The sequence below is a fragment of the Halalkalibacter oceani genome, from assembly GCF_023715705.1.
GTDB classification, from domain to species: domain Bacteria; phylum Bacillota; class Bacilli; order Bacillales; family Bacillaceae_D; genus Halalkalibacter; species Halalkalibacter oceani_A.
Map to the genome: position 1 here is coordinate 1 of NZ_JAMBOS010000009.1, position 115,343 is coordinate 115,343.

Annotated in this window: 120 protein-coding genes and 1 riboswitch (1 of these 121 running past the window's edge); of the genes, 100 read left to right on the forward strand and 20 right to left on the reverse strand. The window is 48.4% G+C overall.

The annotated features are described in order from the left end of the window. Window positions 1-125: 125 nt before the first annotated feature. Entirely contained in the window at window positions 126-260 is a 135-nt protein-coding gene (locus tag M3212_RS10485) for a YpzI family protein (RefSeq protein WP_251193921.1), read from the reverse strand. 107 nt (window positions 261-367) lie between these two features. On the opposite strand from M3212_RS10485, the gene M3212_RS10490 reads away from it, so the two are divergent. The 32 genes from M3212_RS10490 (at window position 368) to M3212_RS10645 (ending at window position 30,734) form a co-directional block, all read left to right on the forward strand. Continuing rightward, window positions 368-979 (forward strand): YphA family membrane protein, encoded by a 612-nt coding sequence (locus tag M3212_RS10490; RefSeq protein WP_251193922.1) that lies wholly within the window; start codon window positions 368-370, stop codon window positions 977-979. Between the two features lie 129 nt (window positions 980-1,108). Further along, a complete protein-coding gene (der, locus tag M3212_RS10495; RefSeq protein ID WP_251193923.1) occupies window positions 1,109-2,422 on the forward strand; it encodes a ribosome biogenesis GTPase Der in 1,314 nt (437 codons plus the stop codon). Window positions 2,423-2,532: 110 nt separating this feature from the next. Beyond that, window positions 2,533-3,162: a glycerol-3-phosphate 1-O-acyltransferase PlsY gene (gene plsY / locus M3212_RS10500; RefSeq protein ID WP_434084043.1), complete on the forward strand. Its 630-nt coding sequence runs from the start codon at window positions 2,533-2,535 to the stop codon at window positions 3,160-3,162. A 20-nt stretch (window positions 3,163-3,182) separates the two neighbouring features. Continuing rightward, window positions 3,183-4,232, forward strand: a complete 1,050-nt coding sequence (locus M3212_RS10505; protein ID WP_251193924.1) for an NAD(P)H-dependent glycerol-3-phosphate dehydrogenase — start codon at window positions 3,183-3,185, stop codon at window positions 4,230-4,232. Window positions 4,233-4,324: 92 nt separating this feature from the next. Then, window positions 4,325-4,594, forward strand: coding sequence for a stage VI sporulation protein F (locus M3212_RS10510; protein ID WP_251193925.1), 270 nt, complete (start codon window positions 4,325-4,327; stop codon window positions 4,592-4,594). A 230-nt stretch (window positions 4,595-4,824) separates the two neighbouring features. Beyond that, window positions 4,825-5,037: a DUF2768 domain-containing protein gene (locus tag M3212_RS10515; protein ID WP_349774188.1), complete on the forward strand. Its 213-nt coding sequence runs from the start codon at window positions 4,825-4,827 to the stop codon at window positions 5,035-5,037. Between the two features lie 17 nt (window positions 5,038-5,054). After that, a complete protein-coding gene (locus M3212_RS10520) occupies window positions 5,055-5,783 on the forward strand; it encodes a hypothetical protein (protein WP_251193927.1) in 729 nt (242 codons plus the stop codon). Window positions 5,784-6,013: 230 nt separating this feature from the next. Continuing rightward, window positions 6,014-7,492, forward strand: a complete 1,479-nt coding sequence (gene spoIVA / locus M3212_RS10525; RefSeq protein WP_251193928.1) for a stage IV sporulation protein A — start codon at window positions 6,014-6,016, stop codon at window positions 7,490-7,492. A gap of 426 nt (window positions 7,493-7,918) precedes the next feature. Then, on the forward strand, window positions 7,919-8,137 hold the full coding sequence (mtrB, locus tag M3212_RS10530; RefSeq protein WP_251193929.1) for a trp RNA-binding attenuation protein MtrB: 219 nt from the start codon (window positions 7,919-7,921) through the stop codon (window positions 8,135-8,137). 112 nt (window positions 8,138-8,249) lie between these two features. Further along, entirely contained in the window at window positions 8,250-9,038 is a 789-nt protein-coding gene (locus M3212_RS10535) for a heptaprenyl diphosphate synthase component 1 (protein ID WP_251193930.1), read from the forward strand. Between the two features lie 5 nt (window positions 9,039-9,043). Further along, the gene (menG, locus tag M3212_RS10540; RefSeq protein ID WP_251193931.1) at window positions 9,044-9,754 is read left to right on the forward strand and encodes a demethylmenaquinone methyltransferase; all 711 of its coding nucleotides are present in this window, start codon (window positions 9,044-9,046) and stop codon (window positions 9,752-9,754) included. Between the two features lie 27 nt (window positions 9,755-9,781). Beyond that, complete coding sequence (locus tag M3212_RS10545) at window positions 9,782-10,645, forward strand: UbiA-like polyprenyltransferase (protein ID WP_251193932.1); 864 nt, start codon at window positions 9,782-9,784, stop codon at window positions 10,643-10,645. Window positions 10,646-10,721: 76 nt separating this feature from the next. Further along, window positions 10,722-11,594, forward strand: a complete 873-nt coding sequence (locus tag M3212_RS10550) for a menaquinone biosynthesis protein (protein WP_251193933.1) — start codon at window positions 10,722-10,724, stop codon at window positions 11,592-11,594. A 69-nt stretch (window positions 11,595-11,663) separates the two neighbouring features. Then, entirely contained in the window at window positions 11,664-12,635 is a 972-nt protein-coding gene (gene hepT / locus M3212_RS10555) for a heptaprenyl diphosphate synthase component II (RefSeq protein WP_251193934.1), read from the forward strand. A gap of 162 nt (window positions 12,636-12,797) precedes the next feature. Next, entirely contained in the window at window positions 12,798-13,241 is a 444-nt protein-coding gene (gene ndk, locus M3212_RS10560; protein WP_251193935.1) for a nucleoside-diphosphate kinase, read from the forward strand. 167 nt (window positions 13,242-13,408) lie between these two features. Next, window positions 13,409-14,197, forward strand: a complete 789-nt coding sequence (locus M3212_RS10565; protein WP_285874261.1) for a CheR family methyltransferase — start codon at window positions 13,409-13,411, stop codon at window positions 14,195-14,197. A 246-nt stretch (window positions 14,198-14,443) separates the two neighbouring features. Then, the gene (gene aroC, locus M3212_RS10570) at window positions 14,444-15,616 is read left to right on the forward strand and encodes a chorismate synthase (protein WP_251193936.1); all 1,173 of its coding nucleotides are present in this window, start codon (window positions 14,444-14,446) and stop codon (window positions 15,614-15,616) included. Continuing rightward, on the forward strand, window positions 15,616-16,701 hold the full coding sequence (gene aroB / locus M3212_RS10575; protein ID WP_251193937.1) for a 3-dehydroquinate synthase: 1,086 nt from the start codon (window positions 15,616-15,618) through the stop codon (window positions 16,699-16,701). Before aroC ends, aroB begins: the two co-directional genes overlap by 1 nt. 3 nt (window positions 16,702-16,704) lie before the next feature. Then, a complete protein-coding gene (gene aroH / locus M3212_RS10580) occupies window positions 16,705-17,076 on the forward strand; it encodes a chorismate mutase (protein ID WP_251193938.1) in 372 nt (123 codons plus the stop codon). A gap of 339 nt (window positions 17,077-17,415) precedes the next feature. Then, window positions 17,416-18,945 carry an anthranilate synthase component I gene (gene trpE / locus M3212_RS10585; protein ID WP_251193939.1) on the forward strand — a complete coding sequence of 510 codons (1,530 nt, stop codon included), beginning with the start codon at window positions 17,416-17,418 and terminating at the stop codon, window positions 18,943-18,945. Beyond that, on the forward strand, window positions 18,938-19,966 hold the full coding sequence (trpD, locus tag M3212_RS10590) for an anthranilate phosphoribosyltransferase (RefSeq protein WP_251193940.1): 1,029 nt from the start codon (window positions 18,938-18,940) through the stop codon (window positions 19,964-19,966). The genes trpE and trpD overlap by 8 nt, the downstream gene beginning before the upstream one ends. Further along, entirely contained in the window at window positions 19,959-20,732 is a 774-nt protein-coding gene (gene trpC, locus M3212_RS10595) for an indole-3-glycerol phosphate synthase TrpC (RefSeq protein WP_251193941.1), read from the forward strand. The genes trpD and trpC overlap by 8 nt, the downstream gene beginning before the upstream one ends. After that, window positions 20,716-21,375, forward strand: a complete 660-nt coding sequence (locus M3212_RS10600) for a phosphoribosylanthranilate isomerase (RefSeq protein ID WP_251193942.1) — start codon at window positions 20,716-20,718, stop codon at window positions 21,373-21,375. Before trpC ends, M3212_RS10600 begins: the two co-directional genes overlap by 17 nt. Further along, window positions 21,353-22,555, forward strand: coding sequence for a tryptophan synthase subunit beta (gene trpB / locus M3212_RS10605; protein ID WP_251193943.1), 1,203 nt, complete (start codon window positions 21,353-21,355; stop codon window positions 22,553-22,555). Before M3212_RS10600 ends, trpB begins: the two co-directional genes overlap by 23 nt. Then, window positions 22,545-23,348, forward strand: a complete 804-nt coding sequence (trpA, locus tag M3212_RS10610) for a tryptophan synthase subunit alpha (RefSeq protein ID WP_251193944.1) — start codon at window positions 22,545-22,547, stop codon at window positions 23,346-23,348. The genes trpB and trpA overlap by 11 nt, the downstream gene beginning before the upstream one ends. A 40-nt stretch (window positions 23,349-23,388) precedes the next feature. Next, complete coding sequence (gene hisC / locus M3212_RS10615) at window positions 23,389-24,495, forward strand: histidinol-phosphate transaminase (RefSeq protein ID WP_251193945.1); 1,107 nt, start codon at window positions 23,389-23,391, stop codon at window positions 24,493-24,495. 42 nt (window positions 24,496-24,537) lie between these two features. Then, window positions 24,538-25,635: a prephenate dehydrogenase gene (locus tag M3212_RS10620; RefSeq protein WP_251193946.1), complete on the forward strand. Its 1,098-nt coding sequence runs from the start codon at window positions 24,538-24,540 to the stop codon at window positions 25,633-25,635. A gap of 12 nt (window positions 25,636-25,647) precedes the next feature. Further along, window positions 25,648-26,943, forward strand: a complete 1,296-nt coding sequence (gene aroA, locus M3212_RS10625; protein ID WP_251193947.1) for a 3-phosphoshikimate 1-carboxyvinyltransferase — start codon at window positions 25,648-25,650, stop codon at window positions 26,941-26,943. A 344-nt stretch (window positions 26,944-27,287) separates the two neighbouring features. Then, on the forward strand, window positions 27,288-28,190 hold the full coding sequence (locus M3212_RS10630) for a hypothetical protein (protein WP_251193948.1): 903 nt from the start codon (window positions 27,288-27,290) through the stop codon (window positions 28,188-28,190). Between the two features lie 116 nt (window positions 28,191-28,306). Next, a complete protein-coding gene (locus M3212_RS10635) occupies window positions 28,307-29,569 on the forward strand; it encodes a tetratricopeptide repeat protein (RefSeq protein ID WP_251193949.1) in 1,263 nt (420 codons plus the stop codon). A 91-nt stretch (window positions 29,570-29,660) separates the two neighbouring features. Next, window positions 29,661-30,203, forward strand: a complete 543-nt coding sequence (locus M3212_RS10640) for a ReoY family proteolytic degradation factor (protein ID WP_251193950.1) — start codon at window positions 29,661-29,663, stop codon at window positions 30,201-30,203. Between the two features lie 69 nt (window positions 30,204-30,272). Beyond that, window positions 30,273-30,734, forward strand: a complete 462-nt coding sequence (locus M3212_RS10645) for a YpiF family protein (protein WP_251193951.1) — start codon at window positions 30,273-30,275, stop codon at window positions 30,732-30,734. On the opposite strand, the gene M3212_RS10650 is transcribed toward M3212_RS10645, so the two are convergent. Further along, complete coding sequence (locus tag M3212_RS10650) at window positions 30,731-30,910, reverse strand: hypothetical protein (protein WP_251193952.1); 180 nt, start codon at window positions 30,908-30,910, stop codon at window positions 30,731-30,733. The genes M3212_RS10645 and M3212_RS10650 overlap by 4 nt on opposite strands. Before the next feature lie 342 nt (window positions 30,911-31,252). Between M3212_RS10650 and M3212_RS10655 the strand changes: the two genes are divergently transcribed. The 6 genes from M3212_RS10655 to M3212_RS10680 all read left to right on the forward strand — a co-directional run bounded on the left by M3212_RS10655 (window position 31,253) and on the right by M3212_RS10680 (window position 35,669). Further along, on the forward strand, window positions 31,253-31,750 hold the full coding sequence (locus M3212_RS10655) for a Rieske 2Fe-2S domain-containing protein (RefSeq protein WP_251193953.1): 498 nt from the start codon (window positions 31,253-31,255) through the stop codon (window positions 31,748-31,750). A 15-nt stretch (window positions 31,751-31,765) separates the two neighbouring features. Further along, the gene (gene qcrB, locus M3212_RS10660; RefSeq protein WP_251193954.1) at window positions 31,766-32,437 is read left to right on the forward strand and encodes a menaquinol-cytochrome c reductase cytochrome b subunit; all 672 of its coding nucleotides are present in this window, start codon (window positions 31,766-31,768) and stop codon (window positions 32,435-32,437) included. A gap of 72 nt (window positions 32,438-32,509) precedes the next feature. Then, entirely contained in the window at window positions 32,510-33,289 is a 780-nt protein-coding gene (locus M3212_RS10665) for a menaquinol-cytochrome c reductase cytochrome b/c subunit (protein ID WP_251193955.1), read from the forward strand. A gap of 112 nt (window positions 33,290-33,401) precedes the next feature. Continuing rightward, window positions 33,402-34,004, forward strand: coding sequence for a DUF1405 domain-containing protein (locus M3212_RS10670; protein ID WP_251193956.1), 603 nt, complete (start codon window positions 33,402-33,404; stop codon window positions 34,002-34,004). A gap of 75 nt (window positions 34,005-34,079) precedes the next feature. Then, complete coding sequence (gene ypjB / locus M3212_RS10675; RefSeq protein WP_251193957.1) at window positions 34,080-34,871, forward strand: sporulation protein YpjB; 792 nt, start codon at window positions 34,080-34,082, stop codon at window positions 34,869-34,871. A gap of 120 nt (window positions 34,872-34,991) precedes the next feature. After that, window positions 34,992-35,669, forward strand: a complete 678-nt coding sequence (locus M3212_RS10680) for a zinc metallopeptidase (RefSeq protein ID WP_251193958.1) — start codon at window positions 34,992-34,994, stop codon at window positions 35,667-35,669. Between the two features lie 164 nt (window positions 35,670-35,833). Here M3212_RS10680 and M3212_RS10685 read toward each other — a convergent pair whose 3' ends face one another. Next, window positions 35,834-36,700: a YitT family protein gene (locus M3212_RS10685; RefSeq protein ID WP_251193959.1), complete on the reverse strand. Its 867-nt coding sequence runs from the start codon at window positions 36,698-36,700 to the stop codon at window positions 35,834-35,836. Window positions 36,701-36,877: 177 nt separating this feature from the next. Between M3212_RS10685 and M3212_RS10690 the strand changes: the two genes are divergently transcribed. From M3212_RS10690 to M3212_RS10755, 14 genes are all read left to right on the forward strand, one after another. Next, window positions 36,878-37,210, forward strand: a complete 333-nt coding sequence (locus M3212_RS10690) for a nucleotide pyrophosphohydrolase (RefSeq protein ID WP_251194053.1) — start codon at window positions 36,878-36,880, stop codon at window positions 37,208-37,210. After that, window positions 37,203-38,003, forward strand: a complete 801-nt coding sequence (dapB, locus tag M3212_RS10695) for a 4-hydroxy-tetrahydrodipicolinate reductase (protein ID WP_251193960.1) — start codon at window positions 37,203-37,205, stop codon at window positions 38,001-38,003. Before M3212_RS10690 ends, dapB begins: the two co-directional genes overlap by 8 nt. 16 nt (window positions 38,004-38,019) lie before the next feature. Next, window positions 38,020-38,436 (forward strand): methylglyoxal synthase, encoded by a 417-nt coding sequence (gene mgsA / locus M3212_RS10700; protein ID WP_251193961.1) that lies wholly within the window; start codon window positions 38,020-38,022, stop codon window positions 38,434-38,436. After that, a complete protein-coding gene (bshB1, locus tag M3212_RS10705) occupies window positions 38,417-39,160 on the forward strand; it encodes a bacillithiol biosynthesis deacetylase BshB1 (protein WP_434084044.1) in 744 nt (247 codons plus the stop codon). The genes mgsA and bshB1 overlap by 20 nt, the downstream gene beginning before the upstream one ends. Then, window positions 39,138-40,271, forward strand: a complete 1,134-nt coding sequence (bshA, locus tag M3212_RS10710; RefSeq protein ID WP_251193963.1) for an N-acetyl-alpha-D-glucosaminyl L-malate synthase BshA — start codon at window positions 39,138-39,140, stop codon at window positions 40,269-40,271. The genes bshB1 and bshA overlap by 23 nt, the downstream gene beginning before the upstream one ends. Window positions 40,272-40,289: 18 nt before the next feature. Next, window positions 40,290-41,423 (forward strand): CCA tRNA nucleotidyltransferase, encoded by a 1,134-nt coding sequence (locus M3212_RS10715; RefSeq protein ID WP_251193964.1) that lies wholly within the window; start codon window positions 40,290-40,292, stop codon window positions 41,421-41,423. Further along, window positions 41,420-42,400, forward strand: a complete 981-nt coding sequence (locus M3212_RS10720) for a biotin--[acetyl-CoA-carboxylase] ligase (RefSeq protein WP_251193965.1) — start codon at window positions 41,420-41,422, stop codon at window positions 42,398-42,400. The genes M3212_RS10715 and M3212_RS10720 overlap by 4 nt, the downstream gene beginning before the upstream one ends. A gap of 251 nt (window positions 42,401-42,651) precedes the next feature. Beyond that, window positions 42,652-43,491 carry a 3-methyl-2-oxobutanoate hydroxymethyltransferase gene (gene panB, locus M3212_RS10725; protein WP_251193966.1) on the forward strand — a complete coding sequence of 280 codons (840 nt, stop codon included), beginning with the start codon at window positions 42,652-42,654 and terminating at the stop codon, window positions 43,489-43,491. Beyond that, window positions 43,491-44,348, forward strand: a complete 858-nt coding sequence (gene panC / locus M3212_RS10730) for a pantoate--beta-alanine ligase (protein WP_251193967.1) — start codon at window positions 43,491-43,493, stop codon at window positions 44,346-44,348. Before panB ends, panC begins: the two co-directional genes overlap by 1 nt. 2 nt (window positions 44,349-44,350) lie before the next feature. Beyond that, window positions 44,351-44,734 carry an aspartate 1-decarboxylase gene (gene panD, locus M3212_RS10735; protein WP_251193968.1) on the forward strand — a complete coding sequence of 128 codons (384 nt, stop codon included), beginning with the start codon at window positions 44,351-44,353 and terminating at the stop codon, window positions 44,732-44,734. 67 nt (window positions 44,735-44,801) lie between these two features. Continuing rightward, on the forward strand, window positions 44,802-45,806 hold the full coding sequence (locus M3212_RS10740) for a tetratricopeptide repeat protein (RefSeq protein WP_251193969.1): 1,005 nt from the start codon (window positions 44,802-44,804) through the stop codon (window positions 45,804-45,806). Window positions 45,807-45,816: 10 nt separating this feature from the next. After that, entirely contained in the window at window positions 45,817-48,645 is a 2,829-nt protein-coding gene (gene dinG, locus M3212_RS10745) for an ATP-dependent DNA helicase DinG (RefSeq protein ID WP_251193970.1), read from the forward strand. A 123-nt stretch (window positions 48,646-48,768) separates the two neighbouring features. Further along, window positions 48,769-49,587, forward strand: coding sequence for a ComEC/Rec2 family competence protein (locus tag M3212_RS10750; protein ID WP_251193971.1), 819 nt, complete (start codon window positions 48,769-48,771; stop codon window positions 49,585-49,587). Window positions 49,588-49,633: 46 nt separating this feature from the next. Further along, the gene (locus M3212_RS10755) at window positions 49,634-50,944 is read left to right on the forward strand and encodes an amidohydrolase (RefSeq protein ID WP_251193972.1); all 1,311 of its coding nucleotides are present in this window, start codon (window positions 49,634-49,636) and stop codon (window positions 50,942-50,944) included. A 53-nt stretch (window positions 50,945-50,997) separates the two neighbouring features. Here the strand turns inward: M3212_RS10755 and M3212_RS10760 are convergent, their stop codons facing one another. After that, window positions 50,998-51,168 (reverse strand): hypothetical protein, encoded by a 171-nt coding sequence (locus M3212_RS10760; RefSeq protein WP_251193973.1) that lies wholly within the window; start codon window positions 51,166-51,168, stop codon window positions 50,998-51,000. A 103-nt stretch (window positions 51,169-51,271) separates the two neighbouring features. On the opposite strand from M3212_RS10760, the gene M3212_RS10765 reads away from it, so the two are divergent. The 7 genes from M3212_RS10765 to M3212_RS10795 all read left to right on the forward strand — a co-directional run bounded on the left by M3212_RS10765 (window position 51,272) and on the right by M3212_RS10795 (window position 58,995). After that, window positions 51,272-51,442, forward strand: a complete 171-nt coding sequence (locus M3212_RS10765; protein ID WP_251193974.1) for a YpmA family protein — start codon at window positions 51,272-51,274, stop codon at window positions 51,440-51,442. A gap of 2 nt (window positions 51,443-51,444) precedes the next feature. After that, the gene (locus M3212_RS10770; protein ID WP_251193975.1) at window positions 51,445-51,924 is read left to right on the forward strand and encodes a DUF5590 domain-containing protein; all 480 of its coding nucleotides are present in this window, start codon (window positions 51,445-51,447) and stop codon (window positions 51,922-51,924) included. 155 nt (window positions 51,925-52,079) lie between these two features. Beyond that, the gene (asnS, locus tag M3212_RS10775) at window positions 52,080-53,372 is read left to right on the forward strand and encodes an asparagine--tRNA ligase (protein ID WP_251193976.1); all 1,293 of its coding nucleotides are present in this window, start codon (window positions 52,080-52,082) and stop codon (window positions 53,370-53,372) included. A 133-nt stretch (window positions 53,373-53,505) separates the two neighbouring features. Further along, window positions 53,506-54,210 carry a DnaD domain-containing protein gene (locus M3212_RS10780; protein ID WP_251193977.1) on the forward strand — a complete coding sequence of 235 codons (705 nt, stop codon included), beginning with the start codon at window positions 53,506-53,508 and terminating at the stop codon, window positions 54,208-54,210. An 18-nt stretch (window positions 54,211-54,228) separates the two neighbouring features. Next, entirely contained in the window at window positions 54,229-54,885 is a 657-nt protein-coding gene (nth, locus tag M3212_RS10785; protein ID WP_251193978.1) for an endonuclease III, read from the forward strand. Next, entirely contained in the window at window positions 54,882-55,400 is a 519-nt protein-coding gene (locus M3212_RS10790) for a YpoC family protein (RefSeq protein ID WP_251193979.1), read from the forward strand. Before nth ends, M3212_RS10790 begins: the two co-directional genes overlap by 4 nt. Window positions 55,401-55,455: 55 nt before the next feature. Beyond that, a complete protein-coding gene (locus tag M3212_RS10795; protein WP_251194054.1) occupies window positions 55,456-58,995 on the forward strand; it encodes a dynamin family protein in 3,540 nt (1,179 codons plus the stop codon). A 650-nt stretch (window positions 58,996-59,645) separates the two neighbouring features. On the opposite strand, the gene M3212_RS10800 is transcribed toward M3212_RS10795, so the two are convergent. From M3212_RS10800 to recU, 3 genes are all read right to left on the reverse strand, one after another. Beyond that, entirely contained in the window at window positions 59,646-60,281 is a 636-nt protein-coding gene (locus M3212_RS10800; RefSeq protein ID WP_251193980.1) for a class I SAM-dependent methyltransferase, read from the reverse strand. 158 nt (window positions 60,282-60,439) lie between these two features. Continuing rightward, window positions 60,440-63,076, reverse strand: coding sequence for a transglycosylase domain-containing protein (locus M3212_RS10805; protein ID WP_251193981.1), 2,637 nt, complete (start codon window positions 63,074-63,076; stop codon window positions 60,440-60,442). A gap of 24 nt (window positions 63,077-63,100) precedes the next feature. Next, window positions 63,101-63,709, reverse strand: coding sequence for a Holliday junction resolvase RecU (gene recU, locus M3212_RS10810; RefSeq protein ID WP_251193982.1), 609 nt, complete (start codon window positions 63,707-63,709; stop codon window positions 63,101-63,103). 147 nt (window positions 63,710-63,856) lie between these two features. On the opposite strand from recU, the gene M3212_RS10815 reads away from it, so the two are divergent. The 3 genes from M3212_RS10815 (at window position 63,857) to M3212_RS10825 (ending at window position 66,311) form a co-directional block, all read left to right on the forward strand. Beyond that, entirely contained in the window at window positions 63,857-64,894 is a 1,038-nt protein-coding gene (locus M3212_RS10815; RefSeq protein ID WP_251193983.1) for a DUF2515 family protein, read from the forward strand. A 413-nt stretch (window positions 64,895-65,307) separates the two neighbouring features. Next, window positions 65,308-65,850 carry a chromosome-anchoring protein RacA gene (gene racA, locus M3212_RS10820; protein WP_251193984.1) on the forward strand — a complete coding sequence of 181 codons (543 nt, stop codon included), beginning with the start codon at window positions 65,308-65,310 and terminating at the stop codon, window positions 65,848-65,850. A 74-nt stretch (window positions 65,851-65,924) separates the two neighbouring features. Further along, the gene (locus M3212_RS10825; protein ID WP_251193985.1) at window positions 65,925-66,311 is read left to right on the forward strand and encodes a YppE family protein; all 387 of its coding nucleotides are present in this window, start codon (window positions 65,925-65,927) and stop codon (window positions 66,309-66,311) included. Between the two features lie 71 nt (window positions 66,312-66,382). Here the strand turns inward: M3212_RS10825 and M3212_RS10830 are convergent, their stop codons facing one another. After that, window positions 66,383-66,586, reverse strand: a complete 204-nt coding sequence (locus M3212_RS10830; RefSeq protein ID WP_285874272.1) for a hypothetical protein — start codon at window positions 66,584-66,586, stop codon at window positions 66,383-66,385. A 280-nt stretch (window positions 66,587-66,866) separates the two neighbouring features. On the opposite strand from M3212_RS10830, the gene ilvA reads away from it, so the two are divergent. The 3 genes from ilvA (at window position 66,867) to M3212_RS10845 (ending at window position 69,879) form a co-directional block, all read left to right on the forward strand. Beyond that, a complete protein-coding gene (gene ilvA, locus M3212_RS10835) occupies window positions 66,867-68,114 on the forward strand; it encodes a threonine ammonia-lyase IlvA (protein WP_251193986.1) in 1,248 nt (415 codons plus the stop codon). Window positions 68,115-68,151: 37 nt separating this feature from the next. Next, window positions 68,152-69,051 (forward strand): chemotaxis protein, encoded by a 900-nt coding sequence (locus tag M3212_RS10840; RefSeq protein WP_251194056.1) that lies wholly within the window; start codon window positions 68,152-68,154, stop codon window positions 69,049-69,051. 183 nt (window positions 69,052-69,234) lie between these two features. Continuing rightward, window positions 69,235-69,879, forward strand: a complete 645-nt coding sequence (locus M3212_RS10845; RefSeq protein WP_251193987.1) for a YitT family protein — start codon at window positions 69,235-69,237, stop codon at window positions 69,877-69,879. 14 nt (window positions 69,880-69,893) lie between these two features. Here M3212_RS10845 and M3212_RS10850 read toward each other — a convergent pair whose 3' ends face one another. Further along, on the reverse strand, window positions 69,894-70,961 hold the full coding sequence (locus M3212_RS10850; protein WP_251193988.1) for a peptidoglycan-binding protein: 1,068 nt from the start codon (window positions 70,959-70,961) through the stop codon (window positions 69,894-69,896). Window positions 70,962-71,098: 137 nt separating this feature from the next. Here M3212_RS10850 and M3212_RS10855 point away from each other — a divergent pair, with 137 nt between their 5' ends. The 5 genes from M3212_RS10855 (at window position 71,099) to M3212_RS10875 (ending at window position 74,157) form a co-directional block, all read left to right on the forward strand. Next, entirely contained in the window at window positions 71,099-71,617 is a 519-nt protein-coding gene (locus tag M3212_RS10855; protein WP_251193989.1) for a type 1 glutamine amidotransferase domain-containing protein, read from the forward strand. Window positions 71,618-71,626: 9 nt separating this feature from the next. Next, window positions 71,627-72,538 carry a ribonuclease Z gene (gene rnz / locus M3212_RS10860; RefSeq protein WP_251193990.1) on the forward strand — a complete coding sequence of 304 codons (912 nt, stop codon included), beginning with the start codon at window positions 71,627-71,629 and terminating at the stop codon, window positions 72,536-72,538. A gap of 64 nt (window positions 72,539-72,602) precedes the next feature. After that, window positions 72,603-72,863: a DUF2524 family protein gene (locus tag M3212_RS10865; protein WP_251193991.1), complete on the forward strand. Its 261-nt coding sequence runs from the start codon at window positions 72,603-72,605 to the stop codon at window positions 72,861-72,863. A 506-nt stretch (window positions 72,864-73,369) separates the two neighbouring features. Beyond that, complete coding sequence (locus tag M3212_RS10870; protein WP_251193992.1) at window positions 73,370-73,702, forward strand: thioredoxin family protein; 333 nt, start codon at window positions 73,370-73,372, stop codon at window positions 73,700-73,702. A gap of 17 nt (window positions 73,703-73,719) precedes the next feature. Next, a complete protein-coding gene (locus tag M3212_RS10875) occupies window positions 73,720-74,157 on the forward strand; it encodes a BrxA/BrxB family bacilliredoxin (protein ID WP_251193993.1) in 438 nt (145 codons plus the stop codon). Between the two features lie 137 nt (window positions 74,158-74,294). On the opposite strand, the gene M3212_RS10880 is transcribed toward M3212_RS10875, so the two are convergent. Further along, a complete protein-coding gene (locus tag M3212_RS10880) occupies window positions 74,295-75,014 on the reverse strand; it encodes a metallophosphoesterase family protein (RefSeq protein ID WP_251193994.1) in 720 nt (239 codons plus the stop codon). A 212-nt stretch (window positions 75,015-75,226) separates the two neighbouring features. Between M3212_RS10880 and M3212_RS10885 the strand changes: the two genes are divergently transcribed. The 4 genes from M3212_RS10885 to M3212_RS10900 are packed head-to-tail and all read left to right on the forward strand — an operon-like array spanning window position 75,227 to window position 78,523. Next, window positions 75,227-76,360, forward strand: coding sequence for a conserved virulence factor C family protein (locus M3212_RS10885; RefSeq protein WP_251193995.1), 1,134 nt, complete (start codon window positions 75,227-75,229; stop codon window positions 76,358-76,360). 15 nt (window positions 76,361-76,375) lie between these two features. Then, a complete protein-coding gene (locus tag M3212_RS10890) occupies window positions 76,376-76,594 on the forward strand; it encodes a hypothetical protein (RefSeq protein ID WP_251193996.1) in 219 nt (72 codons plus the stop codon). A 20-nt stretch (window positions 76,595-76,614) separates the two neighbouring features. Further along, entirely contained in the window at window positions 76,615-77,091 is a 477-nt protein-coding gene (locus M3212_RS10895; RefSeq protein ID WP_251194057.1) for a PH domain-containing protein, read from the forward strand. Further along, entirely contained in the window at window positions 77,084-78,523 is a 1,440-nt protein-coding gene (locus M3212_RS10900; protein WP_251193997.1) for a PH domain-containing protein, read from the forward strand. Before M3212_RS10895 ends, M3212_RS10900 begins: the two co-directional genes overlap by 8 nt. Before the next feature lie 159 nt (window positions 78,524-78,682). On the opposite strand, the gene M3212_RS10905 is transcribed toward M3212_RS10900, so the two are convergent. The 3 genes from M3212_RS10905 to M3212_RS10915 form a co-directional block, all read right to left on the reverse strand. After that, on the reverse strand, window positions 78,683-79,678 hold the full coding sequence (locus tag M3212_RS10905; RefSeq protein ID WP_251193998.1) for a DUF2777 family protein: 996 nt from the start codon (window positions 79,676-79,678) through the stop codon (window positions 78,683-78,685). 159 nt (window positions 79,679-79,837) lie between these two features. After that, the gene (locus M3212_RS10910; protein ID WP_251193999.1) at window positions 79,838-80,755 is read right to left on the reverse strand and encodes a hypothetical protein; all 918 of its coding nucleotides are present in this window, start codon (window positions 80,753-80,755) and stop codon (window positions 79,838-79,840) included. 23 nt (window positions 80,756-80,778) lie between these two features. After that, the gene (locus tag M3212_RS10915; protein WP_251194000.1) at window positions 80,779-81,786 is read right to left on the reverse strand and encodes a toxic anion resistance protein; all 1,008 of its coding nucleotides are present in this window, start codon (window positions 81,784-81,786) and stop codon (window positions 80,779-80,781) included. 245 nt (window positions 81,787-82,031) lie between these two features. Here M3212_RS10915 and M3212_RS10920 point away from each other — a divergent pair, with 245 nt between their 5' ends. The 8 genes from M3212_RS10920 (at window position 82,032) to M3212_RS10955 (ending at window position 91,583) form a co-directional block, all read left to right on the forward strand. Further along, on the forward strand, window positions 82,032-82,823 hold the full coding sequence (locus tag M3212_RS10920) for an NRDE family protein (RefSeq protein ID WP_251194001.1): 792 nt from the start codon (window positions 82,032-82,034) through the stop codon (window positions 82,821-82,823). A 321-nt stretch (window positions 82,824-83,144) separates the two neighbouring features. Further along, on the forward strand, window positions 83,145-87,740 hold the full coding sequence (gene gltB / locus M3212_RS10925) for a glutamate synthase large subunit (protein WP_251194002.1): 4,596 nt from the start codon (window positions 83,145-83,147) through the stop codon (window positions 87,738-87,740). 139 nt (window positions 87,741-87,879) lie between these two features. Then, window positions 87,880-89,370 carry a glutamate synthase subunit beta gene (locus tag M3212_RS10930; RefSeq protein ID WP_251194003.1) on the forward strand — a complete coding sequence of 497 codons (1,491 nt, stop codon included), beginning with the start codon at window positions 87,880-87,882 and terminating at the stop codon, window positions 89,368-89,370. Window positions 89,371-89,471: 101 nt separating this feature from the next. Then, the gene (locus M3212_RS10935) at window positions 89,472-90,119 is read left to right on the forward strand and encodes a YpjP family protein (RefSeq protein WP_251194004.1); all 648 of its coding nucleotides are present in this window, start codon (window positions 89,472-89,474) and stop codon (window positions 90,117-90,119) included. 195 nt (window positions 90,120-90,314) lie between these two features. Further along, on the forward strand, window positions 90,315-90,653 hold the full coding sequence (locus M3212_RS10940; RefSeq protein ID WP_251194005.1) for a hypothetical protein: 339 nt from the start codon (window positions 90,315-90,317) through the stop codon (window positions 90,651-90,653). Between the two features lie 98 nt (window positions 90,654-90,751). Further along, entirely contained in the window at window positions 90,752-91,003 is a 252-nt protein-coding gene (locus M3212_RS10945; RefSeq protein WP_251194006.1) for a hypothetical protein, read from the forward strand. Then, entirely contained in the window at window positions 91,003-91,194 is a 192-nt protein-coding gene (locus M3212_RS10950) for a hypothetical protein (RefSeq protein WP_251194007.1), read from the forward strand. Before M3212_RS10945 ends, M3212_RS10950 begins: the two co-directional genes overlap by 1 nt. Window positions 91,195-91,208: 14 nt before the next feature. After that, a complete protein-coding gene (locus tag M3212_RS10955) occupies window positions 91,209-91,583 on the forward strand; it encodes a kinase-associated lipoprotein B (protein ID WP_251194008.1) in 375 nt (124 codons plus the stop codon). Window positions 91,584-91,612: 29 nt separating this feature from the next. Here the strand turns inward: M3212_RS10955 and M3212_RS10960 are convergent, their stop codons facing one another. Next, complete coding sequence (locus tag M3212_RS10960; protein WP_251194009.1) at window positions 91,613-93,280, reverse strand: PucR family transcriptional regulator; 1,668 nt, start codon at window positions 93,278-93,280, stop codon at window positions 91,613-91,615. Window positions 93,281-93,507: 227 nt separating this feature from the next. Here M3212_RS10960 and M3212_RS10965 point away from each other — a divergent pair, with 227 nt between their 5' ends. The 4 genes from M3212_RS10965 (at window position 93,508) to M3212_RS10980 (ending at window position 98,391) form a co-directional block, all read left to right on the forward strand. Continuing rightward, complete coding sequence (locus M3212_RS10965) at window positions 93,508-94,683, forward strand: cystathionine gamma-synthase family protein (protein WP_251194010.1); 1,176 nt, start codon at window positions 93,508-93,510, stop codon at window positions 94,681-94,683. Further along, window positions 94,680-95,864 (forward strand): M20 metallopeptidase family protein, encoded by a 1,185-nt coding sequence (locus M3212_RS10970; RefSeq protein WP_251194011.1) that lies wholly within the window; start codon window positions 94,680-94,682, stop codon window positions 95,862-95,864. The genes M3212_RS10965 and M3212_RS10970 overlap by 4 nt, the downstream gene beginning before the upstream one ends. A 55-nt stretch (window positions 95,865-95,919) precedes the next feature. Next, a complete protein-coding gene (locus tag M3212_RS10975; protein WP_251194058.1) occupies window positions 95,920-97,119 on the forward strand; it encodes a M24 family metallopeptidase in 1,200 nt (399 codons plus the stop codon). A 339-nt stretch (window positions 97,120-97,458) separates the two neighbouring features. Beyond that, window positions 97,459-98,391, forward strand: a complete 933-nt coding sequence (locus M3212_RS10980; RefSeq protein WP_251194012.1) for a DMT family transporter — start codon at window positions 97,459-97,461, stop codon at window positions 98,389-98,391. A 160-nt stretch (window positions 98,392-98,551) separates the two neighbouring features. Here M3212_RS10980 and M3212_RS10985 read toward each other — a convergent pair whose 3' ends face one another. Beyond that, on the reverse strand, window positions 98,552-99,316 hold the full coding sequence (locus M3212_RS10985) for an IclR family transcriptional regulator (protein ID WP_251194013.1): 765 nt from the start codon (window positions 99,314-99,316) through the stop codon (window positions 98,552-98,554). Window positions 99,317-99,636: 320 nt separating this feature from the next. Here M3212_RS10985 and M3212_RS10990 point away from each other — a divergent pair, with 320 nt between their 5' ends. From M3212_RS10990 to kduI, 6 genes are read left to right on the forward strand one after another with little or no spacing between them, the layout of a single operon-like run. After that, window positions 99,637-100,686, forward strand: coding sequence for a TRAP transporter substrate-binding protein (locus tag M3212_RS10990; protein WP_251194014.1), 1,050 nt, complete (start codon window positions 99,637-99,639; stop codon window positions 100,684-100,686). A gap of 21 nt (window positions 100,687-100,707) precedes the next feature. After that, on the forward strand, window positions 100,708-101,196 hold the full coding sequence (locus tag M3212_RS10995) for a TRAP transporter small permease (RefSeq protein ID WP_251194015.1): 489 nt from the start codon (window positions 100,708-100,710) through the stop codon (window positions 101,194-101,196). A 25-nt stretch (window positions 101,197-101,221) separates the two neighbouring features. After that, window positions 101,222-102,532, forward strand: coding sequence for a TRAP transporter large permease (locus M3212_RS11000; RefSeq protein WP_251194016.1), 1,311 nt, complete (start codon window positions 101,222-101,224; stop codon window positions 102,530-102,532). Window positions 102,533-102,577: 45 nt separating this feature from the next. After that, the gene (locus tag M3212_RS11005) at window positions 102,578-103,594 is read left to right on the forward strand and encodes a zinc-dependent alcohol dehydrogenase (protein WP_251194017.1); all 1,017 of its coding nucleotides are present in this window, start codon (window positions 102,578-102,580) and stop codon (window positions 103,592-103,594) included. Window positions 103,595-103,617: 23 nt separating this feature from the next. Continuing rightward, complete coding sequence (locus M3212_RS11010) at window positions 103,618-104,385, forward strand: SDR family oxidoreductase (protein WP_251194018.1); 768 nt, start codon at window positions 103,618-103,620, stop codon at window positions 104,383-104,385. Between the two features lie 37 nt (window positions 104,386-104,422). Beyond that, window positions 104,423-105,253: a 5-dehydro-4-deoxy-D-glucuronate isomerase gene (kduI, locus tag M3212_RS11015; RefSeq protein WP_251194019.1), complete on the forward strand. Its 831-nt coding sequence runs from the start codon at window positions 104,423-104,425 to the stop codon at window positions 105,251-105,253. A 188-nt stretch (window positions 105,254-105,441) separates the two neighbouring features. On the opposite strand, the gene dapA is transcribed toward kduI, so the two are convergent. Further along, complete coding sequence (gene dapA, locus M3212_RS11020; RefSeq protein WP_251194020.1) at window positions 105,442-106,329, reverse strand: 4-hydroxy-tetrahydrodipicolinate synthase; 888 nt, start codon at window positions 106,327-106,329, stop codon at window positions 105,442-105,444. 142 nt (window positions 106,330-106,471) lie between these two features. Beyond that, window positions 106,472-106,651: riboswitch (Lysine riboswitch) on the reverse strand. A gap of 132 nt (window positions 106,652-106,783) precedes the next feature. Continuing rightward, window positions 106,784-106,939: an aspartyl-phosphate phosphatase Spo0E family protein gene (locus tag M3212_RS11025; RefSeq protein ID WP_251194021.1), complete on the reverse strand. Its 156-nt coding sequence runs from the start codon at window positions 106,937-106,939 to the stop codon at window positions 106,784-106,786. A gap of 233 nt (window positions 106,940-107,172) precedes the next feature. Between M3212_RS11025 and M3212_RS11030 the strand changes: the two genes are divergently transcribed. Further along, a complete protein-coding gene (locus M3212_RS11030; protein ID WP_251194022.1) occupies window positions 107,173-107,877 on the forward strand; it encodes a YhcN/YlaJ family sporulation lipoprotein in 705 nt (234 codons plus the stop codon). 76 nt (window positions 107,878-107,953) lie between these two features. On the opposite strand, the gene M3212_RS11035 is transcribed toward M3212_RS11030, so the two are convergent. Further along, window positions 107,954-108,523 carry a hypothetical protein gene (locus tag M3212_RS11035; protein ID WP_251194023.1) on the reverse strand — a complete coding sequence of 190 codons (570 nt, stop codon included), beginning with the start codon at window positions 108,521-108,523 and terminating at the stop codon, window positions 107,954-107,956. Between the two features lie 121 nt (window positions 108,524-108,644). On the opposite strand from M3212_RS11035, the gene M3212_RS11040 reads away from it, so the two are divergent. Both M3212_RS11040 and M3212_RS11045 read left to right on the forward strand, forming a co-directional pair. Further along, entirely contained in the window at window positions 108,645-108,797 is a 153-nt protein-coding gene (locus M3212_RS11040; protein ID WP_251194024.1) for a hypothetical protein, read from the forward strand. A gap of 731 nt (window positions 108,798-109,528) precedes the next feature. After that, window positions 109,529-109,732 (forward strand): cold-shock protein, encoded by a 204-nt coding sequence (locus M3212_RS11045; RefSeq protein ID WP_251194025.1) that lies wholly within the window; start codon window positions 109,529-109,531, stop codon window positions 109,730-109,732. 86 nt (window positions 109,733-109,818) lie between these two features. Here M3212_RS11045 and M3212_RS11050 read toward each other — a convergent pair whose 3' ends face one another. Next, window positions 109,819-111,363, reverse strand: a complete 1,545-nt coding sequence (locus M3212_RS11050) for an AbgT family transporter (protein WP_251194026.1) — start codon at window positions 111,361-111,363, stop codon at window positions 109,819-109,821. Between the two features lie 466 nt (window positions 111,364-111,829). Here M3212_RS11050 and M3212_RS11055 point away from each other — a divergent pair, with 466 nt between their 5' ends. Continuing rightward, window positions 111,830-112,273 carry a hypothetical protein gene (locus tag M3212_RS11055; RefSeq protein ID WP_251194027.1) on the forward strand — a complete coding sequence of 148 codons (444 nt, stop codon included), beginning with the start codon at window positions 111,830-111,832 and terminating at the stop codon, window positions 112,271-112,273. 9 nt (window positions 112,274-112,282) lie between these two features. On the opposite strand, the gene M3212_RS11060 is transcribed toward M3212_RS11055, so the two are convergent. Further along, window positions 112,283-112,804, reverse strand: coding sequence for a D-glycero-alpha-D-manno-heptose-1,7-bisphosphate 7-phosphatase (locus M3212_RS11060; RefSeq protein ID WP_251194028.1), 522 nt, complete (start codon window positions 112,802-112,804; stop codon window positions 112,283-112,285). Window positions 112,805-113,148: 344 nt separating this feature from the next. On the opposite strand from M3212_RS11060, the gene dctP (M3212_RS11065) reads away from it, so the two are divergent. The 4 genes from dctP (M3212_RS11065) to M3212_RS11080 all read left to right on the forward strand — a co-directional run. After that, window positions 113,149-113,676: a TRAP transporter substrate-binding protein DctP gene (gene dctP, locus M3212_RS11065; RefSeq protein WP_251194029.1), complete on the forward strand. Its 528-nt coding sequence runs from the start codon at window positions 113,149-113,151 to the stop codon at window positions 113,674-113,676. After that, entirely contained in the window at window positions 113,660-114,196 is a 537-nt protein-coding gene (gene dctP, locus M3212_RS11070; protein ID WP_251194030.1) for a TRAP transporter substrate-binding protein DctP, read from the forward strand. The genes dctP (M3212_RS11065) and dctP (M3212_RS11070) overlap by 17 nt, the downstream gene beginning before the upstream one ends. A gap of 106 nt (window positions 114,197-114,302) precedes the next feature. Continuing rightward, a complete protein-coding gene (locus M3212_RS11075; RefSeq protein ID WP_251194031.1) occupies window positions 114,303-114,866 on the forward strand; it encodes a TRAP transporter small permease in 564 nt (187 codons plus the stop codon). Continuing rightward, on the forward strand, window positions 114,866-115,343 hold the 5' end (the start) of the coding sequence (locus M3212_RS11080) for a TRAP transporter large permease (RefSeq protein WP_251194032.1). 857 nt of this gene lie beyond the right edge of the window; the window shows 478 of its 1,335 coding nt (coding positions 1-478); it begins with the start codon at window positions 114,866-114,868; the stop codon falls past the right edge of the window. Before M3212_RS11075 ends, M3212_RS11080 begins: the two co-directional genes overlap by 1 nt.

Genomic DNA, 115,343 nt, shown 5'->3' on the forward strand with positions numbered 1-115,343 from the left:
GCCTTTGAGGTCTGGCCAGTAGAAGAAGTACAAATGGCGAACCGTTCAGTGGCCCTTTAGGGTCTGGTCAGCAACAAAGGCTTCCAGCCGTAGAACAAACCACCCGTTCTCACGGGTGGTTTTGATTAATGGCGCTGATTTTGTCTGGCATCCTCCGCTGATTCAAGCTTTGCTGCGCCAGGGTAATCCAGGCTTTGGTCGCGGTCGGATTCCACTCTTTTCTCCTGTCGCTTTTTCTTCTCTTGCCGGTCCTTTCCCATCGATTCGCCTCCTTTTTTTGCTTAGCTTGCCCAATAGAGCGGGTGAATTATGCAGCAACGGTTAAAACAGGGGAAATCCGGTGATAATGGGGGAAGAGGTGAGATCATTGGACGGAGTTTTTATTTATTGGTTTGGCTGGATATTGTGGATTATCATTACGTTTTTCCAGAAAAAAACAACGGCACGGCTCGTGAATGCGATGCTGCTTTTGCTCCTGCTAGCCTGCCTGCCGCTGACATTTTCGATTGACGGGATGACGGTTTCCGTTGTTTTTGTGGCGCTGATTGCGTATATTTGCTGGCAAATGAGAAGCTTCTCCTGGCGGAAGATCTGCTTTTTTCTGATCGTTTCCTGGACGATCGCGGCTGCTTACGGGGCATTCCAGCTGGTGCTGATTTTTGATCCGGTCATCGAGTTGCTGGATACGCGCTGGATGAGTGCCGGCATTGCCTTTTTATTGGCCTGCCTGTTCGTGCGTCATATCCAGCGCAGCTGTCTGTTGGCGGTGGCCGGTCTGCTTCAAGGGGAATTTGTGTTTCATTTTGTATTACAACAGTTTTTTCACTTGCAGGGAGTGACAGGTAGTCTTTATTTTTTTGATATTGTCGCCGTCACCGTGTTTTTTTACGGGGTTCTGCTAACAGCAAAAGGGATTGTCCAGCTTTTGCAGGAGACTGCGATCAGACGGCCTTTTTCTTCGCTTGAAAAAACATCGTAGAGAGGTCGACAAGTTCCGGTAAATCAAGTAATATAAAAAGGTTATGATGGAGAAAATCAGGACTGAAGGAGATTTTTTCTAGGGAGTAGCGTCTCCTGTAGTATCGGAAAGCAGAAAGGTTGTGACACGATGACAAAGCCGGTAGTTGCTATCGTCGGCCGTCCCAATGTTGGGAAATCAACGATTTTTAATCGGATCGTTGGAGAACGGGTGGCGATTGTTGAAGATATGCCTGGAGTGACGAGAGATCGCTTATATGGCAAAGGAGAATGGTTAAACCGGGAATTTAATATTATTGACACAGGGGGGATTGAGCTTGGTGACGAGCCACTGCTGCTTCAGATGCGTGAGCAGGCTGAAGTGGCGATCCAGGAAGCGGACGTCATTATTTTTATTGTAAACGGCCGCGAAGGCATTACAGCCGCTGATCAGGAAGTGGCGAAGCTGTTATTTCGCTCAGACAAGCCGGTCGTGCTTGGCGTGAACAAGGTCGACAATCCGGAAATGCAGCAGGAACTGTATGAATTTTATTCCTTGGGAATCGGCGATCCATTTCCGATTTCAGGCTCTCATGGTCTCGGGCTTGGTGATTTACTCGATGAAGTAATCAAGCATTTTCCTGAGGAAGAAGGCGATCCGTACAACGAAGATACGATCAGAATCGCCTTGATCGGCCGTCCGAATGTCGGCAAATCATCGCTCGTGAATGCGATGCTCGGAGAAGAGCGGGTCATTGTCAGCAATATTCCGGGCACGACGCGTGATGCGATTGACACGCCGTTCACAAAAGACGAACAGGAATATGTGTTAATTGACACGGCCGGAATGCGGAAGCGCGGCAAGGTCTACGAAAGCACCGAAAAATACAGCGTCCTCCGTTCCTTGAAAGCGATAGAACGCTCCAACGTCGTCCTCGTTGTGATCAATGCCGAGGAGGGCTTGATTGAGCAGGATAAAAAGATTGCCGGCTATGCCCATGAGGCGGGTCGGGCTGTTATTTTGGTCGTCAATAAATGGGATGCGGTCGAAAAAGACGACAAAACGATGCGGAATTTTGAGCAGAAGCTCCGCGATGAGTTCCTGTTTTTGAGCTACGCCCCGATTTTATTTGTTTCCGCCAAAACAAAGCAGCGTCTGCAGCATGTGCTGCCAATGGTGAAAAAGGTTTCGGAGAATCATCATTTGCGCGTGCCGACCAATGTGCTTAATGATTTGATTATGGATGCTGTGGCGATGAACCCGACGCCGACAGATAAAGGGAAACGGCTGCGGATTAACTATGTGACGCAGGTCGCTGTTGAACCGCCGACATTTGTCTTTTTTGTCAATGAGCCTGAGCTGATGCATTTTTCATATCAACGCTATTTGGAAAACCGGCTGCGCGATACCTTTGAATTTGAAGGAACGCCGATTAAAATCTTTGCACGAAAGAAAAACCTCTAAGCAGACTATTAGGGGAAGCAGCAGCGGGGGATGTCCGCTGCTCGATCTACTCCTCCCGGGTGATCATGGCAGCGCACAAAACCCGATATAAATGAAAGGGAGAGAATGGTGTGGGAGACGGATTAATCGTTATTGCTCTTATTTTTATCATTGTAAGTGGTTATTTATTAGGTTCAATCAGTTTCAGTTACATCATCGCAAAAAAAATTAAGAAAGTTGATATTCGCCAGCATGGAAGCGGGAATGCCGGAGCGACGAACACATTGCGCGTGCTCGGAGTCGGCCCGGCGGTCGCTGTTCTTGCGTTGGATATTGTAAAGGGGATCGCGGCGGTCTGGCTCGGGATTTTGCTTGCTCCTGATCAATCTGGTCTATTTCCGGCTTTGGCCGGATTGGCCGCCATCCTTGGTCACAATTGGCCGGTTTATTATGGATTCAGGGGAGGTAAGGGGGTAGCGACGACAATTGGCGTTTTGGCTACACTTGTTTTCTTCCCGGCTTTATTTGCCGGCTTGCTTGCGATTGCCAGTATTTTTATTACCCGTTTTGTCTCACTTGGTTCTTTATTATTTACGGTTTTGACACCAGTGCTGACATACGTTCTGATCGATACTTATGATTATCCTATTCTATATGTCTATTTAACAGTGGTTGTCGCCGTTTTATCGCTTTGGCGCCATCGCACGAATTTGGCACGCCTGATCAAGGGGACAGAAAGCAAGCTGGGTAAGAAAGCATAAGAATAGAGGAGGGAATGGAGATGGGAACGATTTCCGTACTGGGAGCTGGAAGCTGGGGCACCGCGCTGGCGATGGTTTTGGCCGACAACGGACATGAGGTGCGTCTGTGGGCAAGGCGGAAAGAACAAATTGAAGAAATTAATAAGCAGCATACGAATGAAGCGTACCTTCCGGGCGTGACGCTTTCCGCAGAGATTGTCGGCTACGATTCGATGCAACAGGTCGTAGAGGATACAGATGCGATTCTGCTCGTCGTCCCGACAAAGGCGATGCGCGAGACGGTTGCCGAACTGCGGAAGGTGCTGAAAAAAAAGGTTGTGATGATCCATGCGAGCAAGGGGATCGAACCAGGCACCCATAAGCGGATTTCAGAGATGATTGAAGAGGAAATGAAGGGCTCTGAGCTGCTTGAGGCTGTCGTCGTGCTGTCGGGACCGAGCCATGCCGAAGAGGTCAGTCAGAGGCAGCCGACGACGGTAACGGTGTCCTCCAAATGTCATCAGGCGGCCGAGTTCGCGCAGGATTTGTTTATGAATCAGCATTTTCGCGTGTACACGAACCCGGACTTGATCGGCGTCGAGATCGGCGGCGCGCTGAAAAACATTATCGCCCTTGTTTGCGGCTTAACGCAAGGACTGGGAATGGGCGATAATCCAAAGGCGGCAATCATGACGCGTGGCCTTGCCGAAATCGGCCGCCTCGGCGTGAAGCTCGGGGCGAATCCGCTAACCTTTGCCGGCCTGTCAGGCTTAGGCGACTTAATTGTAACTTGCACGAGTATTCATTCGCGTAACTTTCGCGCCGGTAAGCTGATTGGCGAAGGAAAAACGCTCGATGAAGTGCTTGACTCGATGGGGATGGTCGTCGAGGGGATTCAGACGACGAAGGCTACCCATGAGCTTGCCGAAAAATGCGGGGTCGATATGCCGATCACCGCTTCGCTCCACGCTGTCTTATTTGATGGCGTACAGCCTAAGGATGCAGCGGAGGGGCTGATGGGACGGGTGAAAAAACATGAGGTTGAACAGCTGTCCTCAGATATTGTTGAGGCGGCCTATCGTCAGAACTAAATAACCAGATTTAACCCTTAGTGGGCGATTGAGGCACCACCTTCCTTCGAATTGCATACGATATGGTGATTACGAATGAGGGAGGGTGCCGTATGTTCCAAAATAATAATGACCCATCTATTATGGACCAAATTCAAAAGAAGACGAGTGTCAAGCCAGATGAACTCCTCAAGCTTGCCAATTCGGTCAGTCAGGCGAATCTTCAAGACGAAGCAACTGTAAGGCAATTAATCGCCCAAGTCGCAAAGCTTGCAAATAAACCTGTTTCAAAAGAAAAAGAAGACCAGATTGTGAATGCGATTATTAATAACAACATGCCGACTGATTTTGCTTCTCTTGCGAAGATGTTCAATAAAAAATAACAGCTGGATAGGCTGCTGACGAAGCACACTAGCAGTTTGTGCATATAGTAGTAACGAACGAACATTACAATAGGGCTGTTCAATTGAAGGGTTTCGTCAAAAACCGGAGAAGTGTGCCCCCACTTCTCCGGTTTTCGTTTTTTCAAGCGGCGACGTTTTTGTGACTGATTGCGCTGAGGATTCCATTCTTTTTTCCTGATATGCTATAATACGAGTGATCGTCAGAAGGAGTGATAGAATTGTCACAAGCATTAATGAATATGTGGATTTCTTTTTTTGCGTTGGCCTTAATGTTTATTTCAGCAGGGGCGGCGATTTTCAGCCGTGAAAAATTAAAAGGCTGGCTGCAAAAAACGGTGCTGGCTTTTTCCTTTGTGTGCCTGTTAATTTCCGGAATCATCGTCTTCCTGATTGTCATCGGCGGTCCAACAGCTACGATGTAGGGAGAGGAGATAATAGAATGAAACAAATCAGTTGTACAAGCCTTATTGTGTTGCTCGGTTTGCTGCTTTCAGGCTGCATGTATCCGAATGAGCAGCGCGCCGAAAATCAAATTCCGTACCCGGACCAGCTTCAGGCTGTTCAGCAGGCGATTGAGCAGTTCCAGACCGACACAGGGGTGCTGCCGATCCGGACCTTCGATGAAACGACGTCGAAGTATCAGCGTTATGTCGTTGATTTCAATCAATTGGTTCCGCGCTATATGCAGGAGCCGCCCGGGACAGCGTTTGAAAATGGCGGTGTCTTTCAGTATGTGCTCGTGAACGTCGAGGAAGCGCCTGAAGTGAAAGTGATTGATTTGACCACGCAGCGGGCGATTCAGCAGATGCAGCAGCGCATCAACGATTATATGCGCCAGCATACATACGTCCCTATCGATGAGATCCTCGATGTCGGATTGTTTCGGCTTGATCATCAGGCGCTCGGGTATGACGAAGCGCCCCATGTGAAAAGCCCGTATCATGAAACACAGCTGCCGCTTTTGTTTACGAATGACGGCGAGATTATCATCGATTACCGGATTGATTTAAACAGGATGCTTCAGGAGCACGGCCATTCCTTTGCCGAAGGGGAAGATATTCGCCCTTTGCTCTATGAACACAGCCCGTTTGTGCCGAACCGCAGCATCCCGTATGTGCTTGATGAAAACGGCGAGCCGGCTTACGCGATCACACTTGACAAAAATTAACGAGGAAAAATTGGTCTATTGCCCCTTTCTATTTGATATATATATCAAAGGAAGGGGCAATTGTTTTTGAACGACCCCTTCTCGGTGACCGAAAAGAAATTCATCTTATCGTTCAGGTTTCTTGCTGACGATTGTCATAAACGTTGGACAACATCATAAACATGATAGTGTCCAAGGTTTACGGAAACGAAGATGGGTTTCACATCTTTACTTAATCGGGAGGGGATCAAGTGGAAAAGGTAGATATTTTTAAAGATATTGCCGAGCGAACCGGCGGCGATATTTATCTTGGGGTAGTGGGTGCTGTCCGGACGGGAAAATCAACCTTCATAAAGAAATTTATGGAGCTTGTTGTCTTGCCAAATATTGAGAATGAGTCGGATAAGGCGAGAGCGCAGGATGAGCTGCCGCAAAGCGCGGCTGGAAAAACAATTATGACGACGGAACCGAAATTTGTGCCGAATCAAGCTGTTTCCATTCATGTTGATGAAGGACTCGATGTCAACATCCGCCTCGTCGATTGTGTCGGCTATGCGGTTCCTGGGGCGAAGGGCTACGAGGATGAGCATGGACCACGGATGATCAATACACCGTGGTATGAAGAGCCGATTCCTTTCCAGGAAGCAGCTGAAATCGGGACGAGAAAAGTAATCCAGGAGCATTCGACGCTTGGAGTCGTCATTACGACCGATGGTTCAATTGGGGAAATTCCGCGTTATGATTATATCGAGTCAGAAGCGCGGGTTGTCGAGGAATTAAAAGAGGTCGGCAAGCCGTTCATCATGATTGTGAACAGCGTCCGTCCTCATCATCCGGATACAGAGAATTTACGGCGTCAGCTTTCAGAGGAGCATGACATTCCGGTGCTGGCGATGAGCATTGAAAGCATGACCGATCAGGATATTAACAATGTCCTGCGTGAAGTATTGTTTGAATTCCCTGTCCATGAAGTCAATGTGAATCTTCCGAGCTGGGTGATGGTCTTAAAGGAAGAGCATTGGCTCCGTCAAAGCTATGAGGAATCCGTCCGCGAAACGGTGAAGGACATTAAGCGGCTGCGTGACGTTGATCGCGTTGTCGGCCAGTTCACCGAATATGAGTTCATCGATGATGCTCGCCTGGCCGGGATTGAAATGGGCCAGGGCATTGCCGAAATTGATTTATACGCTCCGGATGATCTATACGACCAGGTGCTGAAGGAAGTCGTCGGCGTCGAAATCCGCGGGAAAGATCATCTGCTGCAGCTGATGCAGGAGTTCTCCCATGCCAAGTCTGAATATGATCAGGTGGCCGAGGCGTTGCGAATGGTGAAGCAGACAGGATACGGCATTGCCGCGCCTGCGCTGTCCGATATGAGTCTCGATGAGCCGGAAATCATTCGCCAGGGTGCGCGTTTTGGCGTCAGACTGAAGGCGGTTGCTCCGTCGATTCATATGATTAAAGTTGATGTCGAGTCGGAGTTTGCGCCGATTATCGGAACAGAAAAGCAGAGTGAAGAGCTTGTCCGTTATTTGATGCAGGATTTTGAAGAAAATCCGCTCTCGATCTGGAATTCCGATATTTTCGGCCGGTCGTTGAATTCGATCGTCAGAGAAGGGATCTCCGCGAAGCTGTCGCTCATGCCTGAAAATGCGCGTTATAAACTGAAGGAAACATTGGAAAGAATCATTAATGAGGGTTCAGGCGGGTTGATCGCCATCATCCTTTGAGTTGCAGAAGCCCCGAGAAAAAGAAGCTGCTGAAAAAGTACGATTTTCACTTTTTCGGCAGCTTTTTCGGTATAAGTATTTGCACGATTCAGAGCTTCGAACCCGCTCCGGGGATGGGGCAAAATAACGTATCTACTGTGTTTACCGGAATGCCGAACAAAGCACTACCGTACGAAGTCTATTTCAGGAGCGCCGGATTCCCCTCTTTTCATTTGTTCGGATCGACATATAGAAAATCCTTTGGACCCGCCCTCGTTTTGTCCATGGTCTGAAAGGTTGTGTTCAACCTTTGCCCGGGCTTCTTTAATTTTTCAGGGCTGAACAAGGCAAAAACAGCCGAATCATGATAAACTAGAGAGAAAGTCGAAATTAGTGCCTGTCTTCTCTCCAGTGGCGGAGAAGGCAAATGAACAGGAGCGTGAGTCAATGAACAATCAAAATGAATTTTTTGTGATAAAAGCGAAGGAAAACGGGGTGAATGTCATCGGGCTGACAAGAGGCTCGGATACACGCTTTCACCATTCAGAAAAGCTGGACAAGGGTGAAGTGATGATTGCCCAGTTTACCGAGCATACATCAGCGGTAAAAGTCCGCGGCAAGGCGATTATTCAAACGAGTCATGGGACGATGGATACAGAGGATTAGCATTTGTACACAGGAAAGGGAGTTTTGGTACCTTGTTATGTGGAACATATGATATAATAGATGCGCGTTAGTGATTTACAACAACGATTGTCGGAACTTGGGGGACGTAAAAATGGTAACAATCAGTCAGTTTAATGAGGTCGTAAAAGAGATCAACGAGAGCTTCTACAGCTTAATCAGGCATCCTTATTTAGAAAAGTACATAGACGAACCGGTTGTGGATGAAGATAAGGTTCGCTTTTTGTATGCCGGTCTTTATCGGCACCTGCCGGCTGAGGAAGCGAAAATGTTTACGATTTCATCCTTGCTTGTTCAGGCTGCGCTTGATGTACATGAAGCGGTTACCCTCCATAAAGTAACGACAGATGCCGGCAGAAAGAACCGTCAGCTGACGATTTTGGCCGGCGATTACTACAGCAGCTTGTATTATTATCTTCTGGCGGAGAATAAGCATCTTCCGATGGTTCGCGTATTCAGCCATTCGATTCAGGAAATCAATGAAAGCAAGATGAACCTGTACGGCTCTGATCAGCTCAGCTATCAAGAAGCGATGGAGAATATGGCGCTGATCGAATCATTATTAATGCAAAACATGGTAAAGCACTTTGGTGAGGATAAATGGGCGGCTGTGATGAAAGATTATTTCTATTTAAAGCGGCTGCTGTTTGAAAAAGTGGAATGGCTGGAAGGAAAGACGTATCCGGTGATTCAGGCGATTTTTCAAGAGGCTGACGGGCCGAAGGAAGTGCCTGAGCTGATTGAGAGAAAAGTGGAGGATGTCAAAGACCGTTTATTGAAAAACAGCCGCTTGTTAGAGACATGCACCGGTTTCGTGATTGAGCATGTCGATGCGCTGTTTGAGCGGACGGCATGGCAAGAAAAGGTAGCAGAAGAAGGGTGAGCCTGATGGGACAGTCAAAGGAAGAACGTGTTCATCAAGTATTTGAATCGATTTACAAAAAGTATGATGTAATGAACTCCGTGATCAGCTTTCAGCGCCATAAAGCGTGGCGGAAAGATACGATGAAACGGATGGATGTAAAGGAAGGGCAGTCCGCGCTTGACGTTTGCTGTGGAACGGCGGACTGGACGATTGCCTTAGCCGAGGCCGTCGGCAAGAGCGGCAAGGTCGAAGGACTTGATTTCAGCGAGAATATGCTAAAAATCGGCGAGGAAAAGAGACAGGAACGTAACCTCAGCCAAGTGACACTCCGCCATGGAAACGCGATGGAGCTGCCTTATGATGATAATCAGTTTGATTATGTCACGATTGGCTTTGGGCTTCGGAACGTACCGGACTATCTGCAAGTGTTGCGGGAAATGCAGCGTGTTGTCAAACCGGGAGGCCTCGTCGTTTGCCTGGAAACGTCCCAGCCGACGATTCCTGTGTTTAAGCAGCTGTATTTTTTTTATTTCCGTCGGATTATGCCGCTGTTTGGCAAAATCTTCGCCAAAAGCTATCAGGAATATTCCTGGCTGCAGGAGTCGACGATGTCCTTTCCTGATCGGGACAAGCTCGCTGAAATGTTTAAGGAGGCCGGGTTGACAGATGTCGAAGTGAAGCCTTATTCAGGAGGCGTCGCCGCGATGCATGTAGGAAGAAAACCCGCCTTTTAATTTGGGGAAGAATTGGAGCAGATAGTTGTGATTAGAAAGTTAAGAATCATCCTTGAAATGATCAAATTTGAACATACGGTTTTTGCATTGCCCTTCGCCTATTTTGGCGCAGTTCTCGGCGCCTATATTGTCAATGACGCATGGCCGAGTTTGTCGCAATGGATCTGGATTACGGTGGCGATGGTCGGAGCAAGAAGCGCGGCGATGTCGTTAAACCGGGTGATTGACGAACAAATTGATAAGCATAATCCACGTACGGCCGGCCGGGCGATTCCCGCAGGCCTGATTTCAAAGGTGGAGGTGCTCTTTTTTATTGTCATTTCCTTTGTGCTGCTCTTTACGGCAGCATTCCAGTTGAACCTTCTGGCGGTTTATTTGCTGCCGCTCGCCGTCTTTTTTCTCGTGATTTACTCGTATACGAAGCGTTTTACCTGGGCGTGTCATTTGATTTTAGGCATAACGATCGGCATCGCGCCGTTGGGAGGCTGGGTCGGAGCAACCGGCACACTCACTTGGGATGCGTTTATTCTGTTTGTCGCGGTCGCCTTGTGGACGGCCGGATTTGACGTGATTTACGCGACGCAGGATGCTGATTATGACCGGGAACATCAGCTGCATTCGATTCCGAGCCGCTTTGGCATTAAGCGGGCTTTAATGCTCGCGCGCCTGTTTCATGTTATCAGCTTTGCCGCTTTTTTAACGCTGTTTTTCACTACTCCGCTCGGCTGGCTGTACTTGATCGGCGTGATCATCGCCGGAGGCATTATGCTTTATGAGCATACGATCGTTTCGGACGATGATTTGACCAAAGTCAATGTCGCGTTTTTCACGATGAATGGAATTTTGAGTATCGTGATGTTTATTTTTACGATTGGGGATGTATGGCTATGAATGCATTAGAGAACGACGTTCAGCGCAAAATAGCTGAAGGCGTGTCTCACTTGGAAAAAAAGGAAGGTGAAGGGAAATGAGCCTCGTTATTGGAGAAATTTCCTACACGAACATTTTACCAATGTTTTATCATCTTGACCGGCAGATGCTCAAGCAGGCCAACTGTCACTTTACGCCGCAGGTGCCGGCCCAGCTGAACAAAGCGATGGCTGCCGATCAGGTTGATATCGGCGGAATTTCTTCGTTTGCTTATGCGGCTAATGCCGGGGCTTACACGTTATTGCCGAACCTTTCTGTCACCTCTTACGGCAATGTCAATTCGATTTTCTTATTTTCGAAGCTTCCGATTGAGCAGCTTAACGAAAAAAAGATTGCCCTGACTTCGAGCTCCGCTACGTCTGTCCATCTGTTGAAAATTATTCTTGAGCATTTTTATTCATTCGGTGTGCAGTACACGACGATGAAGCCGGATTTTACCGCAATGCTGCGCGAGCATGACGGCTGCCTGTTAATCGGCGATGATGCGATCAGAGCGAAACGCAGTCTGCCTGACGGGCTGTTCAGTTATGATCTCGGGGAAATTTGGTACAAGCAGACAGGGCTGCCGATGGTGTATGCCGTTTTCGCGGTCAGAAATGAAGCGATTAACAAGCGGGCTGAATTGGTAGGAACAGTCTATCAATCCTTTTTAGCGAGTAAGCAACTTAGTGAAGAGCTGAACTATCAGCCGATGATCGCCGACATTGTAAAAACGCACGGGGGGAGTGAGGATTTTTGGAATCTTTATTTTCAACAGCTGTGCAACGACTTCGGCGAAACCGAGCAGCGAGGTCTGCTTTATTTTTACCGGTTAGCTTATCAGCTCGGCTATTTGCAGCAGCCGGTTGACAAGCTGGCGATCTGGAATTCCGTTTTGACAAAGAAAATGCTTGCCAATAATGAATTGTAATGTTTCAATCAAAACGAGACAATTTTTTCTATAGGCAGAAAGTCGCTGTAATGGAGTAAGGTGGATGATATGAAACTAACCGATATCTATATGAAATTTCAATCTGATATTGTCGTGATTGAACGGGAGCTTGAGGCGACTGTTCAGGCACGGCATCAAGTATTACGACAAGCCTCGACCCACTTATTAAAAGCAGGCGGAAAACGAATTCGCCCTGTTTTTGTGCTGCTTTCAGCCAAGTTCGGCACCTATGATATTGATGTGCTCAAGCATATTGCTGTCCCGCTTGAACTGATCCATATGGCTTCTCTCGTCCATGATGATGTCATTGATGATGCTGAGCTGCGCCGTGGAAAGAAGACGATCAAATCCCAGTGGGATAACCGGGTGGCGATGTATACGGGTGACTATATCTTCGCCAAAGCGGTTGAAACGTCAACCTTTTTTGACCATCCGGAAATCCATCAGATTTTATCGTATGCGATCGTTGAAATGTGCATTGGCGAGGTCGAGCAAATCCGTGATCAGTACAACTGGCAGCAGAACTTCCGCATTTATTTACGGAGAATTAAGCGGAAAACCGCTTTGCTGATTGCCGTAAGCTGTAAATTAGGCGCGCTGGCGGCCGGTGCTGACCGTGATGTTCAGCATCACCTGTTTACATTTGGTTACAATGTCGGGATGTCATTCCAAATCACCGATGATATTCTCGATTTTGTCGGAACGGAAGAGCAGCTGGGAAAGCCGGCCGGCGGCGACTTGCGCCAAGGAAATGTGACGTTGCCGGCCTTGTATGCGATGCAGCATGACGAGAAGGTAAGAGCGATGATTGAGCAGGCGCTCTCAACCGACTACCCAGAGCAGGCTGATATGGAGCCGATTTTGGAGGCGATTAAGAAATCTGGCGGGATTGAATATTCACTTGAGATCAGCGACCGTTATCTGGAACGGGCGTACGACGCGCTTAAATCTCTTCCGGAGACGCAAGCAAAGACCTATCTCAGTGAAATTGCCGCTTATATCGGCAAGCGGAAGTTTTAGCAGATCGTTTAGCGGCTTAAACTTGCGCTTTCCTTCGGCAACGATTGACGCTAAAACTTCCTGCTTGACATGGGAGACAACCCATTGTCGTTCATGTAAAACTTTGCTATACTGAGAGAGGTTTTGAACACATAGAAGAAAGTAAAAGGGAGCGAATGACGAATGGAACGTACATATTTAATGATTAAGCCTGATGGTGTGCAGCGCAATTTAATTGGTGAGGTTGTTTCTCGTTTTGAAAAGAAAGGCTTTACACTTGTCGGTGCCAAGCTGATGACGGTTTCAAAGGAAACGGCTGAAACTCACTATGCTGAGCATAAGGAGCGCCCATTCTTCGGAGAGCTTGTTGATTTTATTACGTCCGGCCCTGTATTCGCGATGGTTTGGGAAGGCGAAAATGTTATCTCAACGGCGCGTACAATGATGGGAGCGACCAACCCTGCTGACGCAGCGCCAGGAACGATCCGCGGCGACTACGGTGTTCAAGTGGCGATGAACGTCATTCACGGTTCTGATTCACCTGAAAGCGCGGCGCGTGAAATCAGCATTTTCTTCACGGAAGAAGAGCTGAACAGCTATGAAAAAACGATTAGCAAATGGGTGTAAGCGGATAAACACCGTCTGCTAGAGATATCATCTTGCAGAGAGGCTCGACACCTTGCTTCGGGGATGTTTCAACCGGTCGGATGCGATCTGTTGAAGCATCCCCTTTTTAAGATAAGGAGTGTCTCCAGTTTGTTATAGCGGATAAATGAGTAATGAGGGGAATGCAAATGAGTGAAGACTATCAGCAATTCGTGCACCTGATTAAAGGAAAGACCGGGATTGATCTGTCGCTATACAAAGAAGCGCAAATGAAGCGGAGACTGGCATCGCTGCGCGATAAAAAAGGCTATCGCACTTTTCGTCTATTTTATGAAGCAATTTGTCAAGACGAGAAGCTATTTAACGAATTTTTAGAGCGAATGACGATTAATGTGTCAGAATTTTACCGCAATGCGAAGCGCTGGGAGGTGCTTGAGCAGAAAATCCTTCCGCGGCTGTTGCGGGAGAAGCCGCGCCTTAAGCTTTGGAGCGCGGCGTGTTCCACAGGGGAGGAACCTTATACACTGGCGATGATTATGAGCAAATTTATGCCGTTAAAGGACATCTCGATTTTGGCGACTGATATTGACCAGGCGATTCTCGAGCGGGCGAAAGCAGGTCTGTATCCGGAACGATCGTTAAAGGAAGCGCCGCCTGAGGCGGTACGGGCGTTCTTTCATAAAGAACCGATCGGCTACCGGGTGAAGCAGGAAATCAAAGATACGGTTTCCTTTAAACGGCAAAACCTGCTGGCCGACCGGTTTGACGATCACTATGATTTGATTATCTGCCGTAATGTGATGATTTACTTTACCGAGGAAGCGAAGCATGAGCTCTATCATAAATTCAGCCGCGCTCTGCGGCCGGGCGGTGTGCTGTTTGTCGGCAGCACCGAGCAGATTTTCAATCCGGGCGCCTATCAGTTTTGCTCGGAGGATACATTTTTTTATCAAAAAAGCAAGAACGGTACATCATAAGCGGGGAAGAGACATTAGACGAAAAGCGTCGAATTTTGCTACAATAGGTAATTAATATCGAAATGTTCGTATTTTTTTCGAGACAGCAATCTGAAAGCATGTTATAATTTAACGCATAAAAGCGATAAAGAAAGCTATGAAAAAAAGGGGATAGATACACAGCGGCTCACAAAAGAGAATGATGCGGAGCCACCCCTGATGCGAGGAAAGAAAACAGCTGAACGTGTAGGCATAGGAGGAATTTAGATGAGATACTTAACCGCTGGTGAATCACATGGTCCCCAGCTGACGACGATTATTGAAGGGGTTCCGGCCCAATTGGAGCTGGTGGCGGAAGATATTAATGTCGACCTCGCCCGTCGCCAGGGCGGCTATGGCCGCGGCAGAAGAATGCAAATTGAAAAGGACCGGGTTCAGCTTTTAAGTGGAGTCAGACACGGACGCACGACCGGAGCGCCGATCGCTCTTGTCGTCGAGAATAAGGATTGGACGCACTGGACGAAGATTATGGGTGCCGAGCCGTTAAGCGGTGAAGAAGAAAAAGAAGTGAAGCGTAAAATCACCCGTCCGCGCCCTGGGCATGCTGATTTGAACGGAGCGATTAAATATGGTCACCGCGATATGAGAAATGTGCTGGAGCGTTCTTCCGCGAGGGAAACAACGGTTCGCGTCGCGGCAGGGGCTGTTGCCAAGAAAATTCTCGCTGCGTTTGGCATCGAGGTTGGTGGACATGTACTCGAAATCGGCGGCGTCAAAGCCCAACAGGTTGAGTATTCGTCCGTCGCCGATCTGCGCGAGCGCTCAGAGGCTTCTCAAGTCCGCTGTCTTGATGAGCAGGCGAGTGTGAAGATGATGGAAGCGATCGATAAGGCGAAGAATGATGGGGATTCCATCGGCGGGATTGTCGAGGTTGTCATCGAGAATGTACCGGTCGGTCTTGGTAGCCATGTTCATTATGATCGCAAGCTCGATGCGAAAATCGCCGCTGCGGTCATGAGCATCAACGCGTTTAAAGGGGTTGAAATCGGCATCGGCTTTGAAGCAGCTCATTTGCCGGGCAGTCAGGTTCATGATGAAATTATTTGGGATGAGGAGCACGGCTATCGTCGCAAAACAAACCGGCTTGGTGGATTCGAAGGCGGGATGACAACGGGAATGCCGATTGTTGTCCGCGGTGTGATGAAGCCGATCCCGACTTTATACAAGCCACTGCAAAGTGTCGATATTGATACGAAAGAGCCGTTTGCCGCGAGCATTGAACGTTCTGACAGCTGTGCTGTTCCGGCGGCATCGGTCGTCGCTGAGGCGGTCGTCGCGTGGGAGGTTGCCAACGCATTGCTTGAAACCTTTGGTCATGATCAGATTCCGGCTATTCAGGAGAATGTCAAGCGTCATCAGGAACAGGCGAGGGAATTTTAATGCGAAAGGTCGCGATTAATACGCCGTCTAAGTCGTATGATGTCTTTATTGAAGCGGGCCTGCGCCGGGAGATCGGCCGGCGGATGGACGATGTGCTGGTGCAGCCGGCTTCGTCCGTCCTGATTATTAGCGACTCTGTCGTCGCCCCGCTTTATTTGGATGATGTAAAAAACAGTTTTTCCGGTCTGGCTGTTCATACAGCCGTAATTACGGCCGGAGAAGCGTCAAAGTCATTTGCCGTTTATGAACAGCTTTTGACAAAGGCGCTTGAGGCCGGTCTTGACCGGAAATCGGTTATCGTCGCCCTTGGCGGCGGCGTGGTCGGTGATATCGCCGGGTTTGTCGCCGCGACCTTCATGCGGGGTATTCGTTTTATTCAAGTTCCGACGACTTTGCTGGCACATGACAGCAGTGTCGGCGGCAAGGTGGCGATTAATCACCCGCTCGGGAAAAACATGGTCGGCAGCTTTCATCAGCCGGAAGCTGTCTTTTATGACACGGAAGTTCTTTATTCTTTGTCTGAACGGGAATGGCGTTCCGGCTTTGCGGAAGTGATGAAGCACGGTCTGATTCGTAAGCCATCCTTTCTGACATGGCTGCAGACGACGGTTTCATCGCTTGAAAAAATTCCGGTTGAGGTGCTAGATGAGCTGCTTGAGCAATCGATTGCCGTGAAAGCTGAAATTGTTGCCGAAGATGAAAGGGAAGCTGGCGTACGCGCCTATTTAAATTTAGGTCATACGTTGGGCCATGCGCTTGAAACGAAGCTCGGCTACGGCAAGCTGACCCACGGAGAGGCCGTCGTGATCGGCATCGTCTTTGCGATGCGGCTGAGTACGAAGCTTTGCGGCTTATCTGCGAATGTGGATGACTATGAAAAATGGTTTCAAAGCCTTGGCTATGAAACGAAGATACCGGCTCATTTGCAGGCTGATGAATTAATTGAAACGATGATGAAAGATAAAAAGACCGAGGGCGGGACGATTCGGATGGTGTTGCTGCGCAGCATTGGCGAAGCAACGACAATGGCGGTGTCGTCTGCCGAGATTAAACAATTTCTAGTGGAGCGAGCGGAGGTGGACTAAGGCATGGTGCGCGGTATCAGAGGAGCAACGACGATTGACGATAATAACGAACAGGCAATCAGCGAGGCGACAAGCGAGCTTGTGACGAAGATGATAGAAGCAAATCAGATTGTGCCCGAAAGCGTCGCTCATGTTCTCATCACGGTAACCGAGGATGTGACAGCGGCTTTTCCGGCGAAGGTCGTCCGGCAATTTCCGGGATGGTCCTATGTCCCTGTCGTTTGCGCGCAGGAAATTCCGGTACCCGGCAGTCTACCGAAATGTATCCGGGTATTGATGACAGTCAATACAGATGTCAAGCAGGATCAGATTGTTCATGTATATCAGCGTGAAGCGACAAAGCTTCGCCCTGATTTATCGGCGAGCGGATCCTGATCTTTTTATTTGACGAATGATTCAGAAAAGTGATAGACTTACGATAGCAGAGTTGAGTGAAAGTATGAGTTTATTTACCAGATACGAAGAGTATGAGTTGAGAATGAGAATGAGCCGAGGAGAGCAGAGTTTAGCTGAGGAATAAAGAAACATTCAATCCTCCTACCTCTATATGGTCCGGGAGGATTTTTTATATGACAGGCATGGAGTCTGTGGAGCGCGTTCGAGGCTGGAGAGGGACTGCTTTTCTTCCAGCCGCGGGCTTACGCGGTGTCCGTTGCTACTCATTTCGTTTGCCCTCCCCTCTTTTTCATTCCTTCTAATTTAAGGAGGATTGCCATGATTACCCCATCATTTTCCGATTTTCAATCATCATGCCAGAGCTACAAAACGATTCCCGTTGTTCAGCGTTTTTTCGCGGACGGTCTTACCCCTGTGCAAATTGTACACCAACTTGAATCCCAGGTCAGCTTTTTACTGGAAAGTAAGGATGAGCAGTCGCCTTGGTCGCGTTATTCCTTTATCGGCTTGAATCCGATGCTTGAATTAGTAGAGGAGCAAGGCGCATACCGGACATATACAGATCAGCGCGAGCTTGTCGTCGAAAAAGAGTCGTTTCAGACGGCGTTTCAAGCGACGATGGCATATTTGAACGTCGAGCCGGTCGATGTGCCGATCCCGTTTCGCGGCGGTGCGGTCGGCTACATGAGCTATGACGCGATCGAAACGATCGAACCGACGCTGCAAACCGCGTCGACGGAGCGCGTCCCACATTATCAGTTTTTATTTTGTCAGACGCTAATCGCTTATGATCATACGAAAAAGGAATTAACGATTTTGGTCCATTCCCGTCCGGAGCAGGGGCAGGAAGAGCGGGCTTACGCTGAGGCAATTGCCGAGATCGAACGTGTCTCCTCGCTGCTTGAACAGCCGGTAAGCGGCTTAATGCTGAAGCAGCTGCCGCAAACCGGTGAAGAGGTCTCATTTGAGAATGTCACCTCTAATTATAAGAAGGAAGCGTTCCTTAAGGATGTGGAGAAGATCCAGGAATACATCCGCGCGGGGGATGTGTTTCAAACGGTGCTGTCACAGCGGTTTGAAATGAATGTCTCAGCGACGGCGCTCGAGATATACCGGGTACTGCGAATGATCAACCCGTCTCCGTATTTGTTTTATCTGAAATTTGACGAGCTGGAAGTGGTCGGCAGCTCGCCGGAAAGGCTCGTTCAGGTTCAGGATGGCCATGTGGAAATTCACCCGATTGCCGGCACGAGAAAGCGCGGTAAGGATGAGGCCGAGGATGCGCGGCTCGAAGCTGATCTGCTTGCCGATGAAAAGGAGCGAGCCGAGCATTATATGCTTGTTGATTTGGCACGAAATGACGTCGGACGCATTGCTGAATATGGCTCTGTCGAAACCCCGACCTTGCTTGAAATCGGTCGCTTTTCCCACGTGATGCACATTATTTCCAAGGTGACAGGACGGCTGCGCCGTGATACGGAGCCGTTGGAGGCTTTAATGGCTTCCTTTCCGGCCGGAACGGTATCCGGTGCGCCCAAGATTCGGGCGATGGAGATTTTGCAGGAGCTCGAACCGACGAAGAGAGGCTTATATGCCGGGGCGATCGGCTACTTAGGCTTCGATGGAAATATTGATTCATGTATTGCGATTAGAACGATGATTATTCAGCAGGGGAAAGCCTATATTCAGGCCGGTGCCGGCATCGTCGCTGATTCTGTTCCGGAAAAGGAATTTGAAGAAACGGAGAATAAAGCGAAGGCGCTAATCCGTGCGGTGCAGGTCGCGGAGAAAATGTTCGGCACAGAGGCTAAGCAAAGCGAAAATGAGGAGGTCGTCAAGCATGCTTAAAGCATTATTACGGAAATGTATGAACGGAGAGACATTGACAGAGAAGGAAGCGCAGGCGGCGATGGACGAAATTATGCGAGGAGAAGCGACGCCGAGCCAGATTGCGAGCCTTGTGACGGTGATGCGATTTCGCGGGGAAACGGTCGAAGAGATGACCGGCTTTGCCCGTTCGATGCGGGCACATTCAGTAACGATTCCCGAGACGAAGCTTGATGTCGTCGATACATGCGGGACGGGCGGCGATGATCTTGGTACGTTCAATATTTCGACAACGACAGCGATCGTTCTGTCTGCGCTCGGCGTTCCGGTTGCTAAGCATGGCAATCGTGCCGTTTCCTCAAAAAGCGGCAGTGCCGATGTGCTGGAGGAGCTGCAGATGGCGATCCAATATTCACCGGAGGAAGCGCAGCAGGCGCTGCAGCAGACGAACTTGTGCTTTTTATTTGCCCCGCTCTATCATCAGTCGATGAAGCATGCCGTTGCGCCGCGGAAGGAAATTGGTTTCCGAACGATTTTCAATTTGCTTGGTCCATTGACCAATCCGGCTAATGCGAAGCATCAGCTGATCGGTGTGTATGACGAGGCATTTGCCGAGAAAATGGCAGAAACATTGAGCAGGCTCGGGACGACGCGTTCGCTGCTCGTAACCGGGGGCGAAGGACTTGATGAGCTTTCGATTACGACGGAATCGCATATTATCGAAGTGAACGGGACGGAACAGAAGCGGTATTCGCTCACGCCGGAAGAGGTCGGCCTAACGCGCGGGACACTGGAGGAAATCCAGGTTGAGACGCCGAAGGAAAGTGCGGCATTGATTAGGAGTGTGCTTGCCGGAAAAGCGAATGCGTCTGCGGAGGGCATCGTCGCGCTCAATGCTGCGGCAGCGCTTTATGCCTCGAAGCGGGTTGCGTCGATCAAAGAGGGAGTGACGCTTGTGCAGGAGGCGATTTCCTCCGGCCGTGTCTATCGCCATTTTGAAAAGCTGACAACAGAGCAAAAGGAGACTGAACAACATGCTTGAGAAAATTTTGCAAACAAAGCAAAAGGAAGTAAGCGGGCTGGTTCTTCCCCCTCAGGAAGACGTGACACGCTATTCGCTGTATGAGGCGTTGCGCGCGCCGACGCGGGAGACGGCCCTGATTGCTGAAGTGAAAAAAGCGTCGCCGTCGAAGGGGCTGATCCGCGCAGATTTCGATCCGGTGGAATTTGCCAAAGGCTATCAGGCAGGGGGAGCTGATGCGATTTCCGTCTTAACCGACCGTGACTATTTTCAGGGAGACCCGGCTTATTTGTCAGCAGTCAAGCGCGCAGTTCAGTTGCCGGTTATGCGCAAGGATTTCATCATCGCTGAAGCGCAGGTCGAGGAAACAGTCCGGATCGGCGCTGACGCGATGCTGTTAATTGTCGGCGCAGTGCCGGTCGATAAGCTGAAGCAGTTGTATGAGCTTGCCTACGAGAAAGGGCTTGAATGCTTAGTCGAAGTCCATGCGAAAGAAGAGCTTGAACAGCTTTTGTCAGCTTTCACGCCGAAGATTATCGGCGTCAATAATCGCAATCTGAAAACATTCGAAACGTCGCTTGCGCAAACAGAGGAGATGGCTCCGCTCATCCCGGAATCGAGCTTGTTTGTCAGTGAGAGCGGCATCTTTACAAGAGCGGATATTGACCGCGTCCGGAAAGCAGGAGCGTCCGGGGTGCTCGTCGGTGAATCGTTGATGCGGGCTGACTCACCGGAGCAAGGGATCAGTGATTTATTTGGAGGCGAAGCGCGTGTCTTTCCTTCTTAAGCTGTGCGGGAATCATTCTGCCGAGGATACAGAAATCGCGCTGATGAGCGGAGCGGATTATGCCGGCTTTGTCTTTGCCGAAAGCAAACGCCAGGTCACGCGCGAACAGGTCAAAGAATGGCTTGCCAGTTATCACGGCAAGAAACGTCCGAAAATCGTCGCGCTGTTTGTCAATGCGGCGGCGGAGCAAATTGCCGAAACGGTGGTCGAGCTGCCGATTGATATTATTCAATGTCATGGAGCAGAAACGCCAGAAAAGGTAAAAGAGATTAAAAAGCAAACAGGATTGCCTGTTTGGAAAGTGATCCATCACGAAGATGACGCATTGCAGAAAATGAAAGCATATGAAGGCATTGTTTTAGGCTATGTGGTGGATTGCAAGGTCGGGAAGCAATGGGGCGGGACAGGAGTTTCCTTTGATTGGAAGTATGTCCCTCATTATATCGCAGAGGGGCGCCGGCAAAAGGTACCCGTCTTAATAGCCGGCGGTATTCGTCCGGAAAACGTCGGCGAGCTGATGCGCTATCAGCCAGACGGAATTGACGTCTCAAGCGGAATCGAGCAGGACGGCCGCAAATCAAGGGTGCTAGTCGAGCAGCTAGTGGAAAGGATGAACAATAATGGCAGTGATCTATCCAGATAAACGAGGGCGCTTCGGTGATTTTGGCGGAAAATATGTGCCGGAAACGCTAATGAGTGTAATTGAAGAGCTTGAGCAGGCATTGGATGAAGCAATGGCCGATCAAGCTTTTATCGAAGAGTATCATCATCAGCTGCGGGAGTATGCGGGCAGACCGACAGCATTATCATACGCCGGACAGCTGAGTGAGAATTTGGGCGGCGCTAAAATATACTTAAAGCGGGAAGATCTCCTTCATACAGGGGCGCACAAGCTCAACAACGCAATGGGTCAGGCATTGCTGGCGAAACGAATGGGCAAAACGAAAATTGTCGCCGAAACAGGCGCCGGTCAGCACGGAGTAGCGTCTGCGACGATCGCCGCCCGCTTTGGCTTGGAATGTAAAGTATTTATGGGGGAAGAGGATATGGAGCGACAGGCGCTCAACGTCTTCCGGATGGAGCTTCTCGGAGCGGAAGTTATTCCGGCGACTTCCGGCAGCAAAACGCTGAAAGATGCGACGAACGAAGCAATCCGCTACTGGGTGGCGAATGCCGAGGATACGTTTTATTTAATCGGCTCTGTTGTCGGCCCGCATCCGTATCCTAAGATGGTTCGCGATTTTCAGCGTATTATTGGTGACGAGGCACGCAAACAATTGCTTGAGCGTGAAGGAAAGCTTCCGAACGAAGTGATCGCCTGCGTTGGCGGGGGAAGCAATGCGATCGGGACATTTTATCCGTTTCTCGACGATGACGTCCGTCTGATTGGTGTGGAAGCAGCCGGGCTTGGCGTGGAAACCGACAAGCATGCGGCGACGATCACTAAGGGTACGAAAGGGGTCATTCATGGTTCTTTGACGTATTTATTGCAGGATGAAGCTGGACAGATTACGGAGCCATATTCGATTTCTGCCGGTCTTGATTATCCAGGCATCGGACCTGAGCATGCGTATCTTGCGGCGAGTGGGCGCGTAAGCTATGATGCGGTGACCGATCAGCAGGCATTGGACGCACTGAAGCTGCTTTCCGAAACGGAAGGGATCATTCCGGCGGTGGAAAGCGCCCACGCGCTGGCGAAAGCATGTGAACGCGCCCAGCAGCTGACGAAGGAAGATACGATTCTCGTCTGCTTATCAGGCCGGGGCGATAAAGACGTCCATACATTAATGAAACATTTTCGAGGTGAATCTGATGGCGAGTAAGCGTATGGAAGCAGCGATGAATTCGAACAAGCCTTTATTTATTCCTTTTATTACAGCCGGTGATCCTTCTGCCGAGGCGACGGTCGAGCTCGCCCTGATGCTGGAGGAAGCAGGGGCAAGCCTGTTGGAGCTCGGTATTCCATATTCCGATCCACTGGCGGACGGTCCGACGATCCAGGCCGCTTCGAAGCGGGCTCTTGCCGACGGGATGACGCTGGAGCAGGCTTTGCAGCTCGTTCCGCTCATGCGTGAAAAAGGGCTGACGATACCGGTGATCATTTTTACGTATTTTAATCCGCTTTTGCAATACGGGGAGCGCCGCTTTACTGAAGAGGCGGCTGAGCTTGGCATCGACGGTGTCCTCGTTCCCGATCTTCCTTATGAGGAGAGCGAAGAGCTGGGCAGTTTATGCCGCCAAAAGGAGCTGGTGCTCATTTCTCTTGTCGCGCCGACCTCGCGTGAACGGATGGTAAAAATTGCTGAGCGGGCCGAAGGGTTTTTGTACTGTGTCTCCTCACTTGGCGTCACAGGCGTCCGGTCTGAGCTTGACCCACGAGTGTATGACTTTTTGACAACCGTTCGCGAAGCAAGCCGGATTCCGACAGCGGTCGGCTTCGGGATTTCAACGGCAGAACAGGTGAAGGTGATGAATGAGCATGCCGACGGAGTAGTCGTTGGAAGCGCGTTGGTCGCCGAAATCGGTGCGCGCGCGGAAGCGTTGAAGCAGCCGGCGACAAGAGCCGAGGCGCTTGCGGAAATAAAAACGTTTGTCTCTCGGCTTATTTCGTCGTAACATAGAGATATACGATTATGACATAGATGGGGTGCTGACGATGCAGGTGAAACCACAATTACTCGGTCTTCCTTCCTATAAACCGGGGAAGCCAATTGAAGAAGTGAAAAAGGAGCTCGGGCTGTCGAAAGTAATTAAGCTTGCCTCGAATGAAAATCCGTTCGGCGCTTCGCCGAAAGCAACGGAAGCGATTCGGGAGCTTGCGACAAGCACGGCGATTTATCCGGATGGATATGCCGCTGTTCTGCGGGAAAAGGTCGCAAAAAAAATTGGCGTTGAGCAAAATCAGCTGATTTTCGGAAACGGCTCGGATGAGATCATCCAGTTTCTTTGCCGAGCGTTGCTAGATGAGAATACGAATACGGTCACGGCTGATCCAACTTTTTCACAATATAAGCTGAATGCGACGATTGAAGGCGCGGAAGTACGCGAGATCGCCTGCAAGCAGGACGGCACTCATGATTTGGATGCGATGCTTGAGGCGATTGACGAGAATACGCGCATCGTTTGGGTATGCAATCCGAATAACCCTTCCGGTACATATATCGATCAGGCGAGCTTCGAGCAGTTTTTGAAGAAGGTCCCTCAGGATGTACTCGTTGTTTCAGATGAAGCCTACTACGAATATGTGACAAAAGACGATTATCCACAATCGATCCCTCTTTTGAAGGCATATAAAAATTTGATCGTGCTCCGAACATTTTCGAAGGCCTATGGGTTAGCGGCGCTTCGCGTCGGCTACGGCGTCGGCGATGCTGACTTCATTTCCAAGCTTGACCCGGTGCGCCCGCCGTTCAACAATACGACATTTGCTCATGCTGCGGCTGCGGCTGCGCTTGATGATGATCAGTTTATTGCCGAATGTGTGCAAAAAAACAGTGAAGGCATAAGGCTCTATGAAGCATTTTGTGAGGAGCAGGGACTTACCTACTACTCTTCGCAGGCGAACTTCATCTTAATTGATTTTGAGCGTTCCGGAGATGAGGTTTTTGATTATTTATTAAAGCGCGGCTTTATTATCCGCTCCGGTGAAGCGTTAGGCTTTCCAACATGTGCCCGGATTACGGTAGGCAGCCAGGAAGAAAATGAGGAAATACTTTCGATATTGAAGGAAATGTTGCAAACACAGCCGATTGGACAAAACTAACAAGTTTCTGTTCTTACGCTGTGTGGGTGGAAGGAGAAAAGAATGAAAAGAACGGTTTTCATCGTCGGCCTCGGCTTGATAGGCGGCTCGATTGCGCTCGCCATTCGCAAAGAACATGACGTGCATATTCGGGGCTTTGATATTTCACAACAACAAGTAAAAATGGCTTTATCGCTCCAGGTGATTGATGAGGCCGCTCCTTCGCTGGAAGAAGGAGTCAAGGACGCCGATCTGATTATTTTCGCGACTCCGGTTATGAAAACAGAGGAGCTTATTCAGGAACTGGCCGGCTATGCCTTGCAAGCCGGGGCGATTATTACGGATGTCGGCAGCACGAAGAAGCGTATTGTAAAACAGGCTGACTGCCTGACGGCAAAAGGGGTGACCTTTATCGGTGGTCACCCGATGGCCGGCTCTCATAAAAGTGGGGTTGAAGCGGCGAGGGCTCATTTATTTGAGAACGCCTTTTATATTTTAACCCCGGCTGAAGGCACGGACTTCAGACAGATCATTCAGCTGCAAAACTGGCTGAAGGGAACGAATGCGACGTTTATCGAGCTGACAGCAGAGCAGCATGACCGGCTCGCCGGTGCGATCAGTCATTTTCCTCACATCGTAGCGGCGAGCCTTGTTCATCAAGTCGCGAAAATGGACGGGGATGAGCCGCTTGTCTCGCGTCTTGCCGCCGGCGGATTCCGCGATATTACGAGAATTGCCTCGGCGAGTCCGACGATGTGGCGTGACATTTTACTACATAATAAGGAAAGCCTGCTGGAACTGCTCTCTTCGTGGACAACGGAGATGAATGAAGTCAGAGCGATGATTGAAGCGGAGAATGCGGTCGACATTTTTGCCTATTTCGAACAGGCAAAAGCGTTTCGCGATGGATTACCGGCACGTGAAAAAGGCGCGATTCCGGCTTTTTATGATTTATTTGTCGACGTACCGGATCATCCTGGTGTCATTTCAGATGTGACAAGCATTCTCGCCCAGCATGAAATTAGCATAACGAATATCCGGATTTTGGAGACGCGTGAAGATATTATGGGGGTGCTGCGTTTAAGCTTCCGTTCGGAAGAGGATCGGCAGCGGGCCCAGGTTCATCTGCAGCAGGCGATGTATGAGACGTATATGATGTAAGGAGGAAGGCGAATGAGTACAGCACATGTTGAGCAGGCGGGAAATGGTTTAACAGGCTCGATTCGAGTGCCTGGAGATAAATCGATTTCCCACCGGGCGGTGATGTTTGGAGCGATCGCGGAAGGAAGGACGACAGTCGACGGCTTTCTGGCTGGAGAAGATTGCTTAAGCACGATTGATTGCTTTCGGAAATTAGGAGTAACGATTGAGCAGGAAGGCGAAAAGGTTACGATCGAAGGGAAAGGCTGGGACGGCTTGCAGGAGCCGGAAGAGATTTTAAACGTTGGCAATTCAGGTACGACAACCCGGCTGATGCTCGGTATTCTGGCGACGAGACCGTTTCATTCAGTGATTATTGGTGACGATTCGATTGCGAAGCGGCCGATGGGACGCGTGACGGAACCGCTGCGGGAAATGGGGTCGATCATCGACGGACGCGACAACGGCCGGTTTACGCCTCTGTCGATCCGGGGCGGACAGACAAAAGGGATTTCGTTTCAGTCGAAGGTGGCGAGCGCCCAGGTGAAATCGGCGATTTTGCTTGCCGGCTTGCAAAGTGAGGGTGTGACATCTGTCACTGAACCGGCGCTCTCCCGCGATCATACAGAACGGATGCTGACGGCATATGGCGTCGAAGTGCAGCGTGAAGGATTGACCGTTTCTGTGAAAGGCGGGCAAAAGTTGACCGCCCAGCATATTACCGTGCCCGGGGATATTTCCTCAGCGGCGTTTTTCTTAGCTGCGGCGGCGATTGTTCAGGATAGTCATATTACACTCGAAGGAGTGGGAATGAATCCGACCCGTTCCGGCATTATTGATGTGCTGCAGCAGATGGGCGCGTCGATCACGCTTCACAACGAGCAGGTCGTTGGCGGCGAGCCGATTGCCGATCTTGAAATGAAGACATCGGCCTTGAAGGGAATCGAAATCGGCGGCGAGTTGATTCCGCGCCTGATTGACGAGATCCCGGTCATCGCTGTTCTTGCGACACAGGCCGAGGGCAAAACCGTCATCCGCGATGCGGAAGAGTTAAAAGTTAAAGAGACGAACCGGATTGATACGGTTGTCAGTGAGCTGAAAAAGCTAGGAGCTAAGATCGAAGCGACGGAAGATGGAATGATCATTGAAGGAAGAACGGCGCTGAAAGCAGCTACTGTGAGCAGCTATGGCGATCATCGGATTGGAATGGCGATGGGTATTGCGGCGTTAATCGCCGAAGGCACGATGACCATTGAGCGCAGCGAAGCGATCGCCGTCTCATATCCAACTTTCTTCGAGCACATTGACGAGCTGCTTCGTGCTAAATAAAATTTTTCGCTATAAAAGGAAGACGGTGGCGTGTTCTGTACATGGAAGTGCAGCACACGCCGCTTCAGGTTGTACATCGCCAAGTCAAACATAAAAAAAGCCCTTGATTTGGAAACGTAAGCGTTTTCAAATCAAGGGTTAGCAAAAGCTAAAAGTTGTATGGATAGGAGTGGAGAGAAACCATACGCTTAACTTTATTATAAACGCTTACATAAAGAAGTCAATAGGGAAAATAAATAATTTTAAAAAAAGAAACCGCGCTGCGACTTTTCTGAAAAAGACATGCTAAATTGCCTCCTCCCTTCATAGCTTGGTTATAACAAGATTGAAAGGGGAGTAGCGACATGTATTTGCTCGATCGTGCGGTGCACCGTAATGGAGATTCGTTGCAATCTCGTTCTTATTTAATTGAAGATGGACAAGTTCGCTATGTGACGGGAAATTTCAAAAAGTGGAAGCGGATCAGAAGCGTATTGGAGGGGATTGCTCTTGAACCGGGGAGGGTAATGGCAGCAAACCGGCTGCTCGACGCTGCCAATTTTACAAGTTTCCGCGAGCAGCAGGCCGCCTTAATTGAAAAAGGCTGTACGACTGTCGTCGTTTTACCCGAAGCTGCTTATGAACGGCAGTTGGAAGCGACTTTGAAGCGTGCCAAGCATGCGCTGGCGAGCAGTACGCTAGACTATGTGATCGGTCTTTCAATTCCCCTCACTCTTCTCCGTTCCTCTGTTTTACGCCGTTGTCAAAAAATGAAAATTCCACTTCTCCAAATCAAGCTTACTTCATGCCGTCAGCTGCAGGAATTGCCGTGGAGTCATCTTGCCCAAACGTTAATGAGCTATCCGATCCTGCTAATTCCGTCTGTCGATGAACATGTTGCGGAGCAGCAAATGCTGCTGGACGTCTGGGAGCAATGCTGTGAACATTATCATCTTCACACTGCACCGCCTTTGCTTGAGGAAGCGCCATGGACAAAATCTCTGCTGCAAAAATCTGGCCTTTATCCGGAAAAGGGAGTTCTGCTCCATGGTAGCGACGCCGACTATTTGCTTTTTGCGCCGGAAGATCAAGGCGGAACGGTTGCAAGAAAAGACGGATTTGTTTATCATGATAACAATCCGAGCATCGTTGTCGTCAGAGGGCAGATTATAAAGGAAAATCAGACGACTGTCGGCAAGCCGGGCTACGGTCGTTATTTGCAAATCAAACGGCCGGGACGTTTTTTAGCGATAGAAGATGCAACATAATCCATTAAAGAAGGTAGTAGGGACGACCCATTTTACCGTGATAGAACAGGAAAACAGCAAAAGATGGCGAACCCATCTGTAAAGAGGAGAGTAGTACGAGAATAGGAGCAGATAAGATGGAAGCGATGAAAGAGGTTTGGAAGCTGATTGAAGCAGGGGAAATTGAGCAGGGCTTACGCCAGCTTGCTGAGCTTGAGCGTGAAGCTGACCATCAGACAAAATATGAAATTGCAGAAGTGTACCACGAGCTGGGTCATATCGAACAAGCGAAGGCAATAATTGAAGAACTGCTTCAGCTCTATCCTGATGAAGGCAGTTTGTACGCCCTGGCGGCTGAACTGCTGATTGATCTCGATGAAGAAGATGAAGCGATTGAAATGCTGCTTGAAATTGAAGAAGACGATGAAGCCTTTTTGCAGGCGCAGCTGCTGCTCGCTGATTTGTATCAGATGCAGGCGCTTGACGAAGTCGCTGAGCAAAAGCTGCTGCTGGCGGCAAAAAAGGCTCCGGATGAACCGATTATCTCTTATGCGCTTGGGGAATTGTATATAGAGCGTGGCGACTATCAGAAAAGCATCCCTTATTTTAAAAAGGCCGTCCACTCGGCCGATCCGATTCCCGATTCCAACATCGAGCTGAAGCTTGCCGAAGCCTACAGCGCCAGTGGTCAATTTGAAGACGCGCTTGCCTATTATCAAATCGGCGTAAAAAAGCGGCTTGATCCAAACGGCTTATTCGGCTATGGCTTTACCGCCTTTCAGCTCGGTGATATGGTCGTCGCTATCGAGCAGCTGGAAGCGCTGAAAGCGCTCGACCCTGACTTTTCAAGTGTGTATCCATTGCTGGCCAAGGCTTATGAAGCCGAGGGCCGGCTTGATGAGGCACAGGAGACACTTGAAGCCGGATTTAAAATAGATGAACATAACGACCAATTGTATCTTCATGCCGGCAAGCTTTGCTTTAAACGGCAGCAGCCTGCGGATGGCGAGCATTTTTTACGGCAGGCAATTGCCTTGAACCCGGGGAACATTGAAGCAGTCCAGACGTTAGCCGCTTATTTAAGGCATAGTGAGCAATTTGATGAGCTGCTGGAGCTGGTGTCGCATATCCGTTCGTTTGGCGAAGAGGATGCGATGTTTACCTGGTATGAAGCAACGGCGCTGCGGGAACTCGAGCAGTACGAAGAGGCTGCCGGGCGCTATGCGGAGATTGAAGGATTTTATCAGGAAGATCCCGACTTTCTTGAAGAGTACGCCGCCTTTTTGCTTGAGGACGGGAAGCGGCCTGAGGCGAAAGCTTATTACAAAAAGCTGCTGCAAATACAGCCTGAAAGAAGCGATATTGAAGAGCTGCTTGCAGATTTAGAATCCGATTCGTAAAAACGGAAAGGATTTCACCTTCTGTTGGCGAATAGGAACAGTATACATGTCTTCGACAGGCATTTGCTAGAAGAATAAGGAGGGATAAAGGATGGACAGTATCGTTTCCGTTGTGGAAAAAAAGGAGTTTTTACGGGGATTCCTACAGCAATTTGAATTGAAACGTCGAGAGTGTGCGTGGTTGCTTAATTATTTAATGAGCGACGACCAGATTATGGAACGCGTGCACTTTGTGGAAAAAGCTGCCCATACACCAAAGGCCCTGATTATTTCTACAAAAGGAGTTGACACGATTCCTTTTTCTTTTCATAAGCAGAAGCATATTACGACAGACGCGGAAAAAGCTTTTCACGATATTCGTTTAAATCAGACTGAGGATATTTACATTGAGCTTCATTTTAGCGGTGCGAAGCAATACCCTCCTTTTTTATCTGTCTTAGAGGATAATCCTTATGTTCCGGAGAACCTTGAGCTGGCAGAAGCGTTTCAGCACGAGGCGGAGAAGCTGCTTGAACGCTCGATACGAAGCTTTAAGCGCAAGCAGTTATTACAGGCGATCGACGAAGCCTTGGATAAAGGGGATGAAAGCGGGTTCCACCGCCTTGTGCAAGAGCTGGAGCAGTATCAAAAGTAATGGGGCGACAGGCTGTTGTCTGTCCTCCATTACGTTTACAACAGGAATTGCAGGGAAGGAACGATTGTGATGAAATGGCAGACAAAAGAAATGGATACATATTTGCAGGCGAAGGAGTATGTGGATACAGCCCTTATTCCGCTTGTGCCGATTTCCTGGAAGGATGAAGTGAAGTCAACAGTCGCGATGGGAGAATTTATTTCGATGATTGCCCATGAAGTCGAACGTCAGTTTCACGGAAGAGTGGTGCATTTTCCTTCCTTTACTTATTTGAAAGCTGAGGAAATGACAGCGCGCCTTGAGCGGCTTGGAAGCTGGATCACGGAATTAAAAGCGGGGGGCGTCGCGCATTTTATTTTCTTAACATCGGACGGAGAATGGAAGACGAATGAAAGCGAAATGGAAGGGCTGCTCACATGGCTGCCGACGATTCCATTGGAGCATCTTGAGGAAAGCTACAAAAGAGAAATCATCGCCGATCAGCTGAAGCAGCTGATTCCGATTTTGACAAAAAAATGGCAGGAAAGCTAGCTTTCCTGCTTTTTGTTCTGTCTGATGATTCTTAATCCGATAAAAACATTCAACCCAGCCAGAAGTAAAAATAAGAGAAAGAACATTTCTCCATAGGCGACGACGGCTCCAATCAGCCAAAGCATCGCCATAATGAAATAAACAAAGCTGATCAGCGGAATTTTTTGCGACTTCAATCCGATCCCTCCTCAAGCGCTACTATAGCAGAGTTTATTCGAATGGGGAAGGGAGGCGTCAGAAATGCCGTTCTGCTAAAGTGAGCTGCGTATTTTTAGCGTCTCAGCGTTTTTTGCCCAGCATCCTTTTAAAGAAGATTTGTTAAAAAAGTGAAAAGTGAGGAAGGATAGAAAAGCCGGGGTTTGTTTGAACCTTTGTTGAAAATATGCCGAATTTGTGCCAATTCATGTATTATCTTGCACATTAAGTTCGGATGTATTATCATGGGTATGTCCTAGTATAATTGTGTTTATTATGTGCCCTGAATTGGGTTTACCTTATTGTGTAAGGGGGGAAAATGAGTGAGCGAAAAAGATCACAAAGTATCAAGACGTCAATTTTTAACGTACACATTAACGGGTGTTGGCGGTTTTATGGCGGCGGGAATGATTATGCCGATGGCCCGGTTTGCACTTGATCCTGCTTTGAAAGCGGGAGCGGAGTCGGATAGTGTATATGTATGTGAAGTGTCGGAGCTGACAGAAGAACCGCAAAAGTTCCCGATAGTGTTTAACCAGGTTGATGCTTGGTACGAATCGGAAGTTTCCCGGGATGCGTACATCTATTTGGATGGGGATGAGATAGTTGCCCTCTCACCGGTATGTACTCATTTAGGCTGTACTGTGACATACGGTCATAACGATAAGCCGGACGGATTCCGCTGTCCGTGCCATTTTGGGCTGTTTGAGAAAGACGGTACGAATGTGCCTGGTACACCGCCGCAGCGTCCTTTGGATGTCTACGAAGTGACGGTGGAAGACGGAAAAGTTTACTTAGGTCAAATTAATCAGCGAACATAAGGAGGGGCGTAATCGATGCTTCAAAAAATTTACGACTATGTTGATGAGCGTCTAGATATTACGCCTATGTGGCGCGATATTGCTGACCATGAAGTTCCTGAGCACGTTAACCCTGCTCATCATTTTTCGGCGTTTGTTTACTGTTTCGGGGGGTTAACCTTCTTTGTCACAGTGATTCAAATTCTGTCCGGGATGTTCTTGACGATGTACTATGTGCCGGATATTATTAACGCTTATCAATCAGTAGCATACTTACAACAGGAAGTTGCCTATGGGGTCATCGTTCGTGGGATGCACCACTGGGGAGCTAGTTTAGTTATTGTCATGATGTTTTTACACACATTGCGTGTTTTCTTTACGGGTTCGTATAAGAAGCCACGTGAATTAAACTGGGTAGTCGGTGTCCTTATTTTCTTCGTTATGCTCGGTTTAGGATTTACAGGTTACCTGCTGCCATGGGATATGAAAGCGTATTTTGCGACTGTAGTAGGCCTTCAAATTGCTGAAAGTGTACCGATTATCGGTGGCTTCGCCAAAACATTACTCGCTGGGGGAGAAGTCATTGGAGCGTCGACGCTTGCGCGTTTCTTTGCGATTCACGTATTCTTCTTACCGGCTGCATTGCTAGGTCTTTTAGCGGCTCACTTCTACATGATCCGTAAGCAAGGTATTTCCGGACCGTTGTAAGAGTCGGACAAATACACGGCTTGACAAGATAAGCCTGTTGACTAATAGAAAAGTTGAAAAGGAGGGAACGAGATGGAACGTGGTAAAGGAATGAAGTTTGTCGGTGACTCTCGTGTCAAGGCAAACAATCGCAAAGCGAATATTCCAAAAGACTACTCCGAATATCCAGGAAAAACAGAAGCGTTCTGGCCGAACTTCCTCTTGAAAGAGTGGATGGTTGGAGCTGTATTCCTAATGGGATACCTTCTTTTAACGGTTGCGCATCCAGCCCCGCTCGAGCGTATGGCGGATCCGACAGACTCTGGATATATTCCATTACCGGACTGGTACTTCTTATTTTTGTATCAGCTACTTAAATATCAATATGCTTCTGGTGACTACAATGTCATCGGAACAGTTGTTATCCCAGGGCTTGCATTTGGAGCGTTATTGCTGGCGCCATGGCTCGATACTGGGAAAGAGCGCCGTCCATTAAAGCGTCCGATCGCATCTGGAATGATGATGCTTGCTTTAATTGCGACGATTTACTTAACTTGGGAATCTGTCGATCAGCATGACTGGGAAGCTGCCGCTGAACAAGGGGCAATCCAGGAGGAAGCTGATATTAATATGGAAGCGCAAGGCTATGAAATATACACTTCGCAGGAATCATGTATCGGCTGTCACGGCGATACAATGGCCGGTGGAGCAGGTGGTCCGAGCTTACTAGAGACGGAAAAAACACCTGAAGAGGTTATGGACACGATCGTTAACGGTCAAGGTGCGATGCCAGGAGGTTTATTCGAAGGTTCTGAAGAAGAGCTTCAAATCCTTGCTGAATATATCGCTGCGCACGGTCAGCCTGAAGAATAAAAGCACCTGAAAAGACGGGATGTTTTAAAAGGTTTGAAAGTCGCCTTTTGAGACATCCCCTTTTCTGTCGCTACCAGATAAACTCTATAAAGAAAAAAGGTAGGATCGAACAATGCTACATGCTCTTTTGCGCTTATTTGGAAAGAAACCGATGCTGATCATGCTGCTCTTGATCAACATTCCCGGAACGATTTACGGCTATATGTGGTACAGCTCGCAACTCGCCCGTACACCGGATATTTTTCTCCCGTTTGTGCCGGACAGCCCGACAGCAAGCCTCTTTTTTGTCTTTGTCCTGATCGCTTTTTTGCTCGGACGCAATTGGCCGCTTATTGAAGCGCTTGCAGCGGTCACGCTAATTAAATACGGCATTTGGGCTGTGGCGATGAACCTCGCTGCCGGTTATGTCGGTGATCCATTGAATTGGCGCCATTATATGCTGATTTTTTCTCATGCCGGGATGGCGTTGCAGGCTGTGTTATACGCCCCTTATTACCGGATCAAGCCTTGGCATCTTGCTATAGTCGCTGTCTGGACATTGCATAATGACATTATTGATTATGTGTTCATGATGCATCCGACTGTGTCATACGGACTGATGCCGTATATCACGCAGATTGGCTATTTTACATTTTGGCTCAGTATTTTCTCGCTTCTAACTGTTTACGCTTTAGCGGTTCGCAAACAAGCCCTTCGTCTTGAAATTGAGCGCTAGGTCGCAATTTCGCCTTTTCTTGGTCTACTCTTGTCCCATCGTACATAGGATGAGAGTAGAAAAAAGGGGGGACGGATGATGCGTCAACTAGTGCTTATTTTTTTAGCTGTTTGTTTGCTGATTAGTCCAGTGCATGCCGAGACGGATGAGGAGTCATCTCTACATAGATGGAAGGAATTAAATCATACATCGGACCAGGTTCTGCAGCTGGTCAAAGCGGAAAAGTACGAGGAAGCAAAGCAATTGCTGGATTATTTTTCACGCAACTTTTTAGAGGTTGATTTCCAGGCAGAAGGGATCACGATGAGCGCGTTACGCACCGTAACATTGACGTTTGAAAAAGCGGAGGAAGCGGTGACGGCAGCTGATTTACCGGTTGAAGAACGGATTCATGCCATCACCTCGTTCCGTTTAGCGGTTGACGCATTGACGAGCGAACACCATCCGCTCTGGCTGCAAACGGAACAAGCGGTGATGCAGGCGTTGACGAAAATGCGGGAGACGGTTGTCGCCCGCGACCAGCAGGCTTATCAGCATCGCCTTAATGAGTTTCTCCGTCATTATCAAATGATCCGTCCAGCACTGTTCATTCATTTGGAGCCCCCGCTTTTGCAGCGGATTGAATCGCAAATCACCTTTCTCGAAAAACGAAGAACGGAGCCGTTGGAGCCTGACGCGCTAACTGCGCATTTGACGATGATGGAAGAGGAATGGCAGAAGCTCTATCAGCAGGTGAAGGAAGACAGTGCCGACCCGTCTCTATGGTGGGTGATGTTTACCATTGGTGGAATGATTGTGCTTTCACTCTCTTATGTCGGCTGGAAAAAGTACCGCGCTGAAAAAAGCAAAGTGAGAATGAAGGAATAATGTGTCGGAATTGTGAAAACGCTTGTGCGGCAAGGAATTGAGGGGTGTTTTGTTTGACTTTCAACATAGCTGACTTTAGAATAATAATTAAATAATAGACTACAGAGGTGACTGCAAAATATGGGTTTTTTGATTTACTTCATTCTGCTTCTGATCATTCCAATTTGGGCTCAAATGAAGGTGAAGAGCGCCTATCGCAAGTATTCGCAAGTCCCGGCATCTTCTGGAATGACCGGAGCACAGGTTGCTCGAAAAATCCTCGATGACAACGGACTGTTTAATGTGAGAATTGAGGAAGTACGCGGGCAATTAACCGATCACTACGATCCGCGTTCAAAGGTCGTGCGTTTATCGAGTGACAATTACCACGGCACGTCTGTCGCCGGTGCGGCTGTCGCTGCCCATGAAGTCGGCCATGCGATGCAGGACGCCGAAGATTACGCGTTTCTTCGCTTCCGTCACGCGCTCGTCCCGGTAGCCGGTTTTGGTTCCAATGCTTCGTTCTTTTTAATTCTTGCAGGGATTCTATTTCAGGCTTCCGGACTTCTTCTGCTCGGGATTGTCGCGATGGCGGCAGCGGTGCTTTTTCAAGTTGTCACCCTTCCTGTCGAGTTTAACGCGAGCAACCGCGCGATGGAGCAAATCGTCTCAGTTGGCGTAATCCGCAATGATGAAGAGCGGGAAACGCGAAAAGTGCTGAATGCGGCTGCGCTCACATATGTAGCCGGCGCGCTCGTCGCCTTGATGGAGCTTATCCGTTTTATCCTGATGTATGTCGGGATGAACAACGACGACTAAGCCGAAAGAAAATAAGCCGTTTGTTTGCGGCTGGAGGCTGGGACTGAAGTCGAAGTGGAGAGGCTTAGGCAAAAGGGAAAAGCACCCTTTTGTCTAAGCTTTTTTTATGGAGCTGTTTTAGGGGAGGTGTAAAAAGGAAATGCAACCTTTTTGCACCTCCCTTTTCAATGCTCGAGCGGCTGCTTGTTTTCGTCGAGAGTGAACCCCTCGCCGATGACATCCTGGACGTCGTTGACCGTAACGAAGGCGTGCGGGTCGATTTTCTCGACTAGTGTTTTCAGGCGGATGAGTTCATTGCGTCCGACTACACAGTACAGCACCTCCCGCTCACTGTTTGTGAAGCTTCCTTTGCCTTTCAAAAGTGTGGCACCGCGATCCATTTCCTTGGCGATCGCCTCGGCAATTGCCTTACTGTGGTCGGAAATGATGAAAGAAGCCTTGGCGGAATAAGCGCCCTGCTGAATAAAGTCAATTACTTTCGCCGCAATAAAGACGGCGACGAGCGTATACATCGCCTCGCGATAATTCAAATAAATGAGCGAAGATGTAATAACGGCCGCATCAAAGATGAACATCGTTTTTCCCATGCTCCAGCCGAGGTAGCGGAAGCCCAGTTTGGCGATAATATCAACACCGCCAGTCGTCCCCCCATAGCGAAAGACAATCCCCAGTCCGACACCGATAAACACGCCGGCAAAAAGGGCGGCCAGCGTCATATCATCGCGTAGCGGAATGTGAATCAGCTGAACACGCTGAAAAAGCTCGAGAAACAGAGAAACGCTGAAGGTGCCGATCAAGGTGTAAATAAACGTTGTTCTCCCGAGGATTTTCCAGCCGATGAAAAAGAGCGGAATGTTCAACAGCAAATTTGAAATCGCCGGATTAAATTGAAAGACAAAATAAAGGATAAGTGTGATTCCGGTAAATCCGCCGTCGGCCAAATTATTTTCCATGTTAAAATAAACGAGCCCGAAGGATAAAATCGCCGAACCGAGAATAATAAATAGACTGTTTTTTACTTTTTTGCGCATAGAATAAAGTGTGCCTCCTTTGAGGAATGAAATCAGGCCAAAAGGAAAATATCCCCTATTATAGTCAGTATCACATTTTTTTTGCAAATGAAACATTAAGATTTGTCAAAATCGTCCTGATTCGCTAACATGAATGAGTAGGAATGTGAGGTGACGACAGCATTGAAGCAAAAAACGATGGAGGACATGCAAAAACAAGTTGATGATTATATCGGTCAATTTAAAGAAGGCTATTTCAGCCCGCTCGCTTTACTGGCAAGAATGAGTGAAGAGGTGGGTGAACTGGCGCGAGAAGTGAATCATGTCTATGGAGAAAAACCAAAAAAAACAACGGAAGAACAGCGTTCCATGGAAGAGGAAATGGGGGACGTCCTCTTTGTTCTAATCTGTTTTGCAAATTCATTACATATTGATTTAGAAGAGGCATTTGACCGCGTCATGAATAAGTTTGAGACTCGCGATCATGACCGTTGGACAAGAATAGAAGAAGAAGGTGTCAGAGATGAGTAAAGTAAAGATTGTTATTGCCGGCCCGCGCGGCAACATGGGAAAAGAAGCGGTGAAAATGGTCGAAGCGACGGACAGCTTTGAGCTGGTCGCTGCCGTTGATTCGAAGCATGACCAAATGCGATTATCGGAGATTGGCGAATTCGCAGCAATAGACGTTCCTGTTTATACAGATATGGAGCAGTGCTTCAGTGAGCACGAGCCGGATGTGCTAATTGATTTGACCGCGCCGGCTTTCGGGCGCAAGCATATGGAGCTGGCATTCGCCCATGGCGTACGTCCGGTCGTCGGGACGACCGGCTTCTCGGAAAGCGATATTTCGAGCTTACGGGCGATTGCCGAAGAAAAACAGCTTGGGGCGATTATTGCGCCGAATTTTGCAATCGGGGCGATTCTGATGATGAAATTTGCGAAGATGGCTGCCTATTATTTACCGGATGTCGAGATTATTGAACGTCATCATGACCGCAAGCTGGATGCGCCTTCCGGTACGGCTGTCAAAACGGCTGAGCTGATTAAGGAGGTTCGCGCGCAAAAGCAGCAGGGTCACCCTGAGGAGCATGAGGATCTCGCCGGGGCGCGCGGAGCCGACTATGACGGCATGAAAATTCACAGCGTGCGTCTACCGGGACTTGTCGCCCATCAGGAGGTCATTTTCGGCGGGGAAGGCCAAACGTTGACGATCCGCCATGATTCCTTGAACCGGGCCTCGTTTATGCCGGGAGTGAAGCTGGCGGTTGAGACCGTTCTTCAGCTCGATACGCTTGTCTACGGATTAGAACATATTATTGAATAAAGGGAGAGAGAAGCTTATGAGAATCGCGCTCATTGCTCATGATAAAAAGAAAGAAGAAATGGTACAGTTTGCCACTGCTTACCAGGCTGTACTGGCGAAGCATGAGTTATACGGAACCGGAACGACGGGGACGCGGATTATGGAAGCGACCGACCTGAAAGTAATCCGCTTTAAATCAGGTCCGCTTGGAGGGGATCAGCAAATTGGCGCGCTAGTGGCGGAGAACAAGTTTGACTTGATTTTATTTTTCCGCGACCCGCTAACGGCCCAGCCTCATGAACCAGATGTTTCAGCATTGATCCGGCTTTGTGACGTAAGACAGGTGCCTCTGGCGACAAATCTTGGAACGGCGGAAATTTTGATCAAGGGGTTGGAGCGGGGCGATTTCGCATGGCGTGAACAGGATAGCGATGATGAGTCAGGCAACACTTGATCTTCTCGCTTTTGGTGCTCATCCCGACGACGTCGAAATCGGCATGGGAGCGACATTGGCGAAGTACGCCGCCGCCGGCTACCGCGTCGGCATATGCAATTTGACGAAGGCCGAGCTTTCGTCAAATGGAACGGTCGAGCTACGCCAACAGGAGGCTGAGCAAGCCGCTGGCATTCTCGGAGTGAGCGAGCGCATTCAATTAAGCTTTGCTGATCGCGGATTGAAGCTGGCCGGCTATGAGCAGCTTGAGGAGCTTGTATCGGTCATTCGCCGCTACCGTCCAAGGCTGATCTTTTCGCCGTATATGGTCGACCGCCACCCTGATCACGGCGCCTGCAGCGAGCTGGTGAAAGAGGCGGCGTTTAATGCCGGGATTCACCGCTACCGCTGCAAGGAGAGCTTGCCTGCTTTTCGTCCGGAGGCTCATTATTTTTATTTCATTAACGGCTATGAGCATCCTGATTTTGTCCAGGAAACAACCGCTTTTATGGAGAAAAAAATACAGGCGCTGTCCGCCTATGAAAGCCAGTTTACAAACCGTGGGCAGGCGGTTGCGACCCCGCTTACAGATGGCTACATCACAACGGTCGAGGCGCGTGACCGGCTTTTCGGTAAGGAAGCCGGCGTACCTTTTGCCGAAGGGTTTATGAGCGGTCGGCCGCTGCTGCTTGGCGATTTGCTGGCTGGAAAGGAACTGAGGGATGAAGCTGAAAATCGGAATTAGCTGTTACCCGACAGTAGGCGGCTCCGGCGTGATTGCGACTGAGCTTGGGAAGCTGCTGGCGGAGCGCGGACATGAGGTGCATTTTATTACGTCAAGCATGCCGTTTCGGCTTGATCGCGTCTATCCGAACATTTTCTATCATGAGGTGGAAGTCAACCAATATTCGGTTTTTCAATACCCGCCATATGATTTGACGCTGGCCAGTAAAATGGCCGAAGTCGCCAAGCGTCAGAAGCTTGATTTGATTCATGTTCATTACGCCGTTCCCCATGCGATTTGCGCGATTTTGGCGAAGCAAATGGCCGGCTATGATCTGAAAATTATGACGACGCTCCACGGCACAGATATTACCGTACTTGGCTACGACCCGTCACTGAAGGATATTATCCGCTTTGGCATCGAGCAGTCTGATATGGTAACAGCTGTTTCCCATGATTTAGTGAAACAAACGTGTGAGCTGATTCAAACGGATAAACAGATTGAAACGGTCTATAATTTCATTGATGAACGGGTTTATACAAAACTTGATGTGGAGGAGCTGAAGCGGCATTATCATATTGCCGCGGATGAGCGGGTGCTGATTCACATTTCAAATTTCCGTCCGGTCAAGCGTGTCCCGGATATTGTTCGCAGCTTTGCTGAAATCGTCAAGCAGGTCAAGGCGAAATTATTATTGATCGGCAATGGACCTGATTTACAGGTGGCGAGAGATCTTGTCAAATCGCTCAAGCTTGAAGACCAGGTGCTGCTGCTTGGAAATCAGAAGCATATTGCAGAGCTGCTGTCGATGAGTGACTTAATGCTGTTGCTTAGTGAAAAGGAGAGCTTCGGCTTAGTCGCGCTTGAGGCAATGGCCTGTGGCGTACCCGTGATCGGCACGAACACAGGCGGTATTCCTGAAGTGGTGATTGATGGGGAAACCGGCTATTTATGCGAGGTCGGCGATATTGAATGCGTCGCACACCGCGCTCTGACTTTGCTCGAGGACGAGGAGCGGTATCAGACGTTTTCAAAAAAAGCGATGGAGCGCGTTGCCGCAACATTCCATTCCCAACTCATAGTCTCCCGCTATGAGCAGCTTTATCAGCAAATGCTTGAGAATATGGCATGAAGGAAAAGAGGAAATAAGATGCAAAGCGCGTGGAAGGAAGCCTTACATCTCATTCAAACATTAGAGCGCCACGGCTATCAGGCTTATATCGTCGGTGGCGCTGTTCGTGATTGGCTGCTTGCCAAAAATAGTGCTGATATCGATCTTGTAACTTCTGCCCGGCCGGAGGAGCTTGAGCAGGTTTTTGCGAAAACCTTTCAGATGAACACCGCCCATCAGACGGTCATCGTCCGTTCAAATGGTCACTTGTTTGAAGTGACGACGCTGCGCGGCGAGACGATCGAAGAAGATCTGTACCGGCGCGATATGACGATTAACAGCATCGCGCTGACTGCTGATGAAGCGGTGCTTGATCCGGCCGGAGGGCGCAAGGACCTCGAGCTCGGCAGGCTGCGCTCGGTTGATCCGCAAATCCGGATGACGGAGGACCCGTTGCGGATGCTGCGCGTTTACCGGTTTGCGAGTCAGCTCGGCTTCGTGATTGACGGGGAGCTGCAGGAGGTCATTCAGCACAATAAAGAGAAAATCCGGCAGACAGCTGTTGAACGGATCACGAAGGAGTGGCTGAATCTGTTAAAGGGAAAAGCGCGTACCGCGGCGCTCGCTGACCTGCGCCGGTCGGGGCTGCACCACGAACTGCCTGGTCTTTCAATAACTGAGGATCAGCTTGAGGCTCTCGCTAAGCTGCCGAGCTTTGAAGGAGCGGATGAAGCGCTCGTCTGGACCGCTTTTTTTCTCTGCCAAGGGGAGACGGAGGTCAATCCTGGCAGTCTGGCGCTTTCGAAAGCATCTGCACGGGCGATTCGTAAGCGGCTCTCTTATTTTCAACTGCGTCGCGAGAAAAGCTGGTCGCCGTATGAGCTATATAGCGCTTCTCTTGAAGTGGCGCGCGATGTGGAAAGGCTGCGGAGCTGGTTCGGTTATCCGGATGAAGCAGACGAGACGCTGCAGGCGATCTGGGACGGGCTCGTCTTGAAGCAGAAGAGCGACCTCGCGATCACCGGTCATGATTTGTTACAGGCGGGAAGAAAGCCTGGACCATGGCTCAAGCAGGAGCTGGAATGGGCCGAACGGGCCGTGCTCTCCGGACGTTTGCAAAATGACCGCCGGCAGATTATCGCGGCGCTTGAGGAAAGGAGGGAGACCGAATGAAAGAAGCATTGTTGAAAATCTTCGCCGAGCATGAAGGGCAATTTCTATCAGGGGAGAAGATCAGTCAGCAGCTTGGCTGCTCGCGCACGGCGATTTGGAAGCATATTGATGAACTGCGGAAAAACGGCTATCAGCTTGAATCAGCACCGCGCAAAGGCTACCGGCTTGTTTCCAAGCCTGATGATATTCAGCCGCATGAAGTGAAGGTCAGCTTGCAAACGAAGCGGCTCGGCCAGGAGCAAACCTATTATGAAGCGGTATCGTCGACGCAGTCAATCGCTCACCGTCTTGCCCAGGAAGGGGCGCGGGAAGGGCATCTCGTTCTTGCCAATGAGCAGACCGCCGGAAAAGGGCGGCTCGGACGGAAATGGTATTCCCGTGCCGGCTCAACAATTTCAATGAGTCTGATCCTGCGACCTGAGCTTCCACCGCAGCGCACCCCGCAGCTGACATTGCTGGCCGCTGTTGCCGTCGTCCGGGCGCTCAGACAGCAAACAGGGATCGACTGTTCGATTAAATGGCCGAATGATATTTTGATTAATGGCAAAAAGCTCGTCGGTATTTTGACGGAAATGCAGTCAGAACCGGACGTTGTGCATTCTGTCATTGTCGGCATCGGTATCAATGTCAACCAAAAACCGGCTGATTTCGCTGATGAAATTGAACAGGTAGCAACGTCATTGGCAATCGAAAAAGGCGAAAGTATCAAGCGGGCGCCATTAATCGCGGCGATTCTGAATCAATTTGAAGTGTTGTACGAGCTCTATATCAGCTCGGGCTTTTCGGCGGTCCGTTCTCTCTGGGAGGCGCATTCGATCAGCATCGGAACGTATCTTTATGCGCGGACGATGAAGGAAGTCATTTACGGCTACGCCGAGGGAATCACCGATGAAGGAGCGCTTTTATTAAAAGATCAAGCGGGTAAAACCCATCAGATCTACTCAGCTGATATCGAAATTGCTTCCCACCCGACGTAACTTTCTGTTATACTTTTGATGAAATGGGCAGTATCGTCAAGAACTGCACCAACACTTAAAGGCTAATCGGATAAATGATCTGCCTTGATCCATGTTGGACTAGGACAGAGGGATTCAGCTGGCTATCAGACGCAATTTCGCCGTGGCGGAATCGCTTCTTTCACATGAGCATCCTTCTTCCCTGATTGTGAAGTGGGATTTTTTTGTGTCGTCTGGCTGAAGCTCTCCTTTTAAAAAAAGGAGGAAAACGAATGAAAACGACTGCTGGATTAAGAAAAATGAAGGAAAACAAGGAAAAAATTACGATGATGACGGCTTATGATGCGCCATCGGCAAAGCTCGTCGAGCAGGCTGGAATGGATATGATTCTTGTTGGCGATTCGCTTGGAATGGTCGTCCTCGGCTATGATTCGACGATTCCGGTCACAACGGAAGACATGCTGCTGCATAGCAGGGCAGTGAGACGGGGAGCAAGAGATACCTTCGTTGTCGTTGACTTTCCTTTTTTATCATATCAAACCGATCGGACGGAAGCATTCCGCTATGCGCAAAGAGTGATGCAGGAAGCAGGCGCCAATGCTGTCAAGCTTGAAGGGGCGGGGGAAGCCGTGATGACGCTTGTCGAGGAGCTTACCGCAGCTGGCGTCCCAGTAATGGGTCACTTAGGGTTGACTCCGCAATCGGTTGAGGTGCTCGGTGGCTACCGCGTTCAGGGGAAGAGCCGGGAAGCAGCGGAACAATTACTGGCTGACGCCAAAGCGCTTGAGACAGCAGGCGCCTTCGCCCTCGTTGTCGAGTGCGTACCGGAGCCGGTCGGCGCGCTGCTAAGTGAAACGTGTCAAATTCCGATCATCGGCATTGGCGCCGGGGTACAGACGGATGGCCAGGTCCTCGTTTATCATGATGTCCTCGGCTATGGCGATGTTCACGTCCCTAAATTTGTCAAGCGTTATGCGGAGCTTTCCCCAGTGATTGAAGACGCGTTGAAAGCGTATGTTCATGACGTAAAGGAAGGGATCTTCCCCGGGGAAGAACACCGGTTTACAATGAAGGAAGAAGAGCTTGCTGCTCTGTATGGAGGAAGCAAGTAATGAAAATTGTCGAGACGATTTCCGCCATCCGTGAAGAAGTACGCAAGCTAAAAGCAGAAGGCCGCTCGATCGGCTTAGTTCCGACAATGGGCTTTTTACATGAAGGTCATCTCAGTTTGATTGAAGCGGCGCGGGCCAAGCATGATGTTGTGGTGGTGAGTATATTTGTCAATCCGTTGCAATTCGGTCCAAATGAAGATTTTGAGCGTTATCCGCGGGATCTCGACCGTGATGAGCGTCTTGCGCGAAATAGCGGTGTCGATATTCTGTTCTGCCCGCCAGTGGAGGAGATGTATCCCGGCGAAACGGCGATGACGATCCATGTTACAAAAGGGGTCGATGTGTTATGCGGAGCCAGCCGCCCGGGCCACTTTGACGGGGTTGCGACCGTGGTGATGAAGCTGTTTCAGCTGACTGCGCCGGATGAAGCGTTCTTTGGTCAAAAGGATGCGCAGCAGGTCGCAGTCATCATCAATATGGTCAGGACGTTTAACGTTCCTGTTAACATTGTCAGCTGTCCGACTGTACGCGAGGAGGATGGCCTCGCCAAAAGCTCGCGCAACGTTTATTTAACCGAACAAGAGCGGCAGGAAGCGTCATTTTTGTATCAGGCGCTGCGGAAGGCGGCTGAACGGGCACAAGCGGGAGAACACGACCGTGAACGGCTGCTTCAGTATCTAACCGGGCTGCTCGAGGGCGGCAGCGGAACGATTGATTATGTCGAGGCATTATCTTACCCTGCGCTTGAAAGACAGGAAAAGCTTGGAGGACGGATCATACTAGCCGTTGCGTATCACTATACAAAAGCTCGATTAATTGATAATATCATCATCGAGCTTGACAGAGAGGAGGCTTAGCTATGTTTCGGACTATGATGAAAGCAAAGATTCATCGCGCTCGCGTGACAGAGTCGAATCTTAACTATGTTGGCAGCATTACGATTGATGAGGATATTATGGATGCCGTCGATATTCTTGAAAATGAAAAGGTGCAAATTGTCAATAATAACAATGGTGCCCGCTTTGAAACGTATGTCATCAAAGGTGAAAGAGGAAGCGGCGTTCTCTGTCTAAACGGTGCGGCGGCCCGTCTCGTCCAGGAAGGGGATGTCGTGATCGTCATTTCCTACGCGCTCGTTCCTGAAGAAAAGGTGAAGTCGCACACACCGCGAGTGGCGATTATGGATGAAAACAATCAGATTGTCGAAATGTTACGTTCAGAGCCAGCTTCTACCGTGCTCTAATCCGCATATTCCCCTCTGTTTCGATGAACACTTTGATTAAAAAGCCATCGAGAGGAGGGGTTTTTTGATGGATTGGTTCACGTCGTGGCACGCTCTCTATCAACAAACAGAAAAGAAGTGGGCGTTTTTAAGCCCGAATGAACAAAAGAAGCAGCTGACCTATCTTGAAGAGACGGCCGGTACATTGCTTGATGAATGGACGCAAATGGATGAGCTCGTTCAGAAGCTGCGTGAGGAAGGGACAGAGCAAGGTGAACTTCCGCGTTATCAATCGACCGGCACGGTGTATTATCAGCTTGAGATGTTTACGAAAGCGGCCGAGACGTTGCAAACAGAGCAGGCCGGCGGGGATGAGGAGGATTTACGCCTGCTTTATACCGGGTTTGCTTTCCTTTTTGCCGAAAACGAGCAAAAAGCCCAGGAATTGTTTCTTTATCTCGTTCACGCTGCCCGAAAAAAAGTTTTTCAGCATTTTGCCTATATTGGTTTAGGCTGTATTCACGCCCGCCGCCAATGCTTTGAGGAAGCGATCGTCTGTTTTGAGCGGGCAAATCAGCTTATCACGACGGCGGATGTCGTGTATAATTTAGGCGTGTGTTATTACGTTCAAGAAGCGTTCCACCTAGCTGAAGCCTATTTTCTCGATTATATTGAGCAGGTGACCGAGGATGAAGAAGCTTACTTCTTTCTTGGCTGCTGCCAATGGTTGAAAGGGGACAAAGAAGCGGCCTGGGTCTCCTGGCTGACGAGCATTCATGTAGCGGAATCGACGACTTCTTTGCTCGCTCTGGCGCATGTCTGCGAATGGCATGGCTATCATCAAACGGCGGTCCACTGCTATAAGCGGATCCAGGAAAGTGAAGGCGTGGAGCAGAAGGTGCTTCATGGACTTGCCTGGAATTATGCCTTGACCGGAGAAGTAAAAAAAGCGATGGTGACGTTCCGAAAAGCATTGCAATTTGACCCATTCAATTCCGATATCCGTTCCTCGATCGGCTGGCTTGAGCAGAATTGGCCCGAGGAAGAATGGGGTTCGCTGCTCGGAGCGGGGAAGAACGGCTTGATTAATTGAGGTGCAATCCATGATAGAACAAGAAAAATATGTGGTCATCGATGTTGAAACAACGGGCCACTCTGTTAAAAAAGGAGACCGGATCATTCAAATCGGTGCTGTTGTGATTGAACAGGGAGAAATCGTCGAGACATTTTCTTCCTTCGTTAATCCCGGTATCCCGGTTCCACCATTTATTGAAGAATTAACAGGGATTTCTGACGAGCTGGTTGAACAGGCACCTTCTTTTCATAGCCTTGTCCCCGAAATTTTACGACTACTGGAAAACAGCGCGTTTGTCGCCCATAATGTCGATTTTGACCGTTCCTTTTTGGCTGAGCAGCTCGAGCTGGAGGGCTATCTCTTCCCTCCGGTTCCGTTGTTTGACACAGTGGAACTGGCGCGGATGCTATTGCCGAAACAGGAGGGCTATAAGCTGAACCAGCTCGCCGATCAGCTTGGCTTCGATCATGACCGGCCACATCAGGCCGACAGCGATGCCGAAGTGACGGCGACACTGTTTTTAACCTTATTACATAAATTAAAGCAACTCCCGCTTTTGACGCTGCAACAGCTTCAGCCATTTGCGAAAAGACTGAAGAGCGATCTAGAGCCGTTGCTCGCCCATTATATTAAGGAAAAGCTTGGACAAGGCAGTGATGACCAGCAGGAATTTGACTGCTTCCGCCAGCTCGCATTAAAAAGAGTGGCGCCGGAGGAAACGGATAAAGAGCAGCCGTTGGCAATAGATGAACTGTCGTTTCCCGATTTTTTCTCGACTTTCATGGAGGGAAAAATGAAGGAAGCCTTTCTTCATTATGAGCTGCGGCCGGGTCAGCGCCAGATGATGCAGGAGGTCGACGAAGCGTTTGAACAATGTCAGCACCTGCTCGTCGAAGCAGGAACCGGAACGGGCAAATCGCTCGCTTATCTTCTACCAGCGGCTTATTACGCTCACTCCACCGGTAATCCTGTCGTGATCAGCACGCAAACAATTCCCTTACAGGAGCAGCTGCTTGAGCGCGACTTGCCGCTCATTCGCCAGCTTCTGCCTTTTCCGGTAAAAGCGGCTTTGCTCAAAGGCAGGAGCCATTATTTGTGCCTGCGTAAGTTTGAGCAATCGTTACAATCGATTGAAACCGACAGCTATGACGTTATTTTAACGAAGGCGCTGCTGTTGATTTGGCTGACGGAAACTGAGAGCGGCGATGTCGAGGAATTAAATCTGCCATCCGGCGGAAAAGGTTTTTGGTATGAAGTCCAAAGTGACGCCGCCTCTGATTTAGGGAGATTCAGTCCGTGGTTTTCACGCTGCTTTTACCACCGGGCGCGGAGACGGGCGCAGGAGGCTGATCTGATCATTACGAATCACGCCTTGCTCTGTACCGATTTAACGAATGAGCAGCGGATTTTACCGTCTTATAGCCATGCTGTGATAGATGAGGCGCATCACTTTGAAGAAACGGCGAGCGACTATTTAGGAAACAGCGCTGATTATGTTACCTTTTCCTACTTGTTTCAGCGTCTCGGCGTGCAGCAGGATACGGGCATGATCGATACAGTGTTCGAGGTTGCCGAGAAGTATCAGCTTCCTTTTCCGAAGACGAAGAAGGAAGCCGAGCAGCTTCTCCTGACAGCCAAAGAAGAGGTTGATGAGCTGTTTCGGATGATTCACCAATTCGTGATGAACACGCGCCAGAAAAGCTCGACCGATATCGGTCGGATCCGTTACCGCTATTCAAGCTATGAGGAGGAGGGAACGACGTGGCAGGCGATTCTCGAATGCATGATGCGCGTTCATATGATGATCAAGGATGGCATCCATTTCTGCCGCGGGCTGTCTCAGCTGTTTCAGGAAAAGCAGGACGAGCTTTCCTACCCGGAGCGCGGTCTGCTTGCCGACTTTGAGCGGATCGTTGAAGCGCTGTATGAACAGGAGCAAAATTTGTACGAGCTGCTGCTGGAGTATGATCCGAATGTCGTCTACTGGATCGAGGTTGAGCCTCGTGGCGCGCGTAATGCTACCTTTTTATTCAGCAAGCCCGTCGATGTCGCCGAGCTGTTGGCCGATCAGTTTTTCGGAAAAAAGAAAAGCGTCATTTTAACCTCGGCGACCTTAGCGGTTAATGGTGTTTTTTCCTATCAGGAGAAACGGCTTGGTTTGGCCGACTTCGGCGTAAGACAACGGGTTATACCGTCACCTTTCTCCTATGAGAAGCAGGCCCGCCTGCTGCTGCCGTCCGATTTGCCTTCGATAAAGGATGTATCCGAAGAGGAATTTGCCGAGGAAGTGGCGGTAAAGCTTTGGCGAATCGCCGAAGTGTCCAGCGGGAAAATGCTCGTTCTGTTCACCTCATATGAAATGCTGAAGCGCGTTTTTCAGCATGTGAAGGACTTTAATCAATTTGGTAACTTGCAGCTGATTGGCCAGGGAGTGACGAGCGGCAGCCGGGCAAAATTAATGAAAATGTTTAAACAGAGCAGCGAGGCGATCTTATTTGGAACGAGCAGTTTCTGGGAAGGAATCGACCTCCCAGGTGAGCAGTTGCATACGCTCGTGATCGTCCGTCTGCCGTTTTCCCCTCCGGATCAGCCGCTGCAGCAGGCCCAATTTGAAAAGGCAAAAGAGGAGGGCTTGAATCCGTTTATGGATATTTCGCTTCCGCAGGCGATTATACGTTTTAAGCAAGGCTTCGGTCGTTTAATCCGGACGCAGTCCGACCGCGGCTGTGTCTTCGTCCTCGACCGGCGTATTTCCACAACGCGCTACGGGAAACAATTTATCCGTTCATTGCCGGAAGTGCCGGTTCATGAAGGAAAGCTTGAGCATTTATTAGAGCAGTTTGCTGATTTTCTCTGAGCAGACGAAGTATCCAACAGGGGCCAACGGACCACACTAAGGAAAGCTACTTAAAAGCTGCTGAAAAAGTTCGACTTTCATTTTTTCAGCAGCCTGAGAAAGATTTCCAGGAGGACGATTTTTATGAAACGGATACTTTTCGCTCTGCTCCTTGCCTTGATTCTTGCTTTCCTTGGTGAAGCACAAGGCTTGGCGCTTTCTGAAGACGGAACGGATGAGGCCGGGCTGGTGTTTTTTGATTTGCCAAACGGGGAAGCGACGTATCTCAGGCTGCCATCGCAAACCTCCTATTTAATCGGAACGGGGGCGGAGGATTCCTGGCCCGAATTAACACACAGGCTTAAGAAGCTGCAAATTCAAACAATAGATGTCCTCATTTTGCCGCGCTTTGACAAGGAATACAGCGCCAATGCCGAGCGGCTTTTCGAACAGTTTGAGGTGAAGAAGCTCGTCGTTCCGCAGGCCGGACTGACGCTGGCGGAAGCGCAGTTTGCTGAAGGTGACGAGCCGGAATTGATTGGCTGGGATCATGAAGCAGCCTATATCATCGAAGACCAGGTTCAGATTCAAACATTGCCGACCGGTCATGCCCTTCTTCCGTCATTGTCATTTGTCGTGTCTTTTTTCGACCGGCATCATTTTTTGTTTGCCGCCGAATCGAGTGAAAGCATTGAGGAAGCCTGGCTCAAGAAAAATCTTCCGGCAATGACCGGGCTGAAAGTGGCCGAATTTGGTGTCGGGGTCGAAACGACAGAACCGTTTTTGGATGCGATTGATCCACAGGTGGCGATTGTATTTTCGAAAAAGAACACGATTCCGAACGGCCAGCTGCTTGAACGCTTGCAGGAAACATGGATCGATACGTACCAAACAAGACAAAATGGATCTGTTATAATAAAATTGAATGAGGATGATTACCAGCTAGTGACGGCCCACTTTTGAGCTGGTGACGGTAAAAAGAACGGGTCGAAATAGAAAGGATGAAAGCATGTTACTAGTAAAGGATGCGGCGGTTGTCACGATGGATGAAGAGAACCCGTTTATCGATAACGGATTTCTCGTCATCATGGACGGGAAGCTGATCGAGGTTGGCAGCGGCTCACCGTCAGATAAGCAGGAGGCTGACGCCACAGAGGTGATATCAGCCAAGGGGAAATGGCTGATGCCCGGTTTGATCAACACCCACGGTCATATCGGCATGACCTTGCTCAGAGGTCATTCAGATGATTTGCCGCTTCACCGCTGGCTGGAGGAGAAAATGTGGCCGTTCGAAGGAAAGCAGGATGAGCAGGCGGTCCGTGCCGGTCGGGCACTGGCGCTTGCTGAAATGATCAAGTCCGGAACGACGACTTTTTTGGAAATGTATCATTTATATATGGATCAATGCGCCGAAGCTATTGAAGAGGCGGGAATGAGAGCGACGTTAATGCGCTCGATGATCGGACTGTGTTCAAAGGAAGAGCAGGAGGCGAAGCTGGCGGAAGCCGTCGGTTTTGCCAAGCAATGGCATGAGAGCGCTGGCGGGCGGATTCGGACAATGCTCGCTCCTCATGCTCCATATACATGCCCGCCGGCTTTTATTGAACGCATTGTCGAAGAAGCGGTCCGGCTTCAGTTGCCGGTTCATATGCATCTCGCTGAAACGAAAAAAGAAGTGGCTGACCATATCGAACAATATGGCTGCCATCCGCTTGACCATTTAGCCCAGATCGATGTGCTTGAGGCTGTCCCATGGCTCTTTGCCCATGGCGTTCATCTTGCTGAACCGCAGCTGGAACGACTAGCCCGCACAGACGCCACGATCAGCTACAACCCGAAAAGCAATTTAAAGCTCGGTTCCGGCATCGCACCGGTTAAGGAGATGCTTGAGCGCGGGATTCGCGTCTCGCTTGGCACCGACAGCGTCGCGGCGAATAATACACTTGATCTGTTTGAGGAGCTGAGAATCGGCAATTTGCTGCAAAAAGGGAGCTATCAGGACGCGACGACGCTTTCAGCCGCGACGACGCTTGAGCTGGCGACGGTAAACGGGGCCGACGCTCTACAATTTCCGGCGCTCGGCAAAATAAAAGCTAGCTATCACGCCGACTTTATTCTGATTGACGGAGGGCGGCTTCACGTCCAACCGGCCGCGCATGTGCTTTCCCATCTTGTCTACGCCGTGAAGTCTGCAGATGTCACCGATGTCTTTGTTCAGGGAAAGGCGCTGATGAGAAACCGCTCGCTCTTGACTTTGGATGAGGAGAAAATCCGTTACGAGGCAAATCGTGAATATGAGAAAGTTTGTTCGCTTATGTAAGTGCTCTGTACCGTGGGCATGTACAGAGCGACAAAAGAGGTGTGAGCAGGAAATTATAGTTTCGTTTCATGATGCTGTTGACGATCTGTTTGAAAAATAGAAGGGAACAGCGTTTGATGGAGCGTCACGGGAATAGCACGGTACCATGTTGCTCCCTCCCGGCTTACTAATGCGACCGTCTCTTTATCGCGCTGAAAAGCCTCAGCGATCGTCGTTTTTGACACGACATAAGCCCCCTTTCCGGCTTAACAATAGTATCACCAGATGTAAGCCGGCTATGTTTAGAAAAACCTGCCGCACAGTAGACAGAAGAACGGAGGAATAAAAGTGGGACAGAAAATGGAAGTGTTGTCAACGGTTAGAGTGCAAAAGGCTGCTGACCTTTATAAAATTGTTGATTCACTTAATCGAACGTTAAAAGAAAAAGATCTCATGTTTGGCCTGTCACTTGATGAGAATGATGAGGAGAAAATGGTGTTTACCATTTACAGAACATAAGCATGAAAAAATGGATTGTTAGCGGCGTCATCGTGTTGTTGCTTGTCTTGTGCGGTGCCGGAGCGTACAGCTATAACAGCATTCGCGCTCCATTGGATGAGCAATACGCACGGGCGGAAACTTATGCGATCAATGAAGCAGGACTACATACGATTACGGATATTGCTTACTATCATGGAACGAATACGTATTATGTCGTAAGCGGGAGCGATTCCGAGCAGGAGCAAATTGTCTGGATTGCCGACGATTTCGAGTCTCATCACATCGAAGCGGCGGCTGATGGCATTACGGAACAGCAGGCGCTTGACATCGTCTCCAATCAAGCCGATATCGGTCAGGTGCAGGCGATACGCTTAGGCTTTGAACGGCAGCTGCCGGTGTATGAAGTGACCTACATGAATTCGGAAGGAAATCAAGCTTATTATTACCTGACCTTTGCTGATGGGACCTTTATGAAGCGATATCAGATCAGAGTCGATTAACCGGCTGTGTTGTCCGTCTGAACAATTTGGAGGGTATAATAACTGAAGGAATCTTTTTACTTGGAAAGGCAAAGGAATAAGGCGGGCGAACCGCTTGTTGACTTCAAAAAAAATACAGCGGTATAATGTCTAAGGTGTTATCAAGGAGGTATTACATGAAAACAACAATTGCAAAGATCGGTCAATATGAGGGACAGGAAGTGACCATTGGCGGCTGGCTTGCCGGCAAAAGATCCAGTGGCAAAATCGCCTTCCTCCAGCTGCGTGACGGCACCGGCTTCATCCAGGGTGTTGTCGTCAAAGCCGAGGTCGGCGAAGAACAGTTTCAACAAGCGAAAAACCTAACTCAGGAAAGCTCACTCTATGTAACCGGCTCTGTAAAGGCTGATGAACGTTCGCCTTCCGGGTACGAGCTGGTCGTTTCTCATATCGACGTGCTGCATGTGGCAACGGACTATCCAATCACGCCGAAGGAGCATGGAACCGAATTTTTGATGGATCATCGCCATTTATGGCTTCGCTCTAAACGGCAGCACGCCGTGATGAAGATCAGAAATGAAATCATCCGGGCGACGTATCAATTTTTTAATGAGAACAGCTTTGTTAAAATTGATCCGCCGATTTTAACGGGCAGCGCTCCGGAAGGAACATCCGAACTGTTTGCGACAAAGTACTTTGATGAGGACGCCTATCTTTCACAAAGTGGTCAGCTCTATATGGAAGCGGCGGCGATGGCTTTAGGACGAGTTTTTTCCTTTGGCCCGACGTTCCGCGCGGAAAAATCCAAAACAAGACGGCATTTGATCGAGTTTTGGATGATTGAGCCTGAAATGGCTTTCGTTGAATTCGAGGAGAATTTAGAAATCCAGGAGCAATATGTCGCCTATATCGTTAAATCCGTGCTTGCTGCCTGTCAGTTGGAGCTTAACGTGCTCGGACGTGATACGAGCAAGCTCGAACAGATTACAGCGCCATTTCCACGGATTCATTACGATCAAGCGATCACCTTCCTCCAGGAAAAAGGGTTTGACGATATTGCCTGGGGTGATGATTTTGGCGCTCCACATGAGACGGCGATTGCTGAGCATTACGACAAGCCGGTCTTTATCACTCACTACCCAACGTCATTAAAGCCATTTTATATGCAGCCGGATCCTGAGCGCGACGATGTCGTCCTGTGTGCCGACCTGATCGCGCCGGAAGGCTATGGAGAAATCATCGGTGGTTCGCAGCGAATTGACGATGCTGACCTATTGAAGCAGCGGATCAAGGAGCATCAGCTGTCCGAGGATGCGTATAAATGGTATATGGAACTGCGGCAATATGGCTCCGTTCCGCACTCAGGTTTCGGTCTTGGACTTGAAAGAACCGTTGCCTGGATTGCCGGCGTTGAGCATGTCCGCGAGACGATTCCGTTTCCACGGTTGTTGAATCGTCTGTATCCTTAATGAATGGAGTCTGTCACCGCTTCACTTAACGGCGAAAGGAGCTGTCCAGTCTATTTTTCGGATAGCTCCTTTTTATATGACAAACGACGGAATGGCAAAGCCGTGTTATACTATGAAGTGAGGTGTTTCCACGATGCAAGAAAGAATCTTATTAAAATGGGCTGCGCAAAAGCAGCTGACTGTACCGACATTATTGCTGCAGCATTATGCCGAAATGGGATTAAAAGAAAACGAGCTTGTCGCGATTTTGCAGGTGCAAACTTACATTGAAGCGGGCAATGAATTCCCGACTCCCGACTTAATCAGCGAGCGGATGAATCTGTCTGTTTCTGAATGTGCTGATTTACTGGGACGCTTAGTCCGGCGGCGCTTCCTTTCTTTGGAGCGGAAATCGGACGAACAGGGAATCGTCTACGAATGCTATTCACTCGAACCGCTTTGGCTCAAGCTGATTGACCTGTTGAAAGGTGAGACGCTGCGGGCCCAGGAAGAGGATCAGAATCAGCTGGAAGGCCAGCTGTTCAAGCGTTTTGAAGAAGAGTTTGGCCGCCCACTTTCGCCGATCGAAGCAGAAACGCTTTCGATGTGGCTTGATGAGGATCGCCATTCCCCGACGTTGATCGTCGCCGCTTTAAGGGAGGCTGTCGTCTCGGGAAAGGTCAACTTCCGCTATATCGACCGGATCTTATTTGAGTGGAAACGAAATGGCGTCACAAGCCTGGAACAAGCCAAGCTCCACGGTGAAAAATTTCGTAAATACAACCAGGTCAAGAAGCAGGAGAAGCCGCGGGCGGGAGCTGATTCTTATCCAGGATTTGGCTGGCTTGAACAGCGCTGAGTAAGGGAGAGAACGAGTATGATGTCAAAGAAACAAACAATTGAAGCACTTGATATAATCGCTGAAATGTTTCCGGACGCAGAGTGTGAATTGACCCATTCCAACCCGTTCGAGCTGCTGATTGCTGTTGTGCTGTCCGCACAATGCACCGACGCACTCGTCAATAAAGTCACGCCTGCCCTATTTGCAAAATACAAAAAGCCGGAGGATTACATAGCTGTCCCGCTTGAGGAGCTGGAGCAGGATATCCGCTCGATCGGTTTGTTCCGCAGCAAAGCGAAAAATATTAAAAAACTGTCGCAGGCTTTGCTTGAGCAGCATAATGGTGAAGTGCCAAAAACCCGGGATGAATTAGTAAAGCTGGCCGGTGTCGGCAGAAAGACGGCGAACGTCGTAACCTCGGTTGCCTTCGGCGTGCCGGCAATTGCTGTTGATACGCATGTCGAGCGCGTTTCAAAGCGGCTCGGCATTTGCAGGTGGAAGGACAGTGTCAAGGAAGTAGAAGAAACATTGATGAAAAAAATTCCAAAAGAACGCTGGTCGGATGCCCATCATCAATTTATTTTTTTTGGCAGGTATCATTGCAAGGCCCAATCGCCGCAATGTGAGACCTGTCCGCTGCTTGAACGATGCCGGGAAGGGCAGAAGCGGATGAAAGCGCGGGAAGGCAAATGAAGATTCCCGTTTCATTTCGCCGTCGGCCTTTTTTTCAGCGGGAAACGGAGCTTACACCGGGGCAAGCGCTGCCGTTTCCGGAAGTGCTGCTAAAGGTGCCTTTTTATTATGATGTAACGCAGGAGGAGCAGCCCTGGCTTGATAAAGAGCGAACGGTTCCGCTCTTGTTTTCGCTCTGGCAGCGGATGGAGCCACAGCTGGCAGCCTGCTACAGCGAGCGCAAGCCGCAGGACGCTGAACAGCAGATGATTGCAATGAGCGCGCTCTATATCAACTGCCTTTGGTGGAGCCACGGCCACCGGCTAATCTCTTTACAGCTTATTGAAGAAACAAGTGAAACATTGACGTATAAACCGGCGAACATCGGAGAACGTCTGCATTATGTCCTGAGCGACCTTCCCCGTTTTCATGCTTTTCTGCAAGTAAAGGCGCTGTTTGAAGAACAGCAGAAAATTTTTGCGAAAATGCTCGTGCTTGAAAAGCGGGACGAAAACAAACAGATGTCAAATTTATGAGTAGGTGATTATCATCGTAGTGCGAGATCTTGAAAAGAAGGCAAACGTGTTGGAAATGACGGAAAAGGAAAGAGAACGGCTGACGATCGTAGAAGAAAAGCGGAAAAATTCCGCCTTTCAGGTCGCGTTCTGCGGTCACTTTTCCGCGGGGAAATCAACGATTCTTAACCACTTGCTTGGAGCGGAGATGCTGCCGACGAGCCCGATTCCAACAAGTGCGAATATTATTGGAATTCAAAATGGTGAGCTTGGCTTGACTGTTGTTGGCACGAATGGGGAAGAGGAAAGCTGGGAAGGAGAAATCCCTTGGCAGCGAGTGCGCGAATGGGGGATGAATGGCGGAGAGATCGCTTCGCTGACGATTTCGGCACCGCTTCCGTTTTTGGGAAAGCAGAGCATTATTTATGACACGCCGGGGGTTGATTCAACCGATCCGACTCACCAGGCTGTTACGCTCGAAGCCCTTTATACGACCGATTTCATCGTCTATGTGATGGATTATAATCATGTTCAATCGGAGACGAATTTAACGTTTTTGAAGCAGCTTTCCGATGAGAAGAAGCCGCTTTATTTAGTGATCAATCAAATTGATAAGCACGATGAAGCGGAGCTTTCGTTTTCGCAATTTGACCAATCGGTCCGGCAGACATTTTCGGAGTGGGGCATTAACATTTTGAAATTATGTTATACGAGCATGAAACACCGCTCCCATCATCTGAATCAGCTTGACCGGTTTGAGCGTGATATGAAAGCGATGCTCTACCACGGTCATGAACTGTTGCCATACGCGAAGCAACGGCTGTTACAAGGCTTCTATTTAAGCATCGCCGCCCGGCTTCAAGAAGAAATGGAAGCAGAAATCGATGAAATCAAAGAACGGGTAAAGGAAGAAGGCTTCGCGCTGGAGTGGCTGGAAGAGCGGGAAAAAACCGCCGTCGCCTATGAACGCACGCAGCAGGCGAAGCAGCTGTTGGAGGAAGAAATCGAGGCTGACATTCAGAAGCTGATGAAGGATGTGACGATTTTTCCTTACACGACGACAGAGCTTGCCCGCCAATGGCTGGAAAGCATTCAGCCGAACTTTAAGGTTGGGCTGCTGTTCGCAAAGAAAAAAACCGAAGAAGAACAGCAGCGCCGTTTGAAACGGTTGATTGATGAAGTGCAGGATAAGGTGAAGAGCCAGCTTGAATTTCATCTTCATCAAGTATTTAAGCGCTACGATTTCACGTTGCTGAGCAACCGTGAGGAAGTCGAGCGGGCGCTTGATGAGCTTACGGTCACACTCGATGCTGCTTTCTTTACAGAGGCGGTGCAGGCCGGGCCGAAAAACCGCGAATATGTCTATACCTTTACGAAGGAACGGACGGCTGCTGTCACGAGACTGCTGCGGCAGAAGGCGGCAACAGTGATCGCGTTACTCGTCAAGGGAATGGAAACACATTGGCAGGTTGAGCGAAAAGGGCTGAAGGATAAGCTCGAGCAGTTGAATGAAGTAAAAAAGTATGCCGATGAGCTGAAGGAAATGAGCACGGCGTATCATAGCGGCATGGAACACTACCGTGAGCAGGCTGAGCAATTTCAGGATGCCGGGGGCTACGAGCGCTCGCTGAAGGAAGCGATGGAAAAAGAAGTCCCCGTGTTTGAACAAACGACTTTTGCCGATATTAGCCTGCCGGAAGAAACGGTCATTGCCACCGATTGGGAACATGCCGGCACAGCACGCCGGCCGCAATTTGACGAGCAGCTTGCCGAGCAGTGGATGGCGGAGCTAAATGCGGCGCTGAATGAGTCACGCGCGGAAGAGAGAATGCAGACTGAGCGGGAGGAGCTTGCTGAGCGGGCGGCCAAGTTTCAGCAGCAGACGTTCACAATTTCTTTATTTGGGGCATTTAGTGCCGGTAAGTCGAGCTTTGCCAATGCTTTATTAGGTAAGGCGGTGCTTCCTGTATCGCCACACCCGACGACTGCCACGGTCAATCTCGTCAAACAGGCAGAAGAGGGACACCCGTCAGAAACAGCGGTCGTTCATGTCAAAACAAGGGAACAGCTTGACGCTGAAATTAAAGCCGTTGCCGAACAGCTTGATCAGCAGCTGTCATTCGATTCACTGTCAGGCTGGAAGGCGAATCCAAAAGACGCGCAAACAAGCTGGCAGAAAACGTACCAGGCTTACTTAACGACACTGCAAAAAAGTGTGGCGGCGGGAAAATGGGAGCTCGGCTCATCATTTGAAGTAACGCTGGAAGAACTGCAGCCATTTGTCGCCAATGAAAGCGACGCCTGCTTAATCGAACAAGTTACGCTTTATTATGACAGCCCGATCACCAGACAAGGGATTGTTCTTGTTGATACACCGGGGGTGAATTCGATTCACGGCCGGCATACAAATGTCGCCTTTAAGCAATTGCGGGATTCTGATGCGATCTTCTATGTCAGCTATTATAATCATGCATTCTCCAAGGCGGATCAGGCCTTTTTACAGCAAATGGCCAAGGTCAACGGCGATTTCCAAAATGATAAGCTGTACTTTATTTTAAATGCGGCTGATCTGGCCAGCAGCGAACAGGAATTAAACGGGGTGCGGAAGCATGTCTATGACCAGCTCGTTCATAATGGTATCGACGAGCCGCGCCTGTATCCGTTATCAAGTAAAAAAGGCTTGCAGGCCAAACAGGGAAATCAGGAACAGGATCCGTTGTTCGCTGCTTTTGAAACAGCGTTTTACGAGCAAACAATCGCCGAGTTGAAACGGTTGAGCTTTGAGCTGCTGCGCGAGGAAACGAAGCGCTATGCGATGACGCTGGCGAAAGGGCTGGAGTATGCGACGGGTGAGGAAGCGACGAAGGCAGCGAGACGGCAGGAGCTTGCTAACCGCGTCGAGCAATGGAAGAATGAGATTCAGCAGTCGCAGCCTTTACAGGTCGAGCAGGCGATAAAAATGGAAACGAGCCAGCTATTTCTCTATCTTCGTGAGCGGATCCGCTTTGTGTTGGGGGATGAGTTTCAGGCGGCAGTCAATGTGACGACGGTCGTCGGTGCAAGCAAACGGGCGCAGCAGCAGGCGCTGCTTCAGGCGTTGAAGGAATGGCGAAGCGAGGGAGAGCATTTTCTCCAGCAGGAGCTCCGAGCGACATTCGTCCGGCTCGAATTAGCGCTGTACCGGGCGGTCGACCAGTGGCTTACTGAAACTGTAGAGCGGCTGAGAAAGGATTTTCCATCATTTTCTCTGCCAGCTGAACAGAAGAAGCAAGAGCTTGAGGTTGGGCTTAGCAGCCGCTTACTTAATTTGCCTCTTGAAGAGTACAGTTCCAGCTTTCAATCTTTAAAGACTTTCTTTGAAGGCCAGCAAGTACGGGCGTTGAAAGATAGACTTGTTGAGGATGGAGCGGTTGTCGCAAGCGCTACACTGCGAAACGTCGAAGGAGAAACGCTCACCCGGCTTGAAGCGGTCTTCGCCCAGTCATTAACCGCAGCTAAGTCCGCCTTTGTCGAAGGCCTCAACCGTGAAATAGAGCGGTTCGATGCCCTGACCGATCCAAAGCACCAACAAGGCCTCCAACAAGAATATGACCGGTTTAAGGCACTCACACAATAGGGCGATTTTCCCTATTGTGTGAGTGCCGAAGCAGCGAGCGTAGTTAGCACCCGAAAGTAAAAGCCGTCAGGAAAGCGGATTTCTTTCCTGACGGCGCGTGCAAACGGAGCCGCTGCCAGACCTATGAGCCAAGAGAAAGCAAGAGTCGAAGCGCAGGAAAAAGCCGATCCCATAGGCGATTTTCCCTATTGTGTGAGTGCCGAAGCAGCGAGCGTAGTTAGCACCCGAAAGTAAAAGCCGTCAGGAAAGCGAATTTCTTTCCTGACGGCGCGTGCAAACGGAGCCGCTGCCAGACCTATGAGCCAAGAGAAAGCAAGAGTCGAAGCGCAGGAAAAAGCCGATCCCATACAATAGTGTGATTTCCCCTATTGTGTGAGAGACGGCTTCGTACATTGGTTAAGTAGATAAAATGCCTTTGAAAGTTCTCTCTCAAAGGCATTTTTACGTCCGTCAATTCGTTTATTTTTTGTTGGTGACCCAGGAGGATGAGTGTTCCTCCTGGGTCAGTTGGTTAATTTCTTCAAGTTCATGGCAGCGAAAACAAGCATCGCCTGCATCTACTATCTTCCGTAAAGAGGGTAGTTGAAGAGTACGTAGATTCCCATCCCGGGAGCGGGTTCGAAGCGACTTATCATGGCTACTTTCTTAAACTACAAAACGCCTGTCGACTTTTTGCATCTTATCATTAAGAATGTTATTGGCGGTTTATTGTCGTTATCCTTATTCGGTTCATCAATTTCGGAAAACTCCACCAGACCGTATTCACGAAATTCCTTCCTTATCGTGTCGGCATCATAAAAATACAACTTTACGCCTTCCTTCGTCTCAAAGTAGTCTTTATCCAACTGTTTGCCTTTTCCGAACATCGGTGCTTTTTTTGAAACGGTTGTAAAAATCATATAGGCACCAGGCTGGAGCTGATTGTAGCACTCTTTAATAAATGCCGCTCTCTCAGTCTTATTTAATAAGTGGAGAAGCGCATGGGAGAAAATACCGTTATATTGTTTTGTATCGAAGGGCATCTCGGTGACGGAGCCACGGAAAATTTTACAATCAACTCCATTTTTCCTTGCCAAATCAATGGCCGTTTGTGAAATCTCAATGCCTGTAACATCGATGCCATTTTCAAGGAAAACCTTCGCATTTCTCCCATAGCCAATCCCGGGTAGCAGGATATGTTTCACCTTTCTTTCAAGGAAAAAGTCTTTTGCCAGGATGGCCGAGTCCGCAGGTTCCAAGCCCCACATCGTTTGCTTTTCGATAAAACTGGACTCCCAAAATTCCATTCCACCTTCAGCTCCTTTAGTATAGGATCTTTCATTATAGATATAATTACTCTTTAATAACTATAATTGAAATTCATCATCCTGTAAACGATAAAGAAGAGGCTTGGATAAAAGGTTGTATTTACCTTTTCCAAGCCTCTAAGCATAATCAGTTTTCTCTAGGTTTCGTTTCCTTCGGCAGAACCTTCATCGGGCTCCGTGACAGGAGGCTGTTCTGCATCTCCATTATTATTGTTGTCATCTGGATTGTTGCCGTTGTTATTGCCATTTCCAGGTCCGCTATTATCATTCCCGTTGCCATTATTGCCGTTTTCGTCTGGAGGGGTTTCCTCATCTTCTCCAGGCAGCGGATTGCCATCGGGATCAAGTTCCTCAAGTGGGTCCGGTATGTCCTCTTCATCCTCTTCAGTCGCATCCTCAATGACGACACGGGCTGAGGCGGAATCACTTTGGACATTTGGATTTTCATCCGAAATCGCGCGAACCGTAAATTCATACGTCGAGCCATGTTCTGGCGCGTTAAAAATAAATTGCATGTCTTTCATCCGGTCGAGCAATTGCGGGCTGCTGCCGTCAACGGATACTTGCAGCTCGAAGGTCACCTCATCCGCAAGGTCATTTGGATAATTCCAGCTGACGATAATTTGATCGTTCTCTGCTTCATAGCTGGCCATCATACCCGACGGAGCAGCAAGCTCCATAAATTCCTCTGAGACACGGGTCGGCTCATTGCCACGGACAAACAGTTCATAAACAATTTCACTCTGCGGCGTATAAGGGCTAGGCAGTAAACCGGTTGAGCGCTCGACGCCGACGCGGACAACTGAATTCGGCATGGTGAAATCTTCTGTTTGCTGATTAGCCGATACTTCCTCCATCACCGCTTTAAAAATTCGTTGCGCGAGCTGGCGCTCTTCACCGCGTCTCAGGTAATTATTCGGACCATTCCGACTGAAGCCGGTCCAGACGGCAGCTGTATAATTTGTTGTATAGCCGGCAAACCAAATGTCCGGCACTTCATTTTCCGGGATGCCATGAGCCCGGCGGGTATCTTCATCAAAATTCGTTGTTCCCGTTTTTCCGGCCATCGGTAAGCCTGGAATGTTTGCAGTCGTACCGGTTCCGTCCGTTACCGCTGTTTTTAGCATATCGGTAATCATATAGGCCGTATAGTCACTCATTGCTTTTTGTGCTTCAGGTGCCATATTGATTTCCCGGCCGTCAGGAAAGACAATTTTCCGGACGGTATGTGGTTTTGTGTACATTCCATTATTACCAAAAGCGGCGTAAGCACCGGCGAGATGAAGGGTGGAAATACCATCACGGAAACCACCAAGGCCAAATGCTTCCGGCATCTCACCATCATCATATTCAATTGGAACGCCAAGCCCTTTGGCAAATTCCTCAGCACGGTCAACACCGACCTCCTGCAACGCTTTGATTGCCGGAACATTGCGCGAGCGAGCTAAGGCCCGTCGCATCGAAAGGGCGCCGTCGTAGGAACGGTCAAAGTTGCGAATCGGTACACCGACGCTGTATTCATGAGGCTCATCAACGAGGACGTGGCCGGTCGACCATTGCAAATACTCAATTGCCGGACCATAATCCAAAATCGGCTTAATCGTTGAACCAGGCTGTTTGCGAAGATCTGTCGCATAGTTAAAGCCCCGCTGGACATCGGTATCCTGCAAGCCGCTGCCGATCGCCTTGATTTGCCCGGTTTTTGTATCGAGCAGGGTAATACCCGCCTGAAAGTCTTCATTATCCGGAAAACTTGTAATGTACTGATCTGTTTGCAGGACGGTTTCGACATGCTCCTGCGCTTCGACATCAAGCGTTGTGTAGACCTTTAGTCCAGCATTGTAGAGATCATTGACCGTGATCCCTTCCATTTCTTCAAGCTCTGCCAACACTTGATTATAAAAGGCTTCATACGGATAAGACTCACGCTCTGTTAATTCAAGCTGATCCTCCAATGGAATCGCTTTTGCCGCTTCAGCCTCTTCACTCGTAATCTTTCCGTGCTGTTCCATCAGCGAGAGGACGAGGTTGCGTCGGCTTTCGGCAGCTTCTGGATTTTTCGTTGGATCATAAAAGCTTGGACGGCGTGGGATCCCGGCGAGCAACGCGGCATCAGCGAGCGACAATTCGCCGACCGATTTATTAAAGTACGTTTGCGAGGCGAGCTCGACCCCGTATACGCCGGAGCCTAAATAAATCTGATTCAAATACATCTCAAGGATCTGATCCTTCGAATAGCGCTGTTCCAGTTTGATCGCTAAATATTGCTCCTGAATCTTTCTCGTTAAACGCTTCTCTTCGTTCAGAAAAAGGTTCTTGACGAGCTGTTGGGTAATCGTACTTGCCCCTTCAGCGCCAAATCCCTCGGTTATATTGGCTGCGACTGCGCCAAACAAGCGGCGGATGTCAATCCCAAAATGCTCGCGGAAGCGGATGTCCTCCACGGAAAGGAACGCATCCTCGACGATTGGCGGGATATCCTGAATGCTGACATTGACCCGCCGTTCACTTGAGTCGAGCTGTGAGACGAGCTCATCATTCTGGTCAAACATTTGCGCTGCCTGTGATAATGTCAGCTTGTCTTCATCAAGCGGAGGTGCTCCCTGAATCATGGCGAAAACCGTGATTCCGCCGGCGATGCAGGCAATTACACCAAGCGTGACAATTAATAGAAATATTTTTTTCAAAAGACCTTTCTTTGTCGTCTTTTTCCCCTTTTTCATTGATTGACGTGCTTGACGACGTCCCTGTCTTGTTTTTATTTCTTTTGACATCGTGTCTCTCCCTTTCTGCATCCACTACTTTGTAAAGTAGACTGATTCAACTACTTTCAAGTAATCAATTCGTGGATGATATCCTATTTTAATCGAATACCCTAACTGTTCAATATCCGACTTTCGGATGGATTTTCGGGTTTGCTCCTGTCTGTCGTAAAAAGAAAGGAGATGGCTGGCATCCAGTAAATAGATTTCATCTGTTACGGTAAAGCGAAGAATAACAAAAGCAATCCCTCCTTGAACGATGACTTGGCGCATATGTTCAATTTGATGCTGATGAAAGTTCTTCAACGGGAAGGAAGTTTTATTCTTTGTTTCTTTGGCTTCGAAATCAATATAGCGCCCTTTAAAAACTCCATTATAGTCCGTCGTTGAAGCCTGTTTGAAATAGGCTTCTTTAATGACAGCAGCGCTGCGGCGCGGATAGTCAACGTCAACAATCTGCACGGGTGTCGGCTTCTTGTGAATGACAGCGAGCTGATGCTCCAAATAATACTGGTTCGTGACGTTCAAGTCTTCTTCCAGCGTCATGCCGCGATTGCTGTACATATTCGTTGTGCCTGCGCCCGTTTTTTTAACAGGGGGCGGATTTGCTTCGAAGCGTCTACCATTTGGATAATGAATCGCCATAACCGCTCACAAACCTTTCTAAAACAATGCATGGAATCAAAGATAGAGATCAAAATAAGGTAGATTCCATCACATTATCTTACCATAAAAGGTTGCTGAAAAGGTAGGTCATTTTTTGTAGATACGATGAAAGAAAGGCTGAAAATCATGAAAAAACATGTAATAGATGCGATAAAAAAACAAACAGCGCAAGGAAATCTCGATAATATTTCACGTACCGTATTGTATGAACAGTTTTACAATGAGCATCCGGAGATTAAGTGGGCGCTGCTCGCCGGGCTCGTTTCCCGTAACGCTGGCTGGAATATGACGGATCTTTGGAGCAAATGGTTTCACGTTTTGATCACCAGTGAGAAGAGGGACTTACTATTTTCCACGTACGAGCGGGCAAACTGGACGATTTTCGCCGATGCCTTTCCGCAGTTGCTCTGGTATGAACGGGCAAAGAAAAAAGGGAAGCCTGATTATTCATTGCTGGCGGCATTGGGAACGAGCAGGTTCATGCAGAACGAGTGGAGGAGGTTTTGCGAGAAGGGCGATGAGGAGCGGCTTTGCACGGCGCTAATTATTAATGAACAATTTGTGATAGAAGGGACGGTGCTGCGGAAGCGCCCTTATCAAAACCGGGTATTTGAGACGCTGCTGTATGTGGCTGAAGAGCATGCTCACTTCAGCTATGTCCTATTTCCAACGAAAAGCGGTAAGCTGTACGGCTTGTACACGCGCGATTTTCGCGATGTCCAAAAGCGTATAGTGTTCGGAAAGCAGCTCGCAAAGCTGCTGTTTCATCCGCTGATTCACGCCGGGATTATCCGGTTTTTACAGGATACACCGCCAACCGGCTCGCGCTATGATTATGGTCAATATATGAAATGGTCCTTTTCTAACACGAGTCCGCCGCTCAGAGGAACGGTACCGCTCGTCGCCCATCATTGGTCGAACCGTAAGGACTGGTATTTACGGAGCGAGGAGGATATCGAAGCGCTGTTTGCAGAGGAAAAGGAAATAGAGCCGGTTGAGCGGACTAACTGGCTGCAGATGAAGATGAGCGAGCTATATCTTCTTATGAAGCTGAAGCAACTATTGAGACTGGGAGAGAGGTCGCAAGGAGAAGAAAAACATGGCAGGCGCTCCGTTCTGCGCAAATCCCCTACCGAAGAAACCCGCTTCGGTAGAGGCCACTGAAAAACTTCCTTTTTCAACAGATTCCTTCGGTAAAGGATGTTAAAACCAGGGGCAGACTTCGCACATTGCTTAAGGGTGTTTGCTCCCTGCCTTATTCCGCAGGACGGTTTGGTCCACCGAGCTTTTTATCGCCAGTATATGAATTGAGCCCTTTGTCAGCTGGCTGTCGTTTATTCTTTTGCTTGTTGCTTTTTGTACGTTTATTTGTCATCATACGTCCCTCCTTTATGAGTAGTTTGTCGGATCGTTGCCTTTCCATGCATGTTCAGTCAAAATTCCGCCTTCTGTTTCGTTTCTTACGGAATCAGCACTTTGTTTGCCGAATCAATTCTACTTTTGTCAGGCGCAAAGGAATTTGCGGAAAGCGACGAGAAAGTACCCTCAAGCTTATTATTTAGAAGGAGGGACCGACAATGAAAACATGGAAAACGAAGGATGTATCAGAGCAGTTAGGTGTGAACCCGACGACGGTCCAGCGCTGGGTAAAATATTTCGGATTAGATTGCGAAACGAACGAACATGGGCACTACCAATTTACCGCGGAGCATGTGGAGATTATGAAGCATATCCAACAGGAGCTCGCTCTCGGGAAACGAATGAGAGAAATCACATTTGAGCAATATCCGGGAATGAAAGAGGAAAGACCGGCACAGCTTCAGCAGACGATTGATACAGAACTATATGAAAAAAAGCTGCAGGAGGTAATGAAGAAGGTTCAGGAGCTGGAATACCGGCTTAGCAAAAAAGCTGATGAAGTCGTCAGCTACCAATTGTTGAAGCACCGTTCGGAGCTGGAAGAAATGATGAAGCTCATTAAAGGCTTGGAGAAGCGGCTGGCACAAATGGAACAGAAGATCGACTATCCGCAGCACGGACATGAGAGCGAGCTACCGCTGGTTGCCGGTGACGAGGTCAAAAAGAAGCGGCGGACGTTGATGCAGTTGTTTTCTTTCTGATTCGCAATGAAGAAGGCAAAGCACTTTGAAGCATGGCAGCCATTTGGTAAGATTGAGAACGGAGGTGCTGAGCTATGAGCAGGGAAACACGTTCTCACTTACAGCAATACACAAGCGATTTACTCGCTCTTAATAAAGAAGCCGAGGAATATTATCTTGAGATCGTTCGCCGGTATGACAGCTATGAACCAGACTTTTTCGGCAAGGTGAAGCCGTTTGCCGATCAGGTGGCGGCGCTTCGGGAGCAATGGCTGCCGGAGGCAACGGCCTTTGTCCAGAAGGAAAGGCCGTTGCACCTGCATCCAAGTCAGCTTCAGCAGACGGCGGAGAATCTTGAAATTGTTGCGATCAAATCTTTTTACAAAGAGACAAGCTTAAAAAGACAAATGGAAACTTTTAAATCAGTCGAGTACGTCCTGAATCAGCTGCTCGATGCCATCTCAGCGGCAACCGGTAAATGAACCGGTCACAAACAGAAAAAAGCAGCGTTTCCTCTCCTGCTTCATGCAGAGCGGTCACGCTGCTTTCTTTTTTAGCCATTATCACGAAAAGCTAAAAACGTCATAAAAATAATTGTCGCGAAGGACAGGATCGCTAAAATGGTTACGAGCATCCCGGATGGCTCTGCGTGGGCCACTTCCTCAGCTCCGCTTTCTTCGGCGGCCGCAGCCAGAACCTGAAGCGGAACTAAGAAAGCAACGAGACAAGCTCCCAAAAATGAAATCACTTTACCCAAGATCAACCCTCCTCTTTTTACGTATGTATCTTTCCCTTCAAAAATCAATGACTGTCAGATGATCCCATTGACTATCCCTTTTATTATAGGGAGCGGAAAACAAATTATCAACCTAAACCGCCGCGATAAATATGGCTAATCTGTGAGCTGAACAAAAGAATGCACGATAATCGAACGAAGCTCCGGGGTTCGCAAACGATAGGCGTTATGATAAGATGAATGTACTATGTAAGTAGTCGAAGTTATTGTAAGATTCAGTTTGAAATGAAAGGACAAGACGATGGGAACTGTACATATTGAAGATATCATTATAGCCAACCAGCGCTTAAAAGACGTCGTAACGCATACGCCGCTTCAAAAGAATCAAGTGCTTTCAGAGCGTTATGATTGTCAAGTTTATTTGAAAAGAGAGGACCTTCAGGTCGTGCGCTCCTTTAAGATCCGTGGAGCCTTTTACCAAATTTCGAGTTTATCCGTTGAGGAGCTGAATAATGGCGTCGTTTGTGCCAGTGCGGGAAATCATGCCCAAGGTGTTGCTTACTCCTGCCAGACGCTCCGGATTAACGGAAAGATTTTTATGCCATCGACGACTCCGCGTCAAAAGGTCGATCAAGTGAAGTTTTTTGGAAAAGAATACGTTGAAGTTATTTTAACCGGAGATACGTTTGATGATTCCTTCAACGAGGCAATGGCTTACTGCACGGAGCACCAGATGGCGTTCATCCACCCGTTTGACCAGGAGAAAATCGTCGCTGGACAAGGTACGGTCGGAATGGAAATTATGAACGATATCGATGAGAACATTGACTATTTATTTTCTTCGATCGGCGGCGGCGGCTTAATTAGCGGGGTTGGTACCTACATTAAAAGCATCAGCCCGCGGACGAAGGTCATTGGTTGCGAGCCAAGCGGGGCGCCGTCGATGAAGGAGTCGTTGAAACAGGGTAAGGTAGTCGAGCTTGAGAAGATCGACAAATTCGTCGATGGGGCAGCTGTCAAAAAAGTAGGGGAGCTGCCGTTTGAGATTTGCAAAAACGTCCTTGACGATATTGTTCTCGTTCCGGAAGGCAAAATCTGCACGACGATCTTGGAGCTGTACAATCAAAATGCGATTGTTGCCGAGCCGGCAGGAGCGATGTCGATTACAGCGCTTGACTTTTATAAGGAAGAAATAAAAGGGAAGACCGTCGTATGCGTCGTAAGCGGGGGAAATAACGATATTGGGAGAATGCAGGAAATGAGAGAACGCTCCTTAATTTACGAAGGACTGCAATATTACTTCATTGTCCAATTTCCGCAGCGCGCCGGAGCCTTAAAAGAATTTATTACCGATGTTCTCGGACCGCATGATGATATTACTAGATTTGAATATACAAAGAAAAACAATAAATCAAATGGACCTGTTCTGATCGGAATTGAATTGAAATGTCATCAGGATTATGAACCGCTGATCAAGCGTTTGCAGAAAAAAGGCTTTGATTATCAGGAAATCAACAAGGATGCCAGCCTGTTTAATTTGTTAATTTAGCTGTCACAACGTAAAAACAAGGGGAGGATTTGCGGTGATTCAACAGAACAAAGAGATTTTATTAGAAAGCGGAACAAATGAACTCGAGGTAATCGTCTTTCAAGTCGGGACAGGAGTATTTGGCATTAATGTCATGAAGGTGCGCGAGATTATTAAAGCACCACCGGTCACTTCTATGCCAAACAGTCATCCGCATATTGAAGGGATTGTTCGTCTGCGTGATGAAGTGCTGACCGTTGTCGATCTTACGACTGTGCTTGGCTTTCCTCCTTCGGAGCATCCTGAGGAGGACAAGCTGATTATCTCGGAATTAAATCAGTTAAAGGTGGCCTTCCGGGTCCAGAGTGTATCACGGATTCATCGCCTGTCATGGGAGCAGATCGAGAAGCCGACCGACTTATCGCAAAATCTTGAAAGTGCAGCTACAGGAGTGGTCAAGTTAGACGACCAGATGATTCTGCTGCTTGATTTTGAAAAGATCGTCGTCGACATTAATCCAGATAAAGGAATTAACGTTTCTCAGGTGAAGACATTAGGCAAGCGTGAAAGACGCCATAAAAAGATTGTCGCGGCTGAAGATTCGGCGATGCTGCAGAAGCTGCTGCATGACACACTTGCCGAAGCGGGCTACGACCAAGTGACGTTTTTTCAAAACGGCAAGGAAGCGTGGGACTACCTCGAATACTTGAAATCGACAGGCGACGTCTACAATGAAGTAGATCTGTTGATTACAGACTTGGAAATGCCAAAAATGGACGGCCATCATTTGACCCGGAAAATAAAAGAGGACGAAAGCTTAAAAGACATTCCTGTCATTATTTTTTCCTCGCTGATTACGGATGACCTTTACCATAAGGGCGAGCGGGTCGGAGCGGATGGGCAGGTGAGCAAACCGGAGATTGTTAAACTGATTGGACAAATTGATCAGCTTGTCTAACTATGAATGATATCCTGTATAACACCAATACAGGATATTTTTTGTGGTCTTAATAAATTTGGCGAAACACGGTTATTAGCAGTGTTTTATATCTTTCTGTCAGAAAATTCAAATGAATAAAAATACATTGATATTCATTGACCAAGCGCCGTTTATCTCGTAGAGTAAAAGGGAGGTGATCGGATGAAAGAACGTGTAAAACAATTGTTCTTCGTGTTGCTCGGTCTAGTGTTAACGGCTGTCGGACTGCATCTTCTCGGCATCCACCAATTAACATTTGGAGGAACAGCAGGACTTGCGACTGTCCTTACCTATTTGACCCCCTGGTCGTGGGCTGTGCTGTTTTTCCTTGTCAACCTGCCCTTCTTTTTGATGTCGGTCAAGGAGCTCGGGAAGTGGTTTACGTTTTCAAGCTTTATGTCGATTACCGCGATTTCGATCATTGGCGACAGCCTTACGCTGCTCCCAAAGATTGAAATGATGCCGTGGCTTGTGGCAATCATTTCCGGTCTTTTGATCGGAGCAGGCGTCACGTTTGTGCTGAATAATGGCTCCTCGCTTGGCGGAATTCATATTCTGGCCTTGTATATCGATCATCGCTGGGGTGTGAACCGTGGCTGGACGATTTTCATTAGTGATCTGCTGATCGTCCTTAGTGCCGCTTTTCTCGTCGGCTGGAATTTTGCCTTGCTGTCCGTCGTCACGATCTTTCTTGCCAGCGCAATAATTGGCCGCTACAAAAAGTCGCCGATTAAGGCGGACGCCGCAGCGGCCGATTATCAGACGGTCGTCGGATCGGGCTCTGACCTGAACACTCCGGCGAAATAAGTGTCTTTTACTTCCTAAAATCGTTTGCCGCCGAGATAGCGGTGTGCCCAATAAGGCTGGTCTAACGAAGATACCGTAACACCAGTCGATGAACCGGCATGAATAAATTGCCGGTTTCCCAGGTAAATGCCGGCGTGAGAAGGTCCGCTCTGAGCTGTTGAGAAAAAGACGAGATCACCAGTCTTTAGCTGAGAAACCGATTGTCCGCTGCGAAAAAGCTCTCTTGTCGTCCGTGGCAGCTGCTTGTTATGCTGGCGGAACACATATTGAATAAACCCGCTGCAATCGAAACCTGCCGTTGACGTACCGCCCCAGGCATAAGGAACACCCTGGAGGGAAAGCGCGGTTTGAATGAGCGAATCCTGAACGGGCTGCTCGACCTGCTGTTCAACTTGTTGTTCCTCTTGTTCCGCACTGACTGCCGCCGCCTTAACTTGCGGAGCTTTCAGTGCTTTTTTTGTTTCAGGGCCTATCATGCCATCGACCTGAAGCCCATGTGCCTGCTGAAAATGCTTGACGGCTGCGGTCGTTCTTGGACCGAAAATACCATCGACTCCTTGATAGTAGCCGTAATCGGCCAGCACTTGCTGAGCCTTTTTAACCGCCGGCCCTTTTACTCCTTCTTTCAGCAATTGAGCCGAGCTGCCTTTTAAGGACGGTGAATGAGCGGAGGCGATTAACGCCTGCTCCGGGTTGTTTTCTCCCTGCTGGATTGTGACTGTTCTTTCTTCTTGACTGGCAAAACGGATCTCTGTTGACAGCCGCAGATGACGGCTCGTTTCCGGCCCGGCGACTCCATCGCTTTTCAAGGCATGATTTCGCTGATAAGAGGTGACCGCCTGTCTCGTCAACAGGCCAAAAAATCCGTCGATCGCCCCGTCATAATAATGGAATGCTTTTAAGTAGCTTTGCAGCTGCATCACCTGGGCGTCAGTCCGGCCAAACTGGAGTAACCATGAATGATCGAGAGGTGCGCCTTTTTTTGGCGCGGCAAGCGCTTTTTCCTGGTTCAGTGGCATATACATCACGGTTCCAAGCATAGCCGCAGACAGCAACAGCGTTCCTTTCGTTTTCGTCTTCATCTGTTCCCTCCTGTTGTCGCAATGATACATCACATAGTTTATGATGCCAGGCTGGTACTAGAACCGGATTTCCTTTTTGCAATGAAAAATCCATGCTATACTTATACACAATGACATGAAAGAGAAGGAGTGAGCGTATGCGATTGCAGCATAAAAAAATTATCGCACTCGTCGATGATGAATTTGAAGATCTTGAACTTTGGTATCCTGTAATGCGTTTGCAGGAGGAAGGCGCTACCGTTCATCTGGTCGGACAGGAAAAAGGAAAAAAATATATCGGGAAATATGGCGTGCCGGCTACTTCTGATTTCGCCTTCGATGCTGTGACTGCCCGTGACTATGATGGGATTCTTGTGCCAGGCGGCTGGGCGCCGGATAAGCTTAGACGCTATCCGCAAGTGCTTGACTTGGTTAAGGAAATGGATCAGCAGAAGAAGCCGATCGGACAAATCTGCCATGCTGGCTGGGTCTTGATATCAGCCAATATACTTCGCGGGCGAAACGTAACGAGTACCCCGGGGATTCGTGATGACATGGAAAACGCGGGAGCGACATGGCTTGATGAACCGGTCGTTGTGGATGGTCATTTGATTTCAAGCCGCAGACCGCCGGATTTGCCGCCGTATGCAAAGGCATTTGCTGATGCGCTTGCCTAGGAGACTGCTATGGAATTTCATTTTTTAGGAACGGGAGCGGGACTGCCTTCCAAACAGCGGAACGTCAGTGGACTGGCTGTTCGTTTTTTACAGCGAAAAAGCGCGCAATGGTTGTTTGACTGCGGTGAGGCGACCCAGCATCAGCTTCTCGATAGTCCGATTACATTGACAAAAATAGATAAAATTTTTATCAGTCATCTGCATGGTGATCATATTTTTGGCTTGCCCGGTTTACTTTGCTCACGCTCTGCCCAGGGAGCGACGACACCGCTGACGATTTTCGGACCATATGGCGTCCAGGCTTTTGTCGAAACGGCTTTATCCGTATCTTCCTCCTATTTGTCTTTCGACGTGGAATATGTCATCGTTCAGGAAGGGACTATTTTTGCCGATGAAATGATGTCAGTTGAGGCGCTGGAGATTGATCACGTCATTCCGAGCTACGCCTTTCGGCTGACGGAGGCTGACCGTCCGGGTACCTTGCAGGTCGAACGGCTGCAGGAAATCGGTATCGCGCCGGGACCGGTCTACCAAAAAATCCAGCGCGGGGAGGTCGTGAAGCTCCCGAATGGAGCGATCGTGAATGGGCGCGATTATCTTGGCCCGGCAAAAAAAGGACGTACCGTAATCGTGGCTGGCGATACGAGGTTGAGCGAGAAGATGAAGACTTTTGCCGACGCGGCCAACCTGTTGATTCATGAAGGCACTTTCCGCGCTGACAAGCAGGAGCATGCCCAACGTTTTGGTCATTCAACGATTACAGAAGCCGCTTCTTTGGCGAGAGAAGCAGACGTCGAGCATTTGATCATTACCCATATCAGCTCCCGCTATGCGGAAGAAGAGAAGGAGCTTGAGCTTGAGGCGAAAAGCATCTTTCCTGCTGCGAGAATCGCTTATGACGGGATGATTTTTAAGCTGTAGCGCATATTCGTGCCGAAAGCTGTACAAAGTAAGATCATTGCTTCATCTTAAAGGAGGAATGAGTATGGCAGAGCACAGCTCGCTTGAGCAGTCGCTTCAGAAAGCGGAAAAGACACTTGCGGAGGCGGAGCAGGTATTTGAACACGCCCAGCGCCTTGAGGGAACGGATCCGGATCAATACAGGCAGGCACAGCTCCAATTGGAAGAAATCAGCGAAGAGCTTGATGCTTTAAGCCGTGCCGCAACGCCAGAACAGCGTGATCAAGTCAGCCGTACCCAGCAGCAGGTAAGACAGCTGCAAAATCATTTTATTTTACGGCGATAGAAGGCCGATTTTCGAAAGAATAAGGAAGCGGTTCCCGTTCCTTTGGCTTGAGCATGGCTTCGCGCGCGGTTCGCCATCCAGAAGAACCCCACTCCTGGATGATTTTAAAAGCATATCGCGGCTTCAAGGAGGACGGCGGTTCCGTGCTGGGCGCAGCCAGAAGGAAAGAACCCCGCTTTCCTTCTGACTTCAAACCATAGCCCACACTCCCGCTTTTTTAGAGGCTTGAGCATGGCTTCGCGCGCGGTTCGCCATCCGGGAAACCCCATTCCTGGATGACTTTAAAAGCATACCGCGGCTTCAAGGAGGACGGCGGTTCCGTGCTGGGCGCAGCCAGAAGGAAAGAACCCCGCTTTCCTTCTGACTTCAAACCATAGCCCAGACTCCACACGCTTTTTTAGAGGTGTGCCCAAAGGGAAAATCATCCTTTGGGTACACCTCTTTACTATGCTATGCATTGGTTGGGGGTTTCTGGTACAATAGGGGGGAGTAAGGGAGGCGATGATGTGAAGGAGATTTCGGGCGAGCAGCTGAAGCGAAGCATCGCCAGGCGGGAAGAGCTGACAATTGTCTTTGTTCATACCCCACTTTGCGGTACGTGCAAGCTGGCGCGGAATATGCTCGAGCTGGTGGAGGAGTCACTTCACGGGTTGCCGCTTGTTTCGATTAATATTAATGAGGCACCTTGGTTTGCCCAAGAGTGGAAGATTGAAAGTGTCCCTTGTCTGCTTGTTTTTCAGAAAGGCTTGGGTGTAGAGCGGGTATATGCCTTCCGCTCACTGCCTTATCTTCACACTCTCTTGAAAAAATATATATCTTATACGAACACATTACAGTAAGAGAGGGGATTGAAACAATGTCAACAGCTTATGAAGAATATATGCGTCAAGTCGTGCTGCCGATGCGCGCGGAATTAACGGAGGCGGGATTTCAGGAATTAACGACGGAGGAAGAGGTTGAACACTATATGGAGCAGGCGCAAGGGACCACCCTTGTCATGATTAACTCTGTCTGCGGCTGTGCGGCGGGCCTGGCTCGTCCATCGGTTGTCACGTCGCTCCAGCATGACCACACGCCAGATCATCTGGTGACGGTTTTTGCCGGTCAGGATAAAGAAGCGACTGCAAAAATGCGCTCTTATTTTGCAGAATACCCGCCTTCTTCGCCATCAATGGTTTTGTTGAAAGGGAAGGAGGTTGTCCACTTTATTCCGCGTGAGCAGATTGAAGGGGCGACACCGGAAAGCATTATCCGTAATTTGGCGTTAGCGTACAACGAGCATTGCCAAAACTGATTGATTTTCAAAAAATGTAAAGAAGCCGTCCGCTACAGGTATCACATAACCTGACGGACAGCTTCTTTTTTTGATGTCATATGAAAATAGTGAAACGGCATTCTTATGTTAGAAAGACGTATTTTATAAGTAAGCGTTTAAGGTTTTACCCCGTAGAAAATCACTCTGCTCATCGTTTCAATATTCGGATAGCCGCTCTGTTTATACAGCTCGACAACATGCTCGCGGTTGTACGGTACGCGATTAAGGTGAAGGCGGTGTCTGCCTTCCTCGATTTCGACGAGTAAATACGAAGCGAGTGGATGACCGTCAAACGGCATGCCGACACTGCCTGTGTTGACAATGTTTTTTCCATGCATTGAGCGGATGAACGGCTGGTGAATATGACCGTACACATACAGGTCAGCTTCGTCCCGGCTCATGATCGTTTCTTCAATTCGCTCTGTCTGATCAGGCAGTACCGGTTCAAACAGACTGGTCGGTGTCGCATGAAACGCATGAACGATTAGATCGAGGTCATTCACGACAAGCTCGGTTGGTAAATCGCGTAAATAAGCTAAATCATCTTCACTTAAACGATTTAGCGTCCACTCACGCTCTTTTCCCATAATTTCCAGCGCTTCATCAGGCACCTCACCCTGCTGAATGCCGCGCACTACCCATTCATCCGCGTTTCCTTTAATCACGTCTGCATCAAGACTGCGGATCATATCGAGGACCCGCTTTGGCTCCGGCCCGCGAAAGCAAAGGTCACCAAGGACGCATATCCGATCAACCTGATGCTGGTTTATATCTCTGAATACCGCTTCGAGAGCTGTTGCATTTCCATGAATATCAGATAAAAAAGCTATTCTCATTTAAAAACCTCCCTTTTTTCTCCATTATACCAGACAACCTCTTTTAAGCGTTATTTCAATTTGATTAAAAAGTAGGAGAAGGAAGTAAATGGTGTAAAAAATTCGAGCAAAAGGCTGAAATAGCCGCGGCAATGCCTACTCATTGGCACAGAGGAAAATCATATGATAAGATCAAGGAAAGAGGAAGAAAGTGATAGGAGGTCTGTTTTTTTATGTATATTACATCGATTGAACCAACACCAAGTCCGAATACGATGAAGCTGACGTTAAGTGAAAGCCTTGAAGGCAGCACAAGAAACAGCTATTCTGACAAAAATAAGGACCAAGCGCCCCCATACATACAAGCGCTGTTTGAAATAGAAGGTGTGAAGAGCGTTTACCATGTCGCTGATTTCATCGCAATTGACCGGCACCCGAAGGTCGATTGGAAGGCGATTTTACCAGAGGTGAGGGCCGTTTTTGGCGAAGACAGCGCAGATCAGAAGGAAAAAGAGAGTGGAATCGATGAGCATTTTGGCGAAATCAATGTTTTCGTCCAAACCTTTAAAGGAATTCCGATGCAAATCAAAGTGAGTGACGGGGAGCAGGAAAAGCGAGAAGGACTGCCGGAGCGTTTTCAGAAGGCTGTCGCAGACGCGCAAAATCCCGATGACAACGTCGTGATGGAACGGAAATGGGTCGAAAAAGGAGTCCGTTACGGTGATCTGGACGATGTTGCGAAGGAAGTGGCCGAGGAAATCGCTGCCGCCTACCCGGCTGAGCGGCTCCGTGCGTTGATCGCATTGGCCAATGGCAGTGAATCAGAAGTCCAGGCTGCCCAGGCGGAGCGCTTTATCGAGGTGACCGAGGAGATGCTTGACCACGAGGACTGGCGTGAACGCTATGCCGTACTGGAGCGCCTTGATCCGAAGGAAAAAGATATCCCGGTGCTGAAAAAAGCGTTGCAGGACGAAAAAGCTTCGATCAGACGGTTGGCGACTGTTTATTTTGGAATGATTGAAACAGAAAAAGTACTTCCGTATCTCTATCAGGCATTGAAGGATTCGTCTGTCACGGTCAGACGGACAGCGGGGGACTGTTTGTCCGATCTCGGCTATCCGGCAGCGATTCCTGCTATGATTGAAGCATTGCAGGATAAAAATAAATTAGTGCGCTGGCGCGCGGCGATGTTTTTATATGAAGTCGGTGATAAACAGGCGATTGACGCCTTAAGGCAGGCGGAAAGCGATCCTGAATTTGAGGTTGCTCTTCAGGCGAGAATGGCGCTGGCCCGGATTGAAGGCGGGGAAGAGGCAAAAGGCTCTGTCTGGAAGCAGATGACAGAGTCACGGAAAGCAGAGCAGTAGAAAGGGGAGACGGATGTGACAAAGGAAGAAGTAATTGAAGCATTAAAGAGCAGACAGATGGAGGAAATGCTGGAATTGGTCGAAGATGCCGAAAACGGTTATTTGCAGGAACTGGAGCTTGTTGAATCAATCGGTCTCGTGTATGACCGTAAGTTAAATGAGGCGTTGATCGGCGTATTGGAAGAGCTTGGCGTGACGATGATCTATGTGAAAGAAGAAGGAGAAAACGATTGATATTGGAAGATGAAAGCAGATTGCGTCCTGAACCTTCAAAGTCCTTATCGAGAAAAGCTCTTCCAGCTTGGCGCCTGCAAGCTTTTGTTGAAAGCCTGTTTGTAGCACTTGTGCCAATTGCTTATGGTGTGCTGCTCTATTTTTTTCAGTTTCCTTTCTGGATTCTTTGGGGACTGATCGGCTGTTATTTGCTCTATCTTTTCCTATTTGTTTACCTGCTTCCTCCGCTACGCTGGAAAAGATGGCGCTATGATGTGCTGGCAGAAGAGATCGATTTAAAGCATGGCGTATTTATCGTGAAGCGCACATTGATACCGATGAGCCGGGTCCAGCATGTCGATACGGAGCAAGGACCGCTCTTACGCCGTTATCAGCTTGCCGCTGTTTCGATTTCAACGGCGGCGACGGTTCATCGGATTCCATCCTTGACGATTGAGGTTGCTGATGAACTTCGCGACCGGATCGCACAGCTGGCGGCGGTGGCAGAAGATGAATAGTTTGCGGCGTTTGCATGTCGCGGCGATTTTTGTGTCCTTTTTGCAGGCGTTAAGAAGTTTCCTCGTTCCTTTACTAATTTCGCTCTTTATCGGCGGCACCCAATCATCCGGCGGCTTTTTCCGGATGGAATATGTTTGGATAGCGATCATTGCCTTGAGCTTTATTGCCGGAGTCGTTCACTGGATCTTCTTCCGCTATCGCTTTGAGGATGGCGAGCTCTACATTCAAAAAGGGATGTTTGTCCGCAAAAAGCGCTATATTCAGCAGCAGCGTGTTCAAAGCATTGATATTACAGCGGGGCTGCTGCAACGGATTTTTGGGCTCGTTAAGTTGAAAATCGAAACAGCCGGTGGCGGCCTGGAGCCTGAAATTCAGCTTATCGCGATTAGCAGGGAAGAAGCTGAAGAGATCAGAAGTAAACTGTTAAACAAAACAAGCCAGGAAGCAGCCCGGGAAAACGATGAACGAGAAGAGGAAGGGAAACCCGAATTGACGTGGAAGCTGAAGCCGAACCGCCTTGTTATCGCTGCGCTCACGTCAAGTGGAATCGGTTTGACTCTCTCAGCCGTAATCGCTTTATTCAGCCAGGTCGAGCAATTTATTCCTGATGCTTATTACGAACAGGTCATGGGTCTTGTGAGCCGGACACAACTTTCGGCGATTGCGGTAGTGATTGTGATTATTTTATTGCTTTCCTGGTTCTTGTCTTTTTTAGGAACGGTGTTGAAGTACGGGCATTTTACGATTGAGACGTATCCGAATGAGATCGTCATTTCCCGTGGACTGCTTGAAAAACGGCAGTTGACGATTCATCCTGATCGTGTGACTGCGGTGCGTATCGTCCGCAATATTTTCCGCCAGCCGTTCGGCTTTGCGACCGTGTATGTGGAAAGTGCAGGCGGGGGGACGAAGGACGAGCAGCTTTCGACTGTCCTTATTCCGATTGCCCGAAATAATGAGATTGAAGCACTGCTGGCCGATGTGCTTCCCCGTTATGCTCATCCGGTCAAGCTCGAAGGGGCACCGCGGCGGGCGCTTCTGCGTTTTTGTTTTCCATTTGTGATCGTTCCTCTGCTGCTTGCGCTCGCAGTCGGCTTTTTTTGGAATCCGTATGGCTATTATGGCTTGTTGCTCGCCCTGCTCGGAACGGGGCTTGGCTACTTACAATACAGGGATGCGGGGGCAGGGGTTGACGGACCGTTTATAGCGGTCCGCTTCCGCAAACTGAGCCAGGTCCACATTATCTCATTCAAGCCGAAAATCCAGGCAGCGGAAACGAGGGTATCACCGTTACAGAGAAGGAAGGAATTAAGCAGCTTCCGCTTCTCTGTTTTATCAAGTGTCGTTGGAAAATCGTTTACCGTGCCACATTTGGATGAGCGCCAGGTCGGGCAGTTGCTGCAATGGTTTTCAGCTGAAAAAAGAGCTTAGGGAAAGATTGCGTTATCTTTCCCTAAGCTCTCATAAGCCGCATGCGTCGCCCTCGACATTATGAAAAGCCTCTAGCGAAGCAGATTGCTTTGGTAGAGGCTTTTCGTTGAACGAAGCCAATTGTTATGGTGATTGGCGTTCTGATTGCCCGGCTCTTTTTTAGCGTGAAAATTCGTTCGTGTACGTTACAATCGAGCGTTTTCCCTGCTCGGTTGTAAATTCAAAGCGGTCATAAATTTCGTCGTTTTTCTGATTGTGCAGCTTGCGGTCAAAATGGTGCTGGACCATGATGATTCCCTGGCTTCCACGATAAGTCAGGAAGTTAACGCCCTGGAAGGACGTGCGGCCTTCCGACAGCAGGAATTGCGTGAGAAGCGCATTATGACAGTCGACAAGATGGTCATGAGAAACACCAAATGATTGCAGGCTTTTTTCAAGTGACTGAAGGGCGCCAGGTTCAAGCTCTTTCTGGAAAATGACATACGGATCAAATTGTTTTTTGTCGATCGTAAAGATGGTTCCTTCCTTTGGGGAAAAGCGGACGCCATCGTTGGAAATAAAAGTTCCGTTCTCTTCATAATGACCTGTACAGGTTTCATTGTTTTCGTTTATCCATTGTAATTCAAATGGACATTCCTCAAGCGCAAGTGCCTCTTTTCGTTCGTCAAGCAGGAGATACATACCATTTTCAAAATGGAAGGTATAGGAGATTACGTCGTCCTTTTTGTCTTCCGTTTCTTCCACCTGTGCTTCCGCTGGCAGGGAAATGCCGTGAACACCAAGAAACTGCTCTAAAGCTTTCTGCTTATGATCGAGGCTTTTCTTTTGCTCGGTCAGCTCCTGCAGGCGCCGGATGGCGGCGTCCTCAATGCTTTGCTGAAAAGAGCCGGAAACCGCTTCCGGTGCAAGGCTCAATTTCGAGCCGATGCATTCCACGACATCACGATCCTTATATTTTAACGGAAGCAGGGTGATCCCGTCCTTCTCAGGAAAGAAGGAAGGTAGTTCGACAACGGCTTGAATCTGAACCGTGCCACGCCATGTTTTTCGAGGCGGAGCCATGACATCCTCCAGCATGCCGAGGTAGCTTCCGCCTTGGCCTTCATCAATGATTACTGCTTTCCCTATATGGTTCTGTGCTTGTTTACGATCCATGAAAACCCTCACTTCTACATCTCAGTTTCACAGCTGTACCGCTTTCTTCTTTTACACTGTGCAGCCGTTTGCTATTCATATTATAGACAAGAGCGGCGCCATTTCGCAAGTAAAGAGGGAATTTGTCTTCATTCGTCACATTTTTTTCTTAATTGACTCTTATCCTTGCGATGGCCTTTCGTAGCGGAGCGACTGGAGCTTGAGCAAATAATCCATCCGCTCGACCCGCAGGCGCTCCAAACGCTCCGTGTAATCAATCAAAGTTAATTCCATTTTCGAGAGCGCGACAAAAACCTTCTCCTTCTGTTCAAGCTGGTGTTTCACTGATAAGGAAAGGAAGGTGTGCAGCAGCGAAGGGATATCTTCGCGGAACATACGACGTACCGTATGGCGCTCCTCAAAATCAAGCAATTCAAAGTCGTCCTGAATTTTATGAGCTTGATGAACGAGCCGTTCGAGCCGATTTTCGATTGTCGGATCTACGGTAAATTGCTTGACCGTGTCAATATAGCGCTTTGCCTCCTCGACAAGCAGTGCAACATCTGTCCCGGTCGCGGTTTTTAAAAGCTGCTGCTGGTTGGCAAGGATCGCCTGCGAGGTGGTCCCGGGTGTCACCTGCTCATTGGCAAAGGCTAAATCAAGGTGATGTATACGGTAAAATAAGGTGTGCAGCACCGGTGATTCACGCACCGAACGGGTCTGAACCCTTCCGTCCTTCATGTAGCGGATCGAAGCTTCCTTGCACACGCCGACCCCGTCCTTCGCCTTCATATATTTACGAAAACAGATGATGGTGATTCTTTTTTTGATTGGCGCAGGAGAGTGCTTCAGATCAAACATCATCACGGTAATAAACGTATGATTGACTTTGACTTTAATCGTCCATTCCTTTGTTTTGCGGCGAATCGTTCTCTTTTTATTTGAAGGCGGGGCATTTTGCGTCATCCGCATCAGCAACTCTTCCGTATCTTCAATTAACTTTCTTGTTGTCCGATCACGCAGAATGTGTTCATCGACAGGTTTCTTATGTGATGGAGTAAAAAAATCCTGGATTTTCGTCATCCATGAAGCTTGCATGTCAAGCCTCCCTCCATACGTTGTTATTGTAGCAGCTTTGTTTGCATTTCCTTATTGAGTGTATCGAGCTCCTGGATAAAGGCTTTGCCTGATTCAACAATCCGCTCATTCGACTGCTCGGTCATCTCGATCGCTTCAAACACATTTTGATAGGCTTTACGGAAGGACTCGATCGCAATCGCCGGCTCTTCCAATGTTTTTAATGTGTCGGCTGTATTTTGCTTTAACAGCTCGGCGTTTGAGAGCAGCATCGATTCTGTTGCTTCATTAACATTTTTCACAGCCTTGATCACCTTTTGCTGGTTCGAAAGGGCGAGCTGAATCGAAGCCGAAACGGTAATGACATTTTTCGTCATCGTAATCGCATTAAAAATCGCTTCCTCCAGCTTGTCGTTATTCTCGACAATCAAATCAACAGAGGCCAGGGATTGCTGCAGCACCATGACCGCCTGGGACATATTTTTCATTCGCGTCACGACTTTCAGCTGTCCTTTTTTGATTTCATTTGGATTATCCGCCCAGCGCTCAGAAGTCATTTCCGCTTCGAGCATATCGTGAAGCTGCTGGCCATATTCAATCTGCTTGTTTAAGTTGGCGATCCGTTCTTTCGCAACGTCCTTTAACTGGTGCAGCATCAGCGTGTCTTCCTGCAGCTTGTCCTTGCCGCTCAGAAGGCCGTCGATAATATTTTCGACCTGGGCTTCAACCGTTTTATATTTGCGAGCATATTGTTCAACTGGATTGCGGCGCAGCACTTTATTAAGCCATTTTTTCGCCTGGCTCTCCTGCAGGTGGGTAGGTTCAAGCTGACTGACCGTTTCCTTAAGCTGCAGCAGCTGATTTGGCAATTGGTTCGACTGATCCTGCATCATCGTTTTGACCGGGCGCTTTAAAGCTTCGAGCGACTCACCGGCTTGGCGCTGCTCCTCCTCGCCCAATTTATCCAATCCTTCTAAAATTTTGGAAAGGTCCTTCTCCTCCGGCAGTGACTGCTCATTATTATCGAGTATTTGATTCTTATTTTCTTCCATGAAAATCCTCCTCCGACGTCGCGAAATAAAAGATATTGTTATCTATATTTACGGAAAAAAACTGAATTCGTTTCAATTTTTGTAGAAAGCTGTCATTTCTATTATGATGGATTTTAAATAGGAACACAATCATCCTGCAGACGGATGTAGGGAAAAATTTAACTTGGGCGGGTCCGGCGATAAAATCCTGCTAATTTAATAGGTAAGGAAACGAAACGATAAAAAGGAAAAAGGAGAGATGAGAGATGTGTCTGCTGCTACTGGCAATTAACCAGCATCGGGATTATCCGCTGATTTTCTGCGGCAACAGAGATGAATTTTACGACCGTCCTACCGCGGATGCCAGCTATTGGGGGGAGGACGGTCAATTTTTTGGCGGAAGAGATTTAGAAAAAGGCGGAACATGGCTCGGTCTGTCACGTTCGGGACGGTTCGCTGCTGTGACGAATGTCAGGGAAGCGGGCGCGCAGACAAGCGCTGGCCCTGAATCAAGAGGGAAGATTGTCACCGGCTTTTTACGTTCGACGGTCAGCGGTTCTGAGTATTCACGGCAGCTGCTTCAGCAGAGCGCGCTTTATCAAGGCTATAATGCGGTCTTCGGCGTTGGAAATGAGTTGTATTACACGTCTAATCGGGCGAAAGAAAGCGGACAATTACCGGATGGCATTCATCTGCTGAGTAACGCGTCGTTGAACACACCGTGGCCGAAAACAGAACAATTAAAGACGTCGATCACCGCGTTGCTTAAGGAAACCAGCCAACCGGTTGACCGTTGGCTCGAAGCGATATTCGACTGTCTCCGGGATGACCGTCCTTACCCGGACGAATTGCTGCCTGAAACCGGAGTGGAGATTGAGTGGGAGCGGCGACTGTCACCGATCTTCATTAAAGGAGAAACGTACGGGACGAGAGCCTCGACGATCGTGCTGATGAACAACTTGGGCGAGTTTCGCTTTCTTGAGCAGACGTATGGACCATTTGGACGAAAAAAGAGCCGGACGGATAAGCAGATTTTTAGCCGGAATCCAGAGAGATAGTGGCACGACTGCTAACAAATATTCGTTAATAAACAAATGTCCATACCCAATACACTTTTATAAAAAAGTGATTGACGAAAACGAAAAGTGAATTTTTATACAGTAGTATGATGATTATATACGAATGTGTAAATATGACAATTTTAAGGCGGAATTTTTTTTAATATCGCTAGATCACAGTAAAGTAACCGCTTTCAAATCACAATCACAAAAAGTTTAATTTGCCGAAATGTCAGAAAAATGATATGATCCTGTATATTAGCTCAGTAGTTTTTGGGGAGAGTTGATGAATTTTTACTTTTTTAAGGAAGGTTGATGCCAATGCGGAACGCACAATACCCGAAGAAACAAGGCCTTTATGACCCGCAATTTGAGCATGACAATTGCGGTATTGGCTTTTTAGCACATATGAAGGGGCAAAAGTCACACCAGGTTGTTCAGGATGCGCTTCAGATTCTTCGGAATTTAGAACATCGTGGCGGACAAGGTGATGAAGTGAATACAGGTGATGGAGCAGGGATGCTTTTGCAGCTGCCACACCGTTTCTTTGAAAAAGTTTGTTCGGTAGAAGGGGTTACTCTTCCTAACATAGGTGAGTATGGAGTTGGGATGCTGTTTTTGCCACAGGATGAAGAAGCACGGGAGAAGTGCGAACAGGGCCTGGAAGATCTGATAAAAGAAGAGAAGATGGAACTTCTTGGCTGGCGCACTGTACCTGTTGATGATTCTATGCTTGGTAATGCGGCAAAAGCAGCGATGCCATTTATCCGGCAGCTTTTTGTCACACACAATGAAGCTGGCATGAGCGAGCTTGATTTTGAGCGCAAGCTTTATGTGCTGCGCAAACGGGCGGAGCATGAGCTTTCCTCCCATGTTCCTGAACAGGAGTCCTTTTATTTTGCCAGTCTTTCAAGCAGGACGATTGTTTATAAAGGGATGCTGACGACGGAGCAGGTTGATCAGTTCTATCTCGATATGACCGATCCGGATTTTGAAACAGCGATCGCGCTTGTTCATTCGAGATTCAGTACGAATACGTTTCCAAGCTGGGAGCGGGCTCATCCAAACCGCTATATGATTCATAACGGTGAGATCAATACAGTAAAAGGAAATGTCAACTGGATGCACGCCAGGGAGGCGGTCTTTAAATCAGACGTATTTGGCGACAATATTGCGAAAATTCATCCGATCGTCGATCAGGACGGTTCTGATTCAGCAATGTTTGATAATACGCTTGAATTTCTGTCGCTTGCTGGCCGATCAATGGCTCACTCAGCGATGATGATGATTCCAGAGCCTTGGCAAAATGATAAGCATATGAGTGCCGAGAAAAAGGCGTTCTATCAATTTCACAGCTGCCTAATGGAGCCGTGGGACGGACCGACCGCAATCGTGTTTACGGACGGGAAGCAAATCGGCGCCTGTCTGGACCGGAATGGTCTTAGACCATCGCGCTATTACGTGACAAAGGACGACTATATCGTCATGTCCTCCGAGGTCGGAGTGCTTGATATTGATCCGGCAAACGTGCTTTACAAAGAAAGATTACACCCTGGACATATGCTGCTTGTTGACACAGAAGAGGGAAGAATTATTCCTGATGAAGAAATCAAGCATCAAATTGCGACTGAGCAGCCATACGGGGAATGGGTCGATGAGCATTTAATCCAGCTTGAGGATGTGCTGGAAACAGCCCATGTTGAAAATACAGACTTTAAAGCGTTGAGCTCACGTCAGCTGGCGTTTGGTTATACCTATGAAGAAATTTCCAAAGTGATCAAGCCGATGGTGGTGGAAGGCGTCGATCCGATCGGTTCAATGGGATATGACTCGCCATTAGCCGTTTTGTCGAAGAAGCCTCAGCTTTTGTATAACTATTTCAAACAGTTATTCGCGCAAGTTACGAACCCGCCGATTGATGCGATTCGTGAAGAAGTTGTCACGGCTATGGGTACAACGATCGGGGCGGAGCGCAATTTGCTTGCACCTGAGCCGCTCAGCTGCCGCCATATTCACCTGCCATATCCGATCCTTGATAATGAGGAGCTGGCAAAGCTGCGCCACAACAAAATGGATGGCTTTACATCGATTACGCTGCCTATTTTGTTCGATGTCAATGAAGGGGAAGACCAGCTGGAACATGCACTCGACTCCTTGTTTGCAAAGGCCGATCAAGCGATTGAAGATGGTCACACCCTGCTTATTTTGAGCGACCGCGGCCTTAACGAAAAGCAGGCGGCAATGCCTGCACTGCTCGCTGTTTCCGGCCTGCATCATCATTTGATCCGTCAAGGAACGCGGACAAAGGTTAGTATTTTAGTAGAATCAGGTGAACCGCGAGAAGTTCATCACTTCGCGGTCCTGCTTGGATACGGGGCGGAAGCGATTAATCCGTATCTTGTGTTTGATTCGGTCGATCACTTAATTCACGAAGGACTGCTTGACGATATTTCCTATGTTGAAGCAGTGAATAAATATATTAAAGCTGCCGCAAAAGGGATCATGAAGGTCCTTTCAAAGATGGGGATTTCAACGATTCAAAGTTACCGCGGTGCGCAAATTTTTGAGGCTGTCGGCATTCACGAATCGGTTGTTGACCGTTATTTCACATGGACAACGACGCGCATCGGCGGCGTTGATCTGGCGATGATCGAAAAAGAAGTGCTGGCCCGTCATAAACGCGCTTACTCTGAACAAGAGGGCGTAGACCGCGCCTTAGATCCAGGTGATGATTTGCAATGGCGTCGCAATGGGGATCCGCATCAGTACAATCCTCATACGATCCATATGCTGCAGCATGCCTGCCGTCAAAATAACTATGATTTATTTAAAAAGTATTCACAAGCGATCAATGAGCAGACGAAGGAGCAAACGACGCTTCGTGGACTGCTGAAGTTCAAGGAAGGCCGCACGCCAATTCCGATTGATGAGGTTGAGTCGATCGAAGAGATTGTCAAACGCTTCCGCACAGGAGCGATGTCTTTCGGTTCAATTTCACAGGAAGCGCATGAAACGCTGGCGATTGCGATGAATCGACTCGGGGCCAGAAGTAACACCGGTGAAGGCGGTGAAGACCCTGCGCGATTTACACCGGATGAAAATGGCGATTTGCGCCGCAGTGCGATTAAACAGGTCGCTTCCGGCCGTTTTGGGGTCACAAGCCACTATCTGGTCAATGCCGATGAAATTCAAATTAAAGTCGCCCAAGGGGCAAAGCCGGGTGAAGGTGGTCAGCTACCTGGGAACAAAGTTTATCCATGGGTAGCGGAAGTCCGCGGCTCAACGCCGGGTGTCGGACTGATTTCCCCACCTCCTCATCATGATATTTACTCGATTGAGGATTTGGCGGAGTTAATTCATGATTTGAAAAATGCCAACCCGACAGCGAAAGTCAGCGTCAAGCTTGTAGCAGGTACCGGTGTCGGAACAATTGCTGCCGGTGTGGCCAAAGGCCGTGCCGATGGCGTAATCATTAGCGGCTACGACGGAGGAACAGGAGCAGCGGCGAGAACGAGTATTAAGCATACCGGCCTTCCTTGGGAAATCGGTTTGGCGGAAACGCATCAGACGCTTGTACTCAATAACCTGCGCGACCGGATTACTGTTGAAACCGACGGAAAGCTGATGACAGGACGAGATGTTGTCGTTGCGGCGCTGCTCGGTGCTGAAGAATTTGCCTTCTCAACCGCTCCGCTTGTCGTTCTTGGTTGTATCATCATGCGCGTTTGTCATTTAGATACATGCCCGGTCGGGATTGCGACTCAAAATCCTGAGCTCCGTAAGAAATATATGGGCGAACCTGACCACGTCGTCAACTTCATGCGTTTTATCGCCCAGGAGATTCGCGAGCTGATGGCTGAGCTTGGCTTCCGCAAGATTGATGAGCTGATCGGACGGACTGACCTTCTCGAAATGAACCGTGAGATCGAGAATGAAAAGGCGAAGCAGGTTGATTTGTCGAGTCTTCTTTATCAGCCGAAGCCGGAGGAGCAGGAGCGTAATTACTGCACGAAATCTCAGGATCACCAGCTTGAGCTTTCGCTTGACAGCCGTGAGCTGATGGCTGCGAGCCAGCCTGCGCTTGAACGCGGTGAAAAGGTGAGCGGCTCATTTAAAATTTATAATGTTGATCGTGTTGTCGGGACGATGGTCGGCAGTGAGATCAGCAAACGATACGGTGCAGCGGGTCTGGCTGATGATACGATTACGTTTGATTTCAAAGGCTCTGCCGGACAAAGCTTCGGTGCCTTTATTCCAAAAGGAATGACTTTGCGTCTTGAAGGAGATGCAAATGACTATACAGGTAAGGGACTTTCCGGCGGAAAGATTGTCGTATTCCCGCCGCAGGAGTCAACATTCAAGGCGGAAGAGAATATTTTGATTGGAAATACGTCCTTCTATGGAGCGACCAGCGGTGAAGCGTATATTCGCGGTATTGCCGGGGAGCGTTTCGCTGTACGGAATTCGGGCGCGATGGTTGTCGTGGAAGGGGTCGGTGACCATGGGCTTGAATACATGACCGGTGGTGTCGTCGTCAATCTCGGGACAGTCGGCAAAAACTTTGCCGCAGGGATGTCCGGCGGTTTGGCGTTCGTGCTTGATGAGGACGGTCGTTTCGCCTCTAAGTGTAACAAAGAAATGGTGCTGCTCGAAGATGTCGTTGAGCAGAAGGATATTGAGCAGCTTAGACAATTGCTTGAAAACCATGTTGCGTATACGAACAGTGAACGCGCAGCGGCGGTGCTTAAAGACTGGAATACGTATTTACCGAAGTTCACAAAGGTAATTCCGAAAGATTACAAGCGGATGCTGGCGGCGATTGAGCGCGTCAAGCAGGAAGGCCTTAGCGGCGTTGATGCCGTCATGGTCGCCTTTGATGAAAACAAAAGTGATAAATCGCGTGTAGGCGGAAAATAAAAAGGCAGTTGCGGGATGAGTAGAGCCATAAGTAGAAAGCGCGGATAGCAGACTACGGCCTGCCTCATCTTTGCATGCCCGCTTCCCCTTTTAGGAAAGAAAGGATGGAAGTAGACAGACAAGGATTGGAGTGAATGCGATGGGGAAGCCAACTGGATTTATGGAGTATAAGAGAGAAACAACAAAAAAGCGTGATCCGTTTGAGCGGACGAAAAGCTGGCAGGAGTTTCATATTTTAATGCCTGAACCAGTGTTACGTCAGCAGGGTGCTCGTTGTATGGATTGCGGGGTACCTTTTTGTCAGACAGGCACGACGATGGACGGATCAGGTGAAATCGGCTGTCCGGTATATAATCTGATACCGGAATGGAATGATTTGGTTTATCGCGGAAAATGGAAGGAAGCATTGGAGCGTCTGCATAAGACGAATAATTTTCCTGAATTTACAGGGCGTGTCTGCCCGGCACCTTGTGAGGGTTCCTGTACCGTCGCCATTTCCGATGATGCGGTTTCGATTAAAAGCATTGAGTTTCATATCGTTGAACGCGGATTCCAGGAAGGCTGGATCGTACCGCAACCACCGGCGAAACGCACCGGAAAAACGGTTGCTGTCGTTGGTTCCGGCCCGGCTGGTTTAGCTGCAGCTGCTCAATTAAATAAAGCTGGTCATACAGTGACGGTTTTTGAACGTGAGGACCGGATTGGCGGCTTGCTGACATACGGTATTCCGGATGTGAAGCTTGCCTACCATGTCGTTGAACGCCGCGTCAAAATTCTTGAAGAGGAAGGCGTTATTTTCAAGGCGAACGTCGAAATTGGCAAGGATATACCGGCTGCCCAGCTGAAAAACGATTTCGATGCTGTTCTGCTATGTACGGGGGCGACGAAGCCGCGTGATGTGGAAGTAGAAGGCCGCGAGCTGAAAGGAATTCATTTTGCGATGGATTTTCTTACGGCAAATACGAAGAGCCTGCTTAACTCCAACCACCAGGATCACAATTACATTTCAGCGGAAGGAAAAAATGTGATTGTGATCGGCGGCGGAGATACCGGAGTCGATTGTATTACGACATCAGTTCGTCATGGGGCAAAGTCCATTACGCAATTTGATATTAATAAGCAGAAGCCGGGTGTCCGTGATGAGGAGAAAAATCCTTGGCCGCTGTTTCCGATCGTGCATCAAGTCGAGGATGGACAAAAGGAAGCACAGGCGGTATACGGCCGTGACCCACGAAGCTATCAGGTTAGCACGACAAAGTTTGTCGGTGATGAACATGGCAACGTAAAGGAATTGCACACGATTGATGTTGAAACGAAAATTGATGAGAACGGCCGGAAGACACGGACGCCGATTCCAGGGACGGAAAAAGTATGGCCGGCTGACTTAGTATTGCTCGCTGTTGGCTTTACCGGTCCCGAAGAGCGGATCATTGAAGAGCTTTCGCTTGCTACAACCGCGCGCCAAACCATTGAGGCCGCCTATGGCAAGTATGCAACGAGTGTTGACGGTGTATTTGCCGCCGGTGATAATCGTCGCGGGCAAAGCCTCGTCGTCTGGGCGATCCATGAAGGAAGAGAAGCAGCAAGAGAATGCGATCGTTATTTGATGGGAAGTTCCAATTTACCATAAGATGTTATAAGCTTGTAACGATTTTGTAATAGCCTTTTTCATTGTTTCATGCGAAAATGAAAATAGAGAGAAAATTGTAAACAATGAAAGGGCGACTCATGATGTTTCCATGGATGAAGCGTGGCATCGTCATATCATCGGCCTTGTTGACACTTGGAATGTTTGTTCCTGTCGATTTTGTTCGGGAGGCGCATGCAGACGAGCCGCAAAGGGCGCTGGATGAGAATAACGATAATCCACTCATTTATAAAGTTGATCAGGATAATTATGATTTATTTCATGAAGTACTTCCGGCGAAAACCGATCACTATATTCATCGTAATATTACGTCGGCGGATGTGCTTCAGCAATATTTTGTAAGACAAGCTTACGAGCAAAGTCTGAATAAGTTCGGTACGGCGATTTCGCAACGGATCAGCAAGCCGTTTGAAGAGGAAATACTGCCGCGATTGACGACAGGGCTAATCGATACGGCGAAGACATTTTCGGAAGAGGACTGGAAGCATGTGAAGCTTTCGGTTCAGCCTGCCGCGGGACTGGGAGAGAAGATTGTTCATCTGTATAACGATGAGAGCGGAGCGGATTATTTTCGCTTCCATGTTCGCCGTGACCAGCCGCCGAAGCAAGGCTACTTCTTTAATTTTCATTATCACACGTATCTCGATCAATATGAGCGACATCATGAATTAGGAACAATTTACTGGGGGAAGGACATGCCCCCTCAGTGGAACGGGGAAGACCGCGTCTGAATGGATGCGGTCTTTTGTCTATGCGGATGAGCAGTTGAGGTCTGGTCACGTACTTGACGGTTTTTCCTCTCTTTACATGGCAGAACGTGGAGAACAGGAAGAACGATGACAAATGCTGGCTAACCATGATAGAATGAAGATAATTATAGAGAACGACAGATAAAAAGAAAGTATATGTGATTTGGAGTGGAGCAGATGGCTAGACAAATATGGTTGCTTTTACCTGCCGCGTTGCTTTTTGTCACGATTTGGACGCTCGTGATTCTCCAGTTTCAACAAGCGGATCAATCAAAAGGGTCCGCGGAGGATGTCATCGTTGCGGAAAAAGGAGAAGCGGTCGATCAAAGAAATGAACAAATACGGACGGATGTTGTTGAAGAAGGAGCGAATCCCGATACGGATGCAAGGGACGCTGACGAAGATGGCGTTTCAGAAGAGGGAACAATCAATTTGACGGAGTTTGATTTCAATGATATTTCCACTCCGGCTGGTGTACCGATTGACGTGATTTTATCAAAGCTTCACCTTGATTGACTTGTTCATCATTTTTTCGCAAATCAGGCTCTACCTAGAGGATGATATTTGGTAGGATAAAGGGGAGTATCATGTCTGAACAAATGAGGGGGATTTGCGTGGATGCACAAGTAGAAAGAAAAGCGAGACCGGCGTGGCTGAAGTGGATCTTGCGGATCGTTCTAAGCTACGTCGCCTTACTTGCCATTATTTTATCAATTACGATCATCGTTATTTTAGTTACCTTTGGTTTAATCGTCATTGATGCCTTTACTCACTCTACGTCATTGGAGGAATTTTCAACAAAGTATTTAGTACCGGTGTCCGAATTTATGTGGCGAGCCTTTACATGGCTCATTCCAGGGTTGTAATGACACAGGAATTGGTCATTATTTTAACGGTAATTGGTTTCTTTCTGTTGACAGGCATTTTTGGCATGTTCGGGATTTATAGTATTTTTCAGCAAAAAAAGAAGCGGGCGTTGTGGAGCTTTGGAATTGGATTTATGATGATTGTCGCGTACTTACTCGTAATGTTTGGCGGTGGGTTTGTCATTAGATAAGGGGGAGATCAGCAGTGGAACGTCATTATGTCCGGGCCGTTTACAAAACAGGGGTTTATCTCGCTGAATTGCTTGAAGAGCAGCCGGATCATCAGCGGGCTCTCGTAAAAGTGGCGGCGGTGTTGAAACATCCGATGCAGGGGGACCTGCATCAGCCAAAGGAAGCGGATGTGCCGCTTTTTCACCAGCGTAAAGCGCTGGCTGAATTCGAAAAAACGTGGGTTCCGCTCTCGTCGATGAAGCCGTACGAAGGGGAAATTCCTTCCTATCAAGAATCTTTGAAAGCGGCGTTTGAAAAAGAGCTGGCTAATTGTCAACAACTGGACAGTGAGTGGGCGAGAAAATGTGAAGAAAAGCTGAAGGAATGCGCAAAAGAGTACGGTTGGTGAGAGCCTCCCGTATTTTTTTGCGCGCGGTTCTATTCAATACCATAAAGCCATAAACGGGTGCTTAAGTCGAGCAGAAATAAATCATCGGCGTCATCGAGCGAACAGCCTGTTAAGCTTTCAATTTTGCGTAGACGATAGAGCAGCGACTGTCGGTGCAGGTTGAGCTCACGAGCTGTCTGGCTGACATTTTGCCGGTTGCGGTGATACGCCGTAAACGTATGAAGCAGATCAATTTGTCTTTCCTCGCTATAGCGTAGCAGGGCGGTTAAGACCGATTCTGTAATCTCCACCAGCTCTTTGTTTTGATAAATGCTTTCGAGAATCCGGTCAACCTTGGTGTCCGAGAACGTCGACACCGAAGGGACACCATTGCGCTTGCGGCCGATCTCCAGCGCCCGTTTCGCTTCTGTGTAGCTTGTATGGAAGCAGGAATAGCCGTACTGCTTGGCGATTCCCCAGGACAGTGTGAGGGAGGGATAAAGCAGTTGCAGCCGTTCTGTAAATTTCCTGATATAGACCAGCGCCTGTGAGCTCGCCGGTTCATATGTGACTTCAAGAAAAATAATCAATTCCTGTTGCTGATAGGTGACCATCGATTTCAGCGCCAGCGATTTGGCGATACTTTCTGCCTCTTCCTCCATATAGCGGATGCATTCATGAAGCCAGTGATCGAAGGAAATCGTCACGTGGCTCGCCGCGCGGAATGACTGTTCGACCTGCTCGGCTTTGGCAACAAGAGCGAGATAAGGCAGATTAATTTGATAGCCGAGTGATTTCGCCCGTGAAAGCATCGCTTCCTTCGTCGCAATCGCGCCGCGCGACAATTCCCAAACGAAGTCATCACGCAGCCGCCACTCCGTTTCCTTTGCCGCTTGTTCGTGAAAGAAGTGGATCGCTACGGCTGTGGCGACATGCTCAAGCAGGCTGACCCACTCCTCATGCTCTTCTTCACTGAATGGCTCCTCGCCAAAGCCGCCAACGACGATGTAGCCTTGAATCGCCGCCCCGGAATGAATCGTTAGCTGCAGCGCGTAACCATCCTCATAGGCGAGCCAATCAAAGCCGCTGTTCACATGCTGATAGATCCCGTCATCCTCCAGTTGTTTGTGAAGAAAGATGAGCCATTTCTCTTGAAGATCTGGATGAGCGTCTTTCGATTTACCGAGAATCACGCCTCTTTTATCCGCAATCAAAATATCACAGGACAGCGTATTGGCAACATGCACGGCTACCGTATCAAGCGATTGTCCGGACAGAATATAGTGCAACAAGGACTTTCGTAAGGTCTCGATTTTTTCCAAATTGTCCCGTTTTCGCTGATGAATTCTGGCAAATACCGCTTCGAGAATGTCGGAAAAACGAACCTCCCAGTCGACTGTCAGCAAGATGAACTGCTTTTTCTGCGCGAGGTCGATTACTGAAGCGGGAATTTGCTTGACATAAGGTCCTAAAGCGACAGCGAGTGCTGCTGCTTCTGAGGCGATCACTTCGGCTACGAATTGATAGAAGCTGTCTGCATCACGGCAGGAAACGCCGGAAGTAAGCACGAATTCATCTTTCCTTACAAACGATTCAACTGGCGTTTCGATTACGGATACTCCTTGCACAACGGTTACTCCCATTTTCTCTGTACCGGAGCAGAGCATAGAATTTTGAAAGTATGGCAAATTGTAAACCTCTTGCATCGTTATCCCCATCCGCTTCACGCCTCCTATCATCTGAGTCAGCTTCCGTTTTTCCTATTGTATAAGATGTAAGGAACTACGGACAATCTATCTTTCCTCCTCTTCTACAGCCTATTGCCAAAACTAGATGAAAATTATCGATGATCTTCATACAATTTGATCAATGTTTTTTCTGATTATTCAGAGTAAGATGAAACTACTACTGGTAAAGGGGTGGTTTCGTGGGAGCTTATGAAGGAATGAACAAGGCAACGCAGGTCGTCTGGTCGGGGGAGAAGAACTACTTGGCCCATGGAGCAACGCAGGTTCCGGTTGTTCATAGTGTAGCGTACGGCTACAACGACATTGATGAATGGTATGAAGTGGCGATTGGAAAACGGGCGGGTCATATTTACGGGCGCAATACGAATCCAACCGTCCAGGCCTTTGAGGAGAAAGTGAGAGAACTGGAAGGGGCAGAAGCGGCAACGAGCTGTTCAACCGGAATGGCGGCGATCTCCAATGCACTTTTAACCGTATTGAGACCGGGCGACCGTCTCGTCTCGATCAAGGACACGTACGGGGGGACGAATAAAATCTTTTCCGAATTTCTGCCCCAGCTGCAAATCGAGGTCGTGCTTGTTGAAACGGGGAATCATGAACAGATGGAAGCGGAGATCGAGAAAGGCTGCAAGCTCGTCTATTTGGAAACACCGACAAATCCAACCGTAAAAATAACGGACATACGGCGGATTGTGGATGCAGCCAAACAGGCGGGAGCACTCGTTTTCGTCGATAATACATTCGCGACACCGATTAATCAAAATCCACTGTCGCTCGGTGCAGATCTTGTGATTCACAGTGCGACAAAATTTCTTGGCGGTCATGCCGACGCGCTTGGCGGTGTCGTTTGCGGGGAACGGCAGCTCGTCGAAGCGATTTATCATTACCGTGAAATAAACGGAGCATCTCTTGATCCGATGGCGGCTTACCTTTTGCTACGCGGAATGAAAACATTAAAGCTACGCGTTGAAAAGCAGCAGGAGAACGCCCTCGCGGTAGCCCATTATTTAAGCGAACACGAAAAAGTCGAGCGCGTCTTTTATCCAGGCCTTCCCACGCATCCGCATCATCAGATTGCTAAGGAACAGATGAGCGGCTTCGGCGGGATGCTGAGCTTTGCCTTAAAAGGAGAGCTGGAAGCAGTCAGACAGTTCCTGCCGCAGCTTAAGATCGCGCACCGTGCTGCTAATCTGGGCGCGGTGGAAACAACCGTAGGACCGGCGCGGACGACAAGTCATGTCGAGAACACGCCGGAAGAACGCGCGGCACTTGGTATTCCGGAAGGTCTTGTCCGTTATTCAGCGGGAATCGAGGATCAGGCTGACTTACTGGCGGATCTGAGGCAGGCTCTTGAGTCTGTGAACGTCACATGACATCAGCTGAACAGTTAATCATGTGGCGCCGTCATCTCCATCGCTATCCTGAGCTCAGCTTTGCCGAGCATAAAACGACGGCTTATATCGTTGAGCAATTAGCCGGCCTGCCCGGAGTGACGCTTCACACCGGCAAGGAAGCAATCGGGCTTGAGACCGGTGTTCTGGCCACAGTTGGAAGCGGCGAAGCGCCGGTCGTTGGCTTGCGCGCTGATATTGACGCCCTGCCGGTTGAGGAGAAGACAGGCGCTGAGTATCAGTCTGCCCATCCTGGTATTATGCATGCCTGTGGGCATGATGGACATACAGCGATGCTGCTCGGCGCGGTTCAGCGCTTAAGTGAATGGCGCCAAAATGGTACGCTTAAAGGCACGGTCAAATGCCTCTTTCAGCCGGCGGAAGAAACAAGCGACGAGCAGGGTTTGACCGGTGCCCAGCATGTCATGGCATCAGGAATTCTGAACGACGTCTCGGCAATGATCGCCCTGCACCTTGACCCGGAGCTTCCCTATAAGCAGATCAAGCTTTGTTCGGGAATCGTGATGGCGAATGTTGACTCGTTTTCCATCATGATCAGCGGGACGGGTGGCCACGGAGCCTATCCGGAACAGGCAGTTGATCCGATCTGGCTGACGTCGCTAATTCTCCCTGGTTTATATGGGATTCCAGCGCGGAAAATAGCCGCGTTGGAGCCGGCGGTGTTAAGTATCGGTCGCTTAGAAGCCGGTGGCTCGGCGAATGTCATTCCGTCGCAGGTCAGGATTAATGGAACGATCCGCACCTACTCAAGCGCAGCGAGAACGCAAATGGAAGCCGCGCTGCGCCATGTGCTGGAAAGCATAACACCATATGGGGGAAGCTGTCAGCTTTCGATTGAGCACGGTGAACCTGCCTTAAGAAATGCTCCGGAGATCGTCAAGCTGCTCGAGGAAACAGCACGTTCGGTAGAACCGGATATCGTGATTCACAGGCGGCCGTACGGCATGGGGAGCGAGGATTTTAGTCATCTGGCAGCCCATTGTCCGGGGGCGATGCTGTTTTTAGGTGCGGCTCTTCCGCAGCGGACGGCGCTTCACCAACCCACATTTGATTTTAATGAAGAAGCGCTGGAGCTTGGAACGGGCATTCTCACCGAAGCGGCGCTTCGCCTGTTAATCTATAAATCGTTGCCTGAAAAATGACAGCGGGAGGATTTGGCACAGCATAAATCAGCAAAGAAAAAGGAGGGTGGAGCAATTGTTCCCGTTAACAGAATATAAGCAAAGGCTTGAAAAGGTAAAAAGTAGAATGGTTGATGTCGGCATTGACGTGCTCCTGATTTCCAATCCCTCAAACATGTACTATGTAAGTCATTATGCGGCATGGAGCTTCTATGTCCATCAGATGATGATCGTGACACTGGACGATGACCAGCCGCTTTGGATCGGGAGGCAAATGGATGCAGGGGGTGTGGCAAAGACGACATGGCTTGATGAGCAGCATATTATTACGTACCCGGATTATTACGTCCAGTCGACAGAAAGACACCCGATTGATTTTATCGCCAACATTTTAACGGAAATCGGCCAGGGAAGTCGTGTCATTGGAGTCGAGATGGATGCCCATTACTTTACCGGTTTGAGCTATGAGAGGCTAAAGCACGGCTTGCCGAACGCAAAGCTGAAGGATATGTCGAGTCTTGTTAATGGCGTCCGGTTAATCAAATCGGAGCAGGAAATCGCCTATATGAGAAGAGCGGCGAAGATCGTGGAGAAGGCGATGAATGCCGCATACGACACTGTCGCCCCCGGAGTGAGGGAGTGTGATGTCGCCGCTGCGATCTCGCATGCGCAAATTCAAGGAACGGCTGAGTTTGGCGGGGATTATCCGTCGATTGCGCCGATGCTGCCGACGAATGAGAAGACGGGCTGCCCGCACCTGACCTGGACGGAGCGACGCTACAAGGAAGGGGACTTTTTAACCCTTGAAATCGCTGGAGTCTATCAGCGCTACCACACACCAATGGCAAGAACGATGGCAGTCGGCCGCGCGCCACAGCATGTAACGGAATTGGCCGCTGTCGTTCAGGAAGGGATTGAAGCTACTCTCGCTGCAATTAAGCCGGGGATGCCCGCCGAGGAAGTCGAACAGATGTGGCGGCAAACGATCGGAAAATACGGCTTTCATAAAAGCTCACGCCTCGGCTATTCAGTCGGGCTAAGCTTCCCGCCGGACTGGGGCGAGCATACAGTCAGTTTTCGCCCGGGAGATCGGACCGTTCTCCAGCCGAATATGACCTTTCATTTAATGCCGGGCTTATGGTACGACGACTATGGAGTTGAAATCACGGAAACGATTCGCATCACCGAAAGTGGCGTGGAGACAATGACAAATTTCCCAAGAGATTTATACGAAAAACCGGTCATCTCGATCATTCCAGACGAACATACGTCATAAATGCCAGAAGGGGAAAGCACTTGAGACGGAGGGCTGGGTAAAAGGGAAAATCAACCTTTTGCCCAGCTCCATTCTTTTTTAGCGAGAGAACGGTACAGCAGGTGGTCAGAGGCCGTACTCGTCAAAACGCTATGGTGTGAAACCGGCTCACAATAGCTTGAAAAGGAAGGTCTGCTCATTGAGCAAAGGCTGGTAAAAGGGAAAAAACAACTTTTTCCTCCCGCCACTCGAAGAAAGCGCTTTCTACAAATTTTGGAAAAAAAGTCGTAGCTAAGGTGAAGGGGCAGTGGTAAGATGAGAGGTAGACAAAAGTGTTGAGAGAAAACTGGAGTGGAGAAAATGAAAGAGAAATCATTAGTTTTTACGTACGGTGTTATTTTTGTCGTAATGATCATCTGGGGCTTGAACATTGTTTTGCTGAAGCTGCTCGTTGATGCTTTCCCGCCGGCGACGATGACGAGCTTCCGTATCATGCTTGCGGGTGTAGTGGCAATTGCCATTGTCCTTTTCAGTAAGCAACTGAGAAAAATGACGAAAAAAGAATGGCAGCTGACGCTGTTAGCCACAATTTTCGGCGTTGTTGGCCATCATTTCTTTCTATCGCAAGGTTTAACGCTAACGAATGCTTCCAATACAGTATTGATTCTGGCGTTGTTGCCGTTAACGACCTTTCTGTTCGCTGTTATCTTTTTAGGGGACCGTTTAACAAAATGGCGCTTCTTTGGCATTATAATGGCTTTTATCGGCGTGATGTTCATCCAGGGACCAGGCGGCAACTGGGCGGTGCAAACAGGGGAGCTGTATGTGTTTATCGCAATGGTGATGCAGGCGATCAGCTTTATTTATATTAAAAAAGCGACCGCTACCCTTGATTCGAAACAGATGACGTCGTTTATGCTCTTATTTGGCTCGATCGGTTTACTCGGTTTAAGCTTGATTATGGAGCCAGCCGGCATGTCAGGCTTAGTCGGAGCGCCGTTTTATCTATATGTTCTGTTTTTCCTATCGGCTGTTGTCGCCACGGCTTTAGGCCACTTTCTATTTAATGCGGCGATTCAGCAAATCGGGGCAGGTCAAACCGCGCTTTTCAATAATTTCGTTCCGTTTTTTGGTCTGGTCAGCTCGGCGATCTTTTTAGGGGAAAAGATCTACTGGTATCAAACCTTCGGCTTCTTATTTATCGTGCTCGGTGTATTGTTTGGCACAGGCTATATTGAACGGATATGGGCAAAGCATCATTCTCTTCCTAAAAAGGCGGTTAAGCATATCTAAAAAGAAGAGTGTTTCACTATTAGCAATGGCTTAACACGGCACAAGCCTGTGGTGGTTCCAGACATTGCGTAAGGGCTGGACAAAAGGTTGTTTTTACCTTTTGCCCAGCCCCTTCTTTTTTAGATCGGACATAAGCTGCTTTATGGGGGCTTCGCCTTCCCTACGTATTCCACAGCTTGAGCTGTTCGGAAATTTCGCGCGTTGTTTGCCGCACTCGTTCAATAAGCTCGTCTTGAATCCGCTCAAGGGTTACGCGATTGCTTGGTCCAGAGATACTGAAGCTGGCAATAATGTTGCCTTTTGCATTATAAATTGGCGCGGCGATACAGCGGATTCCTTCTTCCACTTCTACATTATCAAGGGCGTAGCCCAGCTCCTTCACGCGACTGACTTCCTCAGTTAATTTCTCCGGTGTTGTTATCGTGTTGGGGGTGCGGACTTCAAAGTCGATCTTTTGCAATGTTTGCTCATAGCGCTCTGGCTCCATTCCGGCGAGCAGCACCTTGCCGACTCCTGTGCAGTAAAAAGGACGCCGGTTGCCGATACGGGAATACATGCGGATCGTCTGTGTGCTTTCGAGCTTATCAATGTACAAAACTTCCTCATTATCTTCGATGCAAAGATGAATCGCCTCATTGACATCATCACAGAGCTTTTTTAAATACGGTCTTGACACTTGAATAAGGTCTGAATTGTTCAATAATTGCCTTGATAAATAAACCACTTGATAGCCAAGCTTATATTTATCTGAATCCTTGTCTTTTAAGACGTAATTCATGTTAACAAGAGTTGTCAGAAGACGGTGTGTTGTGCTCTTCGTCAGCCCAACCTGTTCGGAAAGACGCGTCACCTGAATGCCGTCCGGATACTCGGATAAAACGTTTAAAAGCGTAAGAGCGCGCTCCACTGATTGAACGTTTGCCATGTCTAACTCCTTTTGATCAGTTATAAAAAAGAGGATCTCTGAGTTTTATCATAGTGGAATTGGCCCGTATTGTAAACTGCTGTCACGGTTGGAGCAGCATTTTCAATAACGAAGGCAAGCGAAAAAGAAAGCAAATTAAAAATAGTAAAAAAAGTTATTGAAAAAAAAGGAAGGGTTTACTATAATCATTATGTGGAACGACGTATTGCGATACGGAACAATAAAGGGAGGTGGTAAAAGAAAATCATCATATTTGTTTTTGAAAATGAAAAGGGTTACAAAGCAAAAGAAAAATGAATTCATTATGAGGGGGATTAACGATGAAATTGAAAAAACGGATGATGGTCATGTTTGTAAGCGCTGTCTTGATGATTCTTTTCTTGGGGGCATGCGGCAATACGGATTCTTCAGCTGGTGGTTCAGCGGATGGTGGAGAGGGCACTGAGGAGCAGGTGAAAACGAAAACGATTAAAGTGGCCTTTAACCAACCGGAAAATCATCCCCAGTTCAAGGCGATGGAGGAATTTGGCGAGCGCGTGTATGAATTGACGGACGGAGCTTATCAAATTGAAATTTCACCGAATGAATTACTGGGCGCCCAGCGCGAAACAATCGAGCTGGCTCAGTCTGGAACGATCGAAATGTCGATTGTCGCCGGCAGTCTGCTTGAAAACTTCAACGAGGATTTTGCCGTGTTCAATTTGCCCTATGTGTTTGATTCAGCTGAGCATCAAAAAGCGGTGTTAAAGGACAGTGACATTGTCGGTGACTTGTATAAGTCAATTGAGGATCAGGGGATTACCGTATTAGCGGGATTCCATGGCGGAATCCGCAATGTCTATAATTCGATCAAGCCAATTGAGACACCTGAAGATTTACAGGGGATGAAAATCCGTGTCATTGAAAGTGATACCAATATTCAGATGATGGCAGCGATGGGCGGCACCGGTACCCCAATGGGTCAGGGGGAAGTGTATACAGCAATTCAGTCCGGCGTGCTGGATGGCGGTGAAAACAATGAATTGATTTTCGCCAATTTAAATCATGATGAGATTGCTCCTTATTATTCCTATACGCAGCATCTTATGTTTCCTGATTATTTGATCGTAAACACAAACTTCTTTACGAGCATGCCGGCCGAGCATCAGCAGATTTTCCTCGATGAGCTGGATAAGGCGATTGATCTTGAGTTTGAATTGTGGGATCAGGATGTCGAAGCAGCCATCGCAGCAGCGGAGGAAGCCGGAGCAGAATTTAATTATCCGGATACGCAGCTTTTTAAAGATGCCGTCCAGCCGGTTATCGATGAAAAATTAACGACTGATACCGCACAGGCCCTTTATGAAAAAGTGCAAAATGCTTTGCAATAGCTGATGGAGTGGTGATATGAATTGAATCTCATCAAAAAAGGCTTAGATAAAGTATTATCGTTATTCTGTATTGGACTATTCGGCTTTCTGGTACTGTTGGTTACCTGGCAGGTGTTCACTCGGTTCGTGTTAAACGATCCGAGTGTCATCTCAGAGGAATTGGCCAAATACTGCTTCGTCTGGCTTGTGTTATTCGGCGCCGCGTATGTATTTGGAGAGAAGGGACATATGTCGATCGAATTTATAAAACATACATTTCCGCAAAAATGGCAGCTCGGGGCTGATATTACGATTGAAGTCGTGATTATCGTGTTCGCCATTTGCGCGCTCGTAATGGGCGGGTATAACGCCACAAGCCTAGCATGGACACAAATGGCTGCCGCCTTACAAATTCCCGTCGGGTATTTATATGCCGCCATGCCATTAAGCGGGCTCTGCATCGTCTTTTATTGTCTGCATAATATTTACCATTTGATCAAACAAGGCGTGCCTCAAGCAAAGAAAGCATAGTTGCGCAAGGAAGGAGAACCTCCTGATGGATGTTGCTGTTCAAGCCGCATTAATCCTGTTTATTAGTGTTGGTGTTTTGCTCGTGATCGGAGTGCCGATCAGCGTAAGTGTCGGTTTAGCATCCGTACTGGCGATGTTTACAATCGTCGATGCCGGAAATGGAATGTTGACGTCGGCCCAAAGATTATTTACCGGGATAAATTCGTTTACGCTGATTGCGATTCCGTTTTTTATCTTGGCTGGTGTCATTATGAATAATGGCGGTATAGCCATTCGGCTCGTCAATTGCGCCAAAGTGCTGAGTGGCCGGATGCCGGGCTCGCTTGCCCATACAAATATATTGGCTAATATGCTGTTTGGGTCGATTAGCGGATCAGCCGTTGCAGCTTCAGCAGCCGTCGGCAGCACGATGACGCCTCTTCAGGAAAAGGAAGGGTATGACCGCAAATTCAGCGCGGCCGTTAATATCGCCTCAGCACCGACCGGGATGCTTATACCGCCAAGTAACACTTTGATTGTGTATTCCCTTGTTAGTGGGGGAACTTCGATTGCCGCTTTATTTATGGCCGGCTATCTACCTGGAATTCTTTGGGGACTTGGTTGTATGATCGTCGCGCTCGTGCTGGCAAAGCGGTATCGCTTAAAAAGAAATGATCGTATCAGTTTCAGCCAGGCACTGCTTGTTATGTTAGACGCGATTCCAAGCTTGCTGCTTGTCGTTATCGTCATTGGCGGGATTATCGGCGGTGTGTTCACGGCGACGGAAGGCTCAGCGATTGCCGTTGTTTACTCGCTTCTTCTTTCATTCATATATAGAACGATAAAAGTGAAGGATTTGCCGCGGATTTTACTGGAGGCGACGAAAACAACGTCAATTGTTATCTTTTTAGTCGGCGTTTCTTCCATTATGTCCTGGGTGATGTCCTTTACGAATATTCTCGGACTGATCGCCGACGGTCTGCTCAGCTTGACAAGTAATATTTTCGTGATTTTGTTAATTATGAACGTAGTGCTGCTGCTCGTTGGAACATTTATGGATCCAACGCCTGCCGTTTTAATTTTCACCCCGATTTTTCTGCCGATTGCAGTCAGTTTTGGGATTGATCCTGTTCATTTTGGCATTATGCTCGTTTTTAATCTTTGTATTGGAACGATCACCCCGCCGGTCGGACCTGTTCTCTTTGTCGGGGCGAAGGTGGCAAATTTAAAAATTGAAGATGTTATTAAACCGCTTCTGCCTTTTTTCGTTGTCTCAGTTGCCGTGCTGCTGCTCATAACTTATGTGCCGCAGCTGTCAATATGGTTGCCGGGGATTCTTGGTTTGCACAACGGATAAAACAATGGATGGCAAAAGCTGAATTTTATAAAAGAGGTGGAGACGATGAAGGCTGTTTTCTATGAGGGAGATAAAAAAATGACAGTAGGGGAATCGCGGCCGGTTCAACCGGAGGAAGGCGAGGTGCAAATTAAAGTTTCTCATTGTGGAATTTGCGGGACGGACCTTCATATTTATCATGGCGTGATGGACCATCGCGTTACCTTTCCGCAAATTTTAGGTCATGAAATGTCCGGTATTGTTGAGGAGGTCGGTAATGGTGTAGAGAATGTCGCCGTCGGCGACCGGGTAACCGTCCGGCCTTTGTCGCCTTGCGGTCAATGTCCGGCTTGTGAAGCGGGCCACTCGCATATATGTCATCATCTTGCCTTTTTAGGAATCGAGACACAAGGAGCCTTTCAAACGTATTGGAATGTCCCTGCTTATACGATTCATAAGCTGCCGGAGAGTGTGTCATTAAAGCATGGCGCTTTAATCGAACCGTTGGCGGTTGCCTGCCATGATGTCAGAACCGGACAAATCGAAGCAGGCGAATATGTGGTCGTTATTGGTGGCGGACCAATAGGTGCTTTAATTGCGATGGTCGCAAGGCAGAAGGGCGCAACGGTAAAAATTGCTGAAATCAATCCTTATCGGATTAAGCTTCTCCAGCAGTTGGGCTTTGAAGTCGTTGATTCTAAAAACGACGATCTCGAAAAAATCGTTTATGCAGAAACGAATGGAGCGGGAGCGGACGTTGTCTTTGAGGTAACCTCTTCAAAAACAGGAGCGCAAATGATGACAAAGCTGCTGCGAACGAGAGGAAGAATTGTCATCGTTGGAATTTTTGGGCAAGCGCCGCAGGTTGACCTGTTTCAATTTTTTTGGAAGGAATTGAGGATGTTCGGGGCCCGCGTATACGAGCCGGAGGACTTTGACCAGGCGATTGCTCTGGCCGCGTCAGGCGAGCTGCCGCTTGAGCAGGTGATAACAAATGTCTACCCATTGGAAAATCTCGAGCAGGGACTAAAGGAAATGGAAGGGGGCGGCAATGTGATGAAAGTGCTGCTCACTTGTTCATAAAAAGATAGGAGGTCAAAAGAGAGATGACTGTACTCGATATGTTTAAGCTTGATGGAAAAAGGGCGCTGGTCACAGGATGCAAGCGCGGAATTGGCAAGGCGCTTGCCGAGGCTTTGGCTGAAGCAGGGGCCGATATTATCGGTGTTAGCGCGACTCTTGGGGAAAACAGTGAGGTGGAGCAAAGCGTAAAAGCATTAGGCCGGCAGTTCAAGGGCTATACTTGTGATTTTTCAGACCGCGATCAGCTCTATGCATTTATTGCCGAGCTACAAAGGGATTTCGGAACGATTGATATTCTAGTCAACAATGCAGGGACGATTAAAAGAAACCCGGCTGCGGAGCATTCGGATGAATACTGGGATGAGGTTGTTAATGTGAACCTGGACGCGCAATTTATTTTAAGCCGGGAAATCGGGAAAATGATGATATCACAACAATCTGGTAAAATCATTTTCACCGCTTCGTTGCTGACGTTTCAGGGTGGGATCAATGTACCGGGGTATGCGGCAAGCAAAGGGGCGATTGGTCAATTAACGAAGGCGCTGGCAAACGAGTGGGCGGCGAAGGGAATTCAGGTTAACGCGATCGCCCCAGGTTATATTGCAACCGATAATACAGAGGCATTGCGTGCGGATCCCCAACGCTCACAAGAAATACTGGCGCGGATCCCTGCCGGCCGCTGGGGAGAACCGGAAGATTTTAAGGCAACCATTGTTTATTTAGCATCGAATGCATCGAATTACGTCAACGGCACGATTATTACCGTCGACGGAGGCTGGATGGGCAGGTAAATAAGGGAGAGAAAAAGAAGAGAAGGGATTGGAGAATATGGAGAATCGATATGCGGCAAACCCGACTGATGTAAAGCAATATACAACCGAACGTCTGAGGGAAGACTTTCTTATCGAGAAGTTGTTTACTGATGGAGAACTAAAAATGGTGTACAGTCACTATGACCGGACCGTCATTGGCGGCGCGGTTCCGGTGGAGAACGAGCTAAAGCTTGAAGCGGGTGATTTTCTGCGTACTGCTTATTTTCTCGAACGCCGTGAAGTGGGCATTATTAATATTGGTGGTCAAGGGAAGGTTACGGTCGACGGTGAGGAATATCTTCTGAATAAGCGTGATTGTCTCTATATCGGCCGCGGGAAGAAAAGTGTGCTGTTTGCAAGTGTCGACGTTAAAGCGCCAGCGAGGCTTTACTTTGTCTCGACAACGGCGCACCGGGATTATCCGACGAAGGTGCTGCCGATTGACGCTGCCGTTCCAACAAGACTCGGTTCAGGTGCGCAGTCCAATAACCGGACGATTTACAAATACATTCATGAGGAAGGAATTCAAAGCTGTCAGCTGATGATGGGGATGACGATTTTGGAGCCGAATAATATGTGGAATACAATGCCTGCCCATGTGCATGATCGGCGCAATGAGGTTTATCTCTATTTTGATATGGAGGAAGAGTCGCGTGTGTTCCATTTCATGGGGGAGCCGTCAGAGACGAGGCATTTACTCGTCAAAAATGAGGAAGCCGTCATTTCGCCACCCTGGTCGATTCATTCTGGTGTAGGCACGAACAATTATACGTTTATATGGGCGATGGCTGGTGAAAATTATACCTTTACAGACATGGATTTTGTAGAGATGAAGAATCTCCGTTAAAAAAGAGAGCTTGAGCAAAAACTGGCTTTGGACCTACTGGCAATGGCTTCACACGCCACAAGCCCGTTGTGAGAAACCCACTCACAACGGGCTTTAAAAGATCGTGGCGGTTCCGCTCATTGCTTAAGGCTGGGCAAAAGGTAAAAAAACAACCTTTTGTCCCAGCCTCTCTTGGAACGCTCCCTTAATTAGCTGACAAAGAAATTCATCGTCGGGGTGATGACGCTTTTCAGCTGCTGTTGCTGTTCGGCTGAAAGCGGTACAAGCGGCAGCCGGACCGAACCGGCTTTAATCCCCTGCATTTCCAGCGCAGCCTTTACCGGAGTCGGGTTAGGTGCCATAAACAATGATTTCATCACCGGCAGGAGCTGGCGATGCTGCAGGGCAGCAGCTTGAACCTGTCCCGCCTGAAAATTACGGACCATTTGCTGCATTTCATTGCCGATAATATGCGAGGCGACTGACACGACACCAATTCCGCCGATGGAAAGAATCGGCAGTGTCAGGCTGTCATCTCCACTGTAAAGGGAGAAACCGTCTGGAGCGCCTTCGATAATCGCCGCCATTGCTTCTAAATCCGCGCTGGCTTCTTTCGTCGCGACAATATTAGGCACCTCGGCAAGGCGCAGCGTCGTTTCAACCGACATCGTCACAGCGCTGCGGCCAGGGATGTTATATAACATCACCGGAAGCTTTGTAGACTGGGCGATCGTGCTGAAATGGGCAAAGATTCCTTCTTGGGAAGGCTTATTATAATAAGGAACGACAAGCATAATGCCATCGACACCGAGCTTTTCCGCCTTTTGTGTCAGCTCGATGGAAGCCTGTGTATTATTTGAGCCTGTGCCGGCAATAACCGGAACCTTACCGTCCGCTGCTTTTACAACTGTGTCAAACAATAAGCATTTCTCTTCTGTTGATAATGTCGGCGATTCACCTGTTGTTCCACCAACGACCAATGCGTCTGAGCCATTCGCGATTAAATGGGCGACAAGCTCCTTTGTTGCTTCTACATCAACTTGTCCATGCTGATTAAACGGTGTCACCATCGCTGTAATAATTCGTCCGAAATTCATCCTGATTCACCCTCAATTCTAAAAAGTTTACATACGTTGTTTGGGCTACTTTGGGAAGCACAAAAAAACAACAACGAGCTCTCGACTCATTGTTGCAGGGCTAGCTGTACATAAGTACGTAAACAACGCTAGACCAATCAATGTGTGAGATAGCCCTCCATATAGCAAACGCTATATGACAGTCCTGTATTTATTCAATACAGTCCCAGCCAACGGACTATGAGCTTCCGTTAACTTCGGCAAATTCCCCTTTCAACCTGCTTCTTCAGAGCTCATACTCCTCGACAAGCTTACTTATGGCATTTGCGCCTCTACCCTCACTTCAGCGTATGAAGTAAGTTCTTACATGAATTTGTGTCTACCTTAACAGATGCTGCTAATAATTGCAATACTTTAGGGCGAATTTGAATGATTCTTAAAAAGAACCGATGAAAATTCAAGAAACAGGCTTTTCTTATTTCATTAAGAAAGGAACCATTTTTGTTTGCAATTGATTCAGCAGTTTGTCAAGCTCCTGGCTGCATTGTACGGTGACCTCTGCGGTCAGTCCGTAGGTTTTGGCAAGTGTTAACATTTGTTCCCGCTTTTGTTCAATTTTTAAGTAATACATTGCTTCACTCCATTTTATATTTTGCAAATTGCACATTGTTTTATCTCTCACAATGCTACATTATACCCGGTTTTTGTAAATAAAAAAGCGATTCCACGAAAGTAGTCAGAAATAGAGATGTTTCCTGATAATTCGACATTTCTTTCAGTGGAGCGTTGCACCAATACTGTTGAATATTGCAAGAGTGAAATAAAAAGAATGTCGCAAACTAACCAAAAAGAAAGGAGGTAACGATGAAGAATTTTATTTGCATCATTCTTATATCGGGTATTCTTTTTTGCGGCGGGTGTCAAGTAGAACAAAAGTCGGTCATGGGGGCCAACTCCAATCGCGAGGAAGGCTTCAGCGGCTACGGGGTGACGCACGTCCGCAGCCTGGAAGGACCGTTAATGGATCTGGTCGTCCCTGATCGCGCTCCTAAAGGGTTGACAGACCCTGTACATTCCCTTCGTCATGAAGGCCAGTATACAACGAATAAGCGGATTCTAAGCACAAGGCGTGGAGAACGAATATTGAATAACCGGCTGAACGTGTTGCGCGATAAATACCCTCATCGTGATAAGCCGTATTTGCAAAAGAAACCGTACCAGGTTCAAACGGAACAAACAGCACAGGGGGCAAGGCTCCGTCGGATTGAACAACGGATTGAAGCCCTTGAACATATCGAGGATGCCCATGTGCTCGCCGAAGGAGACCGGATTATTATCGGAATCGAATCAGATGAACAGGACCGGAAAAAGGTAATTAACGCCGTCGAAAATGAAATCAGTGATGAGATAGGCGGAGCCACTGTCTATATTACAACAAATCGGCGCCTGATTAACCAAATGAATGCGATTGAGCACCATGTCTCCTGGCCTCATCCGTTTGAGGGGGTTGGCGGCACCGTGGGTGAAATCGCCGATCTGATTGATGATACGGTTCAGGGGCGCAGGTAACTGCGCACGCTGTCCGTTCACCATCCTGAAAAAAGTTGTGCCAACCTGTGTGTGGAACAACTTTTTTTCAGTGGAATTAGTAAAGACCGTGTTCTTCCGAGACATTTAAATATTCTCGTTCCATCAGCTTATGGGACATGACCACATTTTCATAATAAATTCTACCGTTCGCGAGCTGCGACATATCACCGCTGTCAGCCACTGCTGTAATCAGATCTGAAAGCGCGCGTGCTTCAATTAACGTACTCATCTGGACCTGGAAAAAGCCATTAAATTCAGGAGGAGGCGTCAATGCTTGAAGCTGCTCGCTCTGCGTTTCAAAAGCCGTTAAGGCGGCCTCGATATGCTGAAGTTCTCCCGGCGCGAGGTTTGGTGAATCAAAATAAGGAGAAATCTCCCGAAGCAACTCGCCTGATTGCGCTAAGTAGTAGCCAACTTCACTGGCAAAAGACTGAAGCTCATTCGTTTGCAAGCCGCGCACTTTATTTTGATCTGTATTGTTGGAATGGAGAGCCAGGTTGTCCGCGGGCTTATTCTGCTCAGCTTCGAGGTTTTTGACAAGATCGGCTTGTGGGTTCATGCCACAGCCTGAAAGCAGAAAAAATAAAGGAAGCATCATCGTGAGGAACGTGGCTCGACTACACATAGATCTTCAACTCTCTTTCATAACCAATTTTTCTTTAGTATGGAAGCATCCGCTTTTTTTATGCATCATGGCTCCGGCTAACCCGTATATATGGTAGAAAGGGGGGAAGGGGGAGCGGAGCATGGCGGTAATCGCGTTCAGCATTTTCTTTTTTGCTTTGTTTTTTTTCGTCATGATGGTTGGAAATCATATGTCACACACATTGGAAACACTGGTCAATAAACGGGCCGATGAACAATTGCTGGAGATTGATGAACAATTAAAAAAGAAATGAGTGCCGGGTCTGGTGAAGGTGATGGAACCTTGACCGCTTTTTTTTTGAAATAGAAACATCTATGTATTAATACAATTTTCAGAAAAAGGTTGACTATTGTATAACAGAAGGATATACTGGCGGTAAGAGAAAGAGAAGAACACAGACGGTGGAATAAGAAAAATGGGAGGGAGATCTTCATGCGAAAACAGAGCAAGGAAACTGACCGCAAGCCGATTGAAGTGAAGGAAGAGCCGACGATCCTTGAATCGATTAATGATTATTACAGCCGTACTTGATCAGCCATAAAAAGGTGCTCGTTCATTTTGCCGGGTGCCTTTTCTTTTCTTGTTATGAGACAGTTGAGGCTGAGCGCGAGGCAATAGTAAATTATTGCGCTTGCATTTTTGTCAATAATAAGTTATAGTTAAGTCAATGGTTGTCGACTTCATTCCCAGATAGCTCTTTTCATTCCCTGGCGCGGTCAAGGAACCGTAAAGATGAATGAGAGGTAGGGCTTTCATCGTTTGAAGATTGATACTTGATCCTTGATAGCCAATTATAATTTGATTTTGCTCATCAATATTAAGAAACACAGATTCATAAGAGTTCGGTATTCACATGTTATAAGGGATATTCACTCGATCGATTTGTGATTGATGTTCCTTATAATATGTGAATTTTTTATTTACCTTGGTTTGTAAATATGATTAGCATATTAAGTAAATACTATTAAGATTGGGGTTTTTAGCATGGCACAAACTGGAACAGTTAAATGGTTCAATGCAGAAAAAGGATTCGGTTTCATTGAAGTAGAAGGCGGAAACGACGTATTCGTACACTTCAGTGCTATTACTGGTGAAGGTTTCAAAACACTTGACGAAGGTCAATCAGTTGAATTTGAAATCGTTGAAGGCGACCGTGGACCACAAGCAGCTAACGTTGTAAAACTTTAATTTGCTTATATAAAAAGGGTGCCCCCCTGGGGGGCACCCTTTTTAGTATGCTTTTTAAAGTCACATCTGCTTTAGCCTTGTTCAATCTATGAAGGATAGTGAATTGGTGATGCCGGTCCAAGATCAATTCCAAGCAGCATCCAGACGATTAACATCAGCGTCCAGACGATTGAGAAGACAATCGAGTATGGAACCATAACAGAAATAAGAGTTCCGATACCCATTTTCTTATCATATTTTTGCGCAAAGGCGATGATAATCGCGAAATAAGTCATCAATGGTGAGATGATGTTCGTTGTCGAATCAGCGATCCGGTAAGCCATTTGCGTCAGTTCCGGAGAATAGCCGAGCTGCATCATAATCGGAATGAAGACCGGAGCCATAATCGCCCATTTCGCCGAGGCGCTGCCGATAAATAAATTAATCAAGCCTGTAACGGCGATAAAGGCCAGAACGAGCGGAATTCCCGTGAAATTCACACTCTGCAAAAACTCAGCCCCATAGACACCAAGAACAATCCCCATATTTGTTTCGTTAAAATAGGCAACAAATTGACCGGCCGTAAAGGCGAGAACGACAAACATTCCCATTGAAGCCATCGTGTCGGACATTTGGTTCGCAACATCTTTATCATTGCGAATCGTCTTCATTAATACGCCATATACAATCCCCGGGACGAGGAATAGCACTAAAATAACAGGGCCTAATGAGCGCATGAACGGAGAATTGGCGATCGGATTCGGTCCATCCCCGCGCAGGGGTCCCCATTCAGGCAGCACAAGCAGCGACATAATGATTGCAACAACAACCATTGAAATTCCTGCCCATGTGAGGGCGCGCTTTTCTTCTTTTTGTAAGTAATCGATTCCCGTAGCGCTTGTTTCCAGTTTGTTTTTGTACGTGCCAAGTCTCGGCTCGACGATTTTTTCAGTGACGAATGTTCCGGCAATGGTCAGGACGAATACAGAGACCGCGATAAAGTAGTAGTTCATCGCAATATTGATTGTCTCCGCATAAGCGGGATCAAAGGTTGCCGCTGCCTGCCGTGTCAGCTCTCCAAGCATTGGATCGGTGGCAGACAGAAATAAATTCGCGCTGAAACCGGCGGATACACCGGCGAATGCGGCTGCAAGTCCGGCGAGAGGGTGCCGCCCCAATGCGACAAAGAGCAGTGCTCCCAATGGCGGAAGAACAACATAGCCGGCGTCGGATGCGACGCTTGACATAATTCCGGCGAAAACTAGGGCAGCTGTAATTAAACGGCTAGGGACAGAAGTGACAAGGCCGCGTAACGCAGCGCTAATAAGCTGACTTCTTTCGGCGACGCCAATCCCGATCATCGTTGCCAGGACAACACCGAGCGGAGCAAAGTTGATAAAATTGCTGACCATATTGGTCACAATATAAGCGATTCCTTCTCCGCTTAACAGATTGGTGATCGCTAGTGTTTCACCTGGTTCCGTCGGATTCTCGACACTGATGTTGAATGAGGATAATAAAGCGGACATGAAAACAACAATGACGGCTAGTATAGCAAACAGTGTAATCGGATGAGGCAGTTTATTGCCGACCCGTTCAATAAAGCTTAAAAATTTTCCGAAAATACCTTGTTTCTTTATTGAATCATCCATCAAGATAAACTCCTTTCATCATAAAATATAGGAAATGTGCAATCTGTTTATTAGGAAACACGATTTTGATTCTACCGTATTATTAACGGAGCGTGGGGGAAAAAACAAAAAATAGTAAAAATGACCTAAAAGATATTTCAGAAAAATAAATGTATTGCTTCTATTTGCTAATTTAGTAGGGAATCATCGGAAGGATAGTCCAATAAAATTATGGTAAGCAAATTAGAAATGGAAAGAGGGGAAGTTGCTTCGATTTTTTTAAAGATAAGAAAGTAGAAAAGTTTTCGGGTTGATTCGAGGAAGGGCGTCGGCTTCTAAGAAAGGACGCTACGTGTTTTCTTATTTCCTGTAATTTTATTATGTAAACAATAAAACTGACATAATGACGAAAATCAATGAATAGGATAAAATAAAGAGGTGAAAACGCTTTCTGGCAGGCGATCACTTGTGAAAGTTGGTGAACTGTATGAAAAAACTTGTTCATGAAGACTTATCACTCGCTATAACGCGTAAGGAGTTAAAAGGAATTGTCCAGGCTTGTTTGAACCAGCAATTTCAAATATTTTGGGGGTTTCATAAAGGGACGATGATTTTGCACATTTATAATTCAGAGGAGCGGAATTTATTAACATTCCGTCGTCATAAACATTACCTTGAGCTTCTGCGGGCCCAAATCATTAGTTTCCCTGTGCTGCAAGTACTTGATTTCTCGATTCAATTTACGTTGAAAACGAGGAAGAGGCTGGAGCAAAAAAGAAAACGGACAGCCCGGGAGATTTATCAGGAGATCGACTATTATTTAATGGTCCTTCATGAAGAGCTGACGACTAACAATCAAATGAGTGTGCAGGAAATAAAACATAAACTGGAGGAGTTACGGAGGGAGCAGAAGCGTCTGGCAAAGGGCTGAGCCGCCGCCTCAAGTATTGGAGAGAATCCATGGTACGGCGGCACGCAGGCTTGGGAAATGAGCATCGGCGCCGGTCACGTTTTGTCCAATACCAATCGTCGTACATCCCGCTTTTTTGCCCGCTTCAATATCAGCCTGCCGGTCGCCGACCATCACGCTTGCTGCAAGATCAACATCATATCTCACGGCTAAATCTTCAAGCATTTTCGAGCCTGGTTTGCGGCAGGCGCAGCCTGCATGGGGAGCGTGGGCACAATAGGCAATCGCCGTGATTCTGGCCTCGTAAGCAGCCAACTGCCTGATCATCTCCTGATGAACCTCCTGGAGGGAAGCTTCACTCATGTAGCCAAGGCCGACGCCGCCCTGGTTTGTTACGACAAATACCGGCCAGTTCGCCCGGTTGAGAAGATGTATCGCTTCACCGACACCATCTAACAAGAAAAAATGCGATGGACGATTGACGAATCTCACTCGTTTCGATAACACTTCATTTATTACCCCATCCCGGTCTAAAAAAACAGCTTGTCTCATAATGCCTCCTTTCAAGATTAATCATAAGCAAAATTGCTGATTTTCATACGGAAAAGAGATTTTAAATAATAAAAATATTCAGAATTATATTGACTGATCGATTCTGAGCCGCTAGAATAAACGTGAATAAGCGAGGATTTAATTGTAAACGTTTTCTTATATTATGCGTAATTTAGCTGATTTCTCCAATTTAACCGCTTTTAATTCAAAGAATTTGTCGAAAAAAATGTAAACGTTTTCTTAAGATCGCCCTTTATCACTGAAAGGAGGTGGGGAAAACGACTGACTTCGCAAGACGATAACAGGTAAGGAGGAGATAATATGGGAAAAAAAGAGGTCTTACGGTGATTTTATTTGTAAGCGTTATCATGATGCTTGCTGCCTGCGGTGGCGGAACGTCAAGCGATCCTGCACAAACTCCGGATGCACCGGCGCCTGATGCCGGCGGGGAGGCCGCAAATAATGGAGAAGTGCGAACATTTTCATTCGGCTACGACCAGCCGCAGTCCACCGGTTACGGAATCGCCGGAGAAATTTTTCGTGAGAAGCTTGAAGAATTAAGCGGCGGCAAGATGACGATTGCCCATTATCCGGGAGCTCAGCTTGGCTCAGAGCCTGAAATGCTGCAAAAGGTTCGTTCCGGAGATATTGACTTTATTATCAGTTCTACTGCGAATGCGACAACTGTAGCGGAGCAGTCAGCCGTTTTTTCCTTGCATTATATTTTTGAGGATGAAGACCACCTCGCCCGCGCCTTGGCTGATCCGGAAGTCACGCAGGCATTGAAGGATATGTTCAGTGAGTCGGTAACCGGAGCACAAGTATTGTCGCCGATGACGCTAGGTTTGCGCAATATTGTATTCCAAGGATGAAATTCAGAGCGTCGACGATCTCAATGGCAAAAAAATTCGCGTACAAGCCACAAGAACCGAGGACGTGCATATGCCGGCCTATGGAGCGCAAACCGTTCATATGGCATTTGGCGAAGTCTACACGTCACTCCAGACCGGAGTAATGGATATCGCTGAAAACGGCATTAATGTTTATTTGGAAAACAAGCATTATGAGGTTGCCCCGATCCTCTCGATTACTCAGCATGCCGCCAACAATTCCGTCGTCTGGGCGAGCGACAAAGTGATGGAAAGCTTAACGGAAGAAGAAAGGGAATGGGTTCAGGCTGCCGCTGATGAAGTCGGCAAAAACCAGCCGAAGAAGGCATTGGAGCTGGAAGCGGAGTCGTTGGCCGAACTGGAAGAGCTTGGAGTGAAAGTGGTGAAGGAGGTAGACAAGTCGGGCTTTATGGAAGCGGCCGAACCGATTCAGGATCAATTAGCGGCGGAAATGGGACCGCATGCCGAGAAAATTTTACAGCTCGTTCGTGCGTTGCGCTAAGCAAACTCGTTTTCGGTAACGGATCGCCAGCAATTTGAGCAAGGTCTGCTTCAACAGCCATTCCGTCTTTGGAGCAGACCCGTTCTACAAAAGTGAGGTGTCTGGAATGAGTCAAAAGGAAACGATTGTTTCTCAACAAGACCGCAACTTGAAATGGAAAGCATTTGATGTGCTGGAGCGGATTTTGATGATTCTTTGCGGAGTGGCGATAGCGGGCTTTACATTAGGTGTCTTTCTAGACGTCGTTACCCGCTCGATAGGTCATCCGTGGCTCTGGCTCCAAGAGGTAACATTGGGCTTCTTCGTCTACGGAATCTTTCTAGGCGCTTCGGTTGCCGTACGCCGTAATGAGCATGTCATTCTTGCCAATACAACTGAAAATTTGCGAGGAGCAAGCCGCGTACTGCTGGAAACATTTAACCGTCTTGTCGTACTCGGTGTTGCTCTGTCGTTATTGTATTTCGGCTACATCAATTTTCTGCACGGCTTTCAAAGCTATTTGATGCCTTCAATGACCCCGATCGCTGTCTTGACCGTCATTCTTCCCATTTCCGGGGTGCTGATCTCCCTCTTTACGATTGAGCAGCTCATTAATGGGTGGAAAAAAGGATTTCATACGCACTCGATGTTTGAGGAAAACAAGTCGGATGAAGAGGAGATGACCGGATAATGTCAGCTGGAATGATAATCGGATTAATGAGCTTTCTGTTTCTCTTTTTTGGCGTAATTGGCGTGCCTGTTGCCTTTGCGATTATTGCCAGCGTGCTCGTTGCCACCTTGTTCACAGAGATCAGCCTTCCTTCAATGGTCGGTCAGCTGTTTAACGGGATTAACTCCGTCCCGCTGATGGCGGTTCCATTTTTCCTGCTTGCCGGCGAGCTGATGGCCTCAACGAATATTACCGAGCGGATTATCCGCCTGGCCAACAGCCTGGTCGGTCATATTCGCAGCGGGCTGGCCCAAGTAAACACCGTTTTCAGTCTGTTTTTCGCGGGGATGTCTGGTTCCTCAACCGCTGATGTGGCTGCGGCGACGAGAATCCTCGCTCCGCAGATGAAAAATGAAGGCTATCATCCGGCCTTTACCGCGGCGTTGATCGCCGCAACGGCGACATTGGCCAATATCGTGCCGCCGAGCATTATGGCGA

Coding starts and splice junctions, on each gene's coding strand:
- M3212_RS10935 (WP_251194004.1), top strand. CDS start 89,472: ATGTTTCCATGGATGAAGCGTGGCATCGTCATATCATCGGCCTTGTTG.
- M3212_RS10520 (WP_251193927.1), top strand. CDS start 5,055: ATGAAACAAATCAGTTGTACAAGCCTTATTGTGTTGCTCGGTTTGCTG.
- racA (WP_251193984.1), top strand. CDS start 65,308: ATGAAAACATGGAAAACGAAGGATGTATCAGAGCAGTTAGGTGTGAAC.
- M3212_RS10795 (WP_251194054.1), top strand. CDS start 55,456: ATGACGGAAAAGGAAAGAGAACGGCTGACGATCGTAGAAGAAAAGCGG.
- M3212_RS11045 (WP_251194025.1), top strand. CDS start 109,529: ATGGCACAAACTGGAACAGTTAAATGGTTCAATGCAGAAAAAGGATTC.
- M3212_RS11005 (WP_251194017.1), top strand. CDS start 102,578: ATGAAGGCTGTTTTCTATGAGGGAGATAAAAAAATGACAGTAGGGGAA.
- menG (WP_251193931.1), top strand. CDS start 9,044: ATGGGACAGTCAAAGGAAGAACGTGTTCATCAAGTATTTGAATCGATT.
- M3212_RS10900 (WP_251193997.1), top strand. CDS start 77,084: ATGAATAGTTTGCGGCGTTTGCATGTCGCGGCGATTTTTGTGTCCTTT.
- aroB (WP_251193937.1), top strand. CDS start 15,616: ATGCGAAAGGTCGCGATTAATACGCCGTCTAAGTCGTATGATGTCTTT.
- kduI (WP_251194019.1), top strand. CDS start 104,423: ATGGAGAATCGATATGCGGCAAACCCGACTGATGTAAAGCAATATACA.
- M3212_RS10940 (WP_251194005.1), top strand. CDS start 90,315: ATGGCTAGACAAATATGGTTGCTTTTACCTGCCGCGTTGCTTTTTGTC.
- aroA (WP_251193947.1), top strand. CDS start 25,648: ATGAGTACAGCACATGTTGAGCAGGCGGGAAATGGTTTAACAGGCTCG.
- recU (WP_251193982.1), bottom strand. CDS start 63,709: ATGGCGATTCATTATCCAAATGGTAGACGCTTCGAAGCAAATCCGCCC.
- M3212_RS10685 (WP_251193959.1), bottom strand. CDS start 36,700: ATGCGCAAAAAAGTAAAAAACAGTCTATTTATTATTCTCGGTTCGGCG.
- M3212_RS11035 (WP_251194023.1), bottom strand. CDS start 108,523: ATGTGTAGTCGAGCCACGTTCCTCACGATGATGCTTCCTTTATTTTTT.
- rnz (WP_251193990.1), top strand. CDS start 71,627: ATGGAATTTCATTTTTTAGGAACGGGAGCGGGACTGCCTTCCAAACAG.
- dapB (WP_251193960.1), top strand. CDS start 37,203: ATGAGTAAAGTAAAGATTGTTATTGCCGGCCCGCGCGGCAACATGGGA.
- M3212_RS10985 (WP_251194013.1), bottom strand. CDS start 99,316: ATGGCAAACGTTCAATCAGTGGAGCGCGCTCTTACGCTTTTAAACGTT.
- M3212_RS10535 (WP_251193930.1), top strand. CDS start 8,250: ATGGTAACAATCAGTCAGTTTAATGAGGTCGTAAAAGAGATCAACGAG.
- M3212_RS11060 (WP_251194028.1), bottom strand. CDS start 112,804: ATGAGACAAGCTGTTTTTTTAGACCGGGATGGGGTAATAAATGAAGTG.
- M3212_RS10715 (WP_251193964.1), top strand. CDS start 40,290: ATGCAAAGCGCGTGGAAGGAAGCCTTACATCTCATTCAAACATTAGAG.
- M3212_RS10880 (WP_251193994.1), bottom strand. CDS start 75,014: ATGAGAATAGCTTTTTTATCTGATATTCATGGAAATGCAACAGCTCTC.
- M3212_RS10630 (WP_251193948.1), top strand. CDS start 27,288: ATGTATTTGCTCGATCGTGCGGTGCACCGTAATGGAGATTCGTTGCAA.
- M3212_RS10750 (WP_251193971.1), top strand. CDS start 48,769: ATGAAACGGATACTTTTCGCTCTGCTCCTTGCCTTGATTCTTGCTTTC.
- aroC (WP_251193936.1), top strand. CDS start 14,444: ATGAGATACTTAACCGCTGGTGAATCACATGGTCCCCAGCTGACGACG.
- M3212_RS11010 (WP_251194018.1), top strand. CDS start 103,618: ATGACTGTACTCGATATGTTTAAGCTTGATGGAAAAAGGGCGCTGGTC.
- der (WP_251193923.1), top strand. CDS start 1,109: ATGACAAAGCCGGTAGTTGCTATCGTCGGCCGTCCCAATGTTGGGAAA.
- M3212_RS11030 (WP_251194022.1), top strand. CDS start 107,173: ATGAAGAATTTTATTTGCATCATTCTTATATCGGGTATTCTTTTTTGC.
- M3212_RS10970 (WP_251194011.1), top strand. CDS start 94,680: ATGACATCAGCTGAACAGTTAATCATGTGGCGCCGTCATCTCCATCGC.
- M3212_RS11050 (WP_251194026.1), bottom strand. CDS start 111,363: ATGGATGATTCAATAAAGAAACAAGGTATTTTCGGAAAATTTTTAAGC.
- trpA (WP_251193944.1), top strand. CDS start 22,545: ATGGCGAGTAAGCGTATGGAAGCAGCGATGAATTCGAACAAGCCTTTA.
- M3212_RS10790 (WP_251193979.1), top strand. CDS start 54,882: ATGAAGATTCCCGTTTCATTTCGCCGTCGGCCTTTTTTTCAGCGGGAA.
- M3212_RS10720 (WP_251193965.1), top strand. CDS start 41,420: ATGAAAGAAGCATTGTTGAAAATCTTCGCCGAGCATGAAGGGCAATTT.
- M3212_RS10980 (WP_251194012.1), top strand. CDS start 97,459: ATGAAAGAGAAATCATTAGTTTTTACGTACGGTGTTATTTTTGTCGTA.
- nth (WP_251193978.1), top strand. CDS start 54,229: ATGATGTCAAAGAAACAAACAATTGAAGCACTTGATATAATCGCTGAA.
- M3212_RS10920 (WP_251194001.1), top strand. CDS start 82,032: ATGTGTCTGCTGCTACTGGCAATTAACCAGCATCGGGATTATCCGCTG.
- panC (WP_251193967.1), top strand. CDS start 43,491: ATGAAAATTGTCGAGACGATTTCCGCCATCCGTGAAGAAGTACGCAAG.
- trpB (WP_251193943.1), top strand. CDS start 21,353: ATGGCAGTGATCTATCCAGATAAACGAGGGCGCTTCGGTGATTTTGGC.
- M3212_RS10665 (WP_251193955.1), top strand. CDS start 32,510: ATGGAACGTGGTAAAGGAATGAAGTTTGTCGGTGACTCTCGTGTCAAG.
- M3212_RS10990 (WP_251194014.1), top strand. CDS start 99,637: ATGAAATTGAAAAAACGGATGATGGTCATGTTTGTAAGCGCTGTCTTG.
- dinG (WP_251193970.1), top strand. CDS start 45,817: ATGATAGAACAAGAAAAATATGTGGTCATCGATGTTGAAACAACGGGC.
- ypjB (WP_251193957.1), top strand. CDS start 34,080: ATGATGCGTCAACTAGTGCTTATTTTTTTAGCTGTTTGTTTGCTGATT.
- M3212_RS10620 (WP_251193946.1), top strand. CDS start 24,538: ATGAAAAGAACGGTTTTCATCGTCGGCCTCGGCTTGATAGGCGGCTCG.
- hepT (WP_251193934.1), top strand. CDS start 11,664: ATGAAACTAACCGATATCTATATGAAATTTCAATCTGATATTGTCGTG.
- M3212_RS10510 (WP_251193925.1), top strand. CDS start 4,325: ATGTTCCAAAATAATAATGACCCATCTATTATGGACCAAATTCAAAAG.
- M3212_RS11055 (WP_251194027.1), top strand. CDS start 111,830: ATGAAAAAACTTGTTCATGAAGACTTATCACTCGCTATAACGCGTAAG.
- M3212_RS10565 (WP_285874261.1), top strand. CDS start 13,409: ATGAGTGAAGACTATCAGCAATTCGTGCACCTGATTAAAGGAAAGACC.
- panB (WP_251193966.1), top strand. CDS start 42,652: ATGAAAACGACTGCTGGATTAAGAAAAATGAAGGAAAACAAGGAAAAA.
- asnS (WP_251193976.1), top strand. CDS start 52,080: ATGAAAACAACAATTGCAAAGATCGGTCAATATGAGGGACAGGAAGTG.
- M3212_RS10805 (WP_251193981.1), bottom strand. CDS start 63,076: ATGTCAAAAGAAATAAAAACAAGACAGGGACGTCGTCAAGCACGTCAA.
- M3212_RS10770 (WP_251193975.1), top strand. CDS start 51,445: ATGAAAAAATGGATTGTTAGCGGCGTCATCGTGTTGTTGCTTGTCTTG.
- M3212_RS10815 (WP_251193983.1), top strand. CDS start 63,857: ATGAAAAAACATGTAATAGATGCGATAAAAAAACAAACAGCGCAAGGA.
- M3212_RS10680 (WP_251193958.1), top strand. CDS start 34,992: ATGGGTTTTTTGATTTACTTCATTCTGCTTCTGATCATTCCAATTTGG.
- M3212_RS11000 (WP_251194016.1), top strand. CDS start 101,222: ATGGATGTTGCTGTTCAAGCCGCATTAATCCTGTTTATTAGTGTTGGT.
- M3212_RS10930 (WP_251194003.1), top strand. CDS start 87,880: ATGGGGAAGCCAACTGGATTTATGGAGTATAAGAGAGAAACAACAAAA.
- M3212_RS10645 (WP_251193951.1), top strand. CDS start 30,273: ATGAAATGGCAGACAAAAGAAATGGATACATATTTGCAGGCGAAGGAG.
- bshB1 (WP_434084044.1), top strand. CDS start 38,417: ATGAGTCAGGCAACACTTGATCTTCTCGCTTTTGGTGCTCATCCCGAC.
- M3212_RS10950 (WP_251194007.1), top strand. CDS start 91,003: ATGACACAGGAATTGGTCATTATTTTAACGGTAATTGGTTTCTTTCTG.
- ilvA (WP_251193986.1), top strand. CDS start 66,867: ATGGGAACTGTACATATTGAAGATATCATTATAGCCAACCAGCGCTTA.
- M3212_RS10755 (WP_251193972.1), top strand. CDS start 49,634: ATGTTACTAGTAAAGGATGCGGCGGTTGTCACGATGGATGAAGAGAAC.
- M3212_RS10875 (WP_251193993.1), top strand. CDS start 73,720: ATGTCAACAGCTTATGAAGAATATATGCGTCAAGTCGTGCTGCCGATG.
- M3212_RS10845 (WP_251193987.1), top strand. CDS start 69,235: ATGAAAGAACGTGTAAAACAATTGTTCTTCGTGTTGCTCGGTCTAGTG.
- M3212_RS10670 (WP_251193956.1), top strand. CDS start 33,402: ATGCTACATGCTCTTTTGCGCTTATTTGGAAAGAAACCGATGCTGATC.
- M3212_RS10740 (WP_251193969.1), top strand. CDS start 44,802: ATGGATTGGTTCACGTCGTGGCACGCTCTCTATCAACAAACAGAAAAG.
- M3212_RS10825 (WP_251193985.1), top strand. CDS start 65,925: ATGAGCAGGGAAACACGTTCTCACTTACAGCAATACACAAGCGATTTA.
- M3212_RS10855 (WP_251193989.1), top strand. CDS start 71,099: ATGCGATTGCAGCATAAAAAAATTATCGCACTCGTCGATGATGAATTT.
- M3212_RS11075 (WP_251194031.1), top strand. CDS start 114,303: ATGAGTCAAAAGGAAACGATTGTTTCTCAACAAGACCGCAACTTGAAA.
- M3212_RS10505 (WP_251193924.1), top strand. CDS start 3,183: ATGGGAACGATTTCCGTACTGGGAGCTGGAAGCTGGGGCACCGCGCTG.
- M3212_RS10640 (WP_251193950.1), top strand. CDS start 29,661: ATGGACAGTATCGTTTCCGTTGTGGAAAAAAAGGAGTTTTTACGGGGA.
- M3212_RS10910 (WP_251193999.1), bottom strand. CDS start 80,755: ATGCAAGCTTCATGGATGACGAAAATCCAGGATTTTTTTACTCCATCA.
- M3212_RS10965 (WP_251194010.1), top strand. CDS start 93,508: ATGAACAAGGCAACGCAGGTCGTCTGGTCGGGGGAGAAGAACTACTTG.
- M3212_RS10850 (WP_251193988.1), bottom strand. CDS start 70,961: ATGAAGACGAAAACGAAAGGAACGCTGTTGCTGTCTGCGGCTATGCTT.
- gltB (WP_251194002.1), top strand. CDS start 83,145: ATGCGGAACGCACAATACCCGAAGAAACAAGGCCTTTATGACCCGCAA.
- M3212_RS10690 (WP_251194053.1), top strand. CDS start 36,878: ATGGAGGACATGCAAAAACAAGTTGATGATTATATCGGTCAATTTAAA.
- M3212_RS11025 (WP_251194021.1), bottom strand. CDS start 106,939: ATGTATTACTTAAAAATTGAACAAAAGCGGGAACAAATGTTAACACTT.
- qcrB (WP_251193954.1), top strand. CDS start 31,766: ATGCTTCAAAAAATTTACGACTATGTTGATGAGCGTCTAGATATTACG.
- trpC (WP_251193941.1), top strand. CDS start 19,959: ATGCTTGAGAAAATTTTGCAAACAAAGCAAAAGGAAGTAAGCGGGCTG.
- M3212_RS10960 (WP_251194009.1), bottom strand. CDS start 93,280: ATGGGGATAACGATGCAAGAGGTTTACAATTTGCCATACTTTCAAAAT.
- M3212_RS10885 (WP_251193995.1), top strand. CDS start 75,227: ATGTATATTACATCGATTGAACCAACACCAAGTCCGAATACGATGAAG.
- trpD (WP_251193940.1), top strand. CDS start 18,938: ATGCTTAAAGCATTATTACGGAAATGTATGAACGGAGAGACATTGACA.
- hisC (WP_251193945.1), top strand. CDS start 23,389: ATGCAGGTGAAACCACAATTACTCGGTCTTCCTTCCTATAAACCGGGG.
- aroH (WP_251193938.1), top strand. CDS start 16,705: ATGGTGCGCGGTATCAGAGGAGCAACGACGATTGACGATAATAACGAA.
- M3212_RS10635 (WP_251193949.1), top strand. CDS start 28,307: ATGGAAGCGATGAAAGAGGTTTGGAAGCTGATTGAAGCAGGGGAAATT.
- M3212_RS11040 (WP_251194024.1), top strand. CDS start 108,645: ATGGCGGTAATCGCGTTCAGCATTTTCTTTTTTGCTTTGTTTTTTTTC.
- mtrB (WP_251193929.1), top strand. CDS start 7,919: ATGAACAATCAAAATGAATTTTTTGTGATAAAAGCGAAGGAAAACGGG.
- panD (WP_251193968.1), top strand. CDS start 44,351: ATGTTTCGGACTATGATGAAAGCAAAGATTCATCGCGCTCGCGTGACA.
- mgsA (WP_251193961.1), top strand. CDS start 38,020: ATGAGAATCGCGCTCATTGCTCATGATAAAAAGAAAGAAGAAATGGTA.
- M3212_RS10905 (WP_251193998.1), bottom strand. CDS start 79,678: ATGGATCGTAAACAAGCACAGAACCATATAGGGAAAGCAGTAATCATT.
- M3212_RS10550 (WP_251193933.1), top strand. CDS start 10,722: ATGAGCCTCGTTATTGGAGAAATTTCCTACACGAACATTTTACCAATG.
- M3212_RS10865 (WP_251193991.1), top strand. CDS start 72,603: ATGGCAGAGCACAGCTCGCTTGAGCAGTCGCTTCAGAAAGCGGAAAAG.
- M3212_RS10800 (WP_251193980.1), bottom strand. CDS start 60,281: ATGGAATTTTGGGAGTCCAGTTTTATCGAAAAGCAAACGATGTGGGGC.
- bshA (WP_251193963.1), top strand. CDS start 39,138: ATGAAGCTGAAAATCGGAATTAGCTGTTACCCGACAGTAGGCGGCTCC.
- M3212_RS10915 (WP_251194000.1), bottom strand. CDS start 81,786: ATGGAAGAAAATAAGAATCAAATACTCGATAATAATGAGCAGTCACTG.
- ndk (WP_251193935.1), top strand. CDS start 12,798: ATGGAACGTACATATTTAATGATTAAGCCTGATGGTGTGCAGCGCAAT.
- M3212_RS10485 (WP_251193921.1), bottom strand. CDS start 260: ATGGGAAAGGACCGGCAAGAGAAGAAAAAGCGACAGGAGAAAAGAGTG.
- dapA (WP_251194020.1), bottom strand. CDS start 106,329: ATGAATTTCGGACGAATTATTACAGCGATGGTGACACCGTTTAATCAG.
- M3212_RS10780 (WP_251193977.1), top strand. CDS start 53,506: ATGCAAGAAAGAATCTTATTAAAATGGGCTGCGCAAAAGCAGCTGACT.
- trpE (WP_251193939.1), top strand. CDS start 17,416: ATGATTACCCCATCATTTTCCGATTTTCAATCATCATGCCAGAGCTAC.